The 112,658-nt window shown below is 72.9% G+C and carries 107 protein-coding genes, 2 tRNA genes and 1 pseudogene (1 of these 110 running past the window's edge); 71 read left to right on the top strand and 39 right to left on the bottom strand.

Annotation, left to right across the window (positions count from 1 at the left end):
• Together BMY40_RS08245 and BMY40_RS08240 are read right to left on the bottom strand one after the other, a co-directional pair.
• A protein-coding gene (locus BMY40_RS08245; RefSeq protein ID WP_093657111.1) for a serine/threonine protein kinase crosses the window boundary here: on the bottom strand, window positions 1-185 show its beginning. 1,246 nt of this gene lie to the left of the window's left edge; the window shows 185 of its 1,431 coding nt (coding positions 1-185); it begins with the start codon at window positions 183-185; its stop codon lies beyond the left edge, outside the window.
• A gap of 62 nt (window positions 186-247) precedes the next feature.
• Window positions 248-799, bottom strand: coding sequence for a helix-turn-helix domain-containing protein (locus tag BMY40_RS08240; protein WP_093657109.1), 552 nt, complete (start codon window positions 797-799; stop codon window positions 248-250).
• 128 nt (window positions 800-927) lie between these two features.
• On the opposite strand from BMY40_RS08240, the gene BMY40_RS08235 reads away from it, so the two are divergent.
• Window positions 928-1,000: transfer RNA gene (locus BMY40_RS08235), tRNA-Ala, on the top strand.
• Window positions 1,001-1,128: 128 nt separating this feature from the next.
• On the opposite strand, the gene BMY40_RS08230 is transcribed toward BMY40_RS08235, so the two are convergent.
• On the bottom strand, window positions 1,129-1,785 hold the full coding sequence (locus BMY40_RS08230) for a DUF5324 family protein (RefSeq protein WP_093657107.1): 657 nt from the start codon (window positions 1,783-1,785) through the stop codon (window positions 1,129-1,131).
• A gap of 334 nt (window positions 1,786-2,119) precedes the next feature.
• On the opposite strand from BMY40_RS08230, the gene BMY40_RS08225 reads away from it, so the two are divergent.
• Together BMY40_RS08225 and BMY40_RS08220 are read left to right on the top strand one after the other, a co-directional pair.
• Complete coding sequence (locus BMY40_RS08225) at window positions 2,120-2,647, top strand: peptidylprolyl isomerase (protein ID WP_093657105.1); 528 nt, start codon at window positions 2,120-2,122, stop codon at window positions 2,645-2,647.
• Between the two features lie 189 nt (window positions 2,648-2,836).
• The gene (locus BMY40_RS08220; protein ID WP_093657103.1) at window positions 2,837-3,727 is read left to right on the top strand and encodes a rhomboid family intramembrane serine protease; all 891 of its coding nucleotides are present in this window, start codon (window positions 2,837-2,839) and stop codon (window positions 3,725-3,727) included.
• Between the two features lie 326 nt (window positions 3,728-4,053).
• Here the strand turns inward: BMY40_RS08220 and crgA are convergent, their stop codons facing one another.
• The gene (gene crgA, locus BMY40_RS08215) at window positions 4,054-4,311 is read right to left on the bottom strand and encodes a cell division protein CrgA (RefSeq protein ID WP_093657101.1); all 258 of its coding nucleotides are present in this window, start codon (window positions 4,309-4,311) and stop codon (window positions 4,054-4,056) included.
• Between the two features lie 164 nt (window positions 4,312-4,475).
• On the opposite strand from crgA, the gene BMY40_RS08210 reads away from it, so the two are divergent.
• The 5 genes from BMY40_RS08210 to BMY40_RS08190 all read left to right on the top strand — a co-directional run bounded on the left by BMY40_RS08210 (window position 4,476) and on the right by BMY40_RS08190 (window position 8,168).
• Window positions 4,476-5,228 (top strand): DUF881 domain-containing protein, encoded by a 753-nt coding sequence (locus tag BMY40_RS08210; protein ID WP_245769945.1) that lies wholly within the window; start codon window positions 4,476-4,478, stop codon window positions 5,226-5,228.
• A gap of 101 nt (window positions 5,229-5,329) precedes the next feature.
• Window positions 5,330-5,515, top strand: coding sequence for a hypothetical protein (locus tag BMY40_RS08205; protein WP_093657099.1), 186 nt, complete (start codon window positions 5,330-5,332; stop codon window positions 5,513-5,515).
• Window positions 5,512-6,141 carry an aminodeoxychorismate/anthranilate synthase component II gene (locus BMY40_RS08200; protein WP_093657097.1) on the top strand — a complete coding sequence of 210 codons (630 nt, stop codon included), beginning with the start codon at window positions 5,512-5,514 and terminating at the stop codon, window positions 6,139-6,141. Before BMY40_RS08205 ends, BMY40_RS08200 begins: the two co-directional genes overlap by 4 nt.
• Window positions 6,138-7,385 (top strand): class E sortase, encoded by a 1,248-nt coding sequence (locus BMY40_RS08195; RefSeq protein ID WP_245769944.1) that lies wholly within the window; start codon window positions 6,138-6,140, stop codon window positions 7,383-7,385. The genes BMY40_RS08200 and BMY40_RS08195 overlap by 4 nt, the downstream gene beginning before the upstream one ends.
• 42 nt (window positions 7,386-7,427) lie before the next feature.
• The gene (locus tag BMY40_RS08190) at window positions 7,428-8,168 is read left to right on the top strand and encodes a class E sortase (protein WP_245769943.1); all 741 of its coding nucleotides are present in this window, start codon (window positions 7,428-7,430) and stop codon (window positions 8,166-8,168) included.
• Window positions 8,169-8,384: 216 nt separating this feature from the next.
• Here BMY40_RS08190 and pknB read toward each other — a convergent pair whose 3' ends face one another.
• The 6 genes from pknB to BMY40_RS08160 all read right to left on the bottom strand — a co-directional run bounded on the left by pknB (window position 8,385) and on the right by BMY40_RS08160 (window position 16,360).
• A complete protein-coding gene (gene pknB, locus BMY40_RS08185) occupies window positions 8,385-10,397 on the bottom strand; it encodes a Stk1 family PASTA domain-containing Ser/Thr kinase (RefSeq protein WP_093657093.1) in 2,013 nt (670 codons plus the stop codon).
• A 138-nt stretch (window positions 10,398-10,535) separates the two neighbouring features.
• A complete protein-coding gene (locus BMY40_RS08180; RefSeq protein WP_093657091.1) occupies window positions 10,536-11,999 on the bottom strand; it encodes a peptidoglycan D,D-transpeptidase FtsI family protein in 1,464 nt (487 codons plus the stop codon).
• Complete coding sequence (locus tag BMY40_RS08175) at window positions 11,996-13,408, bottom strand: FtsW/RodA/SpoVE family cell cycle protein (RefSeq protein WP_093657089.1); 1,413 nt, start codon at window positions 13,406-13,408, stop codon at window positions 11,996-11,998. The genes BMY40_RS08180 and BMY40_RS08175 overlap by 4 nt, the downstream gene beginning before the upstream one ends.
• A 13-nt stretch (window positions 13,409-13,421) precedes the next feature.
• Window positions 13,422-14,963, bottom strand: coding sequence for a Stp1/IreP family PP2C-type Ser/Thr phosphatase (locus BMY40_RS08170; RefSeq protein ID WP_425443090.1), 1,542 nt, complete (start codon window positions 14,961-14,963; stop codon window positions 13,422-13,424).
• A gap of 70 nt (window positions 14,964-15,033) precedes the next feature.
• Window positions 15,034-15,534, bottom strand: a complete 501-nt coding sequence (locus tag BMY40_RS08165) for an FHA domain-containing protein FhaB/FipA (protein WP_093657085.1) — start codon at window positions 15,532-15,534, stop codon at window positions 15,034-15,036.
• Window positions 15,535-15,544: 10 nt separating this feature from the next.
• Window positions 15,545-16,360: an FHA domain-containing protein gene (locus BMY40_RS08160; protein ID WP_093657083.1), complete on the bottom strand. Its 816-nt coding sequence runs from the start codon at window positions 16,358-16,360 to the stop codon at window positions 15,545-15,547.
• A gap of 323 nt (window positions 16,361-16,683) precedes the next feature.
• Here BMY40_RS08160 and BMY40_RS08155 point away from each other — a divergent pair.
• The 4 genes from BMY40_RS08155 to BMY40_RS08140 all read left to right on the top strand — a co-directional run bounded on the left by BMY40_RS08155 (window position 16,684) and on the right by BMY40_RS08140 (window position 20,034).
• Window positions 16,684-16,767 (top strand) — tRNA-Leu (locus BMY40_RS08155).
• A 238-nt stretch (window positions 16,768-17,005) separates the two neighbouring features.
• Window positions 17,006-18,406 (top strand): DUF2252 domain-containing protein, encoded by a 1,401-nt coding sequence (locus BMY40_RS08150; RefSeq protein ID WP_093657081.1) that lies wholly within the window; start codon window positions 17,006-17,008, stop codon window positions 18,404-18,406.
• Between the two features lie 263 nt (window positions 18,407-18,669).
• The gene (locus tag BMY40_RS08145) at window positions 18,670-19,599 is read left to right on the top strand and encodes a hypothetical protein (protein WP_425443089.1); all 930 of its coding nucleotides are present in this window, start codon (window positions 18,670-18,672) and stop codon (window positions 19,597-19,599) included.
• 93 nt (window positions 19,600-19,692) lie between these two features.
• Complete coding sequence (locus BMY40_RS08140; RefSeq protein WP_093657079.1) at window positions 19,693-20,034, top strand: rhodanese-like domain-containing protein; 342 nt, start codon at window positions 19,693-19,695, stop codon at window positions 20,032-20,034.
• 194 nt (window positions 20,035-20,228) lie between these two features.
• On the opposite strand, the gene BMY40_RS08135 is transcribed toward BMY40_RS08140, so the two are convergent.
• From BMY40_RS08135 to paaA, 5 genes are read right to left on the bottom strand one after another with little or no spacing between them, the layout of a single operon-like run.
• Window positions 20,229-21,296, bottom strand: a complete 1,068-nt coding sequence (locus BMY40_RS08135; protein WP_093657077.1) for a 2Fe-2S iron-sulfur cluster-binding protein — start codon at window positions 21,294-21,296, stop codon at window positions 20,229-20,231.
• Window positions 21,293-21,829: a 1,2-phenylacetyl-CoA epoxidase subunit PaaD gene (gene paaD, locus BMY40_RS08130; protein ID WP_093657075.1), complete on the bottom strand. Its 537-nt coding sequence runs from the start codon at window positions 21,827-21,829 to the stop codon at window positions 21,293-21,295. The genes BMY40_RS08135 and paaD overlap by 4 nt, the downstream gene beginning before the upstream one ends.
• Window positions 21,826-22,548 carry a 1,2-phenylacetyl-CoA epoxidase subunit PaaC gene (gene paaC / locus BMY40_RS08125; RefSeq protein WP_093657073.1) on the bottom strand — a complete coding sequence of 241 codons (723 nt, stop codon included), beginning with the start codon at window positions 22,546-22,548 and terminating at the stop codon, window positions 21,826-21,828. Before paaC ends, paaD begins: the two co-directional genes overlap by 4 nt.
• Window positions 22,545-22,832: a 1,2-phenylacetyl-CoA epoxidase subunit PaaB gene (gene paaB / locus BMY40_RS08120; RefSeq protein WP_093657071.1), complete on the bottom strand. Its 288-nt coding sequence runs from the start codon at window positions 22,830-22,832 to the stop codon at window positions 22,545-22,547. The genes paaC and paaB overlap by 4 nt, the downstream gene beginning before the upstream one ends.
• Entirely contained in the window at window positions 22,829-23,839 is a 1,011-nt protein-coding gene (gene paaA, locus BMY40_RS08115; protein WP_093657069.1) for a 1,2-phenylacetyl-CoA epoxidase subunit PaaA, read from the bottom strand. Before paaA ends, paaB begins: the two co-directional genes overlap by 4 nt.
• Before the next feature lie 291 nt (window positions 23,840-24,130).
• Between paaA and BMY40_RS08110 the strand changes: the two genes are divergently transcribed.
• The 3 genes from BMY40_RS08110 to BMY40_RS08100 are packed head-to-tail and all read left to right on the top strand — an operon-like array spanning window position 24,131 to window position 26,801.
• Window positions 24,131-24,754, top strand: coding sequence for a DUF5819 family protein (locus BMY40_RS08110; protein WP_093657067.1), 624 nt, complete (start codon window positions 24,131-24,133; stop codon window positions 24,752-24,754).
• Entirely contained in the window at window positions 24,751-26,133 is a 1,383-nt protein-coding gene (locus tag BMY40_RS08105) for an HTTM domain-containing protein (protein ID WP_425443088.1), read from the top strand. Before BMY40_RS08110 ends, BMY40_RS08105 begins: the two co-directional genes overlap by 4 nt.
• Window positions 26,130-26,801: a TrmH family RNA methyltransferase gene (locus tag BMY40_RS08100; RefSeq protein ID WP_093657065.1), complete on the top strand. Its 672-nt coding sequence runs from the start codon at window positions 26,130-26,132 to the stop codon at window positions 26,799-26,801. Before BMY40_RS08105 ends, BMY40_RS08100 begins: the two co-directional genes overlap by 4 nt.
• 75 nt (window positions 26,802-26,876) lie before the next feature.
• Here the strand turns inward: BMY40_RS08100 and paaN are convergent, their stop codons facing one another.
• Window positions 26,877-28,589 carry a phenylacetic acid degradation protein PaaN gene (gene paaN, locus BMY40_RS08095; protein ID WP_093657063.1) on the bottom strand — a complete coding sequence of 571 codons (1,713 nt, stop codon included), beginning with the start codon at window positions 28,587-28,589 and terminating at the stop codon, window positions 26,877-26,879.
• Window positions 28,590-28,770: 181 nt separating this feature from the next.
• Between paaN and BMY40_RS08090 the strand changes: the two genes are divergently transcribed.
• Window positions 28,771-29,403: a TetR/AcrR family transcriptional regulator gene (locus BMY40_RS08090; RefSeq protein WP_093657061.1), complete on the top strand. Its 633-nt coding sequence runs from the start codon at window positions 28,771-28,773 to the stop codon at window positions 29,401-29,403.
• A gap of 103 nt (window positions 29,404-29,506) precedes the next feature.
• On the opposite strand, the gene BMY40_RS08085 is transcribed toward BMY40_RS08090, so the two are convergent.
• Complete coding sequence (locus tag BMY40_RS08085) at window positions 29,507-30,007, bottom strand: Lrp/AsnC family transcriptional regulator (protein ID WP_177213924.1); 501 nt, start codon at window positions 30,005-30,007, stop codon at window positions 29,507-29,509.
• A gap of 179 nt (window positions 30,008-30,186) precedes the next feature.
• Between BMY40_RS08085 and pdhA (BMY40_RS08080) the strand changes: the two genes are divergently transcribed.
• The 9 genes from pdhA (BMY40_RS08080) to BMY40_RS08040 all read left to right on the top strand — a co-directional run bounded on the left by pdhA (BMY40_RS08080) (window position 30,187) and on the right by BMY40_RS08040 (window position 40,006).
• Window positions 30,187-31,374, top strand: a complete 1,188-nt coding sequence (gene pdhA / locus BMY40_RS08080) for a pyruvate dehydrogenase (acetyl-transferring) E1 component subunit alpha (RefSeq protein ID WP_093657057.1) — start codon at window positions 30,187-30,189, stop codon at window positions 31,372-31,374.
• Complete coding sequence (locus tag BMY40_RS08075) at window positions 31,371-32,486, top strand: alpha-ketoacid dehydrogenase subunit beta (RefSeq protein ID WP_425443087.1); 1,116 nt, start codon at window positions 31,371-31,373, stop codon at window positions 32,484-32,486. Before pdhA (BMY40_RS08080) ends, BMY40_RS08075 begins: the two co-directional genes overlap by 4 nt.
• On the top strand, window positions 32,486-33,937 hold the full coding sequence (locus BMY40_RS08070) for a dihydrolipoamide acetyltransferase family protein (RefSeq protein ID WP_093657055.1): 1,452 nt from the start codon (window positions 32,486-32,488) through the stop codon (window positions 33,935-33,937). The genes BMY40_RS08075 and BMY40_RS08070 overlap by 1 nt, the downstream gene beginning before the upstream one ends.
• 142 nt (window positions 33,938-34,079) lie before the next feature.
• Window positions 34,080-35,024 carry an NTP transferase domain-containing protein gene (locus BMY40_RS08065; protein WP_093657053.1) on the top strand — a complete coding sequence of 315 codons (945 nt, stop codon included), beginning with the start codon at window positions 34,080-34,082 and terminating at the stop codon, window positions 35,022-35,024.
• A complete protein-coding gene (locus BMY40_RS08060; RefSeq protein ID WP_093657051.1) occupies window positions 35,021-36,469 on the top strand; it encodes a molybdopterin molybdotransferase MoeA in 1,449 nt (482 codons plus the stop codon). The genes BMY40_RS08065 and BMY40_RS08060 overlap by 4 nt, the downstream gene beginning before the upstream one ends.
• Window positions 36,470-36,473: 4 nt before the next feature.
• On the top strand, window positions 36,474-37,535 hold the full coding sequence (locus BMY40_RS08055; protein WP_093657049.1) for a potassium channel family protein: 1,062 nt from the start codon (window positions 36,474-36,476) through the stop codon (window positions 37,533-37,535).
• A 9-nt stretch (window positions 37,536-37,544) separates the two neighbouring features.
• Window positions 37,545-38,534 (top strand): NAD(P)H-quinone oxidoreductase, encoded by a 990-nt coding sequence (locus BMY40_RS08050; RefSeq protein WP_093657047.1) that lies wholly within the window; start codon window positions 37,545-37,547, stop codon window positions 38,532-38,534.
• A gap of 71 nt (window positions 38,535-38,605) precedes the next feature.
• Window positions 38,606-39,277 (top strand): hypothetical protein, encoded by a 672-nt coding sequence (locus BMY40_RS27990; protein WP_177213923.1) that lies wholly within the window; start codon window positions 38,606-38,608, stop codon window positions 39,275-39,277.
• 159 nt (window positions 39,278-39,436) lie between these two features.
• Window positions 39,437-40,006, top strand: a complete 570-nt coding sequence (locus BMY40_RS08040) for a bacterial proteasome activator family protein (protein ID WP_093657043.1) — start codon at window positions 39,437-39,439, stop codon at window positions 40,004-40,006.
• 113 nt (window positions 40,007-40,119) lie between these two features.
• Here the strand turns inward: BMY40_RS08040 and BMY40_RS08035 are convergent, their stop codons facing one another.
• Window positions 40,120-41,853, bottom strand: coding sequence for a Stk1 family PASTA domain-containing Ser/Thr kinase (locus BMY40_RS08035; RefSeq protein WP_093657042.1), 1,734 nt, complete (start codon window positions 41,851-41,853; stop codon window positions 40,120-40,122).
• A 437-nt stretch (window positions 41,854-42,290) separates the two neighbouring features.
• Here BMY40_RS08035 and BMY40_RS08030 point away from each other — a divergent pair, with 437 nt between their 5' ends.
• The 7 genes from BMY40_RS08030 (at window position 42,291) to BMY40_RS08000 (ending at window position 51,599) form a co-directional block, all read left to right on the top strand.
• Entirely contained in the window at window positions 42,291-44,045 is a 1,755-nt protein-coding gene (locus BMY40_RS08030; RefSeq protein ID WP_093657040.1) for a protein kinase domain-containing protein, read from the top strand.
• A 182-nt stretch (window positions 44,046-44,227) separates the two neighbouring features.
• Window positions 44,228-45,256, top strand: a complete 1,029-nt coding sequence (locus BMY40_RS08025) for a phosphotransferase (protein ID WP_245769942.1) — start codon at window positions 44,228-44,230, stop codon at window positions 45,254-45,256.
• A 438-nt stretch (window positions 45,257-45,694) separates the two neighbouring features.
• On the top strand, window positions 45,695-46,864 hold the full coding sequence (gene pdhA / locus BMY40_RS08020; protein ID WP_093657037.1) for a pyruvate dehydrogenase (acetyl-transferring) E1 component subunit alpha: 1,170 nt from the start codon (window positions 45,695-45,697) through the stop codon (window positions 46,862-46,864).
• A 1-nt stretch (window position 46,865) separates the two neighbouring features.
• The gene (locus BMY40_RS08015; protein ID WP_093657035.1) at window positions 46,866-47,846 is read left to right on the top strand and encodes an alpha-ketoacid dehydrogenase subunit beta; all 981 of its coding nucleotides are present in this window, start codon (window positions 46,866-46,868) and stop codon (window positions 47,844-47,846) included.
• Window positions 47,847-47,873: 27 nt separating this feature from the next.
• On the top strand, window positions 47,874-49,367 hold the full coding sequence (locus BMY40_RS08010; protein ID WP_093657033.1) for a dihydrolipoamide acetyltransferase family protein: 1,494 nt from the start codon (window positions 47,874-47,876) through the stop codon (window positions 49,365-49,367).
• 223 nt (window positions 49,368-49,590) lie between these two features.
• Window positions 49,591-50,250: a GntR family transcriptional regulator gene (locus BMY40_RS08005; RefSeq protein WP_245769941.1), complete on the top strand. Its 660-nt coding sequence runs from the start codon at window positions 49,591-49,593 to the stop codon at window positions 50,248-50,250.
• Window positions 50,247-51,599 (top strand): MFS transporter, encoded by a 1,353-nt coding sequence (locus BMY40_RS08000; protein WP_425443086.1) that lies wholly within the window; start codon window positions 50,247-50,249, stop codon window positions 51,597-51,599. Before BMY40_RS08005 ends, BMY40_RS08000 begins: the two co-directional genes overlap by 4 nt.
• Window positions 51,600-51,672: 73 nt before the next feature.
• Here the strand turns inward: BMY40_RS08000 and BMY40_RS07995 are convergent, their stop codons facing one another.
• On the bottom strand, window positions 51,673-52,497 hold the full coding sequence (locus BMY40_RS07995) for a maleylpyruvate isomerase family mycothiol-dependent enzyme (protein ID WP_093657029.1): 825 nt from the start codon (window positions 52,495-52,497) through the stop codon (window positions 51,673-51,675).
• Between the two features lie 177 nt (window positions 52,498-52,674).
• Between BMY40_RS07995 and BMY40_RS07990 the strand changes: the two genes are divergently transcribed.
• The 4 genes and pseudogenes from BMY40_RS07990 to BMY40_RS07975 all read left to right on the top strand — a co-directional run bounded on the left by BMY40_RS07990 (window position 52,675) and on the right by BMY40_RS07975 (window position 58,374).
• A complete protein-coding gene (locus tag BMY40_RS07990) occupies window positions 52,675-53,463 on the top strand; it encodes a carbon-nitrogen family hydrolase (protein ID WP_093657027.1) in 789 nt (262 codons plus the stop codon).
• 140 nt (window positions 53,464-53,603) lie between these two features.
• The gene (locus tag BMY40_RS07985; RefSeq protein WP_093657765.1) at window positions 53,604-53,894 is read left to right on the top strand and encodes a YiaA/YiaB family inner membrane protein; all 291 of its coding nucleotides are present in this window, start codon (window positions 53,604-53,606) and stop codon (window positions 53,892-53,894) included.
• Between the two features lie 143 nt (window positions 53,895-54,037).
• A pseudogene (locus BMY40_RS07980) lies at window positions 54,038-55,027 on the top strand (endonuclease/exonuclease/phosphatase family protein); the annotation flags it as partial.
• 194 nt (window positions 55,028-55,221) lie between these two features.
• Window positions 55,222-58,374, top strand: coding sequence for an AfsR/SARP family transcriptional regulator (locus tag BMY40_RS07975; RefSeq protein ID WP_093657023.1), 3,153 nt, complete (start codon window positions 55,222-55,224; stop codon window positions 58,372-58,374).
• 49 nt (window positions 58,375-58,423) lie between these two features.
• Here BMY40_RS07975 and BMY40_RS07970 read toward each other — a convergent pair whose 3' ends face one another.
• Window positions 58,424-58,627 carry a hypothetical protein gene (locus tag BMY40_RS07970; RefSeq protein WP_093657021.1) on the bottom strand — a complete coding sequence of 68 codons (204 nt, stop codon included), beginning with the start codon at window positions 58,625-58,627 and terminating at the stop codon, window positions 58,424-58,426.
• A 188-nt stretch (window positions 58,628-58,815) separates the two neighbouring features.
• On the opposite strand from BMY40_RS07970, the gene BMY40_RS07965 reads away from it, so the two are divergent.
• The 16 genes from BMY40_RS07965 to BMY40_RS07890 all read left to right on the top strand — a co-directional run bounded on the left by BMY40_RS07965 (window position 58,816) and on the right by BMY40_RS07890 (window position 75,018).
• Entirely contained in the window at window positions 58,816-59,724 is a 909-nt protein-coding gene (locus tag BMY40_RS07965) for a hypothetical protein (protein WP_093657019.1), read from the top strand.
• Window positions 59,725-59,825: 101 nt separating this feature from the next.
• A complete protein-coding gene (locus tag BMY40_RS07960) occupies window positions 59,826-60,413 on the top strand; it encodes a hypothetical protein (protein ID WP_093657017.1) in 588 nt (195 codons plus the stop codon).
• Window positions 60,414-60,472: 59 nt separating this feature from the next.
• Entirely contained in the window at window positions 60,473-60,625 is a 153-nt protein-coding gene (locus BMY40_RS07955) for a MerR family transcriptional regulator (RefSeq protein ID WP_245769940.1), read from the top strand.
• A gap of 404 nt (window positions 60,626-61,029) precedes the next feature.
• Window positions 61,030-61,278, top strand: coding sequence for an acyl carrier protein (locus tag BMY40_RS07950; RefSeq protein ID WP_245769939.1), 249 nt, complete (start codon window positions 61,030-61,032; stop codon window positions 61,276-61,278).
• Between the two features lie 49 nt (window positions 61,279-61,327).
• Entirely contained in the window at window positions 61,328-61,702 is a 375-nt protein-coding gene (locus tag BMY40_RS07945) for an ectoine synthase (protein ID WP_093657013.1), read from the top strand.
• Window positions 61,703-61,859: 157 nt separating this feature from the next.
• Complete coding sequence (locus BMY40_RS07940; protein WP_093657011.1) at window positions 61,860-62,807, top strand: pseudouridine-5'-phosphate glycosidase; 948 nt, start codon at window positions 61,860-61,862, stop codon at window positions 62,805-62,807.
• On the top strand, window positions 62,804-63,508 hold the full coding sequence (locus BMY40_RS07935; protein ID WP_093657009.1) for an HAD family hydrolase: 705 nt from the start codon (window positions 62,804-62,806) through the stop codon (window positions 63,506-63,508). Before BMY40_RS07940 ends, BMY40_RS07935 begins: the two co-directional genes overlap by 4 nt.
• 5 nt (window positions 63,509-63,513) lie before the next feature.
• Window positions 63,514-64,971: an MFS transporter gene (locus BMY40_RS07930; RefSeq protein ID WP_093657007.1), complete on the top strand. Its 1,458-nt coding sequence runs from the start codon at window positions 63,514-63,516 to the stop codon at window positions 64,969-64,971.
• Complete coding sequence (locus BMY40_RS07925) at window positions 64,968-65,768, top strand: maleate cis-trans isomerase family protein (protein WP_093657005.1); 801 nt, start codon at window positions 64,968-64,970, stop codon at window positions 65,766-65,768. The genes BMY40_RS07930 and BMY40_RS07925 overlap by 4 nt, the downstream gene beginning before the upstream one ends.
• A gap of 101 nt (window positions 65,769-65,869) precedes the next feature.
• Window positions 65,870-67,390 carry an AMP-binding protein gene (locus tag BMY40_RS07920; protein WP_093657003.1) on the top strand — a complete coding sequence of 507 codons (1,521 nt, stop codon included), beginning with the start codon at window positions 65,870-65,872 and terminating at the stop codon, window positions 67,388-67,390.
• A 98-nt stretch (window positions 67,391-67,488) separates the two neighbouring features.
• On the top strand, window positions 67,489-68,628 hold the full coding sequence (locus BMY40_RS07915) for an acyl-CoA dehydrogenase family protein (protein WP_093657001.1): 1,140 nt from the start codon (window positions 67,489-67,491) through the stop codon (window positions 68,626-68,628).
• 12 nt (window positions 68,629-68,640) lie between these two features.
• On the top strand, window positions 68,641-69,339 hold the full coding sequence (locus BMY40_RS07910) for a transglutaminase-like domain-containing protein (RefSeq protein WP_093656999.1): 699 nt from the start codon (window positions 68,641-68,643) through the stop codon (window positions 69,337-69,339).
• Window positions 69,340-69,374: 35 nt separating this feature from the next.
• Complete coding sequence (locus tag BMY40_RS07905; RefSeq protein WP_093656997.1) at window positions 69,375-70,748, top strand: glycosyltransferase 87 family protein; 1,374 nt, start codon at window positions 69,375-69,377, stop codon at window positions 70,746-70,748.
• A gap of 135 nt (window positions 70,749-70,883) precedes the next feature.
• On the top strand, window positions 70,884-72,293 hold the full coding sequence (locus tag BMY40_RS07900) for a bifunctional glycosyltransferase family 2/GtrA family protein (RefSeq protein WP_177213922.1): 1,410 nt from the start codon (window positions 70,884-70,886) through the stop codon (window positions 72,291-72,293).
• Window positions 72,294-72,536: 243 nt separating this feature from the next.
• Complete coding sequence (locus BMY40_RS07895; RefSeq protein WP_245769938.1) at window positions 72,537-73,010, top strand: DoxX family protein; 474 nt, start codon at window positions 72,537-72,539, stop codon at window positions 73,008-73,010.
• A gap of 148 nt (window positions 73,011-73,158) precedes the next feature.
• Window positions 73,159-75,018, top strand: coding sequence for an NHL domain-containing thioredoxin family protein (locus tag BMY40_RS07890; RefSeq protein WP_093656995.1), 1,860 nt, complete (start codon window positions 73,159-73,161; stop codon window positions 75,016-75,018).
• Between the two features lie 112 nt (window positions 75,019-75,130).
• On the opposite strand, the gene BMY40_RS07885 is transcribed toward BMY40_RS07890, so the two are convergent.
• The 3 genes from BMY40_RS07885 to BMY40_RS07875 form a co-directional block, all read right to left on the bottom strand.
• Entirely contained in the window at window positions 75,131-75,361 is a 231-nt protein-coding gene (locus tag BMY40_RS07885) for a DUF6458 family protein (RefSeq protein WP_093656993.1), read from the bottom strand.
• Window positions 75,362-75,541: 180 nt separating this feature from the next.
• Window positions 75,542-76,831, bottom strand: coding sequence for a M18 family aminopeptidase (locus tag BMY40_RS07880; protein WP_093657757.1), 1,290 nt, complete (start codon window positions 76,829-76,831; stop codon window positions 75,542-75,544).
• Between the two features lie 176 nt (window positions 76,832-77,007).
• A complete protein-coding gene (locus BMY40_RS07875; protein WP_093656991.1) occupies window positions 77,008-78,834 on the bottom strand; it encodes an acyl-CoA dehydrogenase in 1,827 nt (608 codons plus the stop codon).
• A 234-nt stretch (window positions 78,835-79,068) separates the two neighbouring features.
• On the opposite strand from BMY40_RS07875, the gene BMY40_RS07870 reads away from it, so the two are divergent.
• The gene (locus BMY40_RS07870) at window positions 79,069-79,608 is read left to right on the top strand and encodes an SseB family protein (protein WP_093656989.1); all 540 of its coding nucleotides are present in this window, start codon (window positions 79,069-79,071) and stop codon (window positions 79,606-79,608) included.
• 207 nt (window positions 79,609-79,815) lie between these two features.
• On the top strand, window positions 79,816-80,769 hold the full coding sequence (locus tag BMY40_RS07865; protein WP_093656988.1) for a pirin family protein: 954 nt from the start codon (window positions 79,816-79,818) through the stop codon (window positions 80,767-80,769).
• A 34-nt stretch (window positions 80,770-80,803) separates the two neighbouring features.
• Here the strand turns inward: BMY40_RS07865 and BMY40_RS07860 are convergent, their stop codons facing one another.
• Window positions 80,804-83,062 (bottom strand): SpoIIE family protein phosphatase, encoded by a 2,259-nt coding sequence (locus BMY40_RS07860; RefSeq protein WP_093656986.1) that lies wholly within the window; start codon window positions 83,060-83,062, stop codon window positions 80,804-80,806.
• 140 nt (window positions 83,063-83,202) lie between these two features.
• Here BMY40_RS07860 and aspS point away from each other — a divergent pair, with 140 nt between their 5' ends.
• A complete protein-coding gene (gene aspS / locus BMY40_RS07855) occupies window positions 83,203-84,978 on the top strand; it encodes an aspartate--tRNA ligase (RefSeq protein WP_093657755.1) in 1,776 nt (591 codons plus the stop codon).
• 131 nt (window positions 84,979-85,109) lie between these two features.
• Here the strand turns inward: aspS and BMY40_RS07850 are convergent, their stop codons facing one another.
• Window positions 85,110-86,303 carry a phospholipase D-like domain-containing protein gene (locus BMY40_RS07850; RefSeq protein ID WP_093656984.1) on the bottom strand — a complete coding sequence of 398 codons (1,194 nt, stop codon included), beginning with the start codon at window positions 86,301-86,303 and terminating at the stop codon, window positions 85,110-85,112.
• A gap of 186 nt (window positions 86,304-86,489) precedes the next feature.
• Here BMY40_RS07850 and BMY40_RS07845 point away from each other — a divergent pair, with 186 nt between their 5' ends.
• The 3 genes from BMY40_RS07845 to BMY40_RS07840 all read left to right on the top strand — a co-directional run bounded on the left by BMY40_RS07845 (window position 86,490) and on the right by BMY40_RS07840 (window position 88,675).
• Entirely contained in the window at window positions 86,490-86,732 is a 243-nt protein-coding gene (locus BMY40_RS07845; protein WP_093657753.1) for a DUF6411 family protein, read from the top strand.
• A gap of 161 nt (window positions 86,733-86,893) precedes the next feature.
• Window positions 86,894-87,052 carry a hypothetical protein gene (locus BMY40_RS27985; RefSeq protein ID WP_177213921.1) on the top strand — a complete coding sequence of 53 codons (159 nt, stop codon included), beginning with the start codon at window positions 86,894-86,896 and terminating at the stop codon, window positions 87,050-87,052.
• A gap of 138 nt (window positions 87,053-87,190) precedes the next feature.
• Window positions 87,191-88,675, top strand: coding sequence for an FG-GAP and VCBS repeat-containing protein (locus BMY40_RS07840; protein WP_093656982.1), 1,485 nt, complete (start codon window positions 87,191-87,193; stop codon window positions 88,673-88,675).
• Window positions 88,676-88,892: 217 nt separating this feature from the next.
• Here BMY40_RS07840 and BMY40_RS07835 read toward each other — a convergent pair whose 3' ends face one another.
• The 4 genes from BMY40_RS07835 to BMY40_RS07820 form a co-directional block, all read right to left on the bottom strand.
• On the bottom strand, window positions 88,893-91,124 hold the full coding sequence (locus BMY40_RS07835) for an MMPL family transporter (protein ID WP_093656980.1): 2,232 nt from the start codon (window positions 91,122-91,124) through the stop codon (window positions 88,893-88,895).
• 99 nt (window positions 91,125-91,223) lie between these two features.
• Entirely contained in the window at window positions 91,224-91,823 is a 600-nt protein-coding gene (locus BMY40_RS07830) for a TetR/AcrR family transcriptional regulator (protein WP_093656978.1), read from the bottom strand.
• Window positions 91,824-91,974: 151 nt separating this feature from the next.
• Window positions 91,975-92,853, bottom strand: a complete 879-nt coding sequence (locus tag BMY40_RS07825) for a TIGR02452 family protein (protein WP_093656976.1) — start codon at window positions 92,851-92,853, stop codon at window positions 91,975-91,977.
• A gap of 223 nt (window positions 92,854-93,076) precedes the next feature.
• Complete coding sequence (locus BMY40_RS07820; protein WP_143071746.1) at window positions 93,077-93,766, bottom strand: hypothetical protein; 690 nt, start codon at window positions 93,764-93,766, stop codon at window positions 93,077-93,079.
• A 198-nt stretch (window positions 93,767-93,964) separates the two neighbouring features.
• Here BMY40_RS07820 and BMY40_RS07815 point away from each other — a divergent pair, with 198 nt between their 5' ends.
• The gene (locus BMY40_RS07815; protein ID WP_093656972.1) at window positions 93,965-95,191 is read left to right on the top strand and encodes a DUF6571 family protein; all 1,227 of its coding nucleotides are present in this window, start codon (window positions 93,965-93,967) and stop codon (window positions 95,189-95,191) included.
• A 91-nt stretch (window positions 95,192-95,282) separates the two neighbouring features.
• Window positions 95,283-95,726, top strand: coding sequence for a hypothetical protein (locus BMY40_RS07810; protein WP_093656970.1), 444 nt, complete (start codon window positions 95,283-95,285; stop codon window positions 95,724-95,726).
• Between the two features lie 72 nt (window positions 95,727-95,798).
• Here the strand turns inward: BMY40_RS07810 and BMY40_RS07805 are convergent, their stop codons facing one another.
• Window positions 95,799-95,996: a hypothetical protein gene (locus BMY40_RS07805; protein WP_093656968.1), complete on the bottom strand. Its 198-nt coding sequence runs from the start codon at window positions 95,994-95,996 to the stop codon at window positions 95,799-95,801.
• A gap of 257 nt (window positions 95,997-96,253) precedes the next feature.
• Here BMY40_RS07805 and BMY40_RS07800 point away from each other — a divergent pair, with 257 nt between their 5' ends.
• Entirely contained in the window at window positions 96,254-96,751 is a 498-nt protein-coding gene (locus tag BMY40_RS07800; protein WP_093656966.1) for a GNAT family N-acetyltransferase, read from the top strand.
• Between the two features lie 140 nt (window positions 96,752-96,891).
• A complete protein-coding gene (locus BMY40_RS07795) occupies window positions 96,892-97,203 on the top strand; it encodes a DF family (seleno)protein (RefSeq protein ID WP_093656964.1) in 312 nt (103 codons plus the stop codon).
• Here BMY40_RS07795 and BMY40_RS07790 read toward each other — a convergent pair.
• Entirely contained in the window at window positions 97,187-97,693 is a 507-nt protein-coding gene (locus tag BMY40_RS07790) for a macro domain-containing protein (protein ID WP_093656962.1), read from the bottom strand. The genes BMY40_RS07795 and BMY40_RS07790 overlap by 17 nt on opposite strands.
• A gap of 106 nt (window positions 97,694-97,799) precedes the next feature.
• Window positions 97,800-98,207 (bottom strand): RidA family protein, encoded by a 408-nt coding sequence (locus BMY40_RS07785; protein WP_093656960.1) that lies wholly within the window; start codon window positions 98,205-98,207, stop codon window positions 97,800-97,802.
• A gap of 121 nt (window positions 98,208-98,328) precedes the next feature.
• Between BMY40_RS07785 and BMY40_RS07780 the strand changes: the two genes are divergently transcribed.
• The gene (locus BMY40_RS07780; protein WP_093656958.1) at window positions 98,329-98,709 is read left to right on the top strand and encodes a winged helix-turn-helix transcriptional regulator; all 381 of its coding nucleotides are present in this window, start codon (window positions 98,329-98,331) and stop codon (window positions 98,707-98,709) included.
• A 72-nt stretch (window positions 98,710-98,781) separates the two neighbouring features.
• On the opposite strand, the gene BMY40_RS07775 is transcribed toward BMY40_RS07780, so the two are convergent.
• The gene (locus BMY40_RS07775) at window positions 98,782-98,982 is read right to left on the bottom strand and encodes a DUF397 domain-containing protein (RefSeq protein WP_093657751.1); all 201 of its coding nucleotides are present in this window, start codon (window positions 98,980-98,982) and stop codon (window positions 98,782-98,784) included.
• Between the two features lie 10 nt (window positions 98,983-98,992).
• Window positions 98,993-99,847, bottom strand: coding sequence for a helix-turn-helix domain-containing protein (locus tag BMY40_RS07770; RefSeq protein ID WP_093656956.1), 855 nt, complete (start codon window positions 99,845-99,847; stop codon window positions 98,993-98,995).
• A 260-nt stretch (window positions 99,848-100,107) separates the two neighbouring features.
• Here BMY40_RS07770 and BMY40_RS07765 point away from each other — a divergent pair, with 260 nt between their 5' ends.
• Window positions 100,108-100,539, top strand: coding sequence for an ATP-binding protein (locus tag BMY40_RS07765; RefSeq protein ID WP_093656954.1), 432 nt, complete (start codon window positions 100,108-100,110; stop codon window positions 100,537-100,539).
• Window positions 100,536-101,021 (top strand): hypothetical protein, encoded by a 486-nt coding sequence (locus BMY40_RS07760; RefSeq protein ID WP_143071745.1) that lies wholly within the window; start codon window positions 100,536-100,538, stop codon window positions 101,019-101,021. The genes BMY40_RS07765 and BMY40_RS07760 overlap by 4 nt, the downstream gene beginning before the upstream one ends.
• Window positions 101,022-101,106: 85 nt before the next feature.
• Here the strand turns inward: BMY40_RS07760 and BMY40_RS07755 are convergent, their stop codons facing one another.
• Window positions 101,107-101,949: an alpha/beta fold hydrolase gene (locus tag BMY40_RS07755; RefSeq protein ID WP_093656950.1), complete on the bottom strand. Its 843-nt coding sequence runs from the start codon at window positions 101,947-101,949 to the stop codon at window positions 101,107-101,109.
• Between the two features lie 91 nt (window positions 101,950-102,040).
• On the opposite strand from BMY40_RS07755, the gene BMY40_RS07750 reads away from it, so the two are divergent.
• Window positions 102,041-102,628: a TetR/AcrR family transcriptional regulator gene (locus tag BMY40_RS07750; RefSeq protein WP_093656948.1), complete on the top strand. Its 588-nt coding sequence runs from the start codon at window positions 102,041-102,043 to the stop codon at window positions 102,626-102,628.
• A 75-nt stretch (window positions 102,629-102,703) separates the two neighbouring features.
• Here the strand turns inward: BMY40_RS07750 and BMY40_RS07745 are convergent, their stop codons facing one another.
• From BMY40_RS07745 to BMY40_RS29135, 3 genes are all read right to left on the bottom strand, one after another.
• Window positions 102,704-103,609, bottom strand: a complete 906-nt coding sequence (locus BMY40_RS07745; protein WP_093656946.1) for an MBL fold metallo-hydrolase — start codon at window positions 103,607-103,609, stop codon at window positions 102,704-102,706.
• Window positions 103,610-103,748: 139 nt separating this feature from the next.
• On the bottom strand, window positions 103,749-104,153 hold the full coding sequence (locus tag BMY40_RS07740) for a hypothetical protein (protein WP_093656944.1): 405 nt from the start codon (window positions 104,151-104,153) through the stop codon (window positions 103,749-103,751).
• 161 nt (window positions 104,154-104,314) lie between these two features.
• Window positions 104,315-105,277 carry a hypothetical protein gene (locus BMY40_RS29135; RefSeq protein ID WP_093656942.1) on the bottom strand — a complete coding sequence of 321 codons (963 nt, stop codon included), beginning with the start codon at window positions 105,275-105,277 and terminating at the stop codon, window positions 104,315-104,317.
• 232 nt (window positions 105,278-105,509) lie between these two features.
• On the opposite strand from BMY40_RS29135, the gene BMY40_RS07730 reads away from it, so the two are divergent.
• From BMY40_RS07730 to BMY40_RS07720, 3 genes are read left to right on the top strand one after another with little or no spacing between them, the layout of a single operon-like run.
• Entirely contained in the window at window positions 105,510-105,851 is a 342-nt protein-coding gene (locus BMY40_RS07730) for a hypothetical protein (protein ID WP_177213920.1), read from the top strand.
• Between the two features lie 30 nt (window positions 105,852-105,881).
• The gene (gene tgmB, locus BMY40_RS07725) at window positions 105,882-106,898 is read left to right on the top strand and encodes an ATP-grasp ribosomal peptide maturase (RefSeq protein WP_093656940.1); all 1,017 of its coding nucleotides are present in this window, start codon (window positions 105,882-105,884) and stop codon (window positions 106,896-106,898) included.
• Window positions 106,895-108,079 (top strand): methyltransferase domain-containing protein, encoded by a 1,185-nt coding sequence (locus BMY40_RS07720; RefSeq protein ID WP_245769937.1) that lies wholly within the window; start codon window positions 106,895-106,897, stop codon window positions 108,077-108,079. The genes tgmB and BMY40_RS07720 overlap by 4 nt, the downstream gene beginning before the upstream one ends.
• A gap of 69 nt (window positions 108,080-108,148) precedes the next feature.
• Here the strand turns inward: BMY40_RS07720 and metG are convergent, their stop codons facing one another.
• Window positions 108,149-109,765 carry a methionine--tRNA ligase gene (gene metG, locus BMY40_RS07715; RefSeq protein ID WP_093656938.1) on the bottom strand — a complete coding sequence of 539 codons (1,617 nt, stop codon included), beginning with the start codon at window positions 109,763-109,765 and terminating at the stop codon, window positions 108,149-108,151.
• A 308-nt stretch (window positions 109,766-110,073) separates the two neighbouring features.
• Here metG and BMY40_RS07710 point away from each other — a divergent pair, with 308 nt between their 5' ends.
• Both BMY40_RS07710 and BMY40_RS07705 read left to right on the top strand, forming a co-directional pair.
• A complete protein-coding gene (locus BMY40_RS07710; RefSeq protein ID WP_093656936.1) occupies window positions 110,074-112,161 on the top strand; it encodes a PhoX family protein in 2,088 nt (695 codons plus the stop codon).
• A gap of 140 nt (window positions 112,162-112,301) precedes the next feature.
• Window positions 112,302-112,565 carry a GlsB/YeaQ/YmgE family stress response membrane protein gene (locus BMY40_RS07705; RefSeq protein WP_093656934.1) on the top strand — a complete coding sequence of 88 codons (264 nt, stop codon included), beginning with the start codon at window positions 112,302-112,304 and terminating at the stop codon, window positions 112,563-112,565.
• Window positions 112,566-112,658: the final 93 nt, after the last annotated feature.

Below are 112,658 nucleotides of genomic sequence, written 5' to 3'. Positions count from 1 at the left end.
GGGTGGTCGATGCGCAGCGCCTGCTCGCGCACGAACCGCAGCAGGGTGTGCGCGTCGCTCTGCTGGAGGACCTTGGCGGCCACGTAGCGCCTGCGCCGGTGGTCCCAGGTGCGCCAGACCGCGCCCACGCCGCCGCGTCCGATCGGGTCGACCAGTTCGTACCGACCCGCGAAGACCTCACCCATCGCGCTGTGCCCGCCTCGTCCCTGTCACCGCCGGTTGCCGCCGGTCGCCGTCGCCGCCGTCCTCAGGCCTGGTGCGCCTCGTAGTGCCGGACCGCGTCGGCGGTCTTGCCCGCGCCGTACACCCTCAGGAACTCTGCCAGCTCCGGGTGGCTTCCGGCGAGGGAGTCGGAGGCGTCGATGATGTCGGCCGCGTCCGCGACCGAGCGCAGCAGCGCCTGGATCTCGCGTACGACGCGCTTGACGGTCGTGGCCTGGCCGCCGGAGGGGGTGACGTGGGTGGAGGAGGCCAGCACGTTGCCGCCCGCGGTGCGGCGGATCTCGTCCATGCGCTGGGTGGCCTCGGCCGCGGTGACGGTGCCCTTGCTGACCTCGGCGGCCAGTTCCTGCAGCGCCTGGACCCGCTGGACGACGGCGGGGTTGCCGATCTTCGCCCGCTGACCGCTCATCAGCTGGGAGAGCATGGGGGCCGAGAGGCCGAGCACCGTGGCCAGCCGCGCCTGGTTGAGGCCGAGGTCGTCGATGAGCCGGCGGAAGAGGGTGCCCAGCGGTTCGCCGTACCACTGGCTCTGCAGTTCCCTCGCCCTGGCGGTCGCCTCCTGCTGTGCTGCGTCCATCGCTCTCTCCCCTGTCTCCCCGAGCCCGCTTCGCTGGAGCGAACTTCCGAGCATCCTACGGAGGCGGCGCACGCGGAGCGATACCCGGTCGGAACCAACCCGGGGCATTGGGTACTCTGGTCCATGGCGGGGCTTTAGCTCAGTTGGTAGAGCGCTGTCTTTGCATGGCAGATGTCAGGGGTTCGACTCCCCTAAGCTCCACACCACACAGGCCCGGTGCCGCGGAATCAGTGGATTCCGCGGCACCGGGCCTGCTGCGTGCCGTGTCGCTCCGGCGGTTCGCGCGAAGGCGGCGGACGGGGCCGGCCGGAGGGCGGGCGCCGGAGCCGTCAGCGCTCCTCGTCCGACGGGGCGGCCTCGGAGGAGGTGCCCTGGGTGTCGGTCTGAGCGGCCGTCGCCCCGGCCTTCGGCTCGGCGGACCCGGTGCCCTCCGTCACGGACGCCTCGTCGCCGACCTCGGTGGCGGCCGGGGGCTCGACCAGCCAGTCGGGGTTGGACTGCTTCTCCCACCACTTCCAGACGGCCGCCACGCCGCCGGCGACGACACCGACCACCATCAGCCGCTTGAACGCCCGGCCCCGGCGCGCCCGGCGGGCCTTGCGCCGCGCGAGCTTGCGGATGTCCTCGGCGGTCAGCTCGCCGCGCAGCGCGGCGACGGCCGCGGTGGAGCGGGCCACCGCCGCCTCCCGGACCGGGCCGGCCACGGTGCGGGCCGCCTCGACGCGGGGAGCCGCGTACTCGCCCGCCGTACGCGCCACCTCGCGGGTGCGGTGGGCCGCCCGGGCGGCGGCCATGTCGACCGCGGGGGGCAGGGTCTCGCGGGCTTGCTCCAGCCGCGGCGCGACACGGGCGGCGTACTGCCCGCGCACCGTGGACCGGGCCTGTCCGGCCGCGAGGGCCACCTTCGGCGCCACCGCTTCCGCGGCGTGCCGCACGGTCTCCCTCGCGTTGTCGGTCGCGCTGCGCACGCTGTCCATGCGGGTCACGGGATCTCCTCCTCATCGGTGGCGTGTGTCTTCCGCCTTCCACCCATGGTGGAGATCATGCCTTCACAACAGTGTCGAGGCATGTCTCAACGGGCATACGGGCTATGGCGTATTTCTGCCGTTGGCGCCATTCGTGCCGTTCCCGCTGCTCGCGCCGTTTCCCGCGTCCGCTCCCTCCGCGTCCTTCCCGTCGTTCCCCCGTTCCTGGGATTCCTCCGGCCCATGCGGGTCGCGGGGCCCCGCGACCCGTTCGGCCGCACCCCCGCCGCACGGCGCCGGGGGTGCGGCTGTGCGAGGATCGGGGGGTTCCGAAAGCGCAGATGGAAGGTAGACCGTGGCCGAGCAGCTCTACGCCACCCTGAGGACCAACCAGGGCGACATCACCATCCGGCTCTTCCCGGACCATGCCCCGAAGACGGTCAAGAACTTCGTCGAGCTCGCCGAGGGGAAGCGCGAGTGGACCCACCCGGCCACCGGGAAGAAGTCCACGGACCGGCTGTACGACGGCACGGTCTTCCACCGGGTGATCAGCGGCTTCATGATCCAGGGCGGCGACCCGCTGGGCAACGGCACCGGCGGCCCGGGCTACGAGTTCGGTGACGAGTTCCACCCGGACCTGGCCTTCAACAAGCCGTACCTGCTGGCGATGGCCAACGCCGGCCCGGGCACCAACGGGTCGCAGTTCTTCATCACCGTCTCCCCGACGGCATGGCTGACCGGCAAGCACACCATCTTCGGCGAGGTCGCCGACGAGGCGGGCCGGCGGGTCGTGGACGCCATCGCGACCACCCCGACCAACCAGCGCACCGACCGTCCGCTGCAGGACGTCGTGATCGAGTCGGTGATGATCGAGAAGCGCTGAGCGGCGCCGACGGGCGCCGAGCGCCGAGAGGCCCGGTCTCGCGCACGCCGCGCGGGCCGGGCCGCCCTGCGGGAACCCGCCGCCTTGTCCGTCCGTAGGACGGAGAGGGCGGTGTTCTCCGTCCGTGTGGGTATGCCAGCCCGTGGGCGGGGCGTGCCGTGTCCGTCGTGAGGGGGCGTTGAGGTGGCCATGGAGGACCAGCAGGACGGGGAGCGGCCGGCGATGCCGCGCTGCTACCGTCACCCGGACCGGGAGACCGGTATCTCCTGTGCCCGCTGCGACCGGCCGATCTGCCCCGAGTGCATGATCCCCGCCTCGGTCGGCTACCAGTGCCCCGAGTGCGTGCGCGGCGGCTCCGGTACGGACCGCGCCGCGGGCGACGCCCGGCCGCGCACCCTGGCGGGCGGCACCGTCGCCGCCGACCAGCGCCTGGTCACCAAGGTGCTGCTGGGGATCAACGTGGCGGTGTTCTTCGCGGTGCTCGCGGCCGACGACCGCTCGCTGCTCGGCGCGCTGACGATGCTGGGCTACGCCTACGATCCGGCGGCGGCCGACTGGGTCGGAGTCGCGGACGGCGAGTGGCACCGCATGCTGACCTCCGCCTTCCTGCACCAGGAGATCTGGCACATCGGCTTCAACATGCTGGCGCTGTGGTGGCTCGGCCCGCAGCTGGAGGCGGCGCTGGGCCGCTGGCGGTTCCTGGCGCTGTACCTGCTGTCCGCGCTGGGCGGCAGCGCCCTGACGTATCTGCTCGCCGCGCAGAACCAGGAGTCGCTGGGCGCCTCGGGCGCGATCTACGGGCTGTTCGGCGCCACCGCCGTGCTGGTGCGGCGGATGCGGTACGACATGCGCCCCATCCTGGTGCTGCTGGTGATCAACCTGTTCATCACCTTCAGGCTTCCGAACATCGCCTGGGAGGCCCACATCGGCGGCCTGGTGGTGGGAGCGGTCATCGCCTACGCGATGGTGTACGCCCCGCGCGCCCGGCGCGCGCTGGTGCAGTACGGGACCATGGCCGCGGTGCTGCTGGTGATCGCGGTCGTCTGCGTGGTCCGTACGGTGGAGCTGCTCGGCCGCTGATCGCGGCCACCGACGCTGCGCGCAGAGCTGTGGCCAGAGGTTATCCACAGCAGGTGACCGATCCTGTGCATGGTGTGGGCAGCCGTCGACGCGGGCCGTCGCGGCCGTGCACATGCGTGTTTCCCCAGGAAGACGGGGGCTGGGCCCCTTTGTCTACCGAGGGTCACCGGTCATAACGACAGACAGGCTGGAAAAGTTATCCACAGATCTTCTGAAGTTTTCCCAGGGCTGTGGAAGACCTGTGGATAACGCTGCCGCTGGCCGTGCCGGGCCGTGCCGGGCCGTGACCGGGGGCCGGCGATGTTGCGGCGGTGCCGCGGTCGCGGCTACTTCCACTGCGTGGAGACGACGAACCCCGCCGCGATGAAGCCGAAGCCCACCACGATGTTCCAGTTGCCGATCGACTGGACCGGCAGGTCGCCCGTCGTCACGTAGAAGACGACGATCCATGCGAGCCCGATCAGGAACAGCGCCAGCATCAGCGGTGCGACCCAGCTCCGCCCCGAGGCGAGGCTGATGTTCGTGGCCTGCTTCGCCGGCGGCGGCGTGAACTCGTCCTTCTTGCGGATCCGTGACTTCGGCACGAGGGACTCTCCTGTCGATGCGCTGCGTGACCGCGAGGGCCTGTTCGTGGTGGCCCTCCCCCCGGTCGGGGTCCGGTTCGGGATCCGGAGGGAGGCCGGGGAGGGGACGATCCCTGATTCCGTTAGCGTAGTACTTCCGCGTGCTGGAAGGAGACAAGGGTAAGGTGACCGATTCCCGCTTCCGGCCCGTGCGGCTCGCCACGGCGGGCGTCTTCGCCCTCGCGGGCTTCCTCTTCTGGGTCAGCTTCAACACCGCGCAGGGCACCGATCTGCGCACCGACGACTCGATGCTGCGCCTGTCCGACCTCATCGAGGAACGCAGCGACGACATCGAGGCGCTGAACGAGTCCGTGGGCGCTCTGCGCCGCGAGGTCGACGCCCTCGCCCGGCGCGACAGCGGCGGCACGGAGACCGAGAAGCGCGTCTTCGAGGAACTGGAGCGGGCGGCCGGGACCAGGAAGCTCTCCGGATCCGGTCTCACCGTCACACTCGACGACGCCCCGCCCGACGCCACCGCCCGCATGCCCGGCATCCCCGAGCCCCAGCCCAACGACCTCGTCGTCCACCAGCAGGACCTCCAGGCCGTGGTCAACGCGCTGTGGGCGGGCGGGGCCGAGGGCATGAAGGTCATGGACCAGCGGCTGATCTCCACCAGCGCGGTGCGCTGCGTGGGCAACACCCTCATCCTCCAGGGCCGCCTGTACTCCCCGCCGTACACCGTCACCGCCGTCGGCGACCCCGACCGGATGCGCGAGGCGCTGGACGCGGCGCCCGCCGTCCGCAACTACCGGGAGTACGTCAACGCCTACGGTCTGGGCTGGTCGGTCGACGAACACGACGAGGTGACCCTCCCCGGCTACTCGGGCGCGGTCGACCTGTCCCGGAGCACACCGGTGGGCGAGGCGGCCGGCGGCTGAACCCGGGGTGGCCTGTGACGCATTGCGGGACTTGTGCCTCCCGTCGGGCCCGCGTACCCGTACTCTGGTTGCGCGAGTAACAGAAGGGACGGCTACACGGCATGTACGGCTGGATCTGGCGGCATCTGCCGGGCAACACGCTCGTACGGGCGCTGCTCTCGTTCGTACTGGCCCTGGCGGTTGTCTACGTGCTCTTCCAGTACGTCTTCCCCTGGGCGGAGCCCCTGCTCCCGTTCAGCGACGTGACGGTCGACGAGGGCCGCGCCGGATCGGGGCAGGCACGATGAGCGCGCGCATCCTGGTCGTCGACAACTACGACAGCTTCGTCTTCAACCTCGTCCAGTACCTCTACCAGCTCGGCGCCGAGTGCGAGGTGCTCCGCAACGACGAGGTCCGCCCCGAGCACGCGCGGGACTCCTTCGACGGGGTGCTGCTCTCCCCCGGGCCGGGCACGCCCGAGGAGGCCGGGGTCTGCGTCGAGATGGTCCGGCACTGCGCCGCGACCGGTGTGCCGGTCTTCGGCGTCTGCCTGGGCATGCAGTCCATGGCCGTGGCGTACGGCGGCGTGGTGGACCGGGCGCCGGAACTGCTGCACGGCAAGACCTCGCCGGTCAGCCACGGCGACGGCGGTGTCTTCGCCGGGCTGCCCTCCCCCTTCACCGCCACCCGGTACCACTCGCTCGCCGTCGAGCCCGCCACCGTCCCGGCGGAGCTGGAGGTCACCGCGTGGACGGAGACGGGCGTCGTCATGGGGCTGCGCCACCGCGAACTGCCGGTGGAGGGAGTGCAGTTCCACCCCGAGTCGGTGCTCACCGAGTGGGGCCACCTGATGCTCGCCAACTGGCTCGCGGAGTGCGGTGACACCGGCGCCGTGGAGCGCTCGCGGGGGTTGGCCCCCGTGGTCGGGGCGTGACGGCCCTGCGTCCGGAGGGCACCTACGGGGGTGACCCGCTCACCGGGCGCCACCGGGCCGGCCCGCCCGCCGACGCCTATGCGGAGCAGGCCGAGCAGCAGGCCTTCGAGGCCGCGGTGGGACGGCTCGCCGACCCGCTGAACGACCCGCTGCCGGGACAGGAGCCGGTGCGGGGGGAGGAGCGGCCGGAGGCGTACGCGCCGCGGTACGCGCCCTACGCCCGGCCGCACACCGAGCCGCATGCCCAGCCGTACGCGGAGCCCCGTGCGGAGCCCTACGCGGAGGCGTACCGACCGGCCGCCCCGGCTCCCGGGCCCGTGCCCGTGCCCGCCCCCGAGCCCGCACCGGGGCCCGCGCCCGCACCCGCCCTCGACGACCGGACCATGGCGCTCCGGCAGGCGCACCTCCCGACGGACGAGACGATGGCGCTGCGCCGGGTGGAGGCCGTACACCCGGCCCAGCGCGAGGAATCCCCCGCTCCCGCCTCCGGTTCCGCGCCGGCGGCCGGTGCGCCCCGGCCCGGCGGCCGCGCCGCGCGGCGGCGGGCCCAGCGGGCGAGCCGGGAGAGCCCGATGGTGGTCGCCAGCCGGGTCGTCGGAGAGCTGTTCATCACACTCGGCGTGGTGATGCTGCTGTTCGTTTCCTACCAGCTGTGGTGGACGAACGTGATCGCCGACCGCCAAGCGGGCGACGAGGCGAAGAAGCTGGAGCAGCGGTGGGGCGAGAAGGGGGACGGGAACCGCGACCCCGGGGCGTTCTCCGCCGGCCAGGGGTTCGCGATCATGCACATCCCCAAGCTGGACGTGAAGGTGCCCGTCGCCGAGGGCGTGGACGAGGACGGCGTCCTCGACCGCGGCATGGTCGGCCACTACGGCGAGGAGCCCCTGAAGACGGCGATGCCCTGGGACGAGAAGGGCAACTTCGCGGTGGCCGGGCACCGCAACACCCACGGCGAGCCGTTCCGCTACATCAACAAGCTCGACCCGGGCGACCCGATCGTGGTGGAGACCAAGGACACCTACTACGTCTACGAGATGGCCAACCGCCTCGACTCCACCCTGCCGTCGAACGTCAGTGTCATCGACCCCGTCCCCAAGGGGTCGGGGTTCACCGGACCCGGGCGGTACATCACCCTGACCACCTGCACACCCGAGTTCACCTCGAAGTACCGGATGATCGTCTGGGGGAAGCTGGCCGAGGAGCGCCCGCGCAGCGAGGGGAAGCCGGACGCCCTCGTCCGATAGCCTGCGCGCAGGAACTGCGGAGGGGAACGGGCGGTGCGTCGGGTGGCAGTGATCGACCAGGACAACGGTGCGCGGACGGATCCGCCTCCCGCACCCCGCCGCGGGCGCCCGCGGCTCGCCGCCGTCGTCAGCCTTCTGGGTGAGCTGCTGATCACCACCGGTGTGGTGCTGGGCCTCTTCGTCGCCTACTCGCTGTGGTGGACGAACGTGCTCGCCAACCGCGAGGCCGAGCGCGACGGCAACGAGGTGCGCGAGAGCTGGGCGAAGGACGGGCCGGCCGGCGAGGGGAAGAAGGAGTACGAGGGCGGGGACGGCGTCGGCTTCCTCCATGTGCCCTCGATGGGCGGCGAGGTGCTGATCAAGAAGGGCACCGACACCGAGAAGCTGAACAAGGGCGTCGCCGGCTACTACACCGACCCCGTGGAGGCCACCCCGCCGTGGGAGGGCAAGGGCAACTTCTCGCTGGCCGCGCACCGCGACGGCCACGGCGCCAAGTTCCACGACATCCACAAGATCGCCAAGGGTGACCCGATCGTGGTGGAGACCGAGGACACCTGGTACGTCTACAAGGTCTACGAGACGCTCCCCAAGACCTCCAAGTACAACGTCGGCGTGCTGGCGGACGTACCCGAGGAGTCCGGGAAGAAGAAGGCCGGCCGGTACATCACCCTGACGACCTGCACCCCCATCCTCACCTCCGACTACCGCTACATCGTGTGGGGCGAGCTGGTGCGTACCGAGAAGGTGGACGAGCAGCGCACCCCGCCCGAGGAACTGCGCTGACCGGTACGCGCTGACCGGCGCCCGCGGCGGTCGGTGTGCGTACCGCCCGCCTGCTGCCCGCCCGTCCGCCCGGGGAACGGAAACGGAACGCCCGAGGGCCCCGACCGGTCGCTTCCGGTCGGGGCCCTCGGCTGTGCGCTGTATGCGGAGTCCTGCGTGCGGGGCCCCGAGTACGGGCCCCGCGTGCGGGCCGCGGGCGGTGGACGCCCGGCGGGATCAGTCGTCCCCGCCGGTCATCCCCTCGATGAAGCCGCCGCCCGGCCCGCCGCCGCCGTTTCCGCCGCCCCCGTTCCCGCCGCCGCCGAAGGTGCGCACGGTGACCGTGTCGCCCTTCTTGAGCTGGGTGCCGGCGGGCGGGTCGGTGGTGAGGACGACGGCGTTGCCGTCGTCGGGGCCCGACACGGCGACGTTGAAGCCGGCGTCCTGGAGCGTCTTGCGGGCGTCCTTGAGCGGTGTCCCCGCCGGGATGCCGGGGACGGCCACCTGCTCCTCCGCGGGCGCCTTGGCCACGATCAGGGTGATGGTGGAACCGGCCTCGGCCTTCTGGTTGGCGGGCAGGCTCTGCTGGAGCACGGTGTTCGGAGGCTTCTCCCCGTTCTCCTGCTCGGCCCGCTCGACGACGAAGCCCAGATTCTCCAGCTGGCTCTTCGCGGACTCGAAGTCCTGCCCCACGACGGGCGGCACGGTCGGCCGCTCGTCCTCCCGGGCCACCGTGATGGTGACGGTGGCGCCCGGCTTGGCCTTCTCGCCGCTCGCCGGATCCTGCTCGGTGACGGTGCCGGCCGGCTGCTCCGAGACCTCGGTCTCGCGCTTGACCTCGAAGCCCGCGTCCTTCAGCTCCTGCTCGGCGTCGTCCGCCGTCTCGCCGACGACGTCCGGGACCTCGACCTCGCTGGGGCCCTTGGACATGATCAGGGTGATCGTCTCACCCTCCTCGACCTCGGTGCCGGCCACCGGATCGGTCTTGCAGACGGTGCCCTTCTTCTCCTCGCAGAACTCGCTGGCGCCCTTGGCGACCTTGAGTCTGGAGTTGACCGCCTTCTGCTCGGCCTCCTCGAAGGTGTCCCCGATCAGGTTCGGCACCTCCGGGTTGTTGTCGGTGGGGCTGAAGATCACCTTGCCGATGAAGATCGCGCCGACCAGCACCAGGATGCCGCCGAGGACCAGCAGGATCGTGGAGAGCTGGTTGCGTCTCCCGCCGCCGCGCCGCCGGTCGGGCCGCTCGTCGTAGCCGTAGCCGCCGTCGTCGTCGCGCATCGGCGGCAGCATCGACGTCTGCGCGGACGCCGGGGCCGCGGCGCGCAGCGCGGTGGTGGGCTGGTCGTCGGGGTGGTAGCCGCCGCCCGTGCCGTAGGCGGCCGCCCCCATGGCGGCCGCGGCGCCGACCGGCTGGCCGTCGAGGGCCGCCTCGATGTCGGCGCGCATCTCGTCGGCGGACTGGTAGCGGTAGTCCGGGTCCTTCACCAGCGCCTTGAGGACGATGGCGTCCATCTCGGGCGTGATCTCGGGATCGAAGGAGCTGGGCGGCTGCGGCTCCTCGCGCACGTGCTGGTACGCCACCGCGACGGGGGAGTCCCCGACGAACGGGGGTCTGACCGTCAGCAGCTCGTACAGCAGGCAGCCGGTGGAGTACAGGTCGGAGCGGGCGTCGACCGTCTCGCCCTTGGCCTGTTCCGGGGAGAGGTACTGGGCGGTGCCGATGACGGCGGCGGTCTGGGTCATGGTCATGCCGGAGTCGCCCATGGCGCGGGCGATGCCGAAGTCCATCACCTTGACCTGCCCGGTGCGCGTCAGCATGACGTTCGCGGGCTTGATGTCGCGGTGGACGATGCCGTTGCGGTGCGAGTACTCCAGTGCCTGGAGGATGCCGACGCACATCTCCAGGGAGCGCTCGGGCAGCAGCTTGCGCCCGGAGTGCAGCAGCTCGCGCAGGGTCGAGCCGTCCACGTACTCCATGACGATGTACGGGATGGAGATCCCGTCGACGTAGTCCTCGCCGGTGTCGTAGACGGCGACGATCGCCGGGTGGTTGAGGGAGGCGGCGGACTGTGCCTCACGGCGGAAGCGGGCCTGGAACGTGGGGTCGCGCGCGAGGTCCACCCGGAGGGTCTTCACCGCGACGGTGCGGCCCAGGCGGGTGTCGTGGGCGAGGTAGACCTCGGCCATACCACCCCGGCCGAGCACCGAGCCCAGCTCGTACCGGCCGCCGAGGCGACGCGGCTCTTCCATAGTCTCCAGCCCTCTCCGTGCGTCCTGACCGTCTCCCTGCGCGGTCCGGCGGTGCTGCTCGGCATACGGTACCCGGACCGTGTGGCGGGCCGGGACGCGACCGATGGCGTGACCGCCGGTGTGACCGGTGCCCCCCGGTCACCTCCTGCCGTCGAGAGCCGCCTCCATCATGGCCTTGGCCACCGGGGCGGCCAGCTTGCTGCCCGCGATGTCGTCGCGGAGGACGTCGGCGCTCTCGATGACGACCGCGACGGCGATCGGGGTGGAGCCGTCGGAGGTCTTGGCGTACGAGATGAACCAGGCGTACGGGTTCTTCTCGTTGTTCTCGCCGTGCTGCGCGGTACCGGTCTTGCCGCCCACTGTGACGCCGTCGATCTGCGCGGGGGTTCCCGTGCCCTTCTCGACGACCGTCTCCATCATCTGCTGGAGCTTCTGGGCGTTCTCCGCCGAGGCGACCTCGCCCAGCTCCCTGGGCTTGTGCTCCTCGACGACGTTGAGGCTCGGCGCGACGAGCTGGTCCATCATGTACGGCTCCATCATCTTGCCGTCGTTGGCGACGGCGGCGGCCACCATGGCCATCTGGAGCGGGGTGGCGCGGTTGGACGCCTGGCCGATGCCGGCCATGGCGTTCTGCGGCCGGTTGTCCTCGGGGTAGACGGACTCGACGGCGCGGACCGGGACGAAGTGCTCCTGGTTGAAGCCGAACCGCTCGGAGTACTCGATCATCTTCTCGTTGCCGAGCTCGTCGCTGATCTTGGCGAAGACGGTGTTGCAGGACCACTGCATGGCCACCCGCAGCGAGGCGTTCTCGCAGGGGTGGTTGCCGTCGTTGCCCAGGTCGGTGGTGCTCTGCGGCAGCCGGTACGGATCCGGGGTGTCGGTCTTCTCGTCGATGTCGTACATGCCGCTCTCCAGCGCCGCGGCGGCGGTGACGACCTTGAACGTCGAGCCGGGCGGGTAGGTCTGGCGCAGCGCCCGGTTGAGCATCGGCTCGTCCTCGTTGTTCTCCTTCTGGAGCCTGCTCCAGGCCTTGACGTCCTTGGAGGAGTTCCCCGCGAAGGAGGACGGGTCGTACGAGGGGGTGCTGACCAGGCCCAGGATCGCGCCGGTCTCGGGGTTGATCGCGACGGCGGCGCCCTTCTTGTCGCCCATCGCCTCGAAGCCGGCCTTCTGGACATCGGCGTCCAGCGTCGTGACGACGTTGCCGCCCTTCTGGTCCTTGCCGGTGAACATGTCGATGGTGCGGTTGAAGAACAGCCGGTCGTCGTCGCCGGTGAGGATGCCGTCGTAGATGGACTCGAGCTGGGTGGCGCCGTACGCCTGGGAGGCGTAGCCGGTCACCGGGGCCCACATCTCGCCGTTCTTGTACGTCCGCTTGTACTTGAAGTCGGTGCCCTCGGTCTCCTTGGAGCCGGTGATGGCCTTGCCGTCGACGATGATGTTGCCGCGCGGCTGGCCGTAGCGCTCGATGGCGACCCGGCGGTTCTTCGGGTCGTTCCTCAGCTCGTCGCCCTGGGCGAACTGGATCCAGTTGCTGCGGACCATCAGGGCGACCATGAGCAGACCGCAGAAGATGGCGATACGGCGCAGGGGCTTGTTCACGATCGGACCACCTGGGTCATCTCGACATCGGGTGAGGGCGCGGGAGCGGGGGCGGGACGCCGTGCGGTGTCGCTGATCTTCAGCAGGATCGCGACCAGCGCCCAGTTGGCGATGACGGACGAGCCGCCCTGCGCCATGAAGGGCATGGTCATACCGGTCAGCGGGATCAGGGCCATCACGCCGCCGGCCACCACGAAGACCTGGATGGCGAAGGCCGCGGACAGCCCGACGGCCAGCAGCTTGCCGAACGGGTCGCGGGCCGCCAGGGCGGTGCGGATGCCGCGCTCGACCAGCAGGCCGTACAGCAGCAGTATCGCCATGACGCCGGTCAGCCCCAGCTCCTCGCCGACGGTGGCGAAGATGTAGTCGCTCTTGGCGGCGAAGCCGATCAGGTCGGAGTGGCCCTGGCCCAGGCCCGCGCCGAGGATCCCGCCGGAGCCGAAGGCCCACATGGCGGCCGCGGGCTGGTTGACGTCACCGGTCTCGCGGACGGTGTGGAACGGGTCGAGCCAGTCCTGGACGCGGCTCTGCACATGGGGCTCGAAGCTGGCCACGGCCACCGCGCCGACGACGGCCAGGGTGAGGCCGAACAGGATCCAGCTGGTGCGCTCGGTGGCCACGTAGAGCATCACGACGAAGAGGCCGAAGAAGAGCAGCGAGGTGCCCAGGTCGGTCTCGAAGACCAGGATGAGCACGCTCAGGGCCCAGATCACCAGGATCGGGCCGAGGTCGCGGCCGCGCGGCAGGTACAGGCCCAGGAAGCGGCGGCTGGCCAGTGCCAGGGCGTCCCGCTTGACCATCAGGTAGCCGGCGAAGAAGACCGCGATGATGATCTTGGCGAACTCGCCGGGCTGGATGGACATCCCGCCGATGGTGATCCAGATCTTCGCGCCGTAGACCGCCGGGAAGAACATCGGCAGGATCAGCAGGACCAGCGCGACGACCATGGAGATGTAGGTGTAGCGCTGCAGGATGCGGTGGTCCTTGAGGAAGACCAGCACCGCCAGGAAGAGCGCTATCCCCAGCGCGGACCACATCAGCTGGTTGGGCGCGGCGGCGCCCTCTCCGCGCAGGGCGAGTCTCTCCGACTGGTCGAGCCGCCAGATCAGGACCAGGCCCAGCCCGTTGAGGAGCGTGGCGATCGGCAGCATCAGCGGGTCGGCGTACGGCGCGAACCTGCGCACCACGAGGTGGGCGACACCGGCCATCAGGCCGAGGCCGAGGCCGTAGCCGAGCATGCCCGCGGGCATCTCGCCGTTGACGGCCAGGCCCACGTTGGCATAGGCGAACACCGGGATCAGCACGGCGAAGACGAGCATCGCCAGCTCGGTGTTGCGGCGGCTGGGCAGACCTCCGGGGGAGATCGTCGTGTTGCTGCCGGTGTTCCCGGTGGCGTGACTGGTGCTCATGGCGTGCGGCCCCCTATGACGTGGTGCACTGCTTGGCGAGCCTCTGCTGCTCCTCCGGAAGGGTGGGGCCGGGGGTGGGAGCGGTCGGGCTCTTGGTGCTGGCGGTGGCGGCGGAGTTGAGGGAGGTTGCAGTCGGGGCGGGGGAGGTGGACGGCTCGGAGCGCTCGCCGGCCCCGGCGCCGCCGCGGGCGGAGCCGCTCTCGTCGGCCTGCGCCTCCGCGCGCTCCTTCTCCCTGCGCTGGGCGGCGACGATCTCGCAGACCTCGGCCTGCTCCGCCAGCTTCTCCAGCCGGTCCTCCGCCTGGGCGAGGCTGTCCATGGAGATGCCGGCCTCGACCTCGTTGCGCTGGTAGGTGGGAAGGTACTTGAGTTCGACGGAGGAGTTCCGCTCGACCTCGCTCAGCCGCAGCCACCCCAGCTTCTGGCTGATGCCGCGGTAGATCGCGACGCGGTCGCCGTCGGCCCCGACGTAGAACTGCGTCTGGGTCCACCTGTGGGCGCCGTACAGGCCGCCGCCGAGCAGGCCGAGGACGAGCAGGCCGAGGAAGATCCGCTTTAGCCACCTGAAACGCTTGCGGGGCTTGGTGAAGTCGCCCTCGGCGTACGCGCCGAACGCCCCGGCGGGCGGGGTGGCGCCACCGCTGCCGGGCGGGCCGAAGCTCCCCTGCGGGCCCTCGGGCGACTGCTGCTGCGGCACGCCGCCGCGGCCGAGTTCGGCGGCGCGGGCGGCGGGGGTCTGGAGGGTGCCGGGGTCGCCGAGCTGCTGCTGGTTCTCGGCGACGGCGCCGACGATGACCGGGGTGTCGTTGAGCCGGCCGGCGAGGGTGTCGTCGCCGACGTCCAGGACGTCCGCGACGATGCAGGTGATGTTGTCGGGGCCGCCGCCGCGCAGGGCGAGCTGGATCAGCTCCTGCACGGTCTCGTGCGGCTCTTGGTGGGCGGCGAGGGTCTCCTCCATCGTCTGGTGGCTGACGACGCCGGACAGGCCGTCGGAGCACAGCAGGTAGCGGTCACCGGCCCGCACCTCGCGGATGGACAGGTCGGGCTCCACGTGGTCGCCGCTGCCCAGCGCGCGCATCAGCAGGGAGCGCTGCGGGTGGGTGGTGGCCTCCTCCTCGGTGATCCGGCCCTCGTCCACCAGGCGCTGGACCCAGGTGTGGTCCTGGGTGATCTGGGTGAGCCGGCCGTCGCGCAGCAGGTACGCGCGGGAGTCGCCGACGTGCACCAGGCCGAGCCGCCGGCCCGTCCACAGCAGGGCGGTGAGCGTGGTGCCCATGCCCTCCAGCTGGGGGTCCTCCTCGACCATGACGCGCAGCTGCTCGTTGGCGCGCTGCACCGCGGTGCCGAGCGAGGTGAGCAGGTCGGAGCCGGGGACGTCGTCGTCCAGCTGCACGAGGATCGAGATCACCTCCGAGCTGGCGACCTCGCCGGCGGCCTGGCCGCCCATCCCGTCGGCGATCGCGAGCAGCCGCGGACCGGCGTAACCGGAGTCCTCGTTGCCCTCGCGGATCATGCCTCTGTGCGATCCGGCGGCGAAGCGCAGTGACAGACTCATGCGCACCTCGCCCGTCGGCTCCGGGTACATCCGCACGGTGCCCACCCTCCGGTCGTCATGGTCGCGTTCACTACTTCCGCAGCTCGATGACCGTCTTGCCGATGCGGATCGGCGCACCGGGCGGGATCGGTGTCGGTGTGGTGAGCCGGGTCCGGTCCAGGTACGTGCCGTTGGTGGAGCCCAGGTCCTCGACGATCCACTGGCCGTCGCGGTCCGGGTAGATCCTGGCGTGGCGGCTGGAGGCGTAGTCGTCGTCCAGCACGATCGTCGAGTCGTGGGCCCGGCCGAGCGTGATGGTCTGGCCCTGGAGGGCCACGGTGGTGCCGGTGAGCGACCCCTCGGTGACCACCAGTTTGGTCGGGGCGCCGCGGCGCTGCCGCCCGCCGCGGGCCGCCTGCTGCGGGGCCTGGCGCGGCTGGGGAGGACGCTGGGCCTCGGCGCGGCGGGCCGTGCGCTGGGTCACGCGGGTGCCGAAGAGGTCGCTCCTGATGACCTGCATGGTCATGATGACGAACAGCCACAGTACGGCGAGAAAACCCAACCGCATGACCGTCAGGGTCAGCTCTGACATTGCCCCCGCTTCACCCTTCGGCTTGCCGGTAAATGATCGTGGTGCTGCCCACGACGATGCGTGAGCCGTCGCGGAGCGTAGCGCGCGTGGTGTGCTGTCCGTCCACCACGATGCCGTTTGTGGATCCCAGATCCTGGATCGTCGAGGGGTTTCCGGACCGGATCTCGCAGTGGCGCCGCGAGACGCCGGGGTCGTCGATCCGCACGTCGGTCTCGGTGGAGCGGCCCAGCACCATGGTGGGGCGGGAGATCTGGTGGCGGGTGCCGTTGATCTCGATCCAGCGGCGGGTCTGGGCGGGCGGCATCGGGGCGCCGGGGGCGTGCCCGGGGGGCGGACCGGCCGGCATGGGCGGCGGCCCGGCCGGGCGCTGGGGCGGGTATCCGTAACCGCCGGGGGCGCCGGGGGCCTGTCCGGGAGGCGGTGCGCCCTGCGGGGACTGGTGCTGGGAGGTGCTTGAGGCGAGGGTGCGGCTGCGCACCCGGTACAGGCCGGTGTCGAGGTCGTCGGCCCGCTCCAGGCCGACCTTGACCGATCCCATGAACGTGTAGCGCTGCTGCTTGGCGTACTCGCGCACCATGCCGGCCAGCTCGTCGCCGAGCTGCCCGGCGTAGGGGCTGAGGCGCTCGAAGTCCGGGGCGCTGAGCTGGACGATGAAGTCGTTGGGAACGACCGTCCGCTCCCGGTTCCAGATGGTGGCGTTGTTGTCGCACTCGCGCTGGAGGGCGCCCGCGATCTCGACGGGTTGCACCTCGGACTTGAACACCTTGGCGAAGGTGCCGTTGACGAGGCCCTCGAGACGCTGCTCGAAGCGCTTCAGAACTCCCACGGTGCACCTCCTTCCCCGATGCCCACGGCTCTAGTGCGCCGGTCGCGGTCGCACACGACGCGTTGCCTTTCGATACTGCTTACTGATCGTATCCACGCGCGGCGAGAACGGCTGGTTCCCCACCGGGGCCCGGCGCGCGGGTGTCAACCCTCACACGGATCGTAGAGGTGGCACGGGACCAGTGTCCCAAACCGTGGGCGGTCGATACGGGTGTGAGACCACCCCGGACAGCGTGCTAATGTTCTGTGTGTCGCCAGGCGATCCCGCCGGACCGGACGAGAGCAGTCCGGGAAGTGTGGGAGAATCAAAGCGGCAACACCCATGCGCGGGTGGCGGAATAGGCAGACGCGCTGGATTCAGGTTCCAGTGCCCGAAAGGGCGTGGGGGTTCAACTCCCCCCTCGCGCACAGAGAGCGAGCCTCTCACGGTGATGAAGGTCACCGTGAGAGGCTCGCTTCGTTTTCGGCCGGGGCGCGGTTCCGGGCCGGTGCCGATCGATGCGGCCGGTGCGGAGCGATGCGGGCTGCCGCGGGGGCTGCCCGGCGCCGGGGACGGGGGTACCTTCGAACCCGCTGATCGTCGCGGTCGGCGCGGGCCGGCCCACTCGGTGCCGGCCGGACGCCGTCCGCTGGTAAGTCGCAGGGGGTGGGGGCCGTGGACGAGCGGCTGCCGTATGTGCCGGGTTTCGCGGACCGGCGGAGTCCGCGGGCGCCGAAGCGGGAGGGCAGGGCGCTGCGGGAGGCGGTGCCCAGGCGCGCGCACGCGGAGTTCTCCGCGAGCCCGGGGCGGCCGGACGCGGTGGCCGCCGTGGAGGAGTCCAACCGGGACCGGATCGCGGAACTGGTGCCGATCCGGATCGGCCGGATGGCCGCCTCTCCCTTCGCCTTCCTGCGCGGCTCCGCCGGGCTGATGGCGTACGACCTGGCGCACGGCACGCCCACCACCGGTGTCGGCGCGCAGATCTGCGGTGACGCGCACGCCGCGAACTTCGGTCTCTACGGCGACGCCCGCGGCGGCCTGACCATCGATCTGAACGACTTCGACGAGACCGTGCGCGGCCCCTGGGAGTGGGACCTCAAGCGGCTGGCCGCCTCCCTGGTGCTGGCCGGGCGCGAGGCGGGGGCGGACGAGGACGTGTGCCGGGCGGCCGCGTACGACGCGGCCGGCGCGTACCGGCACACCCTGCGGCTGCTGGCGGGGATGCCGGCGGCCGACGCCTGGAACGCCGTCGCCGACGAGGAGCTCGTCTCGCACGCCGACGCCCACGACCTGCTGGGCACCCTCCGGCGGGTCGCGGAGAAGGCCCGGCGCAACACCAGCGCGCGCTTCGCCGCCAAGTCCACCCGGGAGACCGCCGACGGCGGCCGGGTCTTCGTGGACGCCCCGCCGGTGCTGCGCAGGGCGTCCGACGCGGAGGCGGCTGCCGTGGCCGCCTCGCTGGAGGAGTACCTGGGGACGCTGCCGGAGGACCGGCTGCCGCTGCTGGCGCGGTACGCGATCCACGACGTGGCGTTCCGGGTCGTGGGCACCGGCAGTGTGGGCACCCGCTCGTACGTGGTGCTGCTCCTGGACCACCGGGGCAGGCCGCTGGTGCTCCAGGTGAAGGAGGCGCGGCCGTCGGTGCTGCGGCCGTACACGGCCCTGGTGGGCATCACCGGGCCGGAGCCGGGACACGAGGGGCGCCGGGTGGTGCTGGGGCAGCAGCGCATGCAGGTGGTCTCCGACACGCTGCTGGGCTGGACGACGGTGGAGGGGCGGCCGTACCAGGTACGGCAGTTCCGCAACCGCAAGGGCAGCGTGGACCCGGTGGCGCTGGGCGCCGGCGAGATCGACGACTACGCGCGGATGACCGGGGCCCTGCTGGCCCGCGCGCACTCCCACAGCGCCGATCCGCGGCTGCTGGCGGGGTACTGCGGCAAGTCGGAGGAGCTGGACGAGGCGGTTGCCGCCTTCGCGGTGGCCTACGCCGACCGTACCGAGAGGGACCACGCGGAGCTGGCGGCCGCCGTGCGCGCCGGGCGGCTGCCGGCCGAGCGGGACGTCTGAGGGCCGGGGCCGAGGGGGCCGCGGTTGCCGGGGGCCGGTTGTGGGGCCGGGCGCGGTGACCGGGTGTGGAGGGCTGAGTGCGGGGTCGGCTGTGGGGGCCGGGGCGGGGGCGGGGGTGTGAGGCCCGGGCCCGGGGAGCCGTAGGCTGGCCGGGTGGTGCCGCCGTCCGGCCAGGGAGCCTCCCCGGCCGGACGGCGGCGTGAATCCCGGTCAGGGTCCCGGTCAGGGCCGGGGCGCAGTGGAACGCCGTCGCGAGGAAGCCCGTGGATCCGGAAGCCCAGCAGGAAGCCCGGCAGGCCGGGCACGAGCCGCAGGACGCGTCAGAGGCCGCCCCGAGGAACGACGGGGAGGCCGTCGAGCGTCTGGAGCGGGCCGTGCGCGCGGCCGAGAGGGCGCTGATCGAGTACGAGATCGCCGTGGAGACCTTCCGGGTCGAGGTGGAGAACTTCTCCCGGTTGCACGAGCAGCGGCTCGGCCCGCTGTACGGCCGGATCGAGGAGCTGGACGTCCTGATCGCCGAGGCGGTGGCCGCGTGCACCGGCGACCCCGGGGATCTGCGCAGGGCTCGTGAGGCACGCGCCTCCTTCCTGCCGATGCCGGCCGTGGAGGAGCTGTACCAGGGGTGGATGGACTCCGCCGGGCTGCCGCCGGAGGCCGTCGCGATGCTCACCGGGCAGCGGGTGCGGCCCCCGGAGCGGGTGCGGCCCAGTGAGCGGGCCAGACGCCTGTACCGGGAACTGGTGCGCTCGGCGCATCCGGACCTGGTGCAGGACGACGCGGAGCGCGGGCGGCGTGAGGAGTTCATGACCCGGGCGAACAAGGCGTACTCCGACGGGGACGAGGAGGCGCTCGCCGCGCTGGCCGAGGAGTGGGCCGCCGGGCCTCCGACCGTGAGGGAGCGGGAGGCCGCTCGCGGCGAGGAGCTGTACGCGCGTCTGGAGTGGCTGGCGCGGCGCAAGGAGATGCTCGCCGCGGCCGCCGCGGAGCTGGAGGAGGGCGCGATCGGCTCCATGCTGAAGCTGGCGCCCGAGGACCCGGACGGCCTGCTGGAGGAGATCGCCGGGCGGCTGCGTGAGCGGATCGCCGAGAAGGAGGCGCGTCTGGCCGAGCTGACCGGCCGTGCGGGCCGGACGGGTCATGCGGGGGAGACGGGATGGACGGGATGGGGCGAGGAGCCCGGACGGGCGGGTTAGGTTCGTGGGCGGCCGGCCGGACCGGCGGCCGGAGTGTGCGGAGCGTGCGAGACGGCGCCGGGGGGCCGGGGCCGGTGAGAGGGGTGTGACCTGATGCAGTACGGCCGGATTCCTTCGGTGGAGGTCACGGAGGTGCCGCCGGAGGGCCTTCTGCTGGACGTCCGGGAGGACGACGAGTGGGCGGCCGGGCACGCCGAGGAGGCTCTGCACGTGCCGATGAGCGAGTTCGTGGAGCGGTTCGGCGAGGTGACCGAGAAGGCCGCGGACCGGCGGGTGTACGTGGTCTGCCGGGTCGGCGGCCGGTCGGCGCAGGTCACGCGGTACCTGCTGGGGCAGGGCATCGACGCGGTGAACGTCGACGGCGGCATGCTGGCCTGGGAGGCGGCCGGGAAGCCGCTGGTGAACGACGGGCAGGGGCCCGCCCACGTGGCGTGATGCGCGGCGCCGGGGGACGCTGTGGCGCACGCCGTGGAATTGCGTGCCGTGAGATGTGCGCCGTGAGGCGTGGGACGTGCGGCGAGGGGCCCGGCGCGGGGGTCGGGAGCGGCCGGGCCCACCGGCTGTACGGGAGGGCCGTACGAGGGGCCTCAGTGCCTGTCGGGGGCCGTCACAGGACCTGCCGGGGCCCGTCAGGCGTCGAAGTCCACCTCGACGGCCTCGGTGACCGGCCGGGACTGGCAGGCCAGTACGTACCCCGCCGAGACCTCCTCCGGTTCCAGGGCGAAGTTGCGGTCCATGCTCACCTCGCCGGAGACCAGCCGTACACGGCAGGTGCCGCACACCCCGCCCTTGCAGGCGTAGGGCGCGTCGGAGCGGTTGCGCAGCACCGTCTCCAGCAGCGTCTCGCCCTCGCCGACCGGCCAGACGCCCATCCGGCCGTCGAGTGTGGCGGTGAGCTTCGAGCCGCCGGGTGCGGTACGGGCGGCGTTCCGCTTCTCGGCGGCCGGGGAGGCGTCGTCCACATGGAAGATCTCCTGGTGGACCGCGGCGGCGGGGACCCCGAGCGCCGCCAGCGCGCGCTCCGCCTCCCGGACCAGGCCGTGCGGCCCGCACAGGAACCAGCCGTCCACCTCGGGCACCGGCAGCAGGGCGGGCAGCAGGTCGGCCAGGCGCTCGGCGTCGAGCCGCCCGGTGGGCAGGCCCGCCTGGCGCTCCTCGCGGGAGAGCGTGTGCACCAGGTGGAAGCGGTCCGGGTGGCGGTCCTTCAGCTCGGCGACCTCCTCCAGGAACATCGCCGACGCCGCGGTGCGGTCGGTGCGGATCAGGCAGAACCGGGCGTCCGGCTCCTCGGCCAGCAGCGTGGCGGCGATGGACAGCACCGGTGTGATGCCGCTTCCGCCGACGACCGCCGCGAAGCGGCCGGGACGGGGACGCAGGGTGAAGCGGCCCGTGGGGGGCATCACATCGACCGTGTCCCCGGCGGACAGCCCCTTGACGGCATGGGTGGAGAACGCGCCGCCCTCCACCAGCCGGATGCCGACCCGCAGCACCGGCTCGGCGGGCGCGGGGACGGCGGGGGAGCAGACGGAGTAGGTGCGGCGCACCTCCGTGCCGTCCACCTCGCGCCGCAGGGTGACGTGCTGGCCCGGGACGTGGCGGAAGGTGTCGTACAGCTCGGGCGGCACCTCGAACGCCACGGCCACCGAGTCGTCCGTGAGCCGCTCGACCTCGCGGACCCGAAGCGGATGGAACCTCACAGCAGCTCCTTGAAGTGGTCGAACGGCTCCCGGCAGGAGGCGCAGCGGCGCAGCGCCTTGCAGGCGGTGGAGGAGAAGCGGCTGAGCAGGGTGGTGTCGGTCGAGCCGCAGTGGGGGCAGCGGATGGCCAGATCGACCGCGACCGGCCCCCCGCCGTCTCCGGACGCCCCCGCACCGGGGCGGGGCGGTGCTATCCCGAACTCGGCCAGCTTGCGGCGGCCCTCGGCGGTGATCGCGTCCGTCGTCCAGGGCGGGGAGAGGACCGTGCGGACCGTCACCTCCGCCACGCCGTGCTCGCGCAGCGCCCGCTCCACGTCGGCGGACATCGCCTCCACCGCCGGGCAACCGGTGTAGGTGGGGGTCAGCTCGACCTCCACCCGGCCCGATCCGAGGACGTGCAGACCGCGCAGCACCCCCAATTCGGCCAGGGACAGCACCGGAAGCTCCGGGTCCGGGACGGAGCCGGCGATCTCGCGCAGCTCCGCCTCCAGCGCCGTCGTCTCCGGCGCCGTGGTCTCCGCCGGGGGCGTCACCACGACGCTCCCGGGTGGCTGCGGTGCAGGTGCTGCATCTCGGCGAGCATCCGGCCGAACGGCTCGGTGTGGACGCCCTGCCGCCCGGCGCCGGCGGCCCAGGGGCTGCTCCGAGGCCCTCCGGGGACGGTGAGGGTCGCACGTTCCAGCACGGTGGTGATGCGCCGTGCCCACTCCTCGTCCAGCCCGGCCCAGTCGACGTCCAGGCCCTCGACCGGCCGGAACAGCTCGCCGGTGTAGCGCCACAGCCCGTCCAGCGCGTCCCGCATGCGGCTGTGGCTCACCTCGGTGCCGTCGCCCAGGCGCAGCGTCCAGTGCTCGGCGTGGTCGCGGTGGTAGGCGACCTCCTTGACCGCCTTGGCGGCCAGCGCGGTGAGTTCCGTGTCGCCGGTGCCGCCGTCGGCCAGCCGCTCGTACAGCAGCTCCTGGTAGGTGGAGAAGTACAGCTGGCGGGCGATGGTGTGGGCGAAGTCGCCGTTCGGCTGCTCGACGAGCTGCACGTTGGTGAAGGCCCGCTCCTCGCGGAGGTACGCCAGCTCGTCCTCGTCGCCGGCCATCGACAGCAGGGTGCGGGCCTGGCCCAGAAGGTCCAGCGCGATGTTGGCGAGGGCGACCTCCTCCTCCAGGACGGGTGCGTTCCCGGCCCACTCCCCCAGCCGGTGGGAGAGGACCAGCGCGTCGTCGCCGAGGGCCAGTACGGCCGTGCGGGGAGCGCTCACAGGTGCTGCACCCCTTCCGGGACCTCGTAGAAGGTGGGGTGGCGGTAGGGCTTGTCGGCGGCGGGCTCGAAGAACGGGTCCCTCTCGTCGGGCGAGGAGGCGGTGATCGCGGACGACGGCACCACCCAGATCGATACGCCCTCCGACCGCCGGGTGTACAGGTCCCGTGCGTTGCGCAGGGCCATCTCGGCGTCGGGCGCGTGCAGGCTCCCGGCGTGGGTGTGGGACAGGCCGCGCCTGCTGCGGACGAAGACCTCCCACAGGGGCCATTCGCTGGTGGTCATGCCGCCGTCCTTCCGTCGCCGTCCTGCTCCCCGTGCTTGCGGGCGTACGCCGCGGCGGCCTCGCGCACCCAGGCGCCCTGCTCGTGGGCGCGGCGGCGGCGGTCCAGCCGCTGCTCGTTGCAGGGGCCGTTGCCGCGCAGCACCTCGTGGAACTCGGACCAGTCGATCGGCCCGAAGTCGTAGTGCCCGCGCTCCTCGTTCCACCGCAGAAGGGGGTCGGGCAGGGTCAGCCCGAGGGACTCGGCCTGGGGGACGCAGATGTCCACGAAACGCTGGCGCAGCTCGTCGTTGGAGTGCCGCTTGATCTTCCAGGCCATCGACTGGGCGGAGTGCTTCGACGCGTCGTCGGGCGGCCCGAACATCATCAGCGACGGCCACCACCAGCGGTCCACGGCGTCCTGCGCCATGGCGTGCTGGGCCTCGGTGCCGCGGCTCAGCGCGAGCAGCAGCTCGTAACCCTGGCGCTGGTGGAAGGACTCCTCCTTGCAGACGCGGACCATGGCCCGTGCGTAGGGCCCGTAGGAGCAGCGGCACAGCGGCACCTGGTTGGTGATGGCCGCGCCGTCCACCAGCCAGCCGATCGCGCCGACGTCGGCCCAGGTCAGGGTGGGGTAGTTGAAGATCGAGGAGTACTTCTGGCGCCCGGAGTGCAGTTTGTCCAGCAGCTCGTCGCGGCCCACGCCGAGCGTCTCGGCGGCGCTGTAGAGGTACAGCCCGTGTCCCGCCTCGTCCTGCACCTTCGCCATCAGGATCGCCTTGCGGCGCAGCGAGGGCGCCCGTGTGATCCAGTTGGCCTCCGGCTGCATGCCGATGATCTCGGAGTGGGCGTGCTGGGCGATCTGGCGCACCAGCGTGGCGCGGTAGGCGTCGGGCATCCAGTCGCGCGGCTCGATCCGCTCGTCCGCCGCGATCGCCGCGTCGAACGCCTCCTGGTACGCCTCCTGACCCGCCTCCTCGTGCGCCCCGGGACCTCCGCCCCGGTCCTTCTCCGGCAGCAGCGTCGTCATGCAGAGCTCCCTTGCTCCTGGCGAGGAACCAACCGACCGATCGTTCGGTTCAATGGTGGTCTTCCGGTCCCCAAGGTGTCAAGGCTGTGGATAACCTCGTAGGGCCGCCGCGGACCGGGGCGGCCGCGGGGGAGCGCGACCGGTGTCGCGGGGTCGTGAGAGCGGGGCCCGGCCGGGCCCGAGATCGGGGAGGGCATGGATCCACAAGCACAGAAGCGCCCGGAGGCGCCGCCGCCCCCGGCGGCGGACGGGGCGCCATCCGGGGCGCCTCCGGAGGACGCCCGGGGTGTGATGTCGCTCCCGCCCGCGGCGCGGATCACCGTCGCGGTGGCGCTGGGCGTCGTCACCGTGCTCACCGGCGTGCACCTGGCGATGGTCTTCCTGCACGTCGCGCCGGACAACACCCTCAGCAAGCAGTACGGTTCGACGGTCTCGGACTACATCAACCCCGAGTTCGAGCAGAACTGGAAGCTGTTCGCCCCCAACCCGCTCCAGCAGAACATCGCCGTCCACGCCCGCGCGGAGGTGGTCCGTCCGGACGGCGGCCGCGAGCGGACCGGCTGGGTGGACCTGACGGCGATGGACATCGACGACATCCGGGGCAACCCCTTCCCCAGCCACACCGACCAGAACGAGCTCCGCCGCGCCTGGGACTTCTTCACCGGCTCGCACGACGAGGAGAACCGGTCCAACGGGCTGCGCGGAGAACTCTCCGAGGAGTACCTGCGGCGGATCGTGATGTCGCGGTTCGGGCCCGAACTGAACGGCGGCGAGATCAGGCGCGTGCAGGTGCGGTCGGCGACCACGCCGGTCGCGCCGCCGCCGTGGAGCGGTGAGAGCGCGGGCACCCAGACCACGTACCGGGTGCTGCCCTGGTGGCCGGTCGACCGCACGGACATCCCGGAGGACCAGTGACGCAGCCCGAGAACGCCTCCCCCGCCCCGGCCGTCCCCGGCGCCCGGCGGCCCGGGGAGCGGCCTTCCGGGGCCGGGGACCGACCGTCCGGCGAGTCGCCCGCCGCACCGCCCCGGCCGTGGCCGCGGCGCCTGCTGTCGAAGGCCGACGAGGCGGTCGTACGCGGCATCGTCCGGGTCAGCGACCGGGCGCTGGGCCCGTACCAGAGCGCGGTCGTCCGGATCGGCTTCTCCTTCACCTGGCTGGTCTTCCTGCTCTTCGAGTGGCCCCACCGGCGCGAGCTGTACGGCCCGGACGGCCCGTGGAGCTGGGAGCTGGGCGAGCGGCTGGTGGCGAGCAACCACGCCTTCACGGTGCTGCTGTGGTCCGACAGCGCCGTCTGGTTCGAGGCCGTCTACGCCCTCGCCGTCCTGTCCGCCGCCGCGCTGCTGGTCGGCTGGCGGACCAGGACCATGTCGGTGCTGTTCATGGTCGGCGTGCTGTCCCTGCAGAACCGCAGCGTCTTCATGGGCGACGGCGGCGACAACGTCATCCATCTGATGGCGATGTACCTGGTGCTCACCCGCTGCGGCCGGGTCTGGTCGCTCGACGCCCGCCGCGCCCGCCGCTCCGCTGCGGGGGGCACCGGAGGCGCCGGGGGGACCGACATGGCCGGCATCGCGCTGTGGTCGGTGCTCGGCGCCGTCCTGCTGGTGGCCACCGCCGGCGGCCGGCTGAGCTGGTTCGGCGACGACGGCCCGGTGCTCTACGTGGGCTGGGCGACCTTCCTGTGGGGCCTGTGGCTGGTGTACGGAATGTGGTGGTACGTCACCCGCCCCGCGGAAGGACGGGTCGGGCGGGAGAACGCCCGCCGGCTGATGGACGTCCTGGGCAACATCGTCCACAACGCCACCCTGCTGATCATCATGGCCGAGGTCTGCCTGATCTACGCGACCGCCGGCTGGTACAAGATCCAGGGCTCCCGCTGGCAGGACGGCACCGCCGTCTACTACCCCCTGCACCTGGACTACTTCTCCCCCTGGCCCGCCCTCGCCGAGGTGCTGGGGAGCAGTGGGCTGATGATCATGCTGCTCACCTACGGCACGGTGATCGTCCAGGTCGCCTTCCCCTTCACCCTCTTCAACCGGCGGGTGAAGAACGTGCTGCTCGCCGTGATGATGCTGGAGCACGCCTCCATCGCCGTCATCCTCGGCCTGCCCTTCTTCTCGCTCGCCATGATCGCGGCCGACGCCGTCTTCCTGCCGACGGTCTTCCTGGTCTGGCTCGGGGCAGGGGTGTCGCGGACGGCCGGACGGCTGCGCCGCGGCCGGCCGCGCGAGCCGGAGGAGGCGGCGCGGCCGGCCGGGGCCGACAGCCCCGCACGTACCCTCGTGGGGTGAGCGAAGGCGAGACGGAGGGCCGGCCGGTGCGGGACGAGCCGGTGCAGTACGACGAGGGCTACGGCACGGAGGTGGGGGTCGGCCCCCACCCCGAGCCGTGGCCGGCCGGCGAGCACTACGACCCGGAGCTGCTGGCCGGCGGCGACCGGCGCAACGTCGTGGACCGCTACCGCTACTGGACCCGGGAGGCGATCGTCGCCGACCTCGACACCCGGCGGCACGACTTCCACGTCGCGGTGGAGAACTGGAACCACGACTTCAACATCGGCAGTGTCGTGCGCACCGCCAACGCCTTCCTGGCCAAGGAGGTCCACATCGTCGGAAAGCGCCGGTGGAACCGGCGCGGCGCGATGGTCACCGACCGGTACCAGCACATCACCCACCACCCGGACGTGGCCGCACTGGCCGACTGGGCGCGGGCCGAGGGGCTGCCGGTCATCGGAATAGACAACCTCCCCGGCGCCGTCCCGCTGGAGACCACCGAACTGCCCCGCCGCTGTGTGCTGCTCTTCGGACAGGAGGGCCCGGGGCTGACCGAGGAGGCGTGGAAGCACGCCGAACGCGTCTGCTCCATCGCCCAGTTCGGCTCCACCCGGTCCATCAACGCGGGCGCGGCGGCGGCCATCGCCATGCACGCCTGGATCCGCGCGCACGCCGACATCGGCTAGTGCGGCCCGCCGGGAGACGTCCGGCCCGGAGGCGCGCCGCGCGGCGCGCCTCCGGACCCTCGGCAGCGGGAGTCGTCAGGCCTGCCGGCGGACCTCCACCACACGGAAGCGGCTCGCCACGAACGCCCCGTCGCACAGCGCGGCGTTGGCCGCCGGGTTGCCGCCGGAGCCGTGGAAGTCGGAGAACGCCGCGGTCTGGTTCACATACACCCCGCCGGTGAGGTTCAGCGAGAGCTGGGCGCACTCCTCCAGACAGGCCTCCTCCACCAGGCGCTCCACCTCCGGCGAGGTGGTGTACGCGCCGACCGTCATCGCGCCCTTCTCCCGGACGGTGCGGCGCAGCAGCTCGACCGCCTCGGCCGTGGAGTCCACGGCGACGGCGAAGGAGACCGGGCCGAAGCACTCCGACATGCAGACCTCCTCCGACTCGGGCTTCGCCCCGTCCAGCCCGACGATCGCCGGGGTGCGGACCGTGGCGCCGGGGAACTCCGGGTGCTCCACCGCGCGCGAGGCCAGGATGGTCTCGCCCAGCTCCGGCGCCCCCTCCAGCCGCTCGCGCACCCCGGGGTTGACGATCGCGCCCAGCAGCGCCACGGCCCGCTGGTCGTCGCCCAGCAGCTTGTCCACCGCGCCCGCCAGGTCGGCGGTGAACTCCTCGTAGGACTTGTGGCCCGCGTCCGTGTCGATGCCGCCGCGCGGGATCAGCAGGTTCTGCGGGGTGGTGCACATCTGGCCGCTGTAGAGGGACAGGGAGAAGGCCAGATTGCCGAGCATGCCCCGGTAGTCGTCGGTGGAGTCGACGACGATCGTGTTGACACCGGCCTTCTCGGTGAAGACCTGGGCCTGGCGGGCGTTGGCCTCCAGCCAGTCGCCGAAGGCGGTCGACCCCGTGTAGTCGATGATCCGGATCTCGGGCCGGACGGCCAGTTCCCTGGCGATGCCCTCGCCGTCCCGCTCGGCGGCCAGTGCCACCGTGTTCGGGTCGAAGCCGGCATCGGCGAGTACCTCGCGGGCGACCCGCACCGTCATCGCCAGCGGCAGGACCGCGCGCGGGTGAGGCTTGACCAGCACCGGATTGCCCGTGGCCAGGGAGGCGAACAGGCCCGGGTAGCCGTTCCAGGTGGGGAAGGTGTTGCAGCCGATCATCAGCGAGACGCCGCGCGGCACCGGCGTGAACTCCTTGGTCAGCTCCAGCGGATCCCGCTTGCCCTGCGGCTTGGACCACCGGGCCGAGGCCGGGGTGCGGGTCTGCTCGGCGTAGGCGTACGCCACCGCCTCCAGGCCGCGGTCCTGGGCGTGCGGGCCGCCGGCCTGCATCGCCATCAGATACGCCTGCCCGCTGGTGTGCATCACCGCGTGGGCGAACTCGTGGGTGCGCGCGTTGATCCGGGCCAGGATCTCCAGGCACACCAGCGCCCTCGCCTCCGGCCCCGCGTCCCGCCAGGCGGGCAGTGCGGCACGCATCGCGGGCAGCAGCGCCTCGACGTCGGCGTGCGGGTACTCCACGCCCAGCTCGACGCCGTACGGCGAGACCTCGCCGCCCACCCAGCCGTCCGTGCCGGGCTGGTCCAGCTCGAAGCGGCGGCCCAGCAGGGCGTCGAACGCGGCCTTCCCCTCGGCGGGGCCGAGCGTGCCGTGCTCCTCGCCGTACGCCTTGGGGTGCTCCGGATACGGGGACCAGTACTCCCTGGTGCGGATCGCCTCCAGGGCCCTCTGGAGCGTCGGGCGGTGCTTCTCCGCGAGCCCTTCCGGGGACAGCGGCGGGGCCTGGGTGGGTGCGGCGGCCATCGGGGACCAACTCCTCGTCGAGCTCGTCGAGCGGGCGGGCGGCGGTGCCGTACGGACGGAGCCCGGCGGGCCGTGGAGGGCGCGCGGGCCGCCGTGCGCGGACGGACGGACAGGTAGATACTGCTACCGAACGATCGGTCGGGGCAAGAGGGGCAGGCCGCCTGTGGATAACATCGAGGCCATGCCAGCCAAGCCGTCGGCCGGGTCGCCGGCCAAGCCCTCAGCCAAGTCGCCGGGGCGCGACACCTACACGCCCGAGTCGCTCCTCGCGGTGGCCGTGGAGGTGTTCAACGAGCGCGGTTACGACGGCACTTCGATGGAGCACCTCTCCCGTGCGGCGGGGATCTCCAAGTCCTCCATCTACCACCACGTGCGGAGCAAGGAGGAACTGCTGCGCCGGGCGATAGCCCGCGCCCTCGACGGCCTCTTCGCCATCCTGGACGAGCCGGACGCCGGCCGGGGGCGGGCGATCGAGCGGCTGGAGCACGTCACCCGCCGCACCGCCGAGGTGCTGATGGCCGAGCTGCCCTACGTCACCCTGCTGCTGCGGGTGCGGGGCAACACCCGCACCGAGCGCTGGGCGATGGAGCGCCGCCGGGAGTTCGACCACCGGGTGGCCGGGCTGCTGAAGGCCGCCGCCGCCGAGGGCGACATCCGCTCGGACCTCGACGCCCGGCTGGCCACCCGGCTGCTCTTCGGGATGATCAACTCCATCGTGGAGTGGTACCGCCCGCAGCCCGGGGACGCCGAGGACCGCGAGCGGGTCGCCGACGCGGTGGTGCGGCTGGCCTTCGAGGGGCTGCGCAAGCAGTAGCGAGCGGCGGGGAAGGGCGGGGGCGGAAGGGGAGCGCCGGGGCGGTGGTGGGGCGGGAACCCGGCACCGGCCCCGGCCCGGGCGGGCAGGCGGACGGCCCGGCTCACGGCTCGGGTTCGAGGTCGGTCTCCTCGAAGACCAGCAGGGTGCGGGTGCTCAGCACCTCCGGCATCGCCTGTATCCGGGTGAGCACCAGCTCCCGCAGCGCCCGGTTGTCGGCGGTGTGCACCAGCAGCAGCACGTCGAAGTCGCCGCTGACCAGCGCGATGTGCGCGGCGCCCGGCAGCGCCTGGAGCTTCTCGCGCACCGCGCGCCAGGAGTTCTGCACGATCTTCAGGGTGATGTACGCCGACGCGCCCTGGCCGGCGCGCTCGTGGTCCACCCGGGCCGTGAAGCCGCGTATCACCCCGTCCTCGACGAGGCGGTTGATCCGGGCGTACGCGTTCGCCCGGGACACGTGCACCCGCTCGGCGACCGACCGTATCGAGGCGCGCCCGTCCAGTTGCAGCATCCGCAGGATGGACCGGTCGACGGGATCGAGCGGTCTGGCGGGCGGCCGGTGCCCGTCCTCCGGCGCCTCGGGGACCATCTGTTCTTCCGGCATGGCCTGCCGCCTCCCCTCCATGGACGTCCTGCCGACATCCCACGCCGTGCAGAACCGTTTGTCCACAGGGCGGTGCCACCCGTAGCCAAAATGCGACGGCGACCGAACAATCGGTAGGGGGGCCCGCCGGATCCAGCGCGGCCTCCTGCCCGCAGATGCCCCCTACCAGGAGGTGCCGCATGACAGTCCTGGAGCAGCCAGGCGCCTACCGCCCCGCGCCGCCGCCCGCCTGGCAGCCGCGCACGGACCCCGTGCCGCTGCTGCCGGACTCCGAGCCGTACCGGCTGCTGGGCACCGGCGCCGACCTCGACCCCGGCCTGCTCAGGACGCTCTACGCGCACCTGGTGAGGGGCCGCCGCTACAACCGGCAGGCCACCGCGCTCACCAGGCAGGGCAGGCTCGCCGTCTACCCCTCCTCCACCGGGCAGGAGGCGTGCGAGGTGGCCGCGGCCCTGGTGCTCCGGGAGCGGGACTGGCTCTTCCCCAGCTACCGCGACACCCTCGCCGCCGTCGCCCGCGGCATGGACCCGGCCGAGGCGCTGGGACTGCTGCGCGGCGACTGGCACACCGGCTACGACCCGTACGAGCACCGCGTCGCCCCGCTGTCCACCCCGCTGGCCACCCATCTGCCGCACGCCGTCGGGCTCGCCCACGCCGCCCGGCTCAAGGGCGAGGACGTGGTCGCGCTGGCCATGGTCGGCGACGGCGGCACCAGCGAGGGCGACTTCCACGAGGCGCTGAACTTCGCCGCCGTCTGGCGCACCCCGACGGTCTTCCTCGTGCAGAACAACGGCTTCGCGATCTCCGTCCCCCTGGCCAAGCAGACCGCCGCGCCCTCGCTGGCCCACAAGGCCGTCGGCTACGGCGTCCCCGGCCGGCTGGTCGACGGCAACGACGCCGCGGCCGTCCACCGGGTCCTGACCGAGGCCGCCGAGCGCGCCCGGCGCGGCGATGGCCCCACCCTCGTGGAGGCCGTGACCTACCGGATCGACGCCCACACCAACGCCGACGACGCCACCCGCTACCGCGGCGAGGACGAGGTCGGCGCATGGCTCGAGCACGACCCCGTGGCGCTGCTGGAGCGCGAGCTGACCGAGCGCGGCCTGTTCGACGACGCGACACGCGACGGGGCGCACCAGGAGGCCGAGGAGATGGCCGCGCGGCTGCGCGAGGCCATGAACGAGGACCCGGTGCTCGATCCGGTGGATCTCTTCGAGCACGTCTACGCGGAGAAGACCGCGCAGCTCAGGGAGCAGGCCGCGCAGCTGCGCGCCGAGCTGGACGCCGAGGGCGACGGACAGGACGGACACGCCGGGCACGCCGGGCACGGCGGGGCCGCCGGGAACACAGCGGGAGGCGAGCGATGACGACCGCGACCACCGGGAAGAGCGCGGGCAGGACGGACGGGAAGGCCCGGGGCGGGGCCGGGGCCGCCCGCAAGCCCGCCACCATGGCGCAGGCCCTCAACCGCGCGATGCGCGACGCCATGGCCGAGGACCCGTCCGTGCACGTGCTCGGCGAGGACGTCGGCACGCTCGGCGGGGTCTTCCGCATCACCGACGGCCTGACCGCGGAGTTCGGCGAGGACCGCTGCACCGACACCCCGCTGGCCGAGGCCGGCATCCTGGGCACGGCCGTCGGCATGGCGATGTACGGGCTGCGTCCGGTGGTGGAGATGCAGTTCGACGCCTTCGCCTACCCGGCCTTCGAGCAGCTCCTCAGCCATGTCGCCAAGATGCGCAACCGCACGCGCGGCGCGATGCCGCTGCCCATCACGATCCGGGTGCCCTACGGCGGCGGGATCGGCGGTGTGGAGCACCACAGCGACTCCTCCGAGGCGTACTACATGGCCACCCCCGGCCTGCACGTGGTGACCCCGGCGACGGTGGCCGACTCCTACGGGATGCTGCGGGCCGCCATCGCCTCCGACGACCCGGTGGTCTTCCTGGAGCCCAAGCGGCTGTACTGGTCGAAGGCCGACTGGTCGCCGGACGAGCCGGAGGCCGTCGAGCCCATCGGCCGCGCCCGGGTCCGCCGCACCGGGACGTCCGCCACGCTGGTCACCTACGGTCCGTCGGTGCCCGTCTGCCTGGAGGCGGCCGAGGCCGCCCGCGAGGAGGGCTGGGAGCTGGAGGTCGTCGATCTGCGCTCCCTGGTCCCCTTCGACGACGAGACGGTCTGCGCGTCGGTGCGGCGCACCGGACGGGCCGTGGTCGTCCACGAGTCCAGCGGCTTCGGCGGCCCCGGAGGCGAGATCGCCGCCCGGATCACCGAGCGCTGCTTCCACCACCTGGAGGCGCCGGTGCTGCGGGTGGCCGGATTCGACGTCCCCTACCCGCCGCCGATGCTGGAGCGCCACCATCTGCCCGGAGTGGACCGGGTCCTGGACGCCGTCGCCCGGCTCCAGTGGGAGTCGGAGTGGACCGAGCGGCCCGAGGCGTTCGGCGGGGCGGGCACGTCCGGGAGGGGTGGCCGCTGATGGCCGAGGTCCGCGAGTTCGCCCTGCCCGACCTGGGCGAGGGGCTGACGGAGGCCGAGATCGTCCGCTGGCTGGTGTCCGTCGGCGACGTCGTCGCCGTCGACCAGCCGGTGGTGGAGGTCGAGACGGCCAAGGCGATGGTCGAGGTGCCGTGCCCGTACGGCGGTGTGGTCACCGCCCGGTTCGGGGAGGAGGGTGCCGAGGTCCCCGTCGGCGCGCCGCTGGTGGCGGTGGCCGTAGGGGCGTCCGCCGCCACGGCCGGAGAGCCGGCCGGTGACGGCTCCGGAGCCCCTGCCGCCGGGCCCGCCGCATCCGCTTCCGGGTCCGGCGCCGGGTCCGACGAGACCGCCGGCGCCTCGGAGAAGTCCGGGAACGTGCTGGTGGGATACGGCACGGGGGCGCCCGCTGCCCGCCGCCGGCGGGTCCGCCCGGTGAACGGTGTGCACGCCTCGATTCCCGCCGCGGCCCCCGTCTCCGCACCCGCCGTGCCCACGGCGCCCGTCGCGCCGGCCCCCGCCGGTCCGGCGGCGGAGCCGTCCGCGCCCGAGGGGATCCGCTCCGCCGACGGACCCGTCCCGGTGATCTCACCACTGGTGCGGCGGCTCGCGCGGGAGCACGGGATCGATCTGCGGCAGGTCGCCGGCTCCGGCCCGCGGGGACTGATCCTGCGCGCCGACGTCGAGCGCGCGGTGGCGGCGGCCCAGGCCGCGCCCGTGCCCGCCGCCGCGCCCGCCCCCGCCCCCGTAACCGCCGGCGCCGCCGCCCACGGCGAGCGGATCCCGCTGCGCGGGCTGCGCGGTACGGTCGCCGACAAGCTCTCCACCTCCCGGCGCGAGATCCCCGACGCCACCTGCTGGGTGGACGCCGACGCCACCGAACTGCTCGCCGCCCGGCGGGCGATGAACGCCGCGGGGCCGAAGATCTCCCTGCTCGCGCTCCTCGCCCGGATCTGCACGGCCGCCCTCGCCCGCTTCCCCGAGCTGAACGCGACGGTGGACACGGCCGCGCGCGAGATCGTCCGGCTGCCCGGGGTCCACCTGGGCTTCGCCGCGCAGACCGACCGCGGACTCGTGGTCCCCGTCGTACGCGACGCCCACACCCGCAACGCCGCCGAGCTGACCGAGGAGATCGCCCGGCTGACCGAGTCCGCGCGCGAGGGGAGGCTGAAGCCCGCCGAGCTGACCGGCGGCACCTTCACCCTCAACAACTACGGGGTGTTCGGGGTGGACGGCTCCACCCCGATCATCAACCACCCCGAGGCGGCGATGCTCGGAGTCGGCCGCATCACCCCCAAGCCGTGGGTGCACGAGGGCGAGCTGGCGGTGCGCCAGGTCGTACAGCTGTCCTTCACCTTCGACCACCGGGTGTGCGACGGCGGAACGGCGGGCGGCTTCCTGCGGTACGTGGCGGACTGCGTCGAGCACCCGGCGGTACTGCTGCGCAGCCTGTAGCGGCCGCCGGCTCTCCCGGCGGGACGGCGGCCGGCCCGCGGCGTCCCCTCCGCCCCGGAAGGGGGCGGTTCGGGCCGGACCGCGGCCCCGGGCCGGAGGCCCCCTTCACCCTGGCCGGGGCGGAGGGGGTCACACTCGGGGCATGACCGATGTGTACGACGCCGTCGTCATCGCCGGCGGTGCCGCCCGCCGACTCGGCGGGACGGACAAGCCGGCCCTCACCGTCGGGGGCCGGACGCTGCTCGACCGGGTGCTGTACGTCTGCGCGGACGCGGCGCGGACGGTGGTCGTCGGCCCGCGCAGGCCGACGGCCCGGCCGGTGGACTGGACGCGCGAGGAGCCGCCCGGCGGAGGGCCGCTGGCGGCCCTCGACGCCGGGCTGCGCCGCGTCGGGAGCGAGACGGTGCTGGTGCTCTCCGCCGACCTGCCGTTCCTGACGCCCGCCACCGTGCGGGCGCTGCTGGACGCCGTGCACGGCGCGTACGGCACGGACACCGGCCCCGGCGGCTCCCACGGCCCCGGCGGCCCCGACGGGGCGATCGTGGACGACGGGCGGGCCCAGCCCCTCCTGGGCGCCTACCGCACCGAGTCCCTCCGCCGCGAGCTGGCCCTGCTCGCCGCCGAGCACGGGCGGCCGGCGAACCTGCCCCTGCGGCTGCTCACCGATGAGCTCGTACTGCGCCGCGTCGCCCCCGCCGGCCCCGAGGAGGCCCGCGACTGCGACACCTGGGAGGAACTCGCCTCGGCCCGCTCGCACATCAGGGAGCATGGACGCGTGCTGAACGAATGGATGACCGCAGCCAAGGCCGAACTCGGCATCGACCTCGACGTCGACACCGCAGCCCTCCTCGATCTCGCGCGGGACGCCGCGCACGGCGTGGCCCGGCCCGCCGCCCCGCTGACGACCTTTCTCGTCGGATACGCGGCGGCGCGTGCGGGCGGGAGTCCCGCGGACGTGGCCGAGACCGCGCGCAAGGCCGCCGAACTGGCCCGCCGCTGGGCCGAGGAGACCGCGGGGACCGCGGAGAACGGAAAGGCCGGCGGGAGCGGAGAGGCCGGCGGCGGAGAGGGAACGGACGCCGGATGAGCGGCGACGAGCTGGCCGACGCCCTCGCCCTGGCCGACGGCCGCGGCGGCACACGCGGCACCGCGCACGGTGACGGCCGGTCCGGGGGGCGCGGACCCGGCCCGGACCCCCGGGAGAGCGGCCCGCACGGCCCGCACGGCTCACGGGACGGAACACGGCACCGCGACTGGCCCGCCGCCCGCGCCGCCGCCGCCCGCGCCGGGGCCGGGCGGCGCTCCGAGTCCACCGCCGTCCCCCTGGAGGAGGCCCTCGGCCACCGTCTCGCCGCCCCCCTGACCGCGCTCACCGATCTGCCGGCGTTCGACACCTCGGCCATGGACGGCTGGGCCGTCTCCGGACCCGGCCCGTGGGAGCCGCTCGCCCCCGAGGACGGCACACAGGACGGCGCCTCCGGCACGGCGAACGGCACGGCACCCGGCACCCGGCACGGCATCCTGGCCGGCGACGACCGCCCGGCCCCGCTCCCGGACGGCCACGCCGTCCGCATCGCCACCGGCGCCCGCATCCCGCCGGGCACCACCGCCGTACTGCGCTCCGAGTACGGCGAGGTCCGCGACCGGCGGCTGCGGGCGAACGCGGCGCCCCAGCACGGCGCGGACATCCGCCCGCGCGGCCAGGAGTGCCGGGCGGGCGACCACCTGCTGCCCGGCGGTACGCCGGTCACGCCGGCCGTGCTGGGGCTGGCCGCCGCCGCGGGCTGGGACGAGCTGCCGGTCGTACGCCGCCCCCGCGCCGAGGTCCTGGTGCTGGGCGACGAACTGCTGGCCTCCGGCCTCCCGTCCGGCGGCCGGGTCCGCGACGCGCTCGGCCCGATGGTCGGCCCCTGGCTGACGGCTCTGGGCGCCGAGGTCACCGCCACCCGCCGCCTCGGCGACGACGCCGGGGCGCTGTACGCCGCGCTGGAGGAGACCACCGCCGACCTCGTCGTCACCACCGGCGGCACGGCCTCCGGCCCGGTCGACCACGTCCATCCGGCCCTGCGCCGGCTGGGGGCGGAGCTGCTGGTCGACGGGGTACGCGTGCGCCCCGGCCATCCGATGCTGCTGGCGCGGCTGCCCTCGGGGGCGCACCTGGCCGGGCTGCCCGGCAATCCGCTGGCGGCCGTGTCCGGGCTGCTCACCCTCGCCGAACCGCTGCTGCGGGCCGCCACCGCCGCGGAACCTTCCGCCGAGCCGCCCGCCGGGTCGCCCGCCGGCCCGTTCGCCGGATCGCCCGCCGGAGGGGACGCCCTGCCCACCGCCGTCCTCCTCGGCGAGGTCCAGGGCCACCCCCGTGACACACGGCTGGTCCCGGTCGTGCAGGATGGCGGTGGCGTACGGCCGCTGCGGTTCAGCGGCCCCGCGATGCTCCGCGGCATCGCGGCGGCCACCGCCCTGGCGGTCGTGCCGCCCGGCGGCGCCGCCACCGGCGCCGGCGTACACCTCCTGAGACTCCCGTGGGCGTGACGGAATGAACCACACCTCGCCCGAAGAACTGCAGCACTTCGTGCAGCTCCCCGAGCCCGCGGCCGGGCCGCTGCGGCAGGTGCTGCGGCGGCTGGTGGCCGCGCTGGCCGTCCTGGTCGTGACGGCCATGCTGGTCTACCTCGAGCGCGAGGGCTACCGCGACGGCGCCGACGGCGAGGTCTCGCTGCTGGACTGCTTCTACTACACCACCGTCAGCCTCTCCACGACCGGCTACGGCGACATCGCCCCGGTCAGCGACAGCGCCCGGCTGGTCAACGTCCTGGTCATCACCCCGCTGCGCGTCCTGTTCCTGATCATCCTGATCGGCACCACCCTGGAGGTGCTGGCCGAACGGACCCGCCAGCAGTTCCGCCTGGCCCGCTGGAGGTCCTCCTTGCGAGACCACACCGTCATCATCGGCTTCGGCACCAAGGGCCGCTCCGCGGCCGAGACCCTCATCTCGACCGGGGTCCCCCGGGAGCGGATCGTGATAATCGACCCCAGCCGCAAGGTCGTCGAGGCGGCGAACGCCGACGGCTACACCGGCGTCGTCGGCGACGCGACCCGCAGCGACGTCCTGCTGAAGGCGGAGGTGCAGCGGGCGGCCCAGGTGGTCATCTCCACCCAGCGCGACGACACCGCGGTCCTGGTGACGCTCACCGCCCGCCAGCTCAACCGCAACCTGCGCATCGTCGCGGCGGTGCGCGAGGAGGAGAACGCGCCGCTGCTGCGGCAGTCCGGCGCCGACTCCGTGATCACCAGCGCCAGTGCCGCCGGACGCCTGCTCGGAATGTCCATGCTCAGCCCCAGCGCGGGCGCGGTCATGGAGGACCTGATCCACCAGGGCACGGGACTGAACCTCACCGAGCGCCCGGTCACCAAGGCCGAGGCCGGCCGCTCCCCGCGCGAGTGCAAGGACCTCGTGGTCTCCGTGGTGCGCGGCCACCGGGTGCTGGGCTACGACGACCCGGACGCGGCCGTTCTGCAGCTCACCGACCGCCTCGTCGTCATCCGCCGTGCCACCCCCTCCACCACCGTCATGCCCTCGGAGAACCCGCGGAGGTAGCTTCACCCCATGCACGCGATCACCATCACCGAACCCGGCGGCCCCGACGTCCTCGTCTGGACGGAGGTGGACGACCCCGTGCCCGGCGAGGGGGAGGTGCTGGTCGAGGTGGCGGCCGGCGCCGTCAACCGCGCCGACGTCCTCCAGCGGCAGGGCTTCTACGACCCGCCCCCGGGCGCCTCGCCCTACCCCGGGCTGGAGTGCGCGGGCCGGATCGCCGCGCTGGGGCCGGGCGTGGGCGGCTGGAAGACCGGCGACGGGGTGTGCGCGCTGCTCGCCGGCGGCGGGTACGCGGAGAAGGTCGCCGTGCCGCACGGCCAGCTCCTGCCGCTGCCCGACACCCCCGACGGCCCGCTCGACCCGGTCACCGCCGCCGCCCTCCCCGAGGTGGTGTGCACGGTCTGGTCGAACGTCTTCATGCACGCCGGGCTGCGCCCCGGCGAGACCCTGCTGGTCCACGGCGGGGCCAGTGGCATCGGCACCATGGCGATCCAGCTCGCCAAGGCCGTCGGCGCGCGGGTGGCCGTCACCGCGGGCAGCCGGAGGAAGCTGGAGCGCTGCGCGGAGCTGGGCGCGGACGTCCTGATCGACTACCGCGAGCAGGACTTCGCCGAGGAGGTCCGGGCGGCCACCGGCGGACGCGGCGCGGACGTGATCCTCGACATCATCGGCGCCAAGTACCTGGAGCGGAACGTCAAGGCGCTCGCCCGCGGCGGCCGGATCGTCGTCATCGGCCTCCAGGGCGGTGTGAGGGGAGAGCTGAACCTGGGCGCGCTGCTCGCCAAGTGCGGTACGGTCTCGGCCACCTCGCTGCGCGGCCGTCCCCCGGAGGAGAAGGCGGAGATCGTCGCGGCGGTGCGCGAGCACGTCTGGCCGCTGATCGCCGCCGGGCGGGTCCGCCCCGTCGTGGACCGCACGGTGCCGATGAGTAATGCCTCCCGGGCTCACCGGGTACTCGAGGAGAGCGATCACGTGGGCAAGGTCGTCCTCACCGTCTGAGATGCCGGGCCCGCGCGTTCGTGTGACGCTTGTTACACCATTGGATGCCTGGTACGGGAGGGGGCGTAGCGGTGAGGGAAGCCGCGATCACCCTGCTGGCCTGCGTGATGGTGCTCGTCCCGGCACCCGTCGCCCTGGCCTCCCAGCAGTCTGCGGTCGTGACGGCCGTTCCCGGCGGTGCGAAGGACGGGGTGGAGCCCGGATCGGAGGACCGGGGCAAGCCCTCGTCCTCCCCCACCGCCTCCCCGGACGACCCGGAGGAGAGCGAGGACCCGGACGACCCGCGGGAGCCGGACGACCCGGAGGAGACCGAGCGCCCCCCGCGGCTCACCCTGCCGCCGTGGCCGCCGGGCGGCTCCTCCCCCGATCCGGACCCGACGCCCACGCCCACACCCACACCGGATCCCACCTCCGGTGAGCCCTCCGGCGAACCGTCCGGTACGGCCCCCGACGGGGAAGGCGACGGGGGCCGCGGTCCCGGCGACGCCGGCTCCGCCGAGCCTCCGGGCACGTCGCGGCAGACTCCGCAGGGCCGGACCGAGCAGGTCAGCGACCGGCGGACCGGCACAGGCGACCACTACGACGACTACGTGTACGACGACGGCCGGAGCGGCGAGGAGCGCGCCCAGAGCCGTGCGACGCCCGCCACCGGCGGCCAGCTGCTCCCGGTGCTGCCGCTCGGCGCCGGGCTGACCTTCCTGGGCCTGGGCCTGGCCTCGCTAGCCCTGCGGCTGCGGCGCTGAGACCGGCGCCGGGACCGGCGCCGGGACCGGCGCTGAGAACGGCGCCGGGACGAGCGGTGCTCACGGCGGTGCCCACGGTGGTGCTCACGGCGGTGTTCACGGTGGCGCCCCCGGGGGATCGGCCGCCGGCCGTTCGGACGGGCATTGCAGAATGGGGGTATGACTCAGCCGATGAACGAACGCTCGCAGGAGAGCCAGCACGTCCTGGTCGTCGGGCCGGACGGAATGGCCCTCGGCAGCACCGCCGCTCCCAAGGGCGGGGACGGCGGCTCCGACGACGAGCCGCGTGAGATCCCCGTGACGGAGATGGTCGAGCAGCCCGCGAAGGTCATGCGGATCGGCAGCATGATCAAGCAGCTCCTGGAGGAGGTCAAGTCGGCTCCCCTGGACGAGGCCAGCCGTGCCCGGCTCAAGGAGATCCACGCCAGCTCGGTCAAGGAGCTGGAGGACGGCCTGGCACCCGAGCTGATCGAGGAGCTGGAGCGGATCTCGCTGCCGTTCACCGACGACGCGGTGCCCACCGACGCCGAGCTGCGGATCGCCCAGGCCCAGCTCGTGGGCTGGCTGGAGGGGCTGTTCCACGGCATCCAGACGGCGCTGTTCGCCCAGCAGATGGCGGCCCGCGCCCAGCTCGAGCAGATGCGCCGCGCGCTTCCGGCGGGTGCGCTGCCCGACGAGGAGGGCGACGGGCGCGGCGGCCAGATCCGCTCCGGCGGTCCCTACCTCTGAGCGGCCCCTGTCCCTGAGCGGCCCCTGCCGCCGAGGAGCGGCCCCGACCCCGTACGCGCGAGGGGCCCGGCACGCGGATCGCGTGCCGGGCCCCTCGCGCGTGTCCGCCGCGGTCAGTCCGCCGGGTGGCCGGTGGAGACGGTCAGCGTGATCTTGTCCTTCTTGGGGTCGAAGCCCTCGTAGGCCCTCGGGGACTGCTTGAGGACGGTGTTCTTCCCGTACAGGTTCTCGTCCTCGTACTCGACGTCGTCCAGGATCCAGCCCGCCTCGCGGACGCACTCCTTCACCGAGTCCAGGTGCTTGAACGTCAGGTCGGGCATGTTCGTCTTGCCCTTGTCGAAGATGCTCTCCGACGCGTCCGTGCACTTGGCCGGGTCGATGGTCTTCGAGGTGTCCTCGTCCTTGAAGCCGCCGCCGTCGTCGTCACCGCCGCTGTCGTCGGTGTCCGTGCCGGTGTCGGCACTGTCGGTCTCCTGGCCGCCCGTGCCGCCGCCCGTGTCACCGCCGGATTCGCCCCCGCCGGTGCCCGCGGGCTGCTCCACGGTCTGGACGGGTCCCGGGGACTCGCCCGCCCGCGGGCTCTCCTCACCGCCGCCGTTGAGCGACACCGCGATGATCACGGCGGCGACGACGATGATCGCCGCGATCGCCGATCCGACGAGCACCCCGGTGTTCCTCCCGCCGCCGGAGGGCTGGGGCGAGGGCGAGATGGTGTACGGCGGCGGGGTCGGCGCGCCGCCCTGGTGGCCGTAGGGGCCCGGCGCCGGTGTGGAGTACCCCTGCTGGACCGCGCCCGCGGCACCGAAGCCGGCCGTCGGCGCGTAGTGCGGCTGGTACGGCTGCTGCATGCCCGGCGGCGGCGGGGTGCCCTGGGCGTCCACCGGCGGGAAGACCGACTGGGAGACGGCCGCGCCGCTGTTGGGGCCGGGGACGCCGCCGGCGATCAGCGGGGTGGTGTTCGAGGCGATCACCGAGTTGCGGACGCGCTCGCACTCCTGGCGCATCGACTCGGCGGTCGGGAACCGCTCGTTGGGGTTCTTCTTCAGCGCCCGCGCGACCAGCGCGTCCACGGCCGGGGGCAGCGACCGGTTGATCGACGACGGTGCGGGCGGCTCCTCCTGGACGTGCGCGTAGGCGATGGCCAGCGGCGAGTCCGCGTCGAAGGGGAGCCGCCCGGTGAGCAGCTCGAAGAGCATGATGCCCACCGAGTACAGGTCGGAGCGGGCGTCCACGCCGCGCCCCAGCGCCTGCTCGGGGGAGAGGTACTGCGGGGTGCCGACGACCATGCCCGTCTGCGTCATCGAGGTGACGCCGGACTGCATGGCGCGGGCGATGCCGAAGTCCATGACCTTGACCGTGCCGCGCTTGTTCAGCATGACGTTGCCCGGCTTGATGTCCCGGTGCACCAGGCCCATCTCGTGGCTGGTCTCCAGCGCGGCGAGCACCTCGGAGACGATGGCCAGCGCCTTGTCGCTCGGCATCGCCCCGAGCCGGGCCACGTCCTCGTCGAGGACGGTGCGCAGCGGGTTGCCCTCGACGTACTCCATGACGATGTAGGGCACCAGCGCGCCGTCGATCTCGTCCTCGCCGGAGTCGAAGACCGAGACGATGTTGGTGTGCGTCAGCTTGGCGACCGCCTGCGCCTCGCGGCGGAAGCGCTCCCGGAAGGACTGCTCGCGGCCCAGCTCGGTGTGGAGGGTCTTGACCGCCACCTGGCGGTCGAGCACCGTGTCGTAGGCCAGGTGCACCGAGGCCATGCCGCCCTGGCCCAGCAGGTCGCGCAGCTGGTAACGCCCGCCGCCGACCGTACGGCCCCGGTACGCGGCCTGCGCGCCGTCGTCGCTCATCTGACTGCTTCCCCCTCGGCGCCGCAGGACTGCCGTCTCGGGCCTGCGCGTGTACGGTTGCTCTGCCGGTGCCCGTGGTGCCGCCGACCGGCCTTCGAACGCCGGGCGTGACACCGGTCCGCCCGTGGACCCCACCCGTGGACTTCCGGGCCAAGTCTGCCCCAGCGGCCGGACACGTCAAGGCGGTTGCCCGTTCCGTGACCCGATGCGCGCATACGCCTCACACGCGCTCGCGGAGCCGCCCGACATCGTAACTTGCCAGTTGGACGCCCGAGCGGGTTGGATGGTCCGTTGCTGCCCCCAGCGCTCTCGGTACCACGTCCCGCGCCGCTCTCTTCGCCTTCGCCGAGGGGCACGGCTCCCGGACCCTGTTAGCGTGCACAAGGAGCAGAGCGTACGGATCCGCGGCTCGCGGACCTGATCTACGGCGAGGACTGATGGCACAGACACAAGCCGCCGGAGGGCCTTCGGAGCCCGACGAGACTGCTGGTGGGGTGTCCGATTCGCCCGAGTCGTGGGGCAGCGGCGGTGTGGTGGGCGACGGGCGCTACCGCCTCACGCGCCGGCTCGGCCGCGGCGGCATGGCGGAGGTGTTCGCCGCCGAGGACGTGCGCCTGGGCCGCACCGTCGCCGTCAAGCTGCTGCGCGCGGACCTCGCCGAGGACCCGATCTCCAAGGCCCGCTTCACGCGCGAGGCGCAGTCCGTCGCCGGCCTCAACCACCACGCGGTGGTGGCCGTCTACGACTCCGGCGAGGACGTGGTCGGCGGCAACACCGTGCCGTACATCGTCATGGAGCTGGTCGAGGGCCGCACCATCCGCGACCTCCTCCTCAACGCCGACGCGCCGCCGCCCGAGCAGGCGCTGATCATCATCTCCGGGGTGCTGGAGGCGCTCGCCTACAGCCACCAGCACGGCATCGTGCACCGGGACATCAAGCCCGCCAACGTCATCATCACCAACAACGGCGCCGTGAAGGTGATGGACTTCGGCATCGCCCGCGCGCTGCACGGCGCGTCCACCACCATGACCCAGACGGGCATGGTCATGGGCACCCCGCAGTACCTCTCCCCCGAGCAGGCGCTCGGCAAGACGGTGGACGCCCGCTCCGACCTGTACGCCACGGGCTGCATGCTCTACGAGCTGCTGGCGCTGCGCCCGCCGTTCACCGGGGAGACCCCGCTGTCGGTGGTCTACCAGCACGTCCAGGACGAGCCGGTGCAGCCCTCGAGGGTGAACGACTCGGTGCCGCCGGAGCTGGACGGCCTGGTGATGAGGGCGCTGGCCAAGGACCCGGACGACCGCTTCCAGACCGCCGAGGAGATGCGCGGCCTGGTGCAGTACGCGCTGCGCATGCTCCAGGAGCAGGGCGGCCACACCGGGGGCCTGTGGAACACCGGCGCGGTGGTCTCCACCGGCGCCACGCCCGCCATGGGCACCCCGGGCGCCTACCAGGGCGGCGACGCCCCCGCCGCCACCGCCGCGGGCGGCTACCCCGACGACGCCGCGACCCGGGTCGGCCCGCCGCTGCTCATGGGCGCCCCCGGCGGCGGCTCGTACGACGGCGGCGGCTACGACACGGGCGGCGGCTACGGCGACGGGCGCCGGGGCGGCAGCGGTCTGAAGTACGGGCTGATCGCCTTCTTCTCCGTCCTCGCCATCGCCGCGGGCATCTTCCTGGCCGTCAACGGCAGCGGGGACGGCAACGAGCAGAAGGGGCCGCAGAAGACCACCTCCACGCCCTCCCAGGAGGAGAGCTCGGCGGAGCCCTCGCCCGAGGAGGAGGAGACGCAGGAGCCCGGCCAGGACGGCAACACCGAGCCCGGCGGCACGGGCGGCTGGCAGAACGGCGGCGGGAGCACCGGCTGGACCGGCGGCGGGGAGCCCAGCCCCGAGCCCTCGCCCAGCGGCGAGCCCAGCGAGCCCGACGGCGGCACCGACGAGGGCGGCACCGACGGCGGTACGACCGACGGCGGCACGGACACCGGCGGTACCGACACCGGGGGCACCGCCGACGGCGGTACGGAGACGGGCGGCACGGCCGACGGCGGCACGGCCGACGGCGGCGCCGGCGGCGACACCGGCACCACCACCGGCGGCGCCGACACCACCACCGGCGGCACCACCACCGGCGACGGGGCGGCCACGGCAGGGGGAGCGCCGGGCGGGCCCGGCGGCGGCACCGGCGGCTGACCCGGACGCGGGCCCGCCCCGCGTCCGTTCCGCCTCTGCCCTCCGCCCCGGATCCGTCCTGTCCCTGTCCCTGTCCCTGTCTGTCCCGCGTCCGCCCGGTCCGCGCCGCCCCAATACCACCTCCGCGCCCCCGGTGCACAACGCGTCCGGGTGGTCGCTCTCGGTGACCTACGATTCCCGGCGTGCAGTCTCCCCACCTCCCCCGCGCCACCCTCGCCACGCTGGTGCGGCGCTTCGGCGCCGGGGAGCCGATCTCCTGCGAGCCGGTGGCCCAGGGGCTGCTGAACCGCGGCTACCGGCTGTCCACCACGCGGGGCCGGTTCTTCCTCAAGCACCACCTCGACGGGGATCCGCGCGACCCGGCCCGCATCGAGCACCAGCACCGCGTCACCGTCCGCCTCGGCGACCTCGGGGTCCCGGTCGTACCGCCCGTCGAGGACGCCTCCGGACGGACCGTCGCCGTGGTGGACGAGCGCTGCTACGCCCTCCACCCGTGGGTGGACGGCCACCACCGGGACGGCGGAGAGCTGTCGTGCGGGCAGTCGCGCCGGCTGGGCGCGCTGCTGGGCCTGGTGCACGTACGGCTGGGCCAGGTCGCGCCCGTGCCCGCCGCCGAGTGCGCCGCCGAGCCCAGCGCCGACCCGGAGGTGACCTTCGGCCTCATCGACGAGCTGCTGGCCCGGGTGCGCACCCGGGCCCGGCGCGACTGCTTCGACGAGCTGGCCGACCACCGGCTGCGCGAGCGCCGCGCCCTGCTGGAGCGCCACGCCCACCGCCGTCCGCCCGCCGGGGCCGAGCCGGTCGCCGGGTGGGTGCACGGCGACTTCCACCCCCTCAACCTGCTCTACCGGGACCGGGCCCCCTGGGAGCCCGTCGCGATCGTGGACTGGGACCGGCTCGCCGTGCAGCCGCGCGCCGAGGAGGCCGTACGGGCCGCCGCCATCTTCTTCCTGCGGCCCGGCGGCACCCTGGACCTGGCCAAGATCCGGGCCTACGCCCGTGCCTACCGCGCCGCCACCGGGGCCGGGGCGGACGAGATGGCCGCGGCCGTCCACCGGGTGTGGTGGGAGCGGCTCAACGACTTCTGGATGCTGCGCTGGCGCTACCAGCTGCGCGACCGCCGCACCGACCCGCAGTTCCCGGCGGCCTCCGCGCTGGTGGTGTGGTGGACCGGCCGGTACGAGGCGGTGTGCGACGCCTTCTGCGTGTAGGCGGCGTATGCGGCGTATGCGCGGTAAGCGGCTCCTGTGGGCCCGTACGCCCCTTCACCCTCCGTGTCCGTCTCACATACCGATCACGCACCATCTCCGCGTCACTCCTCCACAGCTCTTCCCGTCACTTCGGTGCCGGGATAACGTGCGCTTGTCCCAGGCGCTTGCGAGGCTGTGACCAGTGACGTTCCAGGCTTTTGCGATTTACTTGGAAACCCAAGCAAAATTGCAGGTCAGGGACCCTTCGCGCATGTGCGGAGGTACTGGGTAACGTGCTGACAGCGGGCCGTCGAACGGGACACCTGTCACCGCTCGGTTCCGTCCGCGCCGCACATACCCCGTGGGCCGTACGGATCCGGGCGAGCCTCTCCCTGCCACCGGCGGGGAATCCCCAGGCTTCCCGGCGACCCCGGGAGCCGGACAGACGGAGGAGCACAAGTGACCGTGGAGAGCACTGCCGCGCGCAGCAAGCCGCGCCGCAGCAGCGGAAAGCGCACCACGACGAGCGGGGCGAGGAAGCGCTCGCAGTCGGCCGCGCGCCCCGAGCTCGTACAACTGCTGACGCCGGAGGGCGAGCGGGTCGAGCACCCGGACTACTCGCTGGACCTGACCCCCGACGAGTTGCGCGGTCTGTACCGCGACATGGTCCTCACCCGCCGGTTCGACGCAGAGGCCACCGCGCTGCAGCGCCAGGGCGAGCTGGGCCTGTGGGCGTCGCTGCTGGGCCAGGAGGCCGCGCAGATCGGCTCGGGCCGGGCGCTGCGGGACGACGACTACGTCTTCCCGACCTACCGGGAGCACGGCGTGGCCTGGTGCCGCGGGGTGGACCCGACCAACCTGCTGGGCATGTTCCGCGGCGTCAACAACGGCGGCTGGGACCCCAACAGCAACAACTTCCACCTCTACACCATCGTCATCGGCTCGCAGGCGCTGCACGCCACGGGCTACGCGATGGGCGTGGCCAAGGACGGCGCGGACAGCGCGGTGATCGCCTACTTCGGCGACGGCGCGTCCAGCCAGGGCGACGTCGCCGAGGCGTTCACCTTCTCCGCGGTCTACAACGCGCCGGTGGTGTTCTTCTGCCAGAACAACCAGTGGGCCATCTCCGAGCCCACCGAGCGCCAGTCGCGGGTGCCGATCTACCAGCGCGCCGCGGGCTTCGGCTTCCCCGGCGTCCGGGTGGACGGCAACGACGTGCTGGCGGTGCTGGCCGTGACCCGGGCCGCCCTGGAGCGCGCCCGCGCCGGCGAGGGCCCCACCCTGGTCGAGGCGTTCACCTACCGGATGGGCGCCCACACCACCTCCGACGACCCCACCCGCTACCGCAAGGACGCCGAGCGCGAGGAGTGGGAGGCCAAGGACCCGATCCTGCGGCTGCGCACCTACCTGGAGAAGGAGGGCCTGATCGACGCCGACTGGCTCGCCGGGCTCGACCAGGAGAGCGACGCGCTGGCGCTGCGGGTGCGCGAGGCCATCCGGACCATGCCGGATCCGGACACCATGGCAATCTTCGAGAACGTCTACGCCGACGGGCACGCGCTGGTGGACGAGGAGCGCGCCCAGTTCGCCGAGTACCTGGCGTCCTTCGCCGACGAGGAGGGCCGCTGAGATGGCCAACACCAAGATGCCCATGGCCAAGGCGCTCAACGAGTCGCTGCGCAAGGCCCTGGAGACCGACCCCAAGGTCCTGATCATGGGTGAGGACGTCGGCAAGCTCGGCGGCGTCTTCCGCATCACCGACGGCCTGCAGAAGGACTTCGGCGAGGACCGGGTCATCGACACCCCGCTGGCCGAGTCCGGCATCGTCGGCACCGCGATCGGCATGGCCCTGCGCGGCTACCGGCCGGTGGTGGAGATCCAGTTCGACGGGTTCGTCTTCCCCGCCTACGACCAGATCGTCACCCAGCTGGCGAAGATGCACGCCCGCGCGCTGGGCAAGGTCAAGCTGCCGGTCGTCGTCCGCATCCCCTACGGCGGCGGCATCGGCGCGGTGGAGCACCACAGCGAGTCGCCCGAGGCGCTGTTCGCGCACGTGGCGGGCCTGAAGTGCGTCTCGCCGTCCAACGCCTCGGACGCGTACTGGATGATGCAGCAGGCGATCGCCTGCGACGACCCGGTGATCTTCTTCGAGCCCAAGCGCCGCTACTGGGACAAGGGCGAGGTCGACACCGAGGCCATCCCCGGCCCGCTGCACAGGGCGGTCGTCGCCCGCGAGGGCACCGACCTGACGCTGGCGGCCTACGGGCCGATGGTGAAGACCTGCCTGGAGGCCGCCGCGGCGGCCGAGGAGGAGGGCAGGTCGCTGGAGGTGCTGGACCTGCGGTCGATGTCCCCGGTCGACTTCGACGCGATCCAGGCGTCGGTGGAGAAGACCCGCCGCCTGGTGGTCGTCCACGAGGCGCCGGTCTTCCTGGGCACCGGCTCGGAGATCGCCGCCCGGATCACCGAGCGGTGCTTCTACCACCTGGAGGCGCCGGTGCTGCGGGTGGGCGGGTTCCACGCGCCGTATCCGCCGGCCAGGCTGGAGGACGAGTACCTGCCGAACCTGGACCGGGTGCTCGATGCCGTCGACCGCGCGCTGGCGTACTGAGAGTAGGGGCTGAGGAGAGTCGTGACGATGACTGATACGGCTGCCGCCGGGGCCGCTGCCCAGCGCATCCGCGAGTTCAGGATGCCGGACGTGGGCGAGGGCCTGACCGAGGCCGAGATCCTCAAGTGGTACGTGGGGCCCGGTGACACGGTGACCGACGGCCAGGTGGTGTGCGAGGTGGAGACGGCCAAGGCGGCCGTCGAGCTGCCCATCCCGTACAACGGCGTGGTGCACGAGCTGCGCTTCGAAGAGGGCGTCACCGTGGACGTGGGCACCCCGATCATCACGGTGGACACCGACCCGTCGGCCGGGCCCGTCGGATCCGCCGGCCCCGCCGAGGCCGGCGGGGCGCCGGCCGCCGCGCCCGCCGCCGAGGCGGCGCCCGTCGCCGCCCCGGCCGAGCCGGAGGCGGAGGAGGGCGCCAAGCGCCAGCCGGTGCTGGTGGGCTACGGCGTCGGCACCGCCTCGACCAAGCGGCGCCCGCGCAAGCAGCAGAACCACGTGCGGGACGCGCAGGCCGCCGTCCAGGCCGAGATGGACGCCACCACCACGCCCCCGGCCGCGGCGCCCGCCGTCCCGGAGGTCGAGCGCTCCCCGCAGCGCCCGCTGGCCAAGCCGCCGGTGCGCAAGCTCGCCAAGGACCTGGGCGTGGACCTGGCCGCGATCGTGCCGACCGGTCCGAACGGGATCATCACCCGCGAGGACGTCCACGCCGCCGCGGCGCCCGCGCCCTCGAAGGAGGCCGCCGCCGCGCCCGCCGCCCCCCAGGCGGCCCCGGCCCGGACCGAGGTGGCGGCTCCGCCGGTGTGGAGCACCGGCGAGCGAGAGCGCCGGGTGCCGATCAAGGGTGTGCGCAGGGCGACCGCCCAGGCGGTGTCCTCCAGCGCCTTCACCGCGCCGCACGTCACGGAGTTCATCACCGTCGACGTGACCCGCACGATGAAGCTGGTGCAGGAGCTCAAGCAGGACCCGGACATGGCCGGCCTGCGGGTCAACCCGCTGCTGCTGGTGGCCAGGGCCTTCCTGGTCGCCATCCGCCGCAACCCGGAGATCAACGCCGCCTGGGACGAGGCCAGCCAGGAGATCGTCCACAAGGACTACGTGAACCTGGGCATCGCCGCGGCCACCCCGCGCGGTCTGATCGTGCCGAACATCAAGGACGCGCACGCCAAGACCCTGCCGGAGCTGGCGCGGGCGCTGGGCGAGCTGGTCGCCACCGCCAAGGAGGGGAAGACCCCTCCGGCGGACATGCAGGGCGGCACGGCCACGATCACCAACGTCGGCGTCTTCGGCGTCGACACCGGCACCCCGATCCTCAACCCCGGGGAGTCGGCGATCCTGGCCTTCGGAGCGGTCAAGCTCCAGCCGTGGGTCCACAAGGGCAAGGTCAAGCCGCGCCAGGTCACCACCCTGGGGCTCTCCTTCGACCACCGCCTGGTCGACGGCGAGCTGGGCTCCAAGGTGCTGGCCGACACCGCGGCCGTCCTGGAGCACCCCAAGCGCCTGATCACCTGGGCCTGATCACCTGGGCCTGATCACCTGGGCCTGATCACCCGGGCCCGAGCGGCCCGGCGGACCACGGCGGGGCCCGCCGCACGCACCGTGCGGCGGGCCCCGCCGTGCGGACGGCCCCGGACGGCCCCGTCCGTTCCTGTCCGGGCCGCCTGCGCCCCGTTCCGTTCCGCCCCGTCCCGCATGGCGGACGGGGATGGGCACGCATACCTGTTGTATCTATGGTGTGTCCATGCCCTCCCAGTCCTCCGCGCCCCCGACGCCCCCCGCCGCCGAACGCGTCTACGCCCACGTCAAACAGGCCGTACTGGAGCGCCGCTACGAGGGCGGCGCCCTGCTCACCGAGGGCGAGCTGGCCGGGGCGGTCGGGGTCTCCCGCACCCCCGTGCGGGAGGCGCTGCTGCGCCTGGAGGCCGAGGGCCTGATCAGGCTCTACCCCAAGAAGGGCGCGCTCGTCCTGCCCGTCTCCGCCCAGGAGATCGGCGACGTCGTCGAGACCAGGCTGCTGGTCGAGGAGCACGCCGTGCGCAAGGTCACCCCCGCGCCGCGCGACCTGCTGGACCGGCTCGGCGAACTCCTGGAGCAGCAGCGGCGCCAGGCCGGGACCGGCGACCTGGCGGCGGTGGCCGCCACCGACCGCTGCTTCCACGCCACCGTGGTCAGGGCGGCCGGCAACCAGATCCTGGAGCGCCTGTACGACCAGCTCCGCGACCGCCAGCTCCGCATGGGCGTCGCCGTGATGCACTCCCACCCCGACCGGATCGCCAAGAACATCACCGAGCACACCGAGATCCTGCGCGCGCTGCGCACGGGGGACGCGGAGGCCGCCGCCGAGGCGGTGCGCGGCCACGTCGGCTCCGTGCGGCACCTGCTGCGCGGTGAGGTCCGGTGAGCGGCGGGAACCTGCCCGGAACCCCGGCTTCCGGAGTGCGGCTCGGCGGCCCGCGGGCTGCCTTCGTGTGGGGACTGGGCGTCGCCGTCTACTTCACCGCCATCACCTACCGCACCAGCCTGGGCGTCGCGGGCATCGACGCCGCCGACCGCTTCCACATCAACGCCTCGGCCCTGTCGACCTTCTCCATCCTCCAGCTCCTGGTCTACGCCGGGATGCAGATACCCGTCGGCCTGCTGGTGGACCGCTGGGGCACCAAGAAGGTCCTGACCCTGGGCATAGTGCTGTTCACCACCGGCCAGTTCGCCTTCGCGCTCTCCGGCTCGTACGTCATGGCGCTGGCCGCCCGCGCGCTGCTGGGCTGCGGCGACGCCATGACGTTCATCAGCGTGCTGAGGCTGGGCTCCAACTGGTTCCCGCCCCGCCGCGGTCCGCTGATCGCCCAGGTCGCGGCGTTGTTCGGGATGGCGGGCAACCTGCTGACCACACTGGTCCTGGCGCGCCTGCTGGCCGCATTCGGCTGGACGCCGACCTTCGCGGGCAGCGCCGCGCTGGGCGTGCTGGTCCTGGTGCTCGTCCTGGTCTTCCTCAGGGACCGGCCCGAGGCCCCCGCCCCCGTACCCGCCCCCGCCTCCGTACCCGCCCCCGCTGCCGCCGCACCCGGGCCGGAGCCGGTGCGCGAGCGCGGCTACGTACGCCGCCAGCTCGCCGAGGCGTGGCGCGAGCCGGGCACCCGGCTGGGCATGTGGGTGCACTTCACCACCCAGTTCCCCGGCATGGTCTTCCTGCTGCTGTGGGGGATGCCGTTCCTCGTCGAGGCGCAGGGCCGCACCCGCGCCGAGGCCGGCACCCTGCTGACCGTGGTGGTGCTCTCCAACATGGCCATCGGCCTGGTCTACGGCCAGGTCATCGCCCGGCACCACAGCGCACGGGCGCCGATCGCGCTCGGCACGGTGCTGGCCACGGCCGCCGTCTGGGCGATGGTGCTGTGCTGGCCGGGGCGGGCCCCGCTGTGGGCGCTGGTCCTGATGTGCGTGGTGCTCGGCGCCTGCGGTCCGGGCTCGATGATCGGCTTCGACTTCGCCCGCCCCGCCAATCCGCCCGAGCGGCAGGGCACGGCGTCGGGCATCGTCAACATCGGCGGCTTCACGGCCTCCATGACCACCCTGCTGGCGGTGGGCGTCCTGCTGGACGCGACCGGCGACGACTACCGGATCGCGTTCGCCTCCGTCTTCGTCCTCCAGGCGCTGGGCACCGCCCAGATCCTCCGGCTGCGCGGCCGGGCGCACCGCCGCGAGCGCGAGCGGGTGGTGGCCAGCCGCGTCGAGGCGGTGCACGTGCCGGTGTGAGGACGTGACGGTGTGAGGGCGCACCGGTCCGGGACCGCGGGGCGCGGCACCCCAGGGCCCGCGCCCCGGACGCTCAGGGCGTGATGGCGAAGTGCGCGAGGATCGCGTCCGCGAGGGCCTGGTCGCCCTCGATCTTGAGGTTCCCGCGCACCGCCGCGGGCCGCACCCGCCCGCAGGCCAGCCGCAGATACGTCTCCCAGTCCGTCGCCAGCGTGACCGCCGGCCCCAGTGAGACGCTGCCGTCCACCGTGCCCCGGCCCTCGGCGTCCACGCGCACGGTCCGCATGAACTCCAGCGGTCCGCTCACGTCGAGGACGACCGCCGAGTTCGGCGGCGCCCCGGCGTCCTTGGCGACCACCTTGGGCAGCCCCTCCAGCAGCACGTCCCGCGCGACGTGCGCGCCGGGGGAGTCCAGGTTGCCCGGCCTGCCCAGCGCCCGCCGCAGATCCTGCTCGTGCACCCACACGTCGAACGCCCGCAGCCGCAGCGCCCGTTCCAGCGTCATCTCCCGGCCGAGCGGGGTCATCACCATCGTCGACGGGTCGCGCTTCTCGTTCCGCAACTGGCGCGACCTGCGGATGATCGTGTACTCCAGCTCGCTGGTCATCTCCGGCGCGGTGTGGCAGCGCCGCACGTCCACCTGGACCTCGACGCGGCGGCTGACCTCGTCCTTCACGTGGAACAGGTCCCGCGGCAGGGAGTGGATGGGACGGGGGTCGCCCAGCATCTCGCACTCCGACCCGATGACGTGGGAGACGATGTCGCGGACCGACCATCCGGGGCACTCGGTCGCGCGGTTCCACTCGCCCTCGACCAGCGGGGAGACCAGCTCGGATATCGCCTCGATGGAGTGGGCCCAGGCGTCGGCGTAGGGCTGAAGGCTAGGGTGGTCGGTCAACAGGACCCCTCGGATACGTGCTGAATACGTGTGGATGGTGTGGGTTCGCGGACTGGGTGCTCTCAAGTTACGCTGCGGGCGGGCAGCCTGACAGGCCTTTCGGGTGACGATCGTAGGCTGCTTTCGACCGGCTTTCGACCGGCGTTTGGCCCCCTCGAACCCATGGACGGTGGTACGGTGCGCGCCTCCCTCATCCAGATCGGTGTGGACCCGGACGAAACGGTCGAAGCGCGCCGCGCGCGGGCCGCCTCGCTCGTACGCGGGCAGACGGGCTCGGACCTGGTCGTCCTGCCCGAGCTGTGGACGGTCGGGGCCTTCGCCTTCGACTCCTTCGAGGCCGGCGCCGAGCCGCTGGACGGGCCCACCGCGCTCGCCATGTCCGAGGCGGCCCGCGAGGCGCGCGTCTGGCTGCACGCCGGGTCCGTCGTGGAACGGGCCGAGCACGCCGGCGGCACGGCTCTGTACAACACCTCCCTGGTCTTCTCCCCCGACGGCGAGCGGGCCGCCGTGTACCGCAAGATCCACCGCTTCGGCTTTGACCGCGGCGAGGCGACCCTGATGTCCGCCGGCGCCGAGCCGGTCACCGTCGCCCTGCCCGGCATCACCCTGGGCCTGGCCACCTGCTACGACCTGCGCTTCCCCGAGCTGTTCCGCGCACTGACCGACGCGGACGCCCGCGCACTGGTGGTCCCGGCGGGCTGGCCCGCCCGCCGCGCCTCCCACTGGTCCCTGCTGGCCCGCGCCCGCGCCGTGGAGAACCAGGCGTACGTACTGGCCTGCGGCACCGCCGGCACCCATGCGGGCGTCCCCCAGGCGGGCCGCAGCGCGATCATCGACCCCTGGGGCGAGACCCTGGCCGAGGCGCCGGACGCCGAGGAGCGGGTGGTCACCGCCGAGCTGGATCCGGCGTACGTCGCCAAGGTCCGCGAGGACTTCCCCGTCCTGCGGGACCGGGTGCTGCGCTGACCGCCCCCGCCCCGGGCGCCCGCCCCGGCATCCGCCCCCGCCGCCCCCTCCACCCGCCGTCCCGCTCCCGCGCGCGTCCCCGGAGGGGCTGAGTAGCCGTACTCATGCGGACGCCGCCGGGCCGCGCCACCGTGGTGGCCATGACCACACCAGTCCAGCGGCCCACCACGGCCGCGTTCTTCGTGCAGGCCGTCGCCTCCTTCGCGCTCTCGCTGCTCGCCGTGGGCCTCGGCGTCGCCTACATGCCGATGGGGCCGTGGGAGCGCGGCTTCCTGGCGATCGGCGTCCTCTTCCTGATCTCCTCCACCTTCACGCTGGCCAAGTGCGTGCGGGACCGGCAGGAGATGCAGGAGGTGACCACCCGCGTGGACAAGGCCCGGCTGGACAAGCTGATCACCGAGCACGACCCCTTCGACCCCAAGAACCTCTGAGCCGCGCTCCGCCCGAGCCACTGCCCGACCCCGGCTCCCCACCCCGGCTCCCCACCCCGCCGCCCGGCCGCGCAGCCGCGGCGTGCCATGCTCCCGGGAGGTCGTAGGGCCCGGAAGGCCGGGAGGGGGCGCGCGTGGCACGGATGGCGGGGGCACGGCGGTGGCGGGGCGCGGACGCCACGGGCCGCACCGCATGGAGCAGGGGCCGTGTCCCCGCCGCGCTCGCCGTGCTCACGGCCGGGGTGACTGCGTTCCACCCCCTGGTGCCGGGCGCCGTACTCGGTCTGGGCAGCCTGCTGGAGGCCTTCCTGCCGTGGCTCGGTCTGGCCGTCCCCGTGCTGCTGGCCGCAGCGCTGGTACGCCGCTCGGCCCTCGCCCTGGCGGCGCTGGCGCTGCCGTCGGCGGTCTGGCTCGCCCTCTTCCACGGCACCTTGGCGCCCCGGGGCGGGGATACGGCCGGCACCACCGCCGGTGCCGCCCTCCTCACGGCCGTCCAGCACAACGCGAGCGACGAGAACCGAGACCCGGCCGCCACCGCGCGGGCCCTGGCCTCCGCCGGTCCCGACGTCGTCGCGCTGCAGGAGCTGACCCCCGCCGCCCTGCCCGCCTACGGTGAGGCGCTGGCGCGGGAGTACCCACACCACGCGGTGGCGGGGACCGTCGGCCTGTGGTCCAGGCACCCGCTGACCGGCACCCGCCCGCTGGACATCCGTCCCGCGGACCTCGGCCCCGACTGGAACCGCGGGCTGCGCACCGCCGTGCGCACCCCGCACGGCGACGTCGCCGTGCACGTGGCCCATCTGCCCTCGGTGCGCATCCGCGCGAGCGGCTTCGACACGAGGCGGCGGGACGAGAGCGCCGCTCTGCTGGGGGAGGCTCTGCGGGCGGAGGAACTGCCCCGCGTGATCGTGCTGGGCGACTTCAACGGCACCCTGGACGACCGCGGGCTCGCCCCCGTCCTGAACGGTGTGGACTCCACCGGCCGGGAGGCGGCTGACGGCTTCTCCTTCAGCTGGCCCACGGCCTTCCCCGTCGCCCGGATCGACCACGTCATGGCCCGCGGCGCCGCCGTCACCCGTCTGTGGACCCTCCCCGCCACCGGCAGCGACCACCTCCCGGTCGCGGCCCGGATCGAGCTCACCCCGGAGCGCGTTCCCCCCGGGCCGCGTCCCCCCGGGCCGGGGCGTGACCGGCGAGGGCGCTGACGGGCGGGAAGGGCTCCGTCCGGCGCCCGGAGGCGTCGTTGACAGGGGCCGGAAGATGGGGCACCGTCAAAGCCCGTCAAGGTGGTCTCGACCACGGATTCGCCATGCACGGGGGGTGCTGAATGGGTCTGAGGCTCCTCGGCCCGGTCGATCTTGTGGTGGACGGTCGGTCGGTCGACCTCGGAGGCCCCAGGCAGCGGGCCGTACTGGCCGTGCTCGGCCTCAACGCGAACCGCGTCGTCCCCGTCGAGCAGCTCATCGACGCCGTCTGGGACACCGCTCCCCCCTCCACGGCACGCGGGCAGATCCAGACCTGCATCTCCGGGCTGCGCAGGATCCTCGGCGACGCCGGACACCCCGGCACCATCGCCACGCGCCAGCCGGGGTACATGCTGGTGATCGGCTCCGAGGAGCTCGACGTCCTGCGCTTCTCCGCACTGGTGGCCGAGGCCCGGTCGCACGCGGACGAGGGGGGCGAGGAGCGGGCGGCCGCGGTGCTGCGCGAGGCCCTGGCCCTGTGGCGGGGGGCCGCGCTCGCCGGCGTCCCCAGCGGGATGGTGCGGCGCGAGGCCACCGTCCTGGAGGACCGGCGGCTGGCCGCCGTCGAGGAGCTCGTGCGGCTCGACCTCGCGTTGGGCAGGCACGAGGAGATCTGTCATGAATTACGCGCGTTGGTGGCGGAACACCCTTTACGCGAACGGCTCCACTGCTTCCTGATGCTGGCGCTGTACCGCGCGGGCCGCCAGGCCGAGGCCCTGGAGGCGGGGCGCCTGGCACGCGCCGTGATGGTGGAGGAGATAGGTGTCGAGCCCAGCCAGGAGCTCCAGGAGCTGACCCGGGCGATCCTGAACCGCGATCCGTCGCTCGACCTGCCCGCGGACCTCCGCCCGCCCCCGCCCAGCTCCTCCGGTCCCGGTGCGCGTGAACAGCGCTCCACCGCGCCGCGTGCGGGAGGGAGCGCGCTCGTCCCCCAGCAGCTTCCGCCCAGCGTCGCCGACTTCACCGGGCGCGAGGACCTCCTGGAGGAGATCAAGCGGCTGCTGACGGAGGGCGGGGAGGAGGGAGGGGCACGCTGGAGCGTGCCGATCGTCGCGATCTCCGGCAAGGGCGGGGTGGGGAAGTCCAGCCTCGCGGTGCGGGCCGCACACGAACTGAGCGCCCGTTTCCCCGACGGGCAGCTCTACGCGGACATGCGCACCCCCGGTGGCGAGGACCGCACCGCCCGCCTCCTGGCCCGCTTCCTGCGCGCGCTGGGCGTTCCGGGCACCGCGGTGCCGGAGGACACGGACGAGCGCGTCGAGCTCTTCCGCAGCAAGCTGTCGGGCAGGCGGCTGCTGCTGGTGCTCGACGACGCCACCTCGGAGGAGCAGGTACGGCCCCTGCTGCCCGGCAGTCCCACGTGCGCGGTGATCGTCACCAGTCGCAAGCGCCTGGGCGGCCTGACCGGCGCCCACCGGCTCGACATCGACGTCTTCGACACCGACAAGTCCATCGAGCTGCTCACCAGGATCGTCGGTGAGGACCGTGTGGAGGCCGAACGCGAGGCGGCCGTGGAGCTGGTGACGTCCTGCGGCGGCCTGCCGCTGGCGCTGCGGATCGCCGGAGCGCGGCTGGCCTCGCGGCCCCACTGGCAGATGGAGGGCCTGGTGCGGCGGCTGCGCGACGAGGCGCGCAGGCTGGACGAACTCGCCCACCATGGGCTGGAGTTGAGGTCCAACATGGAGCTGGCCTACCGCGGCCTCGGCGAGTCCGCGGCCAGGCTGTTCCGGCGTCTGTCGATGGTCAGGGTCCTCGACTTCCCGGACTGGAACGCGGCGGCGCTGCTGGACGTCTCGCCGGCCGAGGGCAGGGAGCTCCTGGACACGCTGGTGGACGCGCAGCTCCTGGACGTCGTGGTGTACCCGGGATCCCGTTCGCCCCGCTACCGCTTCCACGACCTCATCCGGATCTACGCCGGGGAGCGGCTGTCGGCGGAGGAGGACGGGCACGAGCGCGCGGCGGCCCTGTCCCGCCTGCTGGGCGGCTGGCTGGCCCTGGCGGAGGAGGCGCACCGCAGCGAGTACGGCGGGGACTACACGATCCTGCACGGCAGCGCTCCGCGCTGGCGCCCGGCGGGGGGCTGGGACCCGGACGGCATGGGCGATCCGGCGTGCTGGTGGGAGGACGAGCGGCGCGCCCTGACGGCCGCCGTGCGGCAGGCGGCGCAGGCCGGGCTGGACGAGCTGTGCTGGGACCTGGCGCTGACCGCGGTCACCCTGTTCGAGGCGAAGGGCTACTTCGACGACTGGCGCGAGTGCGCCACGGTCGCCAGGGAGGCCGCCGAGCGGGCCGGCAACCGCACGGGCACGGCGGCGATGCTGTACTCGCTGGGGACGCTGCACATGTTCCAGACCCAGATGGCCGAGGCGCGGTACTGCTTCGAGGCCGCGCTCGCCGCCTTCCGGGCGGAGGGCGACGCGCACGGCTGCGCCCTGGTGCTGCGCAACGCCGCGCACGTCGACGGCCTGTACGGCGACATCCCCAGGATGCTCGACAGGTACGACGAGTCGCTGCGGACGATGCGCGCCGTGGGCGACCGCGTGGGGGAGGCGCACATCCTGCGCAGCCTGGCCAAGTTCCACCTGGGCGAGGGGGACCCGCAGACCGCGGGCGAGTTGCTGGACGAGGCCCTGGCCATCTGCCGGGAGGTGTCGTGCCCGAGGATGGAGGTGCAGGTCGTGCACCGCTTCGCCGAGGTGTACATGGCCACCGGCCGGATCGATCTCGCCCGCCAGGCGCTGCACCGGGTGCTGCGCATGGTCCGCGACACCGGTGACCGCATCGGGGAGGTCCACGTGGTCTATGGGCTGGGGCTGCTGCGGCACCGGGAGGGCCGGCTGGACACCGCCGAGACCACCCTCGCGCACGCCCTGGGGCTGGCCCGCCGGGTGGGGGAGCAGCTCATCGAGGCGAAGGCGCTGTACGCGCTCGGCGAGATCGCGCTGGCGCGGGGAGGCGAGGCGAGCGCCGCCGGCCATCTGCGGGCGGCCCACGAGATCTTCGGGAAGCTGGGCTCGGTGCTGTGGCAGGCGAAGGCCCTCGTCCTGCTGTCGGAGGTCCGTGCCGGACAGGACTCCGCCCGGGGCGACCTGGAGCGCGCCGTACGTCTGCTGTCGTCGGTCGACTCGCGCGAGTCCGCGAAGCTGCTGGCGGAGCTGCGGGCCGCCCACCCCGATCTGCCGGCGGGGGAGCTGCTCGGCTCGGGCGCGGAGGTCGGCGGCCCCGCCTCCGTGTGAGCCGGGCCGGTGCGGGCACGCGCGGCGCGTGCCCGCACCGGCCCGGGGATCACCAGTGGGTGTCCTCCGTGCAGTCGCCCGGGATCGGGTTCCCCAGGGCGTCCGAGGGGCAGCCGTACGCCGATCCCCCGGCCGCCGCCGTCTGCGGGCCCGTCTGCTGACCTGCCTGGGACGCCATTCCTGCTGCGGTCGGCCCGAGGACGGCCGCGAACGCGACGAGGAGCGTGGCGGTGAAACGGCGTCTGGCGGACATGTTTTTCCCTCCATGGTGCCGGTCGGTGGTGGTGCGGTTCGGTGAGAAGAGTGGAGCGCAGGATTCCATCGAATCGCCATCTCCTCGCTCCCGGCGGGCACTCAGCGCACCGGGAGCGGATCGACAGAGCATCGGGAGCCCTGCTCCTCATTGTCGTGTGCACGATCTCCGGATGCGAGGAGGCCACGATGATGGACAGCCGCTTTCTCAGGTTGGACACGGAGGACCTGTGCGCCCTCGTCTCCGAGTTCGACTCCGCGCAGACGGTCGCCGAGGAACTGCTGGCGCACCCGGACGGCGGCCCCGGGCGGCACGCCGGACCCGGCGGGCGATTACTGGAACTGCGCGGTGACACGGCGGTGTTACGGGACCCCGGCGGCGACCTGTGCGCGCTGCCGGCGTCGGGCCTGTACGCCTGCCGGGTCGCGGCCCTGACCGCGCTGGCGGCGAACCAGCTCCTGGACCCCGGGGTGGTCACCGCCTCGCTGATCGGCTCGGGCGCCGCCGGGCGCATACAGCTGCTGGTGATCGCGCGCAGCGTGCCGGACGTCAGCCATGTCGCCGTCCACTCGCCGGGAGGCCCGCACGCCTCGCCTGTCGACAGCGGGATCGCCGGCGTCCTGGAGGCCACGGGCATCGGGCTGACCGTCGCGGCGAGCCCGGAGGAGGCCACCTTCGGCGCCAGCCTGGTCGTCGTCACCGAGCCGGTGGTGAGCGAGCCGTGCCTGGGACATCTGGCCCCGGGGTCCGTGCTGGTCAACGCCACCGGCCGCAGTCTGAGGGAGGAGACGACGGGCTGTGTCAGCGCCGTCTACGTCGATGATCTCGGCCTGCTGGACGCGGCCGGGTCCGGGCCCGGCCGCCCCGGCTCCGCGGCCGGGCGCGTTCCCGTTCCGGCGGGGGGCCGCCTCGGCGTCGAGGCCGACCTGCGGCAGGTCTTCACGGGCGAACACCCCGGCCGCGCCTGCGCCGACCACGTCCTGCTGGTGGAGCTCCTGAGCGGCGCGGCCCCGGGGACGAGGCTGGACGTGGCGCTCGCGGAACGGATCCACCGGACCGCGCTGTGCCACGGCCTCGGCGCCCTCTCGCCCGGCTGACGGCCGCGGCACCCCGCTCCTCCCGTGTGTTCCACCCGGGCGCGGAGGCGTCCCACGGCCGCGCCCCATCCCCCCAACCGTTCCGTCGTGAGGACACGCGTATGTCGAACACTCCGTTCCGGGCACCGGCCGGCCGTGACACGGTCCGAGGTGACCTGCTGCGCCTGCGGGACCTGTACGAGGAGAGCATCGCCGCGCAGGCGTCCGCCGCCCGCCCGCCGGCGGAGCGCGTGGCCGGCCGGCGCCGTACCCACCGGCACCGCGGCATCGCCCTGGACGACCGGGCCGTGTCCGTGCGGTCGGACGTACTGGCCGTCCTCACCTCCTGGACGGGGATGGTCGCCGACGAACGGGCGGTGCCGGCGCCCCCGGACGCGCGGGTGCCGTCGCTGGTGGGGTTCCTGGAGGCGAACCTGGACTGGCTGCTCGGGCACCCCGCCGGAGCCGACTTCGCAGGGGAGACGGCGGAGCTGAACGCGGCGCTGTGCGCGGTCCTGGACCGCGAGCCGGCCCCGCGGGACCGCGAGGTGGGGACGTGTGCGGTGCCCGGCTGCGGGCGGGTGGTGCGCGCGACGTCCGCCGGCCGCCGGCCCGAGGTGCGCTGCGAGGCCGGGCACATGTGGCAGGCCCGGCACTGGCTCCTGCTGGGGCGGCCGCCTGCCGCCGTGTCCGCGAGCAGTGCGCCGTGACGCCCGTGACACCCGTGACGCCCGGGAGATCCGGGCGGCCCGGGAGGCCGCAGTGCACGGTGCCCACGGAGCTGGCCGCGCTCGCGGCCGGCGTGTCCCGGGCCACCGTGCGCAAGTGGGCCAGCCGCGGAAAACTGACCCGTTACGGCCGCCCGGGACGCGCGGAGTACGACCTGGAGGAAATCCGGGAGATTCTGGAGGGAAAACGCTGAGGCGGCTCGGATGAAACCCCGTAAAGCGGATCCGGCATGGGTTGTTTCCCGGCGCGGATTCCTCACGCATGCCCGGACAATCGCCAGACAATTGAACTGGAAAAGATTTGGAATGTTGTTGACGGACGCCCGGGCGAGGTGTCACGCTTTTCCCACGGCACACTTGTGCCCCGGGGCCCCGAACGCCCGGGAGTTTGGCGGCACTTCTTCCCGGATCCCCTCCTCCCCGGCTTCCCCCGCCCGGAGCGACGCCTCTTCCCGCTCCCGGCCCCGCGTCCGCACCGTCCGGTGCCGGCGCTCGCCACACCTCACTGAACGGCGGGTTTCCTTCCCGCATCGGCCATGAACCGCCCCCCATGGCCACGGCACCCGCCCGGCTCCGCGAAAACCACGAGAGGAGAACCGTGTCCACAGAAGGTGAGATAAAGCGGTTCGTCATCAGCAATTTCCTCCCCGATGTCCCCGCCGACCAGCTCTCCTCCGATCTCGATCTGCTGGAGAACGGAGTGGTGGACAGCCTCGGTCTGCTGCGCCTCATCACCTGGGTCGGTGACGAGTACGGGATTCCGGTCGCCGACCTCGATATCGCGCCGCATCAGTTCAGCTCGGTCGAAGCCATTGCGGATTTCGTCCGGAGTGCGCGCGTCGGATGACTCGGCGCGGCGGTCCGTCGCGTCCGGAACCATGAAGAGGAGAAGAAGGATGATTGTCCGCGGGAAAGAAGAGGTCGAGGGCGTCGACTGGGGCAACGGTCTGAGCTACCGGTTCCTCGTCGAGAAGGACCGGATGGGCTTCACGGTGGCCCACACCGTCGTGAAGGCCGGCTCGAAGTCGCCCCTGCACTACAGGAGGCACCTGGAGGCCTGCTACTGCATCGCCGGCCACGGCCAGGTGGTCACCGAGGACGGCACGGTCCACGAGATCGGGCCCGGAACCCTCTACGCGCTCGACGAGCACGACAAGCACTACCTGATCGCCGCGCCCGACCGGGACCTGGAACTGGTCAGCGTCTTCAACCCGCCGCTGCGGGGCGACGAGCGGCACAACTTCGACGCCGCCGAGTACTCCCACTACTGATCCGGCGACGGACCCGCCCCCGGCAGGCACGGGGGCGTCGTGAGGCCGGCCGGTGCGCCCGACCCCTCCCCGGGCGCACCGGCCACCCACCGCAACAGCCACCAGCGCTTCCCATCCCAGGGCCCGACGGCGGGCCGGAGCAAGGAGGTAAGGACCGATGTCCGCACACGACCGGACCGAACTGTTCTCGATATCGGACGAGGTGGCCGACGCGGTGGCGTCGGGACTGCCGGTGGTCGCGATGGAGTCCTCGGGCGTGGCCCACGGCCTGCCGTACCCGATGAACCTGGAGACCGCGCTCGACATGCACAAGGCCATCCGGGCGGGCGGCGCGGTGCCCGCCCGGATCGGCCTCTTCGGCGGGCGGTTCGTGATCGGCATGTCCGACGCGATGGTGGAGCGGTTCGCCACCACGCCGGACCTGCCCAAGGTCAGCACCCGGGACATCGGCCCCGTCCTCGCCTCCAAGGGACCCGGAGGCACGACCGTCTCCGCCGCACTGGTGGCCGCCGCCCGGGCGGGCATCGAGGTCTTCGCGGTCGCCGGCATCGGCGGGGTGCACTTCGGCGCCCAGCACAGCTTCGACGTGTCGGCGGACCTGATCGAGTTCACCCGGCACCGGGTCGTCACCGTGTGCGCGGGGGCGAAGACCGTGCTGGACCCGGCGCTGACGCTGGAGTACCTGGAGACCCAGGGCGTCCCGGTGGTCGGCTACCGCTGCGACGACTTCCCCGCCTACTACTGCGTCTCCAGCGGACGGCCCAACCCGCGCCGCACGGACGACATGGACGAGCTCGCGGCCTCCGTCCGCCTGCACTGGGAGGCCGGGAACCGCGGCGGGTTCCTCGTCACCCACCCGATCGCCGAGCAGGACGCGCTGCCCTCGGAGCACATCTACGCACTGATCCGGGAGAAGCAGGCCGAGGCCGAGCGCGAGGGCGTCAGCGGCCCGGCGATGACACCGCGCATCCTGAGCGCGGTATCGGCCGCGACCCAGGGCCGCACCGCCGAGGCGAACCGCTCCGTGCTGCTGTCCACCAGCGCGCTCGCGGCCGAGGTGGCCGTCGCCATGAGCCGGCACGGCGCGCCGGTGGGTGCCGCGTGAGCGGCCCGTACCGAGCGGTGCTCTTCGACGTCGACGGCACCCTGGTGGACACTCCGGGCGGCATGACGAAGGTGCTGGACGCGGTGGTGCGGGAGACGGGCCGGGAGGTGGACCGGGAGCGGCTGCGCGCCACGGTCGGCCGCCCCCTGGCGGCCTCGTTCGCCACCCTCCTCGGGCTTCCCGAGGAGCACGCGGAGGTGGCGCACGCCGTGGAGCGCGCCCGGCGGCTGTTCACCGAGACGGTCATCCCGGCCGCGGCCGACCTGGTCTTCCCGGAGGTGCCGCCGATGCTCGCCGAACTGCGCGAGCGCGGCCTGCCGCTGGCCGTCGTCACCAGCAAGATCCGGCGCAGCGCGGTCGAACTGCTGGAGGCCGCCGGGCTGCTGGACTCGTTCGACACCCTCTCGTGCCACGGCATGGCCCCCAGGGGCAAACCCGCCCCGGACCTCGCGCTGCTCGCCTGCGGCGAGCTGGGCGTGGCCGCCGGACACTGCCTCGTCGTCGGCGACGCGGTGGACGACATGCGCATGGCACGCGGCGCGGGCATGGCGGCCCTCGGCGTCGGGTTCGGCGTCGCCACCCCCCGCGAACTGCTGGACGCCGGCGCGCTGTCGGTGTCCGGCTCGGTCGGCGAGCTGCGCGCGGCGCTCTCGGCCGCCACCGCGCCCGCCCCCCTTCCACTCGGCTCCGACCAGGGATGATCCACATGACTTCACCGGGTACCACCGGCGCCGCGGCATCCCGCGGCGCCACCCGCGCCGCACTGGCGATCCTCGCCGTGGCGCAGTTCCTGCTCGCCCTCGACTACTCCATCGTCTACATCGCGCTGCCCAGCGTCGGCGACGAGTTCGGCCTGACCGAGAGCTCGGTCCAGTGGGTCGTCAGCGGCTACGCGGTCTTCTTCGCCGGGTTCCTCATCGTCGGCGGACGGGCGTCGGACCGCTTCGGCCCCCGGAACCTCTACGTCGCCGCGATGCTGCTGTTCGGCGTCTCCTCGCTGGCCGGGGGGCTGGCCTCCGACACGGCCGTCCTGCTGATCGCCCGCGGAGCCCAGGGCATCGCCGCGGCCATGCTCCAGCCGGCCGTCATCGCCCTGATCAACACCTCGTTCGAGGCGGGTCCGGCGCGCAACCGGGCGCTGTCGGTCTGGGGGACCGTCGGCGCCTCCGGCCTGGCGGCCGGTGTGATGGCGGGCGGTCTGCTGACCACCGTCTCCTGGCGCTGGGTCTTCCTGATCAACCTGCCCATCGCGGTGCTGTGCGTCCTGGGCGCGCCCCGGCTGCTGCCGAAGTCGACGGCGGTGCCCCGCCGCGGCACCACCCTCAACGTGCCCAACGGGGTGCTGTGCACCGGCACGGTCCTCACCGCGGCCCTCGGGCTCACCCAGGCGTCCGGCCAGGGCTGGTCCCACTGGAGCACGCTCGCCGGACTCGGGACGGCCGCCGTCCTGCTGGCCGTGTTCGTGGTGCGGGAGCGGGCCAGCCGGCGGCCGCTGGTGGACCCGGCGATCCGGCGCACCCGGTCCCTGCTGGTGGGCTGCGGCTCGACCGCGCTCTACATGGCCAGCGTCGGGAACATGTTCTTCGTGGTGACGCTGCTGCTGCAGGAGTTGCGCGGCTACGGCCCGCTCTCCGCGGGGCTGGCGTTCCTCCCGATGGCCGTGGCCATCACCGTGGCGAACTCGGTGGCGGCGCGTCTGGTCGACGCGCTGGGGGTGCGGCTGACCCTCACCCTGGCCTTCCTCGCCGACGCCGCCGGCCTGCTGCTGATCGCGGTCCAGGTGGGCGGGGACGGCTATGTGACGCACCTGCTGCCCGGTCTGCTGGTCACCGGCTTCGCGCACGGCGTCACGTACGTGGTGATGTTCATCGCGGGCACGGCCGACGTGGAGGACCGCAACCAGGGCGTGGCGGGCGCGATGATGACGACCGCCCAGTACATGAGCGGTGCGCTCGGCATCGCCGTCCTGGTCCTGGTGCTCGGGACCGATCCCGGGCAGGACGACTTCGGCCGGGCGTTCGTCGCCACGGCGGTGGCCGCCCTCCTCGGCGCCGCGCTGGCGTGGTTCGGCCTGGCGCGCACCTCCGCGGCCCGGACCGGGCGGGACGCCGCCGAGGAGGCGGACGCGGTCGCCGCCTCCCCCGAGGGAGGGAGGCTGTCGTGAGGCGGCACTCCTGGGTGGCGCAGCTCGGGGTCCTGGTGATCCACAACGACCCCGTGGTCGAGGCCGAGCTGTGGGCCATGGCGCCGGACGGCGTCACCGTCCACGCGGCCCGCTTCGAGAGCCCGACCAGCGGCGGCGCCGAGTACACCGGCACCCCCTGGAAGGAGATGGTGGAGTCGCCGGACGTCCGGCGGGGGCTGGGCCAGCTCGGCCGGATGGACCTGTCCGCGATCTGCCTGTGCTTCGGCTCGGCCAGCTTCTTCGGCGGCCCGGAGTTCGACGAGGGCTTCACCGCCGCGGCCCGCGAGCTGGCGGGCGGCACCGAGGTGTACACGGCCGGCCAGGCGATCGTGGGCGCCCTCGCCGCCACCGGCGTGGAACGGCCCCTGGTCGTGGTGCCGCCGTGGTTCACCGCGCCGACCTTCGCCGCCGCGCGCGGCTATCTGGAGGCGGCCGGCAGGGGCGCCGCGGACCTGCTCCAGTACCAGCTCGACGAGGAGTGGCGGGAGGTCCGCCGCCACCAGCTCTTCGACCGCGGGGGCCGCTGGGAGGTGCGCCCCGACGAGGTGTGCCGCCAGGTCGCCGGGAGGTTCCCCAAGGACGCCGACGGCGTGCTGATACCGGGCAGCGGGTTCCGCTCCTTCGAGGCGGTCGAGCCGCTGGAGGACGAGCTGGGCGTACCGGTGGTGACCTCCAACCAGGCGTGCCTGTGGAAGCTGCTCGACCTGACCGGGCTGGACGCCGCCGTGCCCGGGGGCGGCCGGCTCCTGGGCCGCCGGCCGGCCGCCGCGGTGTGAGCCGGCGTCCCGCACCTCCGGCCGAGCCCGCCCGGACGGCCCGCCCCGCCGGTCCGTCCGGGCCGCTCCGCCACGCCCGTCCGACGTGAAGGGAAGACCCCATGCCGTCCCGATCGTTCGTGGAACTCTTCGCCGAACAGGCGCGGACCCGGCCGGACGCCCCGGCCCTGTCCTGGCACGGCCGCGTACTGCGGTACGCGGAGCTGTCCGCCTGGGCCGACGCCGCCCACGCGGAGCTGGTGTCCCTGCGGATCGCCGACGGCGCGCCGGTGTGCGTGCCCGCGCGGAAGTCGCCGGAGACCGTCGCGCTCCTCATCGCCTGCTTCCGGGCCGGACGGCGGGTCCTGCTGCCGTCCGCCGGTCTGGGCGCGCAGGCGCTCGCCTCCCTGTGCGCGCAGGCGGGCTGCACACACGTCCTGAGCGCCGGCGAGGCCGGTCCGGGAGGTCCTCCCGCCGTCGTGTCGCGCCCGTCCGGCGCCGCGCCGGACGGCGGCGGGGACCTCCCGCCCGGCGCGGGCCTGCTGTTGACCACCTCCGGGTCGACCGGCACGCCCAAGACGGTGGTGCTCGACTCCCTGGGCGCCGACCGCTTCATGTCCTGGGCGGCGGGCCGCTTCGGCATCGGCCCCGGAACACGGGTGCTCAACTACGCCCCGCTCAACTTCGACCTCTGCCTGCTGGACGTGTGGGCCACGCTCGCGGCGGGCGGCTGCGCCGAACTCGTCGACCCCGACCACGGGGTGGACGGGGTGCGCCTGGCCGACCTGTGCGTCTCCCGCGCGCCCCACGTGCTCCAGGCGGTGCCGCTGTTCTTCCGGCTCGTCACCGAGGTGGCGGCCGTGCGCGGCCTGGTCTTCCCCGAGGCGAGGGACGTGCTGCTCACCGGGGACGCCGCCCCGCCCGGCCTGCTGGAGCGGATCGCCGCGACGTTCCCCGGCGCCCGGCTGTGGAACGTCTACGGCTGCACCGAGACCAACGACAGCTTCCTGCACCGCATCACCCCCGAGGAGATCGGTTCGGGCGCGGCGGTGCCGATCGGCGGGCCCATCGACGGCGTCGGCGCGCGCATCGTGGACGACGAGGGCCGGACGGTGACCGGCGCGGGCTCCGGGGAGCTGGTGGTGGCGACCCCCTTCCAGGCGCACGGCTACCTCGGCCGGACACCGGGCCGGGAGCGGTGGCGCGACGGCTGGTTCCGCACCGGCGACCTGGTGCGCCGCGACGAGCGGGGGCTGGTGTTCCTGACCGGTCGGGGCGACCACCAGGTGAAGGTCCGCGGGGTGCGCACCAACCTCGCGGAGGTGGAGAGGGTCGTCATGGACCACCCCCAGGTCGGCGAGGCGGCCGTGCTGGCGGTGCCGGACGCCGCCGGGGACAACGTGCTGTGCGCCGTGGTGCGCCGCACGCCCGGCTCGGGGCTGAACAGCCTCGGGCTGCGCGTCCACTGCGCGGCCGCGCTGCCCAGGACCGCGATCCCCGCGGTCTTCGAGATCACGGACGAGCCGCTGCCCGTGACCTCCACCGGAAAGGTGGACCGCAACGCGCTGCGCCGGGCCCGGAGTCCGCAACCGGCCCCCGAACCGGCCCCCGAACCGGCCCCGGGGGCGGCCGCCACCGCGTGAGCGCGAGACCGCCCCGCCGGCGCCGCCCGGCCGGCACCACGGAGTCGGCGCACCGGTGGAACCGACGGAACCGACGGAACCGACGAAGGAGATGCGGAGTGACAGCGTGGAACGATGAGCAGCGCGAGTTGCGCGCGGCGGCCGAGCGGCTGGGCCCGGTGCTCGGCGAGGGACACGTCGAGCGGGACGCCGGCGGCGAGTTCTCCGCCGGCGCGTGGAAACTGCTGCGGGAGACGGGCCTGCTGGGGCTTCCCTTCGGCACGGAGTGGGGCGGTCTCGACCAGTCCCTGCCCACCACGATGTACGTGCTGGAGGGGCTGGGCAACGCCTGCCGGGACGGCGGCCTGTGCTTCTCCGCCTCGACGCACATGGTGAGCACGGGCATCCCGCTCCAGCGCTTCGGCTCGGCGGAACTGAAGCGGCGCTTCCTGCCGCGCGTCTGCGACGGCTCGCTGATCGGCGCCCACGCCATCACCGAGCCGGAGGGCGGATCGGACGTTATGTCGATGCGCACCACGGCGGTGCGCGACGGCGACGAGTACGTACTGAACGGCGGCAAGGCGTTCGTGACCAACGGCCCGGTGGCCGACGTGTTCGTCGTCTACGCCCGCACCGGGCGGAAGGGCAGCCCGGCGGCGCTCACCGCGTTCCTGGTGGAACGCGGCACACCGGGCCTGTCGGTGGGCCGCCCCATCGCCAAGATGGGGCTGCGCACCTCCCCGCTGAGTGAGCTGTTCCTCGACGACTGCCGGGTCCCCGCGGCCAACGTCGTAGGGTCCCCCGGCGCCGGGTTCCTGATCCTGGACCACGTGATGAAGTGGGAGATCCTGTGCTCCTTCGTCATCAACCTCGGCGAGATGCAGCACCGGCTGGAGCGCTGTGTGGAGTACGCCCGCACGCGCACCCAGTTCGGGCAGCCGATCGGCTCCTACCAGTCGGTCGCCAACAAGATCGTCGAGATGACGATGGCCGTCGAGACGTCCCGCAAGTGGCTCTACGACACGGCGCACAAGCTCCACTCCGGCAAGAACGCCACCGTCGACATCGCCATCAGCAAGCTGGTGGTCAGCGAGAGCAACGTCAGCACCGCGCTCGCCGCCGTCCAGATCTTCGGCGGCTACGGCTACACGGCCGAGTACGGCCTGGAGAAGGACCTGCGCAACGCGGTCGCCGGAACCATCTACTCCGGTACCTCCGAGATCCAGCGCCAGCGCATCGCGACCATGATCGGACTGTGAGGAGACACCGCCATGACCGCACCGACCGCCGGTGACCGCCTGCTGCGGGCCACCGAGTTCCTCGACCACGACAGCGACGCCGTACAGGCCCTCGTCCACCGGGTGCTGCCGGACGGCGGCAGGGGGATGAGCGACATCGAGCGGGCCCGCGCCCTCTACTACGAGGTACGCGACGGCATCCACTACGAGGTCTACGGGGCCGACCTCTCCCGCGAAGGCCTGAAGGCCAGCTCCGTCATCGAACGCGGAATGGGCTTCTGCGTCCACAAGTCCATCGTGTACGCGGCGGCCATGCGGGCGGTTGGCGTACCCAGCCGCCTCTACTACGGCGACGTCCGCAACCACCTGGCCTCCCCGAAGCTGGAGGAGCTGATGGGCGGCCGGGTCTTCACCTTCCACAGCCTCACCACCCTCCTGCTGGAAGGGAAGTGGGTGAAGGTGACGCCCGTGTTCAACGCGCTGCTGTGCCGCCTCTACAAGATCAAACCGCTGGAGTTCGACGGCCGCGGCGACAGCATGTACCACCCCTACGACGAGGAGGGGCGCAGGCACATGGAGTTCATCCGCTCGCACGGCGAGTTCGACGACTTCCCCTACGACCTGGTCGTGGGCGGCATACGCCGGGCGCACCCGCGCCTGTTCGAGAGCCGTGACACCACGGCCAGGGGTTCGCTCGTCGCCGACGCCACCGGCCAGGACATCCCCGCCTGAGCGCGGCGGACCCGGAACCCCGAAGAGGCGGCACGATGACCCCGACCCCCGTGTCCCCCGGACGCCGCGGAGACCGCCGCACGCTGCTCACCTGGTCCGCCGTCGTCGCGGTCTCGGTGGCGCTGGCCCTGGCCGCGTCCTGGATCTACACCCGCGACGACTACTGGAGCCAGCGGTGGACGGTCGACCTGACCGTCTACCTGGCCAGCGGCGAGACCGTCCGCGAGGGCGCCTCCCTCTACGACCTCGTCATCATCTCCCCCCTGTACGGGGAGATGCCCTACCTGTACCCGCCCCTGACCGCACTGCTCTTCTTCGTCCCCCTGTCCTTCCTGCCCGTGGGCGCCGCCTCCCTGGTCTGGAACAGCGCCTCGCTGGTGGCCCTCGGCGCCGTGGTGTGGCTGTCGCTGGGCATCGCCGGCGTGCGCGACGACCGGACCCGGTCGGTGCTGACCGTCGTCGGCCTCGTCCTCGCGGCCTGCCTGCTCCCCGTGCGGATCCAGCTCATAGCGGGCCAGATCAACATGTTCCTGCTGCTGCTCGTGCTGCTGGACTTCAGCCGCCGCTCCGACCGCCTGCGGGGGGTCGGCATCGGCATCGCGGCGGGACTGAAGATCACCCCGCTGATCTTCATCGTCTACCTCCTCGTCACCCGGCGCTGGGCCGCGGCCCGCAACGCGCTGGCCGCCTTCCTGGCCACCGTGGCCGTCGGCTTCCTGGTCCTGCCGGAGGACGCGGCACGGTACTGGGGCGGCCTGGTGTTCCACTCCTCCCGCGCGGGCGGCGTCTTCGACACCCCCAACCAGTCCCTGGCCGGCGCGATGGCGCGGGCGCTGTCCAGCGAGCAGTTCACGAGCTGGTGGCTGCTGGTCATGGCGGTGGTCGGGCTGTGGGGGACGGCCGTGGCGCTCTTCGCGTTCCGCCGCGGCTCCGACCTCCTGGGGTTCTCGGCGATCGCGGTCACCGGCCTGCTGGTCTCGCCCGTGAGCTGGGAGCACCACTGGGTCTACGTGATCCCGCTGCTCGTCTGGCTGGCCGTCCGGTCCCACCGGACGCGTTCCCTGCCGCTGGCCGCGGCCACGGCGGTACTGGTGGCCGTCTTCACTGTCCGGGTCTTCATGCTCGTGGGCATCCAGGAGTCCCCGCCGGCCCCGATGGCCCTGGCGGCGTGGGAGCAGGTGGTGGCCGCGGCGTACCCGCTCACCGGTCTCGCGCTGCTCGCCCTCGGGCCCCTGTGGATCAGGAGGAACCTGCCGGACGCGGACGGTGCCGCGCCCCCCGCCTCCCCCGCGCCCTCCGTGTCCTCCGCGGACGGCACCGGGCACGGGGCCGGGCCGGGCCGCGCCCCGGAAGGGGCCGGGAAGGGCGGGGACACCGTCCACGAGCGTGCCGGAGCCGGCACCACCTGACAGAGCGGGCACGGAGCCGGGCGCCGATCCCGCGCTCCTCCGCGGAGGCGACGGAAGGGCGGGGGCCGAGCGGCCCCCGCCCTTCCGGCTTCGACGCGGCAGGCCCGCACGTCCACCGCACCCACACGAGGAGTCATGGTGAACACCTCCCACGGCACCACCGCCGCCGGAGCCGCCGGCCGGCCGGTCACCGCGTCCGGGTCCGCACCCTCCCGGCCCGCACCCTCCGAGTCCGTCCCCTCCCAGCCCGCCGTCCCCGAGTCCGTCCTCTCCGAGCCGACCGCCTTACGGACGGGGCCGTTCCAGAGCTCCGTCCGCTTCCCCCGCGCCGCCCGGGGCACCGCCACCGTCGAGATCGTCGTCCCGGTGTACAACGAGGAGCGGGCCCTGCCCGGCTGCCTGCGCACCCTGCACGCACGGCTCCGCGACGAGCTGCCCTACCCGTGGCGCATCACCGTCGCGGACAACGCCAGCACCGACCGCACCCTGGAGGTGGCCCGCGAACTGGCCGCCGAGCTGCCGGGCGTGGGGGTGGTCCACCTCGACCGCAAGGGGAAGGGGGTGGCGCTGCGCACCGTCTGGGGCGCCAGCGACGCGGACATCGTCGCGTACATGGACGTGGACCTGTCCACCGGCCTGGACGGTCTGCTGCCCCTCATAGCCCCGCTGGCCAACGGCCACTCCGACCTGGCCATCGGCAGCAGGCTGGCCCCGGGCGCCCGCACCCTGCGCGGGCTGCGCCGCGAGTTCGTCTCCCGCTCGTACAACGCGCTCATACGCCTCACCCACGGCGTCCGGTTCAGCGACGGCCAGTGCGGCTTCAAGGCGGCCCGGACCGAGGTGCTGCGGCCGCTGCTGGAGCTGACCCGGGACGACGGCTTCTTCTTCGACACCGAGCTGCTGCTGCTGGCCGACCACAACGGCCTGCGGGTGCACGAGGTGCCGGTCGACTGGGTCGAGGACCTGGACACCCGGGTCGACCTGGTGGGCACCGCGGTCAAGGACCTGCGGGGCCTGTGGCGCGTGGCGCGGATGAAGTCCGCGGGGGACGCGGTCGCGGAGCTGCCGCCCCGCCCCGGACCGGTGGCCGAGCACCCCGACGCGGTGGTCGCGGACCGGGGCGGACGCGGCGCCCTGACCTGGGAGCTGAGCTGCTTCATCGCCATCGGGATCGCCTCGACGGTCGGGCACGCCCTGCTCTACTGGCTGCTGCGGACCTGGTGGCCGCCGCTGGTGGCCAATCTGGTGGCGCAGACGGTGCTCACCCTCGCCAACACCGAGGCGAACCGGCGGCTGACCTTCCGCGGGTCCGCCACGGGCCCGGTCCGCGCCCACGTCGGCGCCGGGCTGCTCTTCGTGTTCGGCTATCTGCTGACGGGGGCCGCGGTCCTGGGCTACCGGCAGATCGCGGACGACCCGACCCCCGCCGCGGAGGCCCTGGTGCTGGCCGCCGCGTACGTCACGGTCACCGTGGTGCGGTTCCTGGTGCTGCGGCTGGCCGTGTTCGCCCGCCGGACACCGAAGGCCGCCGGGCCGCCGCGCTGAGGCGCCCGCGGGCCGCGGCCGCACCGGGACCCCGGCGCGGCCGCGGCCCGCGGGGCCCGGGGGGCGGATGGGGACGGACGGAGACGGGCGGGGGCGGACGTACGCGCGAGTGGTCTAGACAACCGGTCGGCGCGGGTCTACGGTGCGCTAGGTCTAGACCAATGCCCGTCGGTCTGGCACCGTCCAGTCACACCTCGTCGCATGTCCGGAAAGCTCGCGGACCCCCCACCCCAGGAGCACACCATGCGAAGGAAGGCCACCGCCGTCCCGGCCGCCGCCCCCCTGGCCCTGCTGGACGGAGGCCGCGACCACGTCATCGGACTCTTCCGAGTCGTCGTCGGCTTCCTCTTCGCCTGCCACGGCGCGGCCACCCTCTTCGACGTGCTCGGCGGCCCGCACGGCGGCCGCGTCCCGGACGCCGGCCAGTGGCCCTCCTGGTGGGCCGCGGTCATCCAGCTCGCCGGCGGCCTCCTGGTGGCGGCCGGCCTCGGGACCCGGACCGCGGCCGTGGTCTGCTCCGGCTCGATGGCCTACGCGTACTTCGTCGTGCACCAGCCCGAGGGCCTGTTCCCCATCGAGAACGGCGGCGAGCCCTCCGCGCTGTTCTGCTGGGCCTTTCTGCTGATAGCCGCCCTCGGCCCCGGCCGCTGGTCGCTGGACGCCCTCCGCACGGGCGCCCGAGGGAACGGGAAGCCGCACGAGGCCCTGACGCCCTGACGCCCGGGCTTCGGGGTGGACGACCGGCCGCCCTCCGCGCGCCGTCCCCCGTGCGCCGCGCGAAACCGAGGACCGCTGCGGCCCCCGGACACCGGGGCGGACCGCCCCGGCGTCCGGGGGCCCGCCGGCCATCAGGCACGATGGACGGATGACGAAGCGCGCACGCGTACGGGCCCCGGAACTGGTGGGCAAGGGTGGCTGGCTCAACACCGGCGGCAAGGAACTCACCCTCGCTGACCTGCGGGGCAAGTGCGTAATTGTTGATTTCTGGACCTTCTGCTGCATCAACTGCCTGCACGTCATCGACGAGCTGCGCGAGCTGGAGGAGAGGCACCGGGACACCGTGGTGGTCGTCGGCGTCCACTCGCCCAAGTTCGTCCACGAGGCCGAGCACCGGGCCGTCGTCGACGCCGTCGAGCGCTACGAGGTCCACCACCCCGTCCTGGACGACCCCGAGCTGGCGACCTGGAAGCAGTACGCGGTGCGCGCCTGGCCCACCCTCGTCGTCATCGACCCCGAGGGGTACGTCGTCGCCCAGCACGCGGGCGAGGGCCACGTGCACGCCATCGAGAAGCTGGTGGCGGAGCTGGAGGCCGAGCACGAGGCCAAGGGCACCCTGCGGCGCGGCGACGGCCCCTACGTGCCGCCGGAGCCGGAGCCGACCGATCTGCGCTTCCCCGGCAAGGCGCTCGTCCTGCCCTCGGGCAACCTGCTGGTCACCGACACCACCCGGCACCGGCTGGTGGAGCTGGAGCCGGACGGCGAGACGGTGGTGCGGCGGATCGGCGACGGGGAGCGCGGGCTGGCGGACGGGCCGGGGGAGAGGGCCCGCTTCAACGAGCCGCAGGGCCTGGCGCTGCTGCCGGACGGCCGGGTGGCCGTCGCCGACACCGTCAACCACGCGCTGCGGGCGTGGGACCCGGACGGCGGCGAGGTCACCACGCTCGCCGGCACGGGCCGCCAGTGGTGGCAGGGCTCGCCCGTCTCCGGCCCGGCGCGCGAGGTGGACCTGTCCTCGCCGTGGGACGTCGCCTGGTGGGAGGGGCGGCTGTGGATCGCGATGGCGGGCGTCCACCAGCTCTGGGCGTACGACCCCGCGGCGGACACGGTCTCGGTCGCGGCGGGCACCACCAACGAGGGCCTGGTGGACGGTCCGGCGGACCAGGCGTGGTTCGCGCAGCCGTCCGGCCTCGCGGCGGCCGGGGACCGGCTGTGGGTGGCCGACTCCGAGACCTCGGCACTGCGCTGGATCGAACGCGACGGCGGTGACGGCGGCGACGGCGACGGCGGCGGTGACGGCGGAGGTACGGGCTTCACCGTGCGCACGGCGGTCGGCACCGGCCTGTTCGACTTCGGCCACCGCGACGGAGCGGCCGGCCAGGCCCTGCTCCAGCATCCGCTGGGCGTCACCGCGCTGCCCGACGGCTCGGTGGCGGTCTGCGACACCTACAACCACGCCCTGCGCCGCTACGACCCGGCCGCCGGCGAGGTCACCACGCTCGCCACGGATCTGCGCGAGCCGTCGGACGCCGTCCTCGTGGAGGACGACATCGTGGTCGTGGAGTCCGCCCGCCACCGGCTGACCCGGCTGCGGCTGCCCGAGGAGGCGGTGCGCGTGGAGTCCGTCGCCCACCGCACCCGGCGCGAGGCGACCGAGGTGGCGCCGGGCACGCTCCGGCTGGACGTGGTCTTCCAGGCCCCGCCCGGCCAGAAGCTGGACACGCGCTACGGCCCCGCCACCCGGCTGCTGGTCGGCTCCACGCCGCCGGAGCTGCTGGCGGACGGCGCGGGCCGGGGCACCGACCTGAGCCGGGAGCTGGTGCTCGCCGACGGCGTCACCGAGGGCGTGCTGCACGTCTCGGCGATGGCCGCCTCCTGCGACGACGACCCGGCGACGGAGTACCCGGCCTGCCACGTCCACCAGCAGGACTGGGGGGTGCCCGTACGCGTCACGGCCGGCGGCGCCTCCCGGCTGCCGCTGGTGCTGGCGGGGCTGGACGGCGAGTAGCGCCGGAGCTCGTCCGCGCGTATGCGCCCGTACGGCGTGTGCGCGGCCCGGTGGTGGTGCGGCCGGGCCGCGCACACGCCGTACGTTCCCCGGCGGGGGCGCCGGCGCCGCGTCAGGCGCGCCACTGGTGGCGGTGGTTCTCCTCGATGACCGGGGCCGCGGGGCTCGGCGGCTGCACACGGCGGCGCTTGAAGATGGCCACGTACGACGCCAGCCCGATGAAGCCGACGGCCATGAGGATCAGGCCGATCACATCGAGGTTGACCCCGGAGATCTCCCAGCTCACCCCGAAGGTCAGGATCGCGCCCACCGCGATCAGTACGATGGTCAGTGCCATGCCCATGAAAAACCGCCTCCGTCCGGCTGGTTGAGGGCTCGTTCAACCAACCGGGTACCCCTGGGCGGGACTTGCATTCGGGGCACCGCGCGTGCCCCTCCCCGTGGTCCGTCCCGTCCGTCCCGCCCCGGCGCCTCCGGCGGGCCGCCGGAGAACGCCGCGAGGGGACACGGACGGCCGCTCCCGTCAGCCCTCCAGAAAGGCCGTCAGAGCGTTCGCCAGCAGGAACGGGTCGTCGGCGCCGCACAGTTCGCGGGCGGAGTGCATCGACAGGATCGCCACACCGATGTCCACGGTGGCGATGCCGTGCCGGGCGGCGGTGATGGGGCCGATCGTCGTGCCGCAGGGGACGGCGTTGTTGGAGACGAACGACTGCCACGGCACCCCGGCCCGCTCGCAGGCGGCGGCGAAGACGGCGCGGCCGGTGCCGTCGGTGGCGTAGCGCTGGTTGACGTTGACCTTGAGGATCGGGCCGCCGTTGGGCATCGGGTGGTGGCCCGGCTCGTGGCGCTCGGGGTAGTTGGGGTGCACGGCGTGGCCGGTGTCGGAGGAGAGGCAGACGGTGCCCGCGTACGCCCGCGCGCGGTCCTCGGGGCCTCCGCCGCGCGCGAGGACGGAGCGCTCCAGCACGTTGCCCAGCAGCGGGCCGTCGGCGCCGGTGTCGGACTGGCTGCCGTTCTCCTCGTGGTCGAAGGCGGCCAGCACCGGGACGTACGGCAGGTCCCCCGCGTCGGCGGCCGCGATCAGGGCGGCGGTCCCGGCGTGGACGGACAGCAGGTTGTCCATGCGCGGCCCGGCGAGCAGTTCGCGGTCGCGGCCCAGGTAGGCGGGCGGCTCGACGCTGTGGGCCATCAGGTCCCAGCCGGCGATGTCGGCGGCGTCCAGGCCGGCCTCGGCGGCGAGGAACTCCACCAGATCGCCCTCGCGGGGCTCGCCCAGGCCCCAGATCGGCGTCATGTGGCGCTGTCGGTCCAGCTTCAGGCCCTCGTTGGCCTGCCGGTCGAGGTGGATGGCGAGCTGGGGGACGCGCAGCAGCGGGCGGTCGGCGTTCACCAGGCGGGTGGAGCCGTCGCGCAGGGCCAGCCGTCCGGCCAGGCCCAGATCGCGGTCGAGCCAGGTGTTGAGCAGGGTGCCGCCGTAGATCTCGACGGCGATCTGCCGCCAGCCGGCCGCGCCGGTGTCCGGCACGGGCTTGACGCGCAGGTTCGGGGAGTCGGTGTGGGCGCCGACGATCCGGAAGGGGGTGGCGGGCGCGGCGCCCTCGGGCACGTACCAGGCGATGATCGCGCCGCCGCGCAGCACGTACCTGCCGCCGACGCCGCCGTCCCAGGCGTCGGTCTCGGCCAGCCGCCGGAAGCCCGCCTTCTCCAGCCGCTCGGCGGCGGTCGCGACCGCGTGGTACGGGGTGGGCGAGGCCGTGAGGAAGGAGGCCAGATCGTCGGTGTGGCCACGGTCGAAGCGGCGGGAAGTGCTCATGCGTCCCAGCATACGAACGGCGGTGGCCCCGCTCCCCCCTGACCTGGGAACGGGGCCACCGCCCGCCCGGTGTCCGCCCGCCCCCGAGGGCGGGCGGACACCGGGTGCCGTGCGGAGCGGCGGGCCGGCCGGGGGATCCGGCGGGCCCGCCGCTCACAGATCCGGCCGGGATCCGCTCAGAAGGCGGCCTCGTCCAGCTCCATCACCGACAGGTCGGTGGTCTCGGCGATCTGACGCTCGACGCCGACGCCCGGCAGGATGTTCGCGGCGAAGAACTTCGCGGCGGCGATCTTGCCCTCGTAGAACGCCTTGTCCTTGGCGGAGGCGCCCGGCAGCTTGTCGGCGGCCACGGCGGCGCCCTTGAGGAGCAGGTAGCCGACGACGACGTCGCCGGAGGCCATCAGCAGGCGGGTGGTGTTCAGGCCGACCTTGTAGATGGACTTGACGTCCTTCTCGGTGGCGGCCAGGTCGGTCAGCATGGTGCCGACGATGGCCTCCAGGTCGCCCGCGGCCTTGGCGAGCTGGTCGCGGGCGCCGGCCAGGTCCTCGCCGCCGGCGGCCTCGGCCAGGAATTTCTTGATCTCCTCCGACAGGGCGGTCAGCGCCTGGCCCTGGTCGCGGACGATCTTGCGGAAGAAGTAGTCCTGGCCCTGGATCGCGGTGGTGCCCTCGTAGAGGGTGTCGATCTTGGCGTCCCGGATGTACTGCTCGACCGGGTACTCCTGCAGGTAGCCGGAGCCGCCGAAGGTCTGCAGCGACTGGGCGAGCTGCTCGTAGGACTTCTCCGAGCCGTAGCCCTTGACGATCGGCAGCAGCAGGTCGTTCAGGCGCTTGGCGGCGGAGGCGTCCTCGCCGGCGGCCTCCTTGGCCAGGACCTCGTCCTGGACGGCGGCGGTGTAGAGCACCAGCGAGCGCATGCCCTCGGCGTACGCCTTCTGGGTCATCAGCGAGCGGCGCACGTCGGGGTGGTGGGTGATGGTGACGCGCGGGGCGGTCTTGTCCGTGAACTGGGCCAGGTCGGCGCCCTGGACGCGCTCCTTGGCGTACTCCAGCGCGTTGAGGTAGCCGGTGGACAGGGTGGCGATGGCCTTCGTGCCGACCATCATCCGCGCGAACTCGATGATCTTGAACATCTGGCGGATGCCGTCGTGCTTCTCGCCCATCAGCCAGCCCTTGGCCGGGTGGTTGGCGCCGAAGGTCATCTCGCAGGTGTTGGAGGCCTTCAGGCCCATCTTGTGCTCGACGTTGGTGGCGTAGACGCCGTTGCGCTCGCCGAGCTCGCCGGTCTCCCAGTCGAAGTCGTACTTGGGCACGATGAACAGCGACAGGCCCTTGGTGCCCGGGCCGTGGCCCTCGGGGCGGGCGAGGACGAAGTGCACGATGTTCTCGGACATGTCGTGCTCACCGGAGGTGATGAAGCGCTTGACGCCCTCGATGTGCCAGGAGCCGTCGTCCTGCCTGATCGCCTTGGTGCGGCCGGCGCCCACGTCCGAGCCCGCGTCGGGCTCGGTGAGGACCATGGTGGAGCCCCACTGCTTCTCGGCCATCAGCTTGGCTATGTTCTTCTGCTCCTCGGTGCCCTCCTCGTGGAGGACGCCGGCGAAGGCAGGGCCGGACGCGTACATCCACACGGCCGGGTTGGAGCCGAGGATGGTCTCGGCGAAGGCCCACAGCAGGGAGCGCGGGACGGTGGTGCCGCCGATCTCCTCCGGGATGCCCAGCCGCCACCACTCGGCGTCCATGTACGCCTGGTAGCTCTTCTTGAAGGACTCGGGGACCGGTGCGGTGTTGGTCTCGGGGTCGAACACCGGCGGGTTGCGGTCGGCGTCCTCGTAGGAGGCGGCCAGCTCGTTCTCCGACAGGCGGGCGACCTCGGCCAGCACGCTCTTGGCGGTCTCGACGTCCATCTCCGCGAACGGGCCGGTGCCGTACACCGTGTCGCGGCCGAGTACCTCGAAGAGGTTGAACTCGATGTCGCGGAGATTCGACTTGTAGTGCCCCATGGCGACGGCTCCGTAGTGGATAGGGGGAGGAGACTCCTCCCTACGCGTACCAGAAAGTAGCTCTCATCATGCTACCCGCCGGTAATAAGAAGCAACCCGATCCGCGCGACTGTGACGGAACTCCCCGGAGCGCGCCTCGGCGTCCGGCCGTCCCGCCCGGCCCGGCGGGCCCTCCGGCCGGGAACCACCCACCGCGGAACGGAAAGAGGTCCCGGAGTCAGTACGCTTGCGCCCATGTACGGCTACGACCAGACCGGAAACGCGGGGCACGCGGGGCAGCACGCCGGTCACGGCGGCCACCCGGGCCACACCGGCCACCCCGGGCACGGCGCGCACGCCGGGCAGCACTACGGTCAGCACCAGCCGCCGCCGCAGGCCGGCTACGGCCAGCAGCAGCCGCTCTACCCGGAGCCGTCGCCGCCGTCGCTGGCCGAGGCCGTACGGGCCTTCACCACCGGGGCGATGACCCCCGAGGACTTCCAGGCGGTTTTCGCCACGTCGAAGGTGTACTGCCCGCGCGGCGACACCCCGGGCTTCCTGGCGCTGCACAACACCCAGCAGCCGGTGATCCCGATGTTCACCACGCTCAAGGAGCTGCGCGCCTACGCGGGCAAGGAGTCGAAGTACTTCGTGATCACCGGCGCGGAGGTGCTGGACCTGCTGCCGTCGGGCTACGGCTTCGTGCTGGACATGGAGGGCGACCACCGGATCGTCTTCGACGCCAAGGCGGTCGAGGAGATGGTCGACTTCGCGATGCGCCGGATGTACGGCTGATCCGTTCGCGGAGCACCCGGGCGCGGCCGGGTGCCGCACGCGGGTGCCGTGCCCGGGCACTCCGGAGCGCGGGGTGCGGCCGGGGGCTGCCGGTTGCCGCCGGGGCGCGCGGGGAGTGGAAGGTCACACCGCCCGCACCGTGTGGCCCTGGCATTCTGTTGAACGTTGAAATACCCTGGACCTCCCAGGCTTCCCGAGGAGGTCCAGATGCCGGCGATCACCGCTGAGAACCCGCTCGTACTCCCCCGTGTCACCGCTCCCGCGGACGCCCGCGCGCGCCGCGTCCTGCACGTGGCGACGGCCCCCTCCGGCTTCGAGGGCGAGGGCTTCCCGGTGCGCCGGGCGTTCGCCGGGATCGACTACAGGTACCTGGACCCGTTCATCATGATGGACCAGATGGGCGAGGTGGACTACGAGGCCGGCGAGCCCAAGGGAACCCCCTGGCACCCGCACCGGGGCTTCGAGACCGTCACCTACATCATCGACGGCACCTTCATCCACCGGGACTCCCACGGCGGCGGCGGCACCATCGCCGACGGCGACACCCAGTGGATGACCGCGGGCTCCGGCCTCCTGCACATCGAGACCCCGCCCGAGGAACTGGTCCTCTCCGGCGGCCTCTTCCACGGCCTGCAGCTGTGGGTCAACCTGCCGGCCAGGGACAAGATGACCGATCCCCGGTACCAGGACATCCGAGGCGGCAGCGTCAGGCTGCTGACGTCGGGCGACGGCGGTGCGCTCCTGCGCGTCATCGCGGGGGAGCTGGACGGCCACGAGGGCCCGGGCGTCACGCACACGCCGATCACGATGATCCACGCCTCGGTCAGCCCCGGCGCCGAGATCACGCTCCCCTGGCGGCCGGACTTCAACGCCCTCGCGTACGGCCTCGCGGGCCAGGGCTTCGCGGGCGCGGAGAGGCGTCCCTTCGGCATGGGCCAGTCGGTCGTCTTCGGCGACGGCGGCGCGCTCACCGTCCGCGCCGCCGAGGAGCAGGACTCCCGCAGCGCGAACTTCGAGGTGGTCCTGCTCGGCGGCCTGCCGATCCGTGAGCCGATGGCCCACTACGGCCCGTTCGTGATGAACAGCCACGCCGAACTGGTCCAGGCGTTCGACGACTTCAAGGCGGGGCGGCTGGGGGCGATCCCGGCCGACGCCCACTGACGCGGCGCGGCCGGGCCCTCACTCGGCCGCGCCCTCACGCGCCCGCCCCCTCGTCGGCCTCGTGGAGCTCGAACCAGATGCTCTTCCCCACGCCCCGGGGCTCCACCCCCCACGAGTGCGCCAGTATCTCCAGCAGCAGCAGACCGCGCCCGCGGGAGGCCAGCTCGCCGGGATGGCGCACATGGGGCAGCTCGTCGCTGGAGTCCGCGACCTCCACGCGCAGCCGCCGCGAGCCGGGCTCGCCCTCCAGTTCGGCGGAGAGGGTGGCGTCCCACTCGGTGTGGACCAGGGCGTTGGTCAGCAGCTCCGACAGCAGCAGGACGGCGCCCTCCACCTGGTCCTCCACCGCCCAGTCGAACAGCAGCTCGCGAAGCTGGTGGCGGGCGTCGGCGATCCGCACCTGCTCGGACTGGGACACCGACATCACCAGGCGGCGCGTCAGAGGGCGCGGGCGTGCCTCGGGCGCGCCGTCCTCGCGGCTCAGCAGCAGCAGCGCGATGTCGTCCTCGCGCCCGCCCGCGCGCGGTTCCATGCCGTGCCCGGTGCCGGTCATGTGGCGGGCCGGAGCACCGTGCATCGCGCGGATCAGCGTGTCGGCGAGGTCCTCCGGCGACCCCTCGTACTCCCCCAGGACCTTGCGCAGCCGCTCCCACCCGGCGTCGTAGTCCAGGCCGCCGGCCTCGACGAGCCCGTCGGTGCACATCAGCAGCGTCTCGCCCCGGCCCAGCGCCACCCGGGTGATGGGGTAGTCGGCGTCCCCGACGATCCCCAGCGGCGGCCCGGCCGTCACCGAGCAGGTCAGCACCGCGCCGTCGGCCAGGCGGATCGCCGGATCGGGGTGGCCCGCGCGGGCGATGTCGAGCGCGCCGTCCGGATCGGCCTCCACGTACAGGCAGGTGGCGAAGCGGTGGTCGTCCTCGGCGTCCACCCCCTCGTGGCCGCTGCCGGGCTCGGGCAGGTCGCCGGTCTCCATCCCCGCCAGGAAGCGGTTGGCGCGGGTGAGCACCGCGTCGGGCCGGTGCCCCTCCGCGGCGTAGGCGCGCAGCGCGATGCGCAGCTGCGTCATGACCCCCGCGGCGCGCACGTCGTGCCCCTGCACGTCCCCGATCACCAGGGCGGTGCGGCCGGACGGCAGCGGGATCACGTCGTACCAGTCGCCCCCGACCTGGAGGCCGCCGCCGACCGGCAGGTACCGGCTGACCACCGTCATGCCCGGGACGGCGGTGCGGTGGGCGGGCCGCATGGTGCGCTGGAGGCTGTCGGCCAGCTCCCGCTTGGACTCCTGGACGTACACCCGCGACAGGGCCTGCGCCAGCATCCGCGCCACCGACACCAGCAGGTGGCGCTCGTCGGGGGTGAACGCGACGGGGGTGTCGAAGGCGAGCAGCCAGGCGCCGATCGTCCGGCCGCCCACGATCAGCGGCAGATAGGCCCAGGCCCGGCGGCCGTAGCCCTCGACCAGGGGCCAGACGGCGGGGAAGCGGCGGCGGTAGTCGTCGGGGGAGGGCAGGTAGACGGCCCGGCCGGTGCGGACGGCCACGCTGCCGGGGTAGTCGCTCTCCAGCGTCGTCTCGCCGAAGGCCTGCTGCCGGTCCACGTCCGGCCCGTAGTAGCCGATCGGGGTCAGCCGGTCGCCTTTGACGCCGTAGATGACCAGGGAGGAGGGCGTGAGGCCGGGCAGCGACATCTGGGCCACCACCCGCAGTACCTCCTGCGTGGTCTGGGCCTCGGCCAGCGCCCGTCCCACGTCCAGCAGGAACGCCTCGCGGGAGTGCCGCCACTCGGTGGCGGCCGGGAGCTGGGTGGCGGGGGACTGCACCGCGGGAGTGGACGCGCCCGGGGGCCCCTCGGAGGTGATCTCCACCGGGTACGCCTCCAGGGGGATCTCCGTGACGTCCTGGCCGGCGCCGGCGGAGCGGGCCGGCCAGGGGGCCTCGGTCAGCAGGCCGTACAGCACGAAGTTCGACTGGCCCGGGTCCGGTCCCATCAGGGTCTGCCCGGCCAGGGCCAGCCGGTTGCGCACGATCCGCAGGACGGTGCCGTCCGGCGCCACCACCCGCTGCAGCGCCTCCGCGATCGTGCCCTCGGCGATGGCGAGGGCGGCGACGTTGGCCAGTTCGGCGTAGTCGAGTGCGTGGAAGCGGGAGCGCAGGGCGCCCTCGGTCAGGACGGTCTCCTCGGGGGGCAGGCCCAGCAGCCGGGCGGCTGCGGCGTCCAGTGTGATGACGCCGGCCGTGTTGTCCCAGCGCCACAGGCCGACTCCGTTGGCCGCGAGAATGTCCTCGGTGTGCACTTTTCCACCTTATGTGGTCATTCCTGGGGGCACCCGGCGGAAAGCGGGCCGGACGGTAGTCTGTGGAGCGTGTGCGCCCCCTCCCCGACGAGCGGCCGGCGGCCCGACACCACCCGACAACCTGACGACTTGGACGAATGATGCATCGGTACCGGTCCCACACCTGCGGCGAGCTCCGTGCCGCGGACATCGACACGGATGTCCGCCTCTCCGGCTGGCTGCACAATCGGCGGAACCTGGGCGGCATCCTCTTCATCGATCTCCGCGACCACTACGGGATCGTCCAGCTCGTCGTCCGCCCCGACACCGCCCCCTACGAGGCGCTGAGCTCGATCTCCAAGGAGTCCGTCGTCCGCGTCGACGGCCGGGTCGTCGCCCGCGGCGAGGAGAACGTCAACCCCGAGCTGCCCACCGGTGAGATCGAGGTCGAGGTCGCCGAGGTCGAGGTGCTGGGCGGCGCCGACCCGCTGCCGTTCACCATCAACACCGAGGACGGCGTCAACGAGGAGCGGCGCCTGGAGTACCGCTTCCTCGACCTGCGCAAGGAGCGCATGCACCGCAACATCATGCTGCGCTCGGCGGTCATCTCCACCATCCGGCAGGAGATGACGGCGCTCGGCTTCAACGAGCTGGCCACCCCGATCCTGTCGGCCACCTCCCCCGAGGGCGCGCGCGACTTCCTGGTGCCCTCCCGGCTGCACGCGGGGAAGTTCTACGCGCTGCCGCAGGCCCCGCAGCAGTTCAAGCAGCTGCTGATGATCGCGGGCTTCGACCGCTACTTCCAGATCGCGCCCTGCTTCCGCGACGAGGACGCCCGCGCCGACCGCTCGCCGGGCGAGTTCTACCAGCTCGACGTGGAGATGAGCTTCGTCGAGCAGGAGGACGTCTTCGGCGTCATCGAGAAGGTCATGACCGACCTCTTCGAGAAGTTCGGCAACGGGCGCCACGTCACCTCGCCCTTCCCGCGCATCCCCTTCCGCGAGGCGATGCTCAAGTACGGCAGCGACAAGCCGGACCTGCGCGTGGGGCTCGAACTGACCGACGTCTCGGACGTCTTCGCCGGCTCGGGGTTCAAGGCGTTCGCGGACAAGCACGTACGCGCCCTGGCCGTGCCCGGCACCGCCGACCAGCCGCGCAAGTTCTTCGACCAGATGGGCGAGTTCGCCGTCTCGCAGGGCGCCAAGGGCCTGGCCTGGGTGCGCGTGGGGGACGACGGGAAGCTGACCGGCCCGATCGCCAAGTTCCTCACCGAGGAGAACGTCTCCGCGCTGCTGTCCCGTCTGGACGCCGGACCGGGCACGGCCGTCTTCTTCGGCGCGGGAGAGTTCGACGAGGTATCCAAGATCATGGGGGCGGTCCGCGTCGAGGCCGGGCGCCGTACCGGCCACTTCGAGGAGAACGTCTTCCGCTTCTGCTGGATCGTCGACTTCCCGATGTTCGAGAGGAACGAGGACACCGGGCAGATCGAGTTCTCCCACAACCCGTTCTCCATGCCGCAGGGCGGCCTGGAGGCGCTGGAGACCAAGGACCCGCTGGACATCCTGGCCTGGCAGTACGACATCGTCTGCAACGGCGTCGAGTTGTCCTCCGGCGCGATCCGGAACCACGAGCCGGAGATCATGTACAAGGCCTTCGAGATCGCCGGCTACAGCCGCGAGGAGGTCGAGCGCGAGTTCGGCGGCATGCTGCGCGCCTTCCACTTCGGCGCCCCGCCGCACGGCGGCATCGCCCCGGGCATCGACCGCATCGTGATGCTGCTGGCCGACGAGCCCAACATCCGCGAGACCATCGCCTTCCCGCTCAACGGCAACGCCCAGGACCTGCTCATGGGCGCCCCGAGCGAGGTCGACGAGGCCCGGCTGAGGGAACTGCACCTGTCGCTGCGCAAGCCGCCGCAGGTCAAGCAGGCCGACTGACGGGCACGCAGGCACAGGCCGACGGGCCGGGACCGCACCGCGGTCCCGGCCCGTCGGCCTGTGCGTCCGTCCGCCGGCCGGGTCCGTCCGCCGGGTCCGTCCGGCTGCCCGTCCGCCGCTGCCGGGCGTCCTCACAGGAAGCGGCGGATCGGCATGACGGCGGCCTCCCGCACCCGCTGCACGACCGGCCGCCTGCGCCAGCGGGCGCCCACGATGCGTGCGCTCCGGCCCAGGTCCGCGTCGTAGTCCCGGTCCAGTCCCGCGGTGAACTCCTCGTCCAGGACGACGAGCATGACCTCCTCGTCGTGGTCCATCGAGCGCCGGTTGAGATTGGTGGAGCCCACCAGCGAGGCGATCCCGTCCACCGTCACGATCTTGGCGTGCATCATCGTCGGCTGGAAGTGCCAGATCCGCACCCCGCACGCCAGCAGCTCCTCGTAGTGGTTCTGCCCGGAGAGCTGGGAGGCCCGCTGGTCCGTGTGCGGGCCGGGCAGCAGCAGCTCCACCTCCACCCCGCGGCGCGCGGTGGCGCACAGCATCTCGACGAAGTACGGGTCGGGCGCGAAGTACGCCGTGGCCAGCCGTACGCGCTCCTGGGCCGTCTCCAGCACCACCCGCAGCAGCGTCTGCATGTCCTGCCAGCCGAAGCTGGCCGAACCGCGCACCACCTGCACCACGGAGTCCCCCTGCGGCTCGTGCTCGACGAAGCGGTCCCGCTCGTCGAACAGCACCTCCGCGCACTCCGCCCAGTTCTGCGCGAACGCGGCGGCGATGCCGTCCACGGCCGGGCCGCGCACCCGCACATGGGTGTCGCGCCACTCGCTCTCGTCCCGGGCATCGCCGCACCACTCCTCGGCGATCCCCACCCCGCCGGTGAAGGCCGTCCGCTCGTCCACCACCAGCACCTTGCGGTGGCAGCGGTGGTTCTGCTTCAGCGGGGAGAGCCACAGCGGTTTGCGGAACCAGGCCACCTGCACCCCGGCCTCGTCCATCATCTCCAGCAGGTCGCCCTCGATCAGCCGGCTGCCGAAGCCGTCCAGCAGCAGCCGCACCCGCACCCCGGCGCGGGCGCGTTCGGCCATGGCGTGGGCGAACTCGCGGGCGATCTCGCCGCGCCAGTACACGAACGTCATCATGTCGACGGTGTGCTCGGCGGCCCGGATGCTCTCCAGCATCGCGGGGAAGATCTCGTCCCCGTTGCGCAGCGCCGTCACCTCGTTCCCCTCGGTGGCGGCGATGCCGATCAGTCTCTCCAGCCGCCGCCGCAGCCGTCGCTTGCGCCTGTCCGCCTCGTCGTTCACGGCCTCGTCGTTCACGACGCCCATGGCCCCTTCCCTCCCGGCTCCCGGACTCTTGCCGAATCGAAAATTCTCTCGGTCCGCTTATGCCCACGGATCCGCTTCCCAGGGATGCCGTGCGCAAGTCGGGGCAGACGGACGCAACACACGGCTTCGGTGGTCAAGACGACACGGAGCGATACGACCGGATGAGAACCGACGTGAGGAGTGACCGTGGTGGTCGCCGGTGTGATAGCCGCCTGCGTGGTCCTGGCCGTTCTGGCCTTCGTGGTGCCGCGCCTGTCCCGCCACCCCGAGCGCGGCACACAGCGCTCCCTGGGACTGGGCGCCCGTGCGGGAGGCAAGGCGCCCGGCCCCCTGGGGCGCTGGCTGAGCAAGCCGTTCCACAAGAGCTCCCGCGCGGTGGGCCGCAGCGGTTCCGCGGGCCGCCGCGCCCGCGGCCGGCTGCCTTTCTGACCTCCCCGTCCCCGTCGTGCCCGGTCGCCCGGTCGCCCGGGCGGATGTGCGGCGTGCGCCGCCGCCTGGGAAGAGAAACGAGACGACGGAGGCGGTCGCGGGGTGCGCGCCCCGCGACCGCCTCCGTCCCCGAGGTGGACCTCTCCGGAAGGGAGACCGCAATGAGTTGGTACACCGACGCCGCGCAGAGCGGCGGGCCCGCACTCCTCGCCAAGGGAGCGATCCTCCCCGGCGGACTGACCATCGTCCTGGTGTTCCTCGCCATCGCGGCCGCCTGCCTGACCGCCGCCTACCTGGTCAAGCGCAGCGCACAGCGGTAGCGGGAAAGCGACGGCGAGAAGCGCGGGGCCGCCCACCGGGCGGCCCCGCGCTCCGTGAACGCCTGGAGCCACGCGGAACTGACGCGACCGTGACGCGACCGCGATCTCTCCGTGTGCGCTGACCGGCAGACTCGCGGCATGAAACGACACGGGCTCCCCGCCGTACTGACCTGGCTCTGCGCGGCGGCCCTCCTGGCCGCCGGGTGCTCCTCGGGGAGCCGGGAGGGGGGTACGTCCGGTGACTCCGCACCCCCGTCGTCCGCCTCCTCGCCCGCCTCACCGCTTCCCGCTCCGACCGGACGCGACACGGGCGAGGTCAACCGGGACGACGTGAACGGCGACGGCCACGCGGACGTCGTCGTCAACGGCTGGTACCGGCAGCCGAAGAACAGCGGGAAGTGGCGCAACAACCGCTTCGTCGCCCTCGCCTCGCCCGGCGGCCCCGATCCCGCGGCGGCGTTCCGGCTCTCCGAGCGCTTCGCGGCGCCCGACCCCAAAGTCGTGAGCGCGCCGTTCTCCCTGGACAGCTCCGTCCAGTTCACCGGCGACCTGGACGACGACGGCCACGCCGACATCGTCGTGCGCGCACCCAGGGCCGACGGGCGCGGGCGGCTCACCGACCACCAGTTCGTCGTCTGGGGCGGTCCCGAGGGGCCCGTCGGCGCCACCGAGCTGCCGCCCGGCGCCCACCGGGCCGCGGCCGTCGGCGACTTCGACGGCGACGGCGCGCTCGACCTGCTCACCCTGGCCCCGGCGAGTTCGGAGTACGACCTGAAGCCGCAGCCGGCGACGGTCCTGCACGGGCCGCTCGACCGGGACGGCGGCACTCCCCGCACCACCACCGAGTCCGACGTCGGCCACGGCGGTTGGGTGCCCGTCTCGCACGTGCTCGCCGGTGACTTCGACGGCGACGGCCGCGACGACCTGCTGACGATGGCCGAGTACGGCGAGGAGGACGTCCGCTTCGAGGAGAAGGGCATCGAGGACGTCGAGGACGCCCACTTCCACCGGGGGACGCCGCAGGGCCTGCGGGAGGCGGGCACCGTGCCCGGGATCACCGGCCGTCTGCCGGGGTACGCCGCGATCCCGCACGCCGTCGGCGACTTCGACGGCGACGGCCGCGACGACGTCCTCGCCCGGCCCCGGGAGGGGGGCGGACTGGTCGTCGTCCCCGGCGGCGCGAAGGGCCTGGGGCGCGGGCGGGGCCCGGTCGCCCTGGAGGGCGTCAGGACGTCCTATGTCCGCGCCCCCGCCGTCGGCGACCTGAACGGCGACGGCCGCGACGACGTCGCCCTCCGCACCCCGGGGAAGGACCGCCGCGTCGGCCGGGTGACCGTCCTCCTCGGCGGCCCCGGCGGGCTGGACGACGGCCGCGCCACCGTGATCGACCGGTACGCCATCGGCCTGGACGGCAAGCCCGCGCACCCCGGCGACCGGGACTTCTTCGGCCGGGACCTCCACATCGCCGACCTGGACACCGACGGACGGGCCGAGCTCCTCATCGGCACCTTCGGCTTCAACCAGCCGCGCAAGGAAGCCGGTTACTGGATCCTGAGCGGGACGGAGTCGGGTCCGTCCACCACCGACCGCCGCTTCGTGGCCACGAAGGACTTCGGCGGCTGACCCACCCCCACCGCATCCCTGCTCCCACCGCATCCCCGCCCCCCGTACGCGACCGGGGCCCGGCAGCGGTGCCTCCCTCGTGGGAGGACCGCTGCCGGGCCCCGGATGCCGCACCGCTCCCCGTCCCCACGGGCCGGTGCGGCCGGGGCCGCCGCGCCTTCCGCTCACGCGACGGCGGCCCCGGGTCTCGGCGGGTCCCGGCGGGACCCGGCCCGGCTCAGTCGCGCACGGCGACCGGCTCGCGCTCGTCCGTCCTCGCGGCGGGGCCGTTCAGCTCGCGCTGGAGCTTCTCGCCCTCGACGTCGACGTTGGGCAGGGCCTTGTCCAGCCAGCGCGGCAGCCACCAGGCGGACTTGCCCAGCAGTGCGAGGACGGCCGGGACGACGGCCATGCGGATCACGAAGGCGTCGAAGAGGACGGCGACGGCCAGACCGAAGCCGATCATCTTGATCATTGACTCGGAGGAGCCGATGAACCCGGCGAAGACGCTGATCATGATCAGCGCGGCCGCGGTCACCACGCGCGCCCCCAGCTTGAAGCCGGTGACGACCGACTCGTGCGGGGTCTCGCCGTGGACGTGGGCCTCGCGCATCCGGGTCACGAGGAAGACCTCGTAGTCCATGGCCAGACCGAAGACCAGGCCGACCATGAGGATCGGCATCAGGCTCATGACCGGGCCGGTCTGCTCCACGCCGAAGACGTCGGCCAGCCAGCCCCACTGGAAGACCGCCACGACGGCGCCGAGCGCGGCGACCACCGAGAGCAGGAAGCCGAGCGCCGCCTTCAGCGGGACCAGGATCGAGCGGAAGACCACCGTCAGCAGCAGGAAGGCCAGTCCGACCACGAGGATCAGGTAGGGCGCCAGGGCGTCGTCCATCTTCTGCGAGACGTCGATGGCCATGGCGGTCTGCCCGGTGACCAGGACGCTCGCGCCGGTGGCCTCGGCGATCCCGGGCGCCTGCCCGCGGATGTCGTGGACCAGGTCCTCGGTCGCGGCGCTGCTGGGCGCGGACTTCGGGACGACGGTGATCATCGCGGTGTCGCCGGCCTTGTTGAACGTGGGGGGCATGACGGCGGCGGCCCCGTCCAGGCCCTGGAGCCTTTCGGTGGTGGCCTCGGCGGCGGCCCGGGGGTCGTCGCTGTCCTCGGCGTCCACGGTCACGATCAGCGGGCCGTTGGTGCCGGGGCCGAAGCCCTCGGCGATCAGGTCGTAGGCGCGGCGCTGGGTGGTGCTGGTGGGCTGGGACCCGTCGTCGGGCAGGTTGAGCTGGAGGTCCTTGGCGGGGACGGCCAGCAGGCCGAGCCCGACGACGCTCACCAGCAGCACCGCGATCGGGCGGCGCAGCACGAAGCGGGCCCAGCGGGTGCCCGCGCCGTCCCCGGTCTCGACGGCCGTGCCCGCCCCGCCGTCCTTCGCGTCGTCCTTCTTCGCGCGGTGCTTGCGCGGCAGGACCCTCTGCCCGGCGAAGCCGAGCAGGGCGGGTATCAGCGTCAGTGCGACCAGCACGGCCAGGACGACCGAGCCGCCGGCGGCCAGACCCATCTTGGTCAGGATCGGGATGTTGACCACCGACAGGCCGACCAGGGCGATGACGACGGTCAGACCGGCGAAGACCACCGCCGAGCCCGCCGTCCCCGTGGCGCGGCCGACCGCCTCCAGGGGCTCGCGGCCCTCGGCGAGTTCGGCGCGGTAGCGGGAGACGATGAACAGCGCGTAGTCGATGCCGACGGCCAGGCCGATCATCGTCGCCAGGATCGGGGTGGTGGTGTTGAGGTCCAGGGGCACGGTCACGGCGGTGATGACCGCGACGGTGACGCCGACGCCGACCAGGGCGGTGAGCAGCGGCAGCCCGGCGGCGACCAGGGAGCCGAAGGTGATCAGCAGCACGATCGCGGCGATGGCCACGCCGATGACCTCGGCGGCGCCGGTGTGCGGGATCGCCGCCATCGCGTCACCGCCGGTCTCGACCGTCAGCCCGGCCTCCCGGCCGTCCTCGGCGGCGGCCTTGAGTTCGTCGCGCGACTCCTCGGTCAGCTCGAAGCCGGAGACCTCGTAGCTGACCTGGGAGTAGGCGATGGTCCGGTCGGGGCTTACGGCCTGCGCCCGGAAGGGGTCGACGGCCTGCTGGACCTGCTCGCCCTTCGCCAGCTCGGCGACGACCTCGCCGACGGCCGCCTTGTTCTCCGGGTCGGTGATCTTCTCGCCGTCGGGGGCCTTGAAGACGACCCGGGCGGTGGCGCCGTCGGGACTGCTGCCGGGGAAACGATCCTCCAGCAGCTCGAACGCCTTCTGCGCCTCGGTGCCGGGAATGGTGATGTTGCTGGAGGCCGCCGATGAGGCGGAGGCGGCGAAGCCGCCCGTGACCGCCAGCACCACCACCCACAACAGGGCGACCAGCCCGCGCCGCCGGAAGGCGAGGCGGCCGAGCCGGTACAGGAACGTGGCCATGAGAGTGAGGACTCCTGAGTCGGAGGAAGTGGTCGGAAGGAGGTGTTGGGTCTCGGAAGTGCTCGTGAGCGCTCGGAAGCGCCCGTGGGACGGCGCCGGTCAGGAGATGCCGAGTGCCGGGAAGACCACCGCCCGCAGATAGCGCTCCATGTAGTCGGCGTCCGAGTCCCGGTTCTCGATCAGCTTGCGGGTGCTCAGCGCCCCGATGACCAGGTGCGGGACGAACTCGATCGCCGGGTTGTCCGGATCCAGCTCCCCGCGCTCGGCGGCTCTGCGCACCACGGCGTCGAGCGCGTCCAGGCCGGGCCGGATGTGCAGCTCGTACAGCGCCTGCCACAGCTCGGGGTCCTTGGAGACGGCGTGCGCCAGGCCGTTCAGCAGGGCGGTGTCCTCGCTGGCGTGGGAGATGAAGTCGCTCACCATCTGCCGGAGGTCGCCGGCCAGGGAGCCGGTGTCGATGTCCTCCGGGTGGCTCTTGCCCAGGTGGCGCAGGGCGGTGGCGACCAGCTTGGGCTTGCTCTCCCACTGCCGGTAGAGGGTGGCCTTGCTGGACTTGGTGCGCGCCGCGACCGCGTCCATGGTCAGCGCCTCGTAGCCGTGTTCGCGCACCAGGTCGACCACTGCCGTGAACAGCTCCAGCTCCCGCTCGGGGGTCAGCCGGGTGCGGCGGCCGGGTGCTGTGGCCGGCTGGTCGGTCATCCTGGCTCCCCAACGCAAACGAAACGGTTTCGTACACCAGGAGTGTAAGGACCGGTCGGGTGAAACGCAAAAGTATCGAAACGATCCCGTTCTCCCCGGCCGAACCGTTCCGTCCGGCCGCCCCGCCCCGCCCCTGCCGTCCCGCCGGGTACTACCCGGCGAGTCCGGCGAAGGCGCGGTGGAAGGCCGCCCGCGTCGGAGAGTCGGCGCGGCGGTCGAGGACGGCGAAGACGACGTGCGCGAAGCGCCAGGCGAACCGGCCGCCGTCCGCCAGGTGCGAGCGGAACGCGCCCGCGACGACCGCCGGGTCGTTGCGGAACACCCCGCAGCCCCACGCCCCCAGCACGAGCCGCCGGTAGCCCTGCGCCGCGGCCACCTCCAGCACCCGCTCGGCGCGTACGAGCAGCGCGCCGGGGACGCGTCCGGCCTCCTCGGGGGCGCGCCGCGCGATGACGCCCGCGTTGGGCGCGGGCGAGGTGAGGAAACCGGCCTCGAACGGCTCCTCCAGCAGCGCCCCGCGGTCGTCGCGGAAGACCGGCACACCGGGCGAGTGGATGACGCGGTCGCTGTAGAAGGCGCTGCGCTCGGCCCGGTGGTGCTCGTAGTACCCGGGGGCGCGCAGCAGGCAGACGTACAGCGCGGAGGCGCGGCACAGCGCCTCCTCCTGCGCCTGGGCCCCGTTGAGGTAGCCGCCGCCCGGGTTGCGCGCGGAGGCGAAGTTCAGGACGGCGACCGGGCCGCCGGAATCCGGGCCGCCGCCGGAACCGCCGGTGACCAGTCGGCGGGCGGCCTCCAGGCTGCTCTCCTCCGTCACCTCGAAGACGGTGGGCAGCCGTCCCCCGGCCCCGGGCTCGGCCCCGGGCTCGGCCCCGGGCACGGGCACCGGCTCGGGGCCGAAGAGGGCGGTCCCCTCCATCGCCGCGGCGACGGCCCCGGCGATGGACACCTCCCGGCCACCGGGAGTGGTGTACCGGCCCCGCTCGACGATCTCCTCGGTCTGTTTCGCGATGCCGCGCAGCCGTGCGCTCATATCCGCTCCCCGCGTCCCCCGTGTCGTACGACGGACCGATCGTCGGCGACCGGGGCCCCGGCGCGCAAAGGAATTCCGCGCGCCCGCCCTCGCACGTCCCCGCGCCCCGCTCAAACGCCGAACAGCTCCCGGCACGGCTCCAGCCCCTCGACCTCGACCGGGACGGTGCGGTGCGCCTCCCCCTCCCGGCGTTCCGCCGACCTGGAGCCTCCCGGGAGACGGGCTACACGGACGCCACCGGGACCCTCCCCTGCGGGGCGGAGTCCGGCCCGGTCCGCGGCCTCGATCCATGGGCGGCCAACACGGCGAACACCCCCATGAGCAGATACGCGGGCGCCGCGAGCCACGCCCCGGCGTGCAGCGCCGCGCCGGGGTCGAGCGTGGTGGAGAGGATGAGGAGCGCGGAGAGGTGGAGCGCGCACAGGGCGAGCGGGAAGACGACGGTGATGCCGTGGTGGACGGCGTACGCGCGCCGCAGCAGGGCGACCGCCCCCGCCAGCACCACCACCGCCAGCACGGCGAACACCGCCGCGTACGCCTGCTGGCGCGGCGCCTGGTACGGCTCCCAGTAGCCCCCGGGCTCGGGGAGGCTGTCGACGGCCGCGAGCACGAGGAGGGCGGCGGCCAGCACCGCCGCGCCGCAGGCCGCGAAGCGGGCGCACGGCCCGCGTACACCCGCCGTCGCCGCCAGCAGGAGGGCGGCCATGGCGAACGCGGTCGTGTAGTTCACGTAGAACTGCGCGACGGGATGGACGAGGCCGGGGACGTAGTCCTCCAGATAGGACGCGTCCGCGCCCGCTATCTCGTAGCCGTCGGGCCCCGTCGCCCAGGTCAGCGCCATGCCGACCATCACCGCCAGAGCCGATACGACCGCCCCGGCCAACCCCGCCCACCGCACTGCCCGCCCCGTCATGGCCCGCGACCCTAGCGCACCGGCCGGCGGCCCGTGGCGCCAATGTCGCATCATGAAGAGCGAGGTGACGCCGTGCCGGGAAAGGTCGTGCGGAATGTACGCAGAGCGGCCCCGCGTTGGTCCCGGCCGACTCGCCCACGTAGCGTAAGCGACCGGATCAGCGCGGCGGTCGAGAAGGCGAGCGGGGCGGACGACACGATGGCCGCCGCACTGCGGGCCGTCATCGCCGGGCACCCGTACGACTTCGGCCTCGGGCCGAAGCCGCTTGACGTCCCCACCCAGGGCAATCCGTACGGCTTCCAGGTCATGAGCAACCTGATGCGCCACGGCGTGTACGAGAAGGACTTCCTCAACGACTACGGTGACGCCCTGGTCAGGGAGGAGAAGGAGATGCGCCTTCCGGACCGCTACTGGAAGGGCCTCACCTCCGGGCACACCACCCTCAACCCGGGCAGCGCCGAAAACGATCTGGGCCTGGACCCGATGACCGGCTTCATGACGGCGCTCAGCCGCAACCCCGAGGCGTCCACCGACTTCTTCAACTCCACCCACCCGCAGGACAACGCCGAGTACGTCCTCAAGGACCGGAAGCACTTTCCCGACGGCATCGGCGACGACCCGCCCCTCGCCGCCCGCGAGGCAACCGGCAACGCGCTCTTCGCGGCGGCCACCGGCATCGATCCCCACGACGACAGAGCGGCCTTCGTGCCACACACGGATCAGCACCGCGCGGTCCTGGAACGCTCACTGGGGTACCTGTCGGAGACGGGTGACGACTTTCCGCCGGAGATGCGCGACGACATGGCCAAGGTGCTCGCCAACCACGGGGGGACCGTCCACGAGGCGTCCAGCAACCTCTCGGAGAGCAGCAGCCCGCTGGACAGGAAGCAGCTGCTGGAGGTCTCCAAGCAGGTCTCCCGCGACCAGGAGGCCTACGGAATCCTCAACGAGGGGATCAACGTGGCGATCGTCCAGGACATCCACGCCAACGACGTCAGCGATCCGGAGGAAACCCTGGTGCGCGCCGGCCAGACGATCGGTTTCCTGGAGGAGGCCCGCTACCAGGCCCTGGAGACCGACAAGGACGATCCGTCCTGGGAGGCCAAGTGGGGCTACCACCTCGTCGGCGGCGCGGCGAACTTCATCCCTGTCGTCGGCGACGCGACTCAGCGCGGTGTGGACGCCTTGGCATATGCCTGGCAGTTGGAAGAACAGGCACGCATCGACCAGGAGACCACTGGAAAGAACATAGAGAATTTTGATGTCCGCGAGAAGCAACTGGAGGCCATCGCTCAGGAATGGGCCAGAGTTAACCCGGACCATGAGATGTCGGGAAATGTCTACCTGTCGCATGAGAGAGCCAGCGGTGCCGCATACGACGGCAACAACCGCGCCAAGGGGCTGGCGGGTAAGAATGGGGACTAGAGGAAAGTGCCGTGGGCCGAGGGCGACGGCGCTGCTCGCCGCTGCCCTGGCGATACCGCTGTCCGGATGTGGTGGCTCGGAGGGCTACACGGTGCCGGAGGAGATCTGCGGCAGAAAGATCGACCCTGGGTTTGTCCGGGCGCTGCTGCCGGAAGGCGAGAGGTTCGAAGCGGAGATGACGCCCATAGGCGACAACATGACGAGATGCATGCTATCCGTCGACGGGCAGAGGGAACTCGGTATCCGCGAGTACCGGGACGGTGGGGATTTCGACGCCATGGAGTTCGCGGCGGAGCGCCCTAGGCGTTTCAGGAATCCTGAGAAGGCATCCTTCGGCGCGGACACGGTCGTCTCGGACGGCAAGGTGCTCTCGCTCAACCCGTGCACCTACCAGGAAGAGAGAGTCGTCTACATCCTGGACATCACGGTCAACCGTTTCGACGCGGACAGTTCCGACGGCTGGCGCGAGGAGCTCGAACGCTTCGCCGAGGCGTACCTGCCGGTGGGCATGGCGGAGACGGGCTGCGAGGAGTGACCGAGCGGCGGGCCGAGCCCGCCGCGCACCGAACCGGCCGCCGCCCGCTCCGGCGCGGAGGAGAGCGGCGGTTCAGGAAGCCTCGGCGGAGACGACGCTCCAGCGGCCGACCTCGCGGTAGCCGGAGTCGTAGACGGCCGAGCCGTCGCCGGGCCGCAGGGCGTAGTGGTGGAGGTTGCCTCCCCAGTACCGCAGGATCCGGCCCAGCTCGCGGGCGGACTCCTCGGCGGACGTCGCGTCGTCCATGTCGACCTCAAGGCGGAACTTCACTTCGGGTCTCCTTTCCGGGATGTCTGGATTAGATTGTTTCATTGAACTTCCCTGTGAGACTTTTCGAATTGGTCTCCCTTTAGAGCAATGAGCGGAAGCCGAGAAGTCTCAAAGCGGCATGAGGGCGTAAGAGTCGGTTCGCCGGGTGGGAGGGCAGTGGACGGAGCGACCGCAAGGGGGCGCCGACGCCCGGGCCGGTACCGGGGTGCGGAAAATGCCGGGGCGTCCCGCGCCGGCCGGCTGTAGCTTCGGCTCTCATGAGCTGGCTGCCCGACGACTTCGTCCACCCCGTCCACGTGCCCGTGCCCGGCACCGCACTTCATCTGCGGCCGATCCGGGAGGCGGACACCCCCATCGACTACCCGGCCGTGATGGGCTCCCGGGAGCGCCTGTGGGAGATCTTCGGCCCGGCCTGGGGCTGGCCCGCCAAGACGATGACCTACGAGGAGGACCGCGCCGACCTGCTGCGGCACGAGAAGGAGATCGCCGCGCACCAGTCGTTCAACTACGCGCTGCTGAACGAGGAGGAGACGGCGCTCCTCGGCTGCGTCTACATCGACCCGCCCGAGCGCACCGGCTCCGACGCGGACATCTCGTGGTGGGTGGTGGACGACCTCGTCGGCGGCGAGGAGGAGCGCGCGCTCGACGCGCTGGTGCCGCGGTGGATCGGCGCCGACTGGCCCTTCCGGCGGCCCCGCTACCTGGGCCGCGACATCACCTGGCAGGACTGGCTCGCACTGCCACCCGCCTCGTGACACGTTCCCGGCCCCGCCGGGCCGCGCCGTGCGGAGGGAGGAGTGTGCGGCGCGGGTCGCGTCACCGTTGGGACAGTCGGCCCGGCGTCCGGCCCGGCCACCTGGAGGCGGCTGCCCGAGGCACCGGGCACCATGGGACCGTGGACATCGAACTGCTCTACTTCGCGGGCTGCCCGAACCGGCACCTGGCCGAGGAGCGGCTGCGCCAGGCCCTCCAGGCCACAGGCCACGCCGACCTGGAGATCCGCCTTCGGCCGGTCGAGACGGACGAGGAGGCGCAGGCCATGCGCTTTCCCGGCTCCCCCACGATCCGTATCGACGGCCGTGATCCGTTCGCCGTCACGGACCAGGCCGCCTACGGCCTGACCTGCCGGGTCTACACGACCCCGGAAGGCCCCGCCGGCGCACCGACCGTCGACCAGCTCACCCGGGCCGTCACCGACGCGGGCTAGGGCCGTCGCGGCACTCCCTGTGTCGTGCCGCCCCGGCCGGTGGGCCGGGGGTGCCCGGACCGTACAGCCTCACCTCGGCGGGGAGGCCGCCCAGCTTCTCGGTGATCAGCGAACGCACCTGCGCCCAGGGGAGCCCTCCGTGACCGCAGCCCAGCGGGGGAACGGCGATGCTCGTCAACTCCAGTTCCCCGGCCAGGCGTACGAGGTCGTCGAGGCCGGTCTCGATGTCCTGGAGCCGTGACTTCCCTCGCCAGTGCCGCTTGGTGGGGAAGTTCAGCACCCACCGGCCCTCGCCCAGAGAGACCGGAAACACCCTGCCCGGCCTTACCTCCCCCGCCGCGCATGCCTTCGCGTAGGCGTCGAAAACCTCGGGGAAGGCGCGCTTGAACTGCAGGGCCAGCCCCTTGCCCATGACTCCGACCGTGTTGACCGGATTGACCAGGGCCTGAGCGTCGTCATTCAGCAGATCGCCGCCGGATTCGATGATCACTGTCCTGAGTCCCCCGCTGGTGCCGACGATGCCGTGCCCGACCGTGCCCGACCAGAAGTACCAGCCGGGTCTGACACGGCCGCCCGGCGGGCGGCGGGGCGGGCGCTCAGTCCAGGACGGCGGTGGCCTCGACCTCGACCAGGTGCTCGGGGGTGTGCAGTGCCGCCACGCCCAGCAGCGTGGCCGGCGGGACCGGGGTGGTACCCAGCTTCGCGGCCGCCCGGGAGATCCCCTCCAGGAGCAGGGGCATCTTGTCGGGGGTCCAGTCGACGACGTGGACGTTCAGTTTCGCCACGTCGTCGAAGGACCCGCCGACCCCGGCCAGAGCGGTGCCGACGTTGAGGTAGCACTGCTCGACCTGGGCGGCCAGGTCGCCCGCGCCGACCGTGTCGCCCTCGGCGTCCCAGGCGACCTGCCCGGCGACGAAGACCAGCCTCGACCCGGACGCGACCGACACCTGCCGGTAGACGTCGGTGGTGGGCAGTCCGCCGGGGTTCACCAGAGTGATGGCCATGTCCGTCCGTCTCCTTCTCCGGGCGCCCGTGGGCGCCCGTGGTCTCTTGCGGTTACCCGGAAACCGTAGGAGAGTCTGCGCTGACCTGGAAGAACGCACTTATAAGTGACTGGGGAACCTCATGGTGACCAAGCAGTTCGGGGACTCTCCCGAGGAAGCGGACCTGCGGCGCGCGGACTCCCTGGCGCGGGAGATCTTCTCGGACATCGCCAACAAGTGGGCCCTGCTGATCATCGAGGCCCTCGGTGAACGCACCCTGAGGTTCAGCGAGCTGCGGGACGAGGTCGAGGGCGTCAGCCACAAGATGCTGACCCAGAACCTGCGGATGCTGGAGCGCAACGGCATGGTCGAGCGGACGGTGCACCCCACCGTGCCGCCACGGGTCGAGTACACCCTCACCGAGCCGGGCCGGGCCCTGCGCAAGGCGGTCGACGTGATGTGCGACTGGACCCACCGCTACCTCGGCCACATCGAGACCGCCCGCAGTCGCTTCGACTCCTGACGGCGCGGTACGAGTGCCGCCGGGGGCGGCGGGGCTGACGCGGGTGAGTCCCGCGTCAGCCCGTTTCGGCGCTCAGTCGACGAAGTGGTCGAACTCGCCGGCCTTGATGCCCTTGAGGAAGGCGTCGAGCTTGGCGGGCGTGGTCACGACGATCTCGTCGGGCTTGCTGCTCTCGCGCATGAGGACGCGATCGCCGTGCCGGGCGATCTCGATGCAGTTGTTCCCGCCGCCCTGGCCGCAGAAGGAAGACCTCTGCCAATCGTTTCTGGGCATCATCGACCTCTCACATCTCCCGCATGATCTCGTGGATGAAGTCTCGCGATTTCTTGATGGCCAAAGCGCGTTTTTCCATCGCGGACAGAAGGCTTCGGTAAGAACCCAACTGGGCTTCCGCGTAGAGGAAGATGGGGCCGTGCGTGGAGTCGAGGTGGACGGTGTCGAGTTGCGGGACGACGCCGCCTGCGTAGAGAACGGCCGACCCTGATCCTGCGAAACCGTCGGCTTCGAACGGAACCACTCGCACGGTGAACTGAGGGTGCTCAGATAGGCCCAGCAGATGTTCAAGCTGTGCTCGGGCCACGTCTCGGCCTCCGAAGCGCATGCGTAGCGCGGCTTCGTGGATGAGTGCGGTGACCTCCGGAGGGTTCTCCCGATCCAGGATCTTCACGCGCTGCGTTCGATGCGCTGTTCTCGCCTCGATCTCCTCTTTGTAGAGCGAGGGTCTGATGCCGAAGTTGAAAACGGCTCGCGCATAGTCCTCGGTCTGGGCGAGCCCGGGGATGTGTGCGATCTGGAAGGAGTGCAGGTAGGTGGCCTTGTCCTCCAGTTCGGTCACGTCCAGATATCCGGCTGGGAGCACACCCCTGTACTCCTCCCACCAGCCCTTGCCGCGCTCCGTTGCCATGTCGATGAGGGCGTTGACGTACGCCTCGTCGTCGCAACGGTAGGCATGGGCAAGGAGGCGCACCCGATCCGCGCTGACGCCGAAGCGGGCGGTCTCCATGTGGCTGATCTTGGTGTGGTCTATGCCGAGGACCGCTGCCGCCTCGCGGGCGTTGTAGCCCGCAGCCTCCCTCATCTTGCGCAACTCTGCGCCAAGTCGCCGCTGCCGAGCGGTCGTCACTGTCCTCGGTGGCATGCCGTAAGTGTGCCCCTTGCGGGTGACGTTGGTCCAAAAGTATCTACGTTGTTCCTCTCGGATTGGTAGCTACATAGATACGGGCCTCCGCAGGCCCGGTGATGCGCCGCGAACACCAGTGAACCCGCAGTGCAGTTGATCTCCCCTGCCCGCACACCGGCGCGGGCGGGGGAGGGCGGCCGAGCCACGGTGGTGGGCGCGCGTGCTTCGCAGCGAACCGTAGGCGAACCGCAGACGAACCGCGTTGGGAGAAGACGCAGATGACCGTGACCGCACCCGGCAGACCCGCCACCGCCGTCTACCGGCTGACCGCGCCCGCCCTGCCCACCACCCCGAGAGTGGCCCGCGACGCCGTCGCGGCGTGGCTGTGCGCCGCCGGGCACCACGGGTTGCTGGACACCGCCCGCACGCTGGTGAGCGACGTGGTGACGAACGTCGTCGTGCACACCCGCGTACCCCACCTGTGGGTGGGGGCCGCCGTCACGCGGCTGGGCGCGGTCGTCTCCGTGTGGGACGGCGACCAGCGCGGCGTCCCCCGCCCGCGCCACGCGGCCGAGGACGACACCGGCGGGCGCGGGCTGTTCCTGGTGGAAGCGCTCAGCCACGCCTGGGGCGTGAGCTGGACCGGTGGGACGGAGCCGGCCGGGAAACGGGTCTGGTTCGAGCTGCGCGCCTCGCGCGAGGGGACGTGAGCGCGATGGACTTCACCGCCCTGTGCCTGGGCGCGCTGATCATGACCGTCAGCGCGGCGCTGACCGGCTTCGCCGTGGTCGCCGCCCGCACCTCCGGCGGCACCGGCGTGTGGTGCGAGGCCACCGTCCTGGACGCCGGCACCCACCGGGAGTGGCTGCTCGACTGCCACCGGGCCCGCAACCCCCGCCACGCCCTGCGCTGGATACGTGCCCAGGCCCCGCGCCTGGCCGACCGCATCGACCCGCCCCCGGACGCGCCCTGGGCCGCGCCCGGCACCATCCGCCCGTACGAGCCCGGCGAGCCGTATGACCCCGGCGGCGTGGGCCCGGCGGACGCCGCGGCCGTCCTGCGCCACCGCGCCCTGGAGGGGATCGCACACCGCGAGGCCCTGCGGGTCCTGGAGGACGGCGGTCTCCACGTCCTCACCGCACCGGACGGGGACGGCCTGCGCTACCGGCTCTCCGCCCGCGCCCTGCGCTGACGCCGTGCGCCGAAGCCCGGGGGCCGGGCCCGCCTCATGGCGAGCCCGGCCCCTGAACCTCGTACCCGAACCGTTCGCCGGGCGGTCACCTGCCGGCGAAGGCCAGCAGCGCCTCGTTGACCTCGGTGGCGTGCGTCCACAGCAGGCCGTGCGGCGCGCCGTCCACCTCGACGTACTCCGCCTCCGGGAACGCCTGGTGGAAGGGGCGCCCGGTGGAGTCGACCGGCAGGATGTTGTCGCCGGTGCCGTGCAGGATCAGCGAGGGCTTGCCGGCGGCGCGGACGGCGGCCACGTCCTCGCGGAAGTCCTCGATCCAGGCGGGGACCACCGCGTAGGCGGCGACGGGCGCGGAGGAGGTGGCGGTGTTCCAGTCGGCGGTGACGGCCTCCTGGCTGATCCGGGAGCCGAGGTTCTCGTCCAGGTTGTAGAAGTCCTTGAAGAACTGGGTGTACCAGGCGTAGCGGTCGGCGCGGGCGGCCTCCTCGATGCCCTCGAACACCGAGCGCGGCACCCCGGTGGGGTTGTCGTCGGTCTGCACCAGGAACGGCTCCAGCGAGGCCAGGAACGCCAGCTTGGCGATCCGCTCGTGGCCGTGGTTCTTGACGTAGCGGGCCAGTTCGCCGGTGCCCATGGAGAAGCCGACCAGGATGACGTCGCGCAGGTCCAGCGTCTCCAGGAGGGTGTCCAGGTCGGCGGCGAAGGTGTCGTAGTCGTAGCCGGTGCCGACCTTGCTCGACCGGCCGAAGCCGCGGCGGTCGTAGGTGATGACGCGGTATCCGGCCGCGAGCAGCTCCCTGGTCTGGAGCTCCCAGCTGTGGCCGTCGAGCGGGTAGCCGTGGATGAGGACGACCGGCTGCCCCGATCCCTGGTCCTCGTAGTACAGCTCGATGTCGGTGGTGTTCTCGCTGCCGACCTTTACGTAGCCCATGGGAGCATCCTCTCCGCTGCGGAGAACGGTCGTTCTCCGTCTCTGTCGACTACAGTAGAGAACGTTGGTTCTCTTTGCAAGGGGAGTTCTCGTGATCGATGAGCAGACAGCGCGCGAACGGGTGGTTTCCGCCGCCGACCGGCTGTTCTACGCCAGGGGTGTGCAGGCCGTCGGGATGGACGCCGTCCGCAGCGAGTCAGGCGTCTCGCTCAAGCGCATCTACGCGCTGTTCCCCTCCAAGGAGGACCTGATCGTCGCCGTGCTGCGGCACCGGACGGACCGCTGGAACGCGGGCGTCACCGATGCGGTAGACGGCGCCGGGACGCCGCGCGAGAGGCTGCTGGCCGTCTTCGACTTCCTGGCCGGCTGGTTCCGCGAGGACGACTTCCGCGGCTGCGCCTTCATCAACGTGTTCGGCGAACTGGGGGGCGGCAGCGACCGGATCGCCGAGGCCGTGCGCGAGCAGAAGGAGTCCTTCCGCCGCCAGGTGGCCGACCTGGTCCGTGCCGCGGGCGGTCCGGGCCACCTCGCCCCCCAGCTCGTCCTCCTCGCCGAGGGCGCCCAGACCGCGGCCGCCATATCGCGCGACCCGGACATGGCGGGCCACGCCCGCGCCGCCGCCGACACCCTCATCCGGTGCGCGCTGGACGACGCCGGGGAGCCGGCCGCGGCGGCGTGAGCGCCGTACGCGCCCCGGCGGGCGTGCGTCACCGGCCGCCGGGGCCGCCCGGGCCGTACGCCCGCCGGGGGGCCGTCACCAGCGGATCGCCCTGAAGTCGACCGGCCGCTGCCTCAAATCCCCTGTGCGGACGGCGAGTCGCCGCAGCCGTTCGGCCATCTCACCGGCGGGCAGGTGCCGTCGGTCGCCGTGGCCGGGCAGCAGCCACTCGAAGCGGATCCGCCCCGCCACCCGCTCCAGGGAGGCGGCCAGCTCCTCGACGGAGTACCAGGTGACGGTGTCGAACACCTCGATGTCGCCCGTGGTGCGCGACCAGTGGAAGCTGTCGCCGGTGAAGCAGTACCGGTCGTCCGCCAGGTAGAGCACGCTGCCCTCGGTGTGCCCGGGCAGTGGGTGGGCGACCACGCCGTCGGCGATCTCCACCGGGTCCGTGCCGCGCAGTACGCGGTCGGCGCCGGGGGCGGAGTCGAGGTCGCCCTCGTGGATCCACAGCCGCGCGCCGAAGCCGTCGGCGTACTGGCGGCCGTGCGCGGCGTGGTCGCGGTGGGTGAGCAGTACGTCGGTGACGGGGCCCAGCTTCTCGTACCGCCTGGCCAGCGACGGGCTCCAGCGCGGGGTGTCCACCATCATCACGGTGCCGTCGGGGCGGCGCAGCAGATAGGAGTTGGCGCCGGCCGTCTGCCGGGAGTTGTGCCCGCACAGGTACACCGCGCCGCCCGGGGCGTCCGTGCCGTCCAGCGGCATCGGGAACGGGTCGGGCACCTCCTCCAGCCGCCCGCCCGGAGGGTGGACGGAGCGGGTGTGGCAGGCGTGCGCGGCGGCGTGGAGCCGCTTCGCCTCGGCCCGGTCGCGCGGCTCGCGCAGCACGACCGAGCGGCCGTCCGCCTCGCCGATCAGTCCGGGCGCGAGCTGCCGTGCCACATCGCAGTTCGTGCACCGCTCGTCCACCCGCCAGCCGTCCGCTAACCGCTCCCCGGCCATGTCCGCTCCTCTCCTCGGCGCGTCCGCCTACCGGACGCACACCCCAGGGGTATCCCACGCCGTACGGCCGGGGGAAGGGGGCGAGGGGCGCGCGCGGGCCCCGGCCGCGTCCCCGGGTCCTTCGGAGCCCGAGGCCCGGTCAGTCGATCTCCACGTCCTCGGCGATGCTCTCGGCCATGATGTAGGGCTCGCCCTGGTACTGGTCGTACAGGTTCTCCGCGAGGTCCCTCCCGAGTTCCTCCTGGACCTCGTCGAGGTCGAACTCACCCACGGGGCCCGTGACACGGACCGGGTCGTCCTGGTCGACGGGCGGCATGTCCTTCTCGATGACCAGCAGCGGTTCGACGTCGCTGGGCTCCTCACCGCCGACGGTGAAGGCCCACGGGGAGATGACTTCCTGGACCCAGCCCTCCACCGTGCGCTCCTGTCCGATCACGGACCCGGCGTCACCGCTCTCGAAGGTGTCGCGGATCTCGGTGATGCCCTCGGGATCCCCGCCTCCGCATCCCGGCAGTCCGAGGAGCAGAGGCGTCAGGACGAGCACCGCCGCCGACCGTCGCCGAAGGCCTCGGGTGCACCACATCTATGTCTCCCTCCAAGGTTCTGCCGGACCGCGGGCGCCGGACGACCGGTCGTCCTCCGGTGGTTCTCCACCGCTGTCGCCACCGGTGGGGAAGGGCGCGGCCACAGGGAGGCCGGGCACCCTCATGCCCCGTCGACCGATGTGTCGACGGAGGTGGCCACGACGTACTGCTCCCGCTCCCAGTCGCCGAAGAGGTCCTCCTCCCAGTCCACGGCGAGCCCTTCCGCCACGTCCTCGGGTACGAAGCCCTCCCTGACCGTCCCGGTCACCCGTACGGTGCCGCCCTCCTCCACCTGCCGGGCCTCCCGGGAGACGACCAGGAGGCTCCTGACCCTCCGGTCGGTGCCGGCGTCGTCCTCCGCCGCGGCGATGCTGAAGGCGTGCTCGTCGATGACCTCGTCGACGTCCGCCCTGATGGTCACCCGTTTGCCCACCCAGGTGCTGACGTCGTTCCAGAACTCCGCGTCCGCCAGGTCCCCGTACACGAAGTCGTACTCGTCGCCGCCGCCGCCCGTCTCCTCGACGTGCACGGACGCCTCGGGCGCGGGCGAGTCCTCGCCGCCGCACCCCGCCAGACCCGTGACGCCGATCAGAAGGGCGAACGGCAGGGCGACGGCCCTGCGCGGTCGGAGGCTCTTCGCGTTGCGGCGCATGTCCTCGGGTCCTCTCACCGTGCCGGCGGCTCTCTGCCTGTACAGGAGTAGCCGGACACCGGAGCCGCGAAACCGATGGAAAGGATCATTTCGGGCATTCGGCCGGGCCGCGGTACCGGTGCCCGCGCCCAGGGTGGCGCCGGTTCGTGCGGCAACACCGGAGAGGGACGGGAACGGGATGGGCGCCGGCGGCTGGGAGTACGTCACCCCGTACGAGGGCACGGTCGAGGAGTCGCCGGCGGCGCTCCACGCGAGGGTCTTCCAGGAGAAGTACGGCGACGGCCGCCCGTCCGCCGGCGGTGGTGGCGGGCCGGCGTGGTCGTTGAGGACGGGGACGGTGTGCCGCGTCTCGGCGAGCTGGGCGGGGGCGAGCAGCTCGCCGCGAAGCAGGGCGGCGAAGAAGCGGTTGGCGTCCCTCGCCGTGTCGGTCATCCCCCGTCGGCGTCCCCGCCGCCGAACCATCCGGCGCACCCCCGGACCCGTCCTCGGGCCACCCGCAGCCCGGCTTTCCGCGGGCCCGGCGGGAACGGGGCCGCGAAACCGGATGCCGGCCGGCTCGTTGGCCTGTACGGGCCGGGCTATGGCCGGAAAACCGGCTTACGGCCGCCTACGGGCGGAGAGAACAACGAGAGGGCGTTGTGTCCTCCGCGGCGAAGGGGGAGTCATGATCACGACAATCGGATCCGGTGAGCGCACCGGGACGGGCCTGGCTCTGGACAGACCGGAGGACAGGTTCCCGCTGGACCGGGGGGCGGCCCCGGATCTGCCGGACCTGACCGGCCGGCGGGGCCCGGCGCCTCTGGCCTTCCGGTTCCTGACCGCCACCGCCGGTTCGGGAGGTGTGCTTCCGGAGGACATCGCCTACGACGAGGAGACGCAGACCGGCGTCTACCAGGGCCTTCCTCCGGGTGTGTTCATGACCAGGAATCCGCCGAAGACCTTCGGGCCCACCGAGCCCACCGGCGAGATGGACGCGCCGGACGACCCGGGCCCGAGCGACGACTGACGGCCGGTGCCCGGTGACGGACGGCGCGGGATGACCGCCTCCGGGACGGTCCTGGTGCTGGCGGGCCGCTTCGACCCCACCGCCGACCTGGTGGTCGAGGAGCTGAACCGGCGGGCCGTGCCCGTCTTCCGCACCGATGTCGCGGACTTCCCGCTGCGGCTGGCCCTCGCCGCGCGCCTCGGCGGGAGGGCCGGAGGGAGCGGAGGCACCGGGGAGGGCGGAGACGCGACCGGGAAGGCGTGGAGCGGCACACTGCGCACCGGGCGCCGGACGCTGGACCTGCGGGACGTGCGCAGCGTCTACTACCGCAGGCCCGCCCGTCCCCGCTTCCCCGGCGGAATGTCGCCGGACGCCCGCAGGGTGGCCGAGCGGGAGGCCCGGCGGGGCTTCGGCGGGCTGCTGGCGGCTCTGCCGGTCCGGTGGCTGCCGCCCCCGGGCCGGGCGGCCGACGCCGAGTACAAGCCGCTGCAACTGCGCGTCGCGGCCGAGTCCGGACTGTCCGTGCCGCGCACGCTGATCACCAACGACCCCGGCGCGGCAAGGGAGTTCGGCGAGGAGGCCGGCGGCCGGGTGGTGTTCAAGCCCTTCACCCCCGTGCGCGGCACCGTCGGCGGGAGGTCGGCGGCGGTCTACACCAGCATCGTCGGCCCCGGGGAACTCGGTCACCCGGACGTCGCCACCACGGCGCACCTGTTCCAGGAATGGGTGCCCAAGGCGTACGAGGTGCGGCTGACGGCCGTCGGCGGGCGGCTGTTCGCCGCCGAGATCCACGCGGGCTCACCGGCCGGACACGTGGACTGGCGCAGCGACTACGACAGCCACAGATACCGGCTGTGCGAGCCGCCGGCGGATGTCGCGGCCGGAGTGCGCCGGATGATGGACACCCTCGGCCTGCCCTACGGCGCGTTCGACTTCGTCGTCACGCCCGAGGGGCGATGGTGCTTCCTGGAGGTCAACCCGAGCGGGCAGTTCGGTTTCGTGGAGCAGGCGACCGGACTGCCGATCACGGCCGCCGTCGCCGACTGGCTGGAAGGAAAAGGGATGTGAGAGCGCACGGGGGCGACGAGCACGGGGAGCTCGTCGAGGCGCGGGTCGGCATGGTGCGGCGGATGGACGAGGGCGGTGTGGTGCTCTCCTCGCGGCTGGCCGAGGTCTTCCTGAACGTGCCGCGCCACCGGTTCGTCCCGGTGTTCTACCGCCGGGACGGCGGGCGCTTCCTTCCCTGCCGCCGCACGGACGGGGACCCCGGCGAGTGGGCGGCGCGGGTGTACGCGGACGACTCCCTGATCACCGAGGTGGACGGGATCCACGCGGAGGACGCGGGGCGGCGGGCCGTCACGGGCGTGCCCACCTCCTCCTCGACCGCACCGAGCCTGATGGCCGACATGCTCGACGCGCTCGACGTCGACCCGGGCGCGCGGGTCCTGGAGGTCGGCACGGGCACCGGCTACAACGCGGCGCTGCTGTGCCGGCTGGCCGGTACGGAGAACGTGGTGACCGTGGACGTCTCCGAACGCCTCACCGCCGCGGCGCGGGAGCGGCTGGACGGTCTGGGGCTGTCACCGGTGGTGGAGACGGCCGACGGCGCGGCGGGCGCCCCGGGGCACGCGCCGTTCGACCGGATCATCGCCACCTGCTCGGTGCGACGCGTCCCCGCCGCCTGGATCGACCAGTGCGCGACGGGCGGGATCATGGTGGTGCCGCTCAAGGGGACGCTGGCCGGAGGGGTGCTGGCCCGGCTGACCAAGATCGCGGACGGCACGGCCGCCGGACACCTCCTGCACACCCCGGCGGCCTTCATGCCGCTGCTGTCCGGTCCCCGCCCGGCGCCGCCCCCGTCCGGCCCGGAGGACGGGCGGCGCCGTGGGACGCCGCTGTCCGGCAGCGTGCTCGACGACTGGACGTTCTCCTTCTTCGCCCAGCTCCACCTGGGGTCCGGCGTCGAGCGCGAACACCACCGCGCCGCCGACGGCGCCCACACCACCGTGCTGTACGACCCCGCCGACGGCTCCCGCGCACGGGTGACCGACCACGGGGACCGGCGCACCGGCGCGGCGGTCACCGCCGCCGGGCCCCGGGACCTGTGGGCGGCGGTCGAGCGCGCCCACCGGCAGTGGCGGGAGCTGAACCGGCCCCGCCGCGAGTGGTTCACCGTCCGCGCCGCGCCCCGGGGCCAGACCATGGCCTACACCTCACCCGCCGGCCGCACCCACACCTGGGAGCTGTGAGCTTCCGGCGGCCGGACGCGCCACGGCCCCCGGCCGTCCCCGCCGGAGCGGGGGCGTCCGGGCGCGGCCTTACGCGCTCTTGGGCTCCTCCAGGCGCGGGAAGAGCGCCGGGCCCTTGGTGACCCGGGTGCCCGCCGGGAGCAGGCCCCAGGCGGCGGCGTCCTGGACGCGCTGGTCGGCCAGGGCGCCCAGCGGAGCCTCCGCGCCCAGCGAGTCCCACAGCAGGCCGGAGGTGCGCGGCATCACCGGGTTGAGCAGGACGGCGCAGGCGCGCAGCGACTCGGCGGCGGTGTAGAGGATCGTCGCCAGCCGCTCCTGGGCCTCGGGCGAGGTGTCCTTGGCGACCTTCCACGGCTCCTGCTCGGTGAGGTAGCCGTTGACCTGCTTGATGAAGTCGAAGACCGCCGCGATGCCGCCCGCGAAGTCCAGCTCGTCGCCGATGCGGCGGTCGGCCTCGGCCACGGCCTTCGCCATGCCCTCCCGGACGGCCTGCTCGGCCTCGCCGTCCGCCTTGGACTCGGGCAGCAGCCCGTCGAAGTACTTGTTCACCATGGCGGCCAGGCGCGAGGCGAGGTTGCCGTAGTCGTTGGCCAGCTCGCTGGTGTAGCGGGCGGAGAAGTCCTCCCAGGAGAAGGAGCCGTCCTGGCCGAAGGCGATGGCGCGCAGGAAGTACCAGCGGTAGGCGTCCACACCGAAGTGCCCGGTGAGCTGCTGCGGCGAGATGCCCGTCAGGTTGGACTTGCTCATCTTCTCGCCGCCGACCATCAGCCAGCCGTTGGCGGCCACCCTGCCCGGCAGCGGCAGGCCCTGCGCCATCAGCATCGCGGGCCAGATCACCGCGTGGAAGCGGAGGATGTCCTTGCCCACCAGGTGGACGTCGGCGGGGAAGGTCTCCTCGAACTTCTTCTGGTCGGAGCCGTAGCCGACGGCGGTGGCGTAGTTCATCAGGGCGTCGATCCACACGTAGATGACGTGCTTGTCGTCCCAGGGGATCTTCACGCCCCAGTCGAAGGTGGAGCGGGAGATCGACAGGTCCTCCAGGCCCTGGCGGACGATGTTGACGACCTCGTTGCGCGCCGACTCGGGCTGGATGAACTCCGGGTGCCTCTCGTAGTGCTCCAGGAGCCTGGGCCCGTACTCGGAGAGCTTGAAGAAGTAGTTCTCCTCCTGGAGCATCTCCACGGGCTTCTTGTGGATCGGGCAGAGCTTCTCGCCGGCGAAGTCCCCCTCGCCCTCCAGCAGGTCGCCGGGGGACTTGTACTCCTCGCAGCCCACGCAGTACGGGCCCTCGTACTCGCCCTTGTAGATCTCGCCCTTGTCGTACAGGTCCTGCACGAACTCCTGGACGCGGGCGGTGTGCCGCTCCTGCGTGGTGCGGATGAAGTCGTCGTTGGCGATCTCCAGGTGCTCCCAGAGGGGCTTCCACGCCTCCTCCACGAGCTTGTCGCACCACTCCTGCGGGGTGACCCCGTTGGCCTCGGCGGTGCGCATGATCTTCTGACCGTGCTCGTCCGTGCCGGTGAGGTACCACACCTTCTCGCCGCGCTGGCGGTGCCAGCGCGTGAGCACGTCGCCTGCGACGGTCGTGTAGGCGTGGCCCAGGTGCGGAGCGTCGTTGACGTAGTAGATGGGGGTCGTGACGTAGAACGCCTTCGCCCCCTGCTGCTCTTTTCCAGTGGCCGCCATGGGAGAAATCCTAACGGTCCGGGGCCGTGCCACCGGTCCGGATATCGCCGTGCGCGAGGGGTGCGGGGAAGGGTGCCGGAAAGGGGGCCGGGGCGGCCGGGGGAAGGCGGGAGAGGCGGCTTCGGGCACCGGGTGTGCCGGTGCGGGCACCGTACGGATCCGGCCGGGGCGGGCGCGCCGGCGACCGCCGGGCGGCCTGCCGACTCCACGGGTCGGATTCACCCTACGTTTACCGTGAGGTCGCCCTCCGTCGTGCCTGCGCGCCTAGCGTCCGGACACGCGTAGACACGGAACATCCGGAGGGGACCATGCGCAAGCTGCTGCCGCTGATCGGTTCGCACCCCGGCGGGAGAGCCGCCCTGACCTGCCGCTACCGCTGCGGCGACGCCTGCTTCCACGAGGTGCCCAACACCAGCGGCAACGAGTACGCCGGCGACGTCATCGCCGCCGCCCTCTCGCGCCGCTCGGTGCTGCGCGCCGGCGCCGTGGTCGGCGCCGCCGCCGCTGCCGGCACGGCGGTCGGTTTCGGCCAGGCGCCCGGCGCCGCCGCGGCGCCCGCCGCCGTACCGGCCAAGGGCTGGGAGAAGGGGAGCGGCAAGGTCCGCGGGGCGGCGCGCGGCCTGCGCTTCGCGCCCGTCGCCCCGAACACCGCCGACGCGGTGACCGTCCCCGAGGGCTACGCGCAGAACGTCGTCATCCGCTGGGGCGACCCGATCCTGCGCGGCGCGCCCGCCTTCGACCCGGAGAAGCAGAGCGCGAAGGCGCAGGCCGGCCAGTTCGGCTACAACAACGACTTCCTCACCCTGCTGCCGCTGAAGGGCGAGCGCGGGCGCCAGGTGCTGTTCGCCAACCACGAGTACACCGACGAGCAGCTGATGTTCCCCGGCTACGACGCGGAGAACCCCACGCGCGAGCAGGTGGAGATCGCCTGGGCCGCGCACGGCCTGTCCGTCGTCGTGGTGGAGGAGGACCGCCGTACGGGGAGGCTCACGGCCGTGCCCCGCCACCACCTCAACCGCCGCTTCACCGCCACCAGCGAGTTCCGCCTCACCGGCCCGGCCGCCGGGTCCGACCTGCTGAAGACCTCCGCCGACCCCACCGGCACGAAGGTGCTGGGCACCCTCAACAACTGCGCGGGCGGCACCACCCCCTGGGGCACGGCGCTGTCGGGCGAGGAGAACTTCAACCAGTACTTCGCCAACGCCGCCTCCGTCGCCGACCCCGAGGTGAAGGCCAGGCTCAAGCGGTACGGCATGAGCGGCGGGGCGACCGAGCGCAAGTGGGAGCGGTTCGACGACCGCTTCGACCTCGCCAAGGAGCCCAACGAGTCCAACCGCTTCGGCTGGGTCGTCGAGGTGGACCCGTACGACCCCGACTCCGTCCCGCGCAAGCGCACCGCGCTCGGCCGCTTCAAGCACGAGGCCGCCCAGCCCCGGCTGACCGCCGACGGCCGCCCGGTCGTCTACATGGGCGACGACGAGCGCTTCGACTACTTCTACAAGTTCGTCTCCTCCAAGCGGATGATGAAGGGCGACAGCCGCGCCGCCCGCGAGCACAACCTCACGCTGCTGGACGAGGGCACCCTCTACGTCGCCAAGCTGACCGGCGACAGCCCGGCCGCCGAGATCGACGGCAGCGGAAAGCTCCCCTCCGACGGCGAGTTCGACGGCTCCGGCGTGTGGATCCCGCTGGCCACCGGCACCACCTCCCACGTCCCCGGCATGACCGCCGAGGAGGTCTACGTCCACACCCGGCTGGCCGCCGACAAGGTGGGCGCCACCAAGATGGACCGCCCCGAGGACGTCGAGCCCAGCCCGCGCACCGGCCGCGTCTACGTCGCGCTGACCAACAACTCCCGCCGCGGCGTGGACTCCAACCCGGCCGCCGACGAGGCCAACCCGCGCAACGCCAACAAGCACGGCCAGGTGCTGGAGCTGGCCGAGCACTGGGACGACCCGGCGGCCGACGGCTTCGCCTGGCGCCTGTTCCTGGTCTGCGGCGACCCGGAGGACCCCTCCACCTACTACGGCGGCTTCCCCAAGGACCAGGTCAGCCCGATCTCCTGCCCGGACAACATCGCCTTCGACCCCTACGGCAACCTGTGGCTGTCCACGGACGGCAACGCGCTGGGCTCCCACGACGGCCTGTTCGGCGTGGCCACGGCGGGCGGGCGGCGCGGCGAGGTGCGGCAGTTCCTCACCGTCCCGGCCGGTGCCGAGACCTGCGGCCCGATCATCCAGGACCGCCGGGTGCTGGTCGCGGTGCAGCACCCGGGCGAGGTGGACGGCGCCAGCTACGAGCAGCCCGCCTCGGTCTGGCCCGACGGGCCGGGGAAGGTCGTCCGCCCGTCGGTCGTCGCAGTCTGGCGCGAGGACGGCCGCGGCATCGGAGTCTGAGCACGGCCCTCCGGCCGCCGTGCCGACCGGTACGGCGGCCGGTTCTCGGCGATCCTCTTTGACAACTTGACATGTCCTTGTGTGCCCGAGCCGGGACAGGGAAGGAGGAAGGCAAGGAACCGACCCGAAAGGGTGAAGTCATGGAGATAACCGGCATCATCACCGCGATCGTCATCGGCGTCGTCGTCGGTGTGCTGGGGCGGCTGGTCCTGCCGGGCCGCCAGCACATCGGTGTCCTGTGGACGATCGTGGTCGGTATCGCCGCCGCCCTGATCGGTACGTTCATCGCGGCCGGAATCGGTGTCGCGGACACCCGCGGTGTCGACTGGATCGAGCTGTTCATCCAGATCGGCCTGGCCGCGGTGGGTGTCGCCGCCGTGGACCGCGCGAAGGTCCGCGTCTGACGGACGGCCGGACGGTACGCGGGTCCCGCGTCGCCGGCCCCCGACACGTAACCCGGGTGGTGCACCTGCCCGGCGGAAAGCGGCCCCCACAGC

Source organism: Streptomyces radiopugnans (assembly GCF_900110735.1).
Lineage (GTDB): Bacteria > Actinomycetota > Actinomycetes > Streptomycetales > Streptomycetaceae > Streptomyces > Streptomyces radiopugnans.
This window is presented reverse-complemented; position numbering and strand designations above follow the sequence as displayed.

Coding starts and splice junctions, on each gene's coding strand:
- BMY40_RS08240 (WP_093657109.1), bottom strand. CDS start 799: ATGGACGCAGCACAGCAGGAGGCGACCGCCAGGGCGAGGGAACTGCAG.
- BMY40_RS08220 (WP_093657103.1), top strand. CDS start 2,837: ATGGAGGACCAGCAGGACGGGGAGCGGCCGGCGATGCCGCGCTGCTAC.
- BMY40_RS08205 (WP_093657099.1), top strand. CDS start 5,330: ATGTACGGCTGGATCTGGCGGCATCTGCCGGGCAACACGCTCGTACGG.
- BMY40_RS08200 (WP_093657097.1), top strand. CDS start 5,512: ATGAGCGCGCGCATCCTGGTCGTCGACAACTACGACAGCTTCGTCTTC.
- pknB (WP_093657093.1), bottom strand. CDS start 10,397: ATGGAAGAGCCGCGTCGCCTCGGCGGCCGGTACGAGCTGGGCTCGGTG.
- BMY40_RS08175 (WP_093657089.1), bottom strand. CDS start 13,408: ATGAGCACCAGTCACGCCACCGGGAACACCGGCAGCAACACGACGATC.
- BMY40_RS08170 (WP_425443090.1), bottom strand. CDS start 14,963: ATGAGTCTGTCACTGCGCTTCGCCGCCGGATCGCACAGAGGCATGATC.
- BMY40_RS08165 (WP_093657085.1), bottom strand. CDS start 15,534: ATGTCAGAGCTGACCCTGACGGTCATGCGGTTGGGTTTTCTCGCCGTA.
- BMY40_RS08140 (WP_093657079.1), top strand. CDS start 19,693: ATGCAGTACGGCCGGATTCCTTCGGTGGAGGTCACGGAGGTGCCGCCG.
- paaB (WP_093657071.1), bottom strand. CDS start 22,832: ATGACCACCAGCGAATGGCCCCTGTGGGAGGTCTTCGTCCGCAGCAGG.
- paaA (WP_093657069.1), bottom strand. CDS start 23,839: ATGACGACGCTGCTGCCGGAGAAGGACCGGGGCGGAGGTCCCGGGGCG.
- BMY40_RS08110 (WP_093657067.1), top strand. CDS start 24,131: ATGTCGCTCCCGCCCGCGGCGCGGATCACCGTCGCGGTGGCGCTGGGC.
- paaN (WP_093657063.1), bottom strand. CDS start 28,589: ATGGCCGCCGCACCCACCCAGGCCCCGCCGCTGTCCCCGGAAGGGCTC.
- BMY40_RS08090 (WP_093657061.1), top strand. CDS start 28,771: ATGCCAGCCAAGCCGTCGGCCGGGTCGCCGGCCAAGCCCTCAGCCAAG.
- BMY40_RS08085 (WP_177213924.1), bottom strand. CDS start 30,007: ATGCCGGAAGAACAGATGGTCCCCGAGGCGCCGGAGGACGGGCACCGG.
- pdhA (WP_093657057.1), top strand. CDS start 30,187: ATGACAGTCCTGGAGCAGCCAGGCGCCTACCGCCCCGCGCCGCCGCCC.
- BMY40_RS08075 (WP_425443087.1), top strand. CDS start 31,371: ATGACGACCGCGACCACCGGGAAGAGCGCGGGCAGGACGGACGGGAAG.
- BMY40_RS08070 (WP_093657055.1), top strand. CDS start 32,486: ATGGCCGAGGTCCGCGAGTTCGCCCTGCCCGACCTGGGCGAGGGGCTG.
- BMY40_RS08065 (WP_093657053.1), top strand. CDS start 34,080: ATGACCGATGTGTACGACGCCGTCGTCATCGCCGGCGGTGCCGCCCGC.
- BMY40_RS08060 (WP_093657051.1), top strand. CDS start 35,021: ATGAGCGGCGACGAGCTGGCCGACGCCCTCGCCCTGGCCGACGGCCGC.
- BMY40_RS08055 (WP_093657049.1), top strand. CDS start 36,474: ATGAACCACACCTCGCCCGAAGAACTGCAGCACTTCGTGCAGCTCCCC.
- BMY40_RS08050 (WP_093657047.1), top strand. CDS start 37,545: ATGCACGCGATCACCATCACCGAACCCGGCGGCCCCGACGTCCTCGTC.
- BMY40_RS08040 (WP_093657043.1), top strand. CDS start 39,437: ATGACTCAGCCGATGAACGAACGCTCGCAGGAGAGCCAGCACGTCCTG.
- BMY40_RS08035 (WP_093657042.1), bottom strand. CDS start 41,853: ATGAGCGACGACGGCGCGCAGGCCGCGTACCGGGGCCGTACGGTCGGC.
- BMY40_RS08030 (WP_093657040.1), top strand. CDS start 42,291: ATGGCACAGACACAAGCCGCCGGAGGGCCTTCGGAGCCCGACGAGACT.
- BMY40_RS08015 (WP_093657035.1), top strand. CDS start 46,866: ATGGCCAACACCAAGATGCCCATGGCCAAGGCGCTCAACGAGTCGCTG.
- BMY40_RS08010 (WP_093657033.1), top strand. CDS start 47,874: ATGACTGATACGGCTGCCGCCGGGGCCGCTGCCCAGCGCATCCGCGAG.
- BMY40_RS08005 (WP_245769941.1), top strand. CDS start 49,591: ATGCCCTCCCAGTCCTCCGCGCCCCCGACGCCCCCCGCCGCCGAACGC.
- BMY40_RS07985 (WP_093657765.1), top strand. CDS start 53,604: ATGACCACACCAGTCCAGCGGCCCACCACGGCCGCGTTCTTCGTGCAG.
- BMY40_RS07975 (WP_093657023.1), top strand. CDS start 55,222: ATGGGTCTGAGGCTCCTCGGCCCGGTCGATCTTGTGGTGGACGGTCGG.
- BMY40_RS07970 (WP_093657021.1), bottom strand. CDS start 58,627: ATGTCCGCCAGACGCCGTTTCACCGCCACGCTCCTCGTCGCGTTCGCG.
- BMY40_RS07965 (WP_093657019.1), top strand. CDS start 58,816: ATGATGGACAGCCGCTTTCTCAGGTTGGACACGGAGGACCTGTGCGCC.
- BMY40_RS07960 (WP_093657017.1), top strand. CDS start 59,826: ATGTCGAACACTCCGTTCCGGGCACCGGCCGGCCGTGACACGGTCCGA.
- BMY40_RS07945 (WP_093657013.1), top strand. CDS start 61,328: ATGATTGTCCGCGGGAAAGAAGAGGTCGAGGGCGTCGACTGGGGCAAC.
- BMY40_RS07940 (WP_093657011.1), top strand. CDS start 61,860: ATGTCCGCACACGACCGGACCGAACTGTTCTCGATATCGGACGAGGTG.
- BMY40_RS07930 (WP_093657007.1), top strand. CDS start 63,514: ATGACTTCACCGGGTACCACCGGCGCCGCGGCATCCCGCGGCGCCACC.
- BMY40_RS07920 (WP_093657003.1), top strand. CDS start 65,870: ATGCCGTCCCGATCGTTCGTGGAACTCTTCGCCGAACAGGCGCGGACC.
- BMY40_RS07910 (WP_093656999.1), top strand. CDS start 68,641: ATGACCGCACCGACCGCCGGTGACCGCCTGCTGCGGGCCACCGAGTTC.
- BMY40_RS07905 (WP_093656997.1), top strand. CDS start 69,375: ATGACCCCGACCCCCGTGTCCCCCGGACGCCGCGGAGACCGCCGCACG.
- BMY40_RS07900 (WP_177213922.1), top strand. CDS start 70,884: ATGGTGAACACCTCCCACGGCACCACCGCCGCCGGAGCCGCCGGCCGG.
- BMY40_RS07895 (WP_245769938.1), top strand. CDS start 72,537: ATGCGAAGGAAGGCCACCGCCGTCCCGGCCGCCGCCCCCCTGGCCCTG.
- BMY40_RS07890 (WP_093656995.1), top strand. CDS start 73,159: ATGACGAAGCGCGCACGCGTACGGGCCCCGGAACTGGTGGGCAAGGGT.
- BMY40_RS07885 (WP_093656993.1), bottom strand. CDS start 75,361: ATGGGCATGGCACTGACCATCGTACTGATCGCGGTGGGCGCGATCCTG.
- BMY40_RS07880 (WP_093657757.1), bottom strand. CDS start 76,831: ATGAGCACTTCCCGCCGCTTCGACCGTGGCCACACCGACGATCTGGCC.
- BMY40_RS07875 (WP_093656991.1), bottom strand. CDS start 78,834: ATGGGGCACTACAAGTCGAATCTCCGCGACATCGAGTTCAACCTCTTC.
- BMY40_RS07870 (WP_093656989.1), top strand. CDS start 79,069: ATGTACGGCTACGACCAGACCGGAAACGCGGGGCACGCGGGGCAGCAC.
- BMY40_RS07865 (WP_093656988.1), top strand. CDS start 79,816: ATGCCGGCGATCACCGCTGAGAACCCGCTCGTACTCCCCCGTGTCACC.
- aspS (WP_093657755.1), top strand. CDS start 83,203: ATGCATCGGTACCGGTCCCACACCTGCGGCGAGCTCCGTGCCGCGGAC.
- BMY40_RS07850 (WP_093656984.1), bottom strand. CDS start 86,303: ATGGGCGTCGTGAACGACGAGGCCGTGAACGACGAGGCGGACAGGCGC.
- BMY40_RS27985 (WP_177213921.1), top strand. CDS start 86,894: ATGAGTTGGTACACCGACGCCGCGCAGAGCGGCGGGCCCGCACTCCTC.
- BMY40_RS07840 (WP_093656982.1), top strand. CDS start 87,191: ATGAAACGACACGGGCTCCCCGCCGTACTGACCTGGCTCTGCGCGGCG.
- BMY40_RS07835 (WP_093656980.1), bottom strand. CDS start 91,124: ATGGCCACGTTCCTGTACCGGCTCGGCCGCCTCGCCTTCCGGCGGCGC.
- BMY40_RS07830 (WP_093656978.1), bottom strand. CDS start 91,823: ATGACCGACCAGCCGGCCACAGCACCCGGCCGCCGCACCCGGCTGACC.
- BMY40_RS07825 (WP_093656976.1), bottom strand. CDS start 92,853: ATGAGCGCACGGCTGCGCGGCATCGCGAAACAGACCGAGGAGATCGTC.
- BMY40_RS07820 (WP_143071746.1), bottom strand. CDS start 93,766: ATGACGGGGCGGGCAGTGCGGTGGGCGGGGTTGGCCGGGGCGGTCGTA.
- BMY40_RS07815 (WP_093656972.1), top strand. CDS start 93,965: ATGGCCGCCGCACTGCGGGCCGTCATCGCCGGGCACCCGTACGACTTC.
- BMY40_RS07800 (WP_093656966.1), top strand. CDS start 96,254: ATGAGCTGGCTGCCCGACGACTTCGTCCACCCCGTCCACGTGCCCGTG.
- BMY40_RS07785 (WP_093656960.1), bottom strand. CDS start 98,207: ATGGCCATCACTCTGGTGAACCCCGGCGGACTGCCCACCACCGACGTC.
- BMY40_RS07780 (WP_093656958.1), top strand. CDS start 98,329: ATGGTGACCAAGCAGTTCGGGGACTCTCCCGAGGAAGCGGACCTGCGG.
- BMY40_RS07775 (WP_093657751.1), bottom strand. CDS start 98,982: ATGCCCAGAAACGATTGGCAGAGGTCTTCCTTCTGCGGCCAGGGCGGC.
- BMY40_RS07770 (WP_093656956.1), bottom strand. CDS start 99,847: ATGCCACCGAGGACAGTGACGACCGCTCGGCAGCGGCGACTTGGCGCA.
- BMY40_RS07765 (WP_093656954.1), top strand. CDS start 100,108: ATGACCGTGACCGCACCCGGCAGACCCGCCACCGCCGTCTACCGGCTG.
- BMY40_RS07755 (WP_093656950.1), bottom strand. CDS start 101,949: ATGGGCTACGTAAAGGTCGGCAGCGAGAACACCACCGACATCGAGCTG.
- BMY40_RS07745 (WP_093656946.1), bottom strand. CDS start 103,609: ATGGCCGGGGAGCGGTTAGCGGACGGCTGGCGGGTGGACGAGCGGTGC.
- BMY40_RS29135 (WP_093656942.1), bottom strand. CDS start 105,277: ATGACCGACACGGCGAGGGACGCCAACCGCTTCTTCGCCGCCCTGCTT.
- BMY40_RS07730 (WP_177213920.1), top strand. CDS start 105,510: ATGATCACGACAATCGGATCCGGTGAGCGCACCGGGACGGGCCTGGCT.
- tgmB (WP_093656940.1), top strand. CDS start 105,882: ATGACCGCCTCCGGGACGGTCCTGGTGCTGGCGGGCCGCTTCGACCCC.
- metG (WP_093656938.1), bottom strand. CDS start 109,765: ATGGCGGCCACTGGAAAAGAGCAGCAGGGGGCGAAGGCGTTCTACGTC.
- BMY40_RS07710 (WP_093656936.1), top strand. CDS start 110,074: ATGCGCAAGCTGCTGCCGCTGATCGGTTCGCACCCCGGCGGGAGAGCC.
- BMY40_RS07705 (WP_093656934.1), top strand. CDS start 112,302: ATGGAGATAACCGGCATCATCACCGCGATCGTCATCGGCGTCGTCGTC.